The sequence below is a fragment of the Vibrio sp. sp1 genome (assembly GCF_016920955.1).
Classification (GTDB): domain Bacteria; phylum Pseudomonadota; class Gammaproteobacteria; order Enterobacterales; family Vibrionaceae; genus Vibrio; species Vibrio alginolyticus.
In genome coordinates this window covers 286873-402215 of record NZ_CP060590.1, presented here as the reverse complement: position 1 = coordinate 402215, position 115343 = coordinate 286873, and the positions used below count along the sequence as shown (strand labels likewise).

General features: G+C 45.1%; 108 protein-coding genes (1 of these 108 running past the window's edge). 55 read left to right on the top strand and 53 right to left on the bottom strand.

Going from position 1 to position 115343, the window contains the following annotated elements; translation table 11 throughout:
• Positions 1–428: 428 nt before the first annotated feature.
• Positions 429–1136 carry a hypothetical protein gene (locus tag H9L11_RS17360; RefSeq protein WP_005374596.1) on the top strand — a complete coding sequence of 236 codons (708 nt, stop codon included), beginning with the start codon at positions 429–431 and terminating at the stop codon, positions 1134–1136.
• Between the two features lie 103 nt (positions 1137–1239).
• On the opposite strand, the gene H9L11_RS17355 is transcribed toward H9L11_RS17360, so the two are convergent.
• Complete coding sequence (locus tag H9L11_RS17355; RefSeq protein WP_005374595.1) at positions 1240–1716, bottom strand: Lrp/AsnC ligand binding domain-containing protein; 477 nt, start codon at positions 1714–1716, stop codon at positions 1240–1242.
• Between the two features lie 292 nt (positions 1717–2008).
• Positions 2009–2257 (bottom strand): hypothetical protein, encoded by a 249-nt coding sequence (locus H9L11_RS23580; RefSeq protein WP_005374593.1) that lies wholly within the window; start codon positions 2255–2257, stop codon positions 2009–2011.
• Between the two features lie 358 nt (positions 2258–2615).
• On the opposite strand from H9L11_RS23580, the gene H9L11_RS17350 reads away from it, so the two are divergent.
• Entirely contained in the window at positions 2616–3149 is a 534-nt protein-coding gene (locus H9L11_RS17350; protein WP_064376339.1) for a GNAT family N-acetyltransferase, read from the top strand.
• Positions 3150–3167: 18 nt separating this feature from the next.
• The gene (locus tag H9L11_RS17345) at positions 3168–3602 is read left to right on the top strand and encodes a hypothetical protein (RefSeq protein WP_054575372.1); all 435 of its coding nucleotides are present in this window, start codon (positions 3168–3170) and stop codon (positions 3600–3602) included.
• 91 nt (positions 3603–3693) lie between these two features.
• On the opposite strand, the gene H9L11_RS17340 is transcribed toward H9L11_RS17345, so the two are convergent.
• Entirely contained in the window at positions 3694–3933 is a 240-nt protein-coding gene (locus H9L11_RS17340; RefSeq protein WP_005374587.1) for an RNA-binding protein, read from the bottom strand.
• Positions 3934–4081: 148 nt separating this feature from the next.
• On the opposite strand from H9L11_RS17340, the gene H9L11_RS17335 reads away from it, so the two are divergent.
• A complete protein-coding gene (locus H9L11_RS17335) occupies positions 4082–4615 on the top strand; it encodes a GNAT family N-acetyltransferase (RefSeq protein ID WP_042522265.1) in 534 nt (177 codons plus the stop codon).
• A 124-nt stretch (positions 4616–4739) separates the two neighbouring features.
• Here the strand turns inward: H9L11_RS17335 and putP are convergent, their stop codons facing one another.
• The 4 genes from putP to H9L11_RS17315 all read right to left on the bottom strand — a co-directional run bounded on the left by putP (position 4740) and on the right by H9L11_RS17315 (position 11439).
• A complete protein-coding gene (gene putP / locus H9L11_RS17330; protein ID WP_005374582.1) occupies positions 4740–6233 on the bottom strand; it encodes a sodium/proline symporter PutP in 1494 nt (497 codons plus the stop codon).
• A gap of 136 nt (positions 6234–6369) precedes the next feature.
• Positions 6370–7077, bottom strand: a complete 708-nt coding sequence (locus H9L11_RS17325; RefSeq protein WP_033906607.1) for a 1-pyrroline-5-carboxylate dehydrogenase — start codon at positions 7075–7077, stop codon at positions 6370–6372.
• Positions 7078–7088: 11 nt separating this feature from the next.
• Entirely contained in the window at positions 7089–10220 is a 3132-nt protein-coding gene (putA, locus tag H9L11_RS17320; RefSeq protein WP_005383560.1) for a bifunctional proline dehydrogenase/L-glutamate gamma-semialdehyde dehydrogenase PutA, read from the bottom strand.
• Positions 10221–10626: 406 nt separating this feature from the next.
• Positions 10627–11439, bottom strand: a complete 813-nt coding sequence (locus H9L11_RS17315) for an AraC family transcriptional regulator (protein ID WP_025768702.1) — start codon at positions 11437–11439, stop codon at positions 10627–10629.
• A 972-nt stretch (positions 11440–12411) separates the two neighbouring features.
• On the opposite strand from H9L11_RS17315, the gene H9L11_RS17310 reads away from it, so the two are divergent.
• Positions 12412–13131, top strand: coding sequence for a helix-turn-helix transcriptional regulator (locus H9L11_RS17310; protein ID WP_017820063.1), 720 nt, complete (start codon positions 12412–12414; stop codon positions 13129–13131).
• Between the two features lie 73 nt (positions 13132–13204).
• On the opposite strand, the gene pdxH is transcribed toward H9L11_RS17310, so the two are convergent.
• The gene (gene pdxH, locus H9L11_RS17305; protein WP_005374570.1) at positions 13205–13840 is read right to left on the bottom strand and encodes a pyridoxamine 5'-phosphate oxidase; all 636 of its coding nucleotides are present in this window, start codon (positions 13838–13840) and stop codon (positions 13205–13207) included.
• Positions 13841–13955: 115 nt separating this feature from the next.
• On the opposite strand from pdxH, the gene H9L11_RS17300 reads away from it, so the two are divergent.
• The 7 genes from H9L11_RS17300 (at position 13956) to H9L11_RS17270 (ending at position 24545) form a co-directional block, all read left to right on the top strand.
• Positions 13956–15830 (top strand): ATP-binding protein, encoded by a 1875-nt coding sequence (locus H9L11_RS17300; RefSeq protein WP_205391313.1) that lies wholly within the window; start codon positions 13956–13958, stop codon positions 15828–15830.
• The gene (locus H9L11_RS17295) at positions 15823–17046 is read left to right on the top strand and encodes a response regulator (protein ID WP_005383565.1); all 1224 of its coding nucleotides are present in this window, start codon (positions 15823–15825) and stop codon (positions 17044–17046) included. The genes H9L11_RS17300 and H9L11_RS17295 overlap by 8 nt, the downstream gene beginning before the upstream one ends.
• 173 nt (positions 17047–17219) lie before the next feature.
• Positions 17220–18611 carry an HlyD family type I secretion periplasmic adaptor subunit gene (locus H9L11_RS17290; RefSeq protein WP_005374562.1) on the top strand — a complete coding sequence of 464 codons (1392 nt, stop codon included), beginning with the start codon at positions 17220–17222 and terminating at the stop codon, positions 18609–18611.
• Positions 18612–18725: 114 nt separating this feature from the next.
• Complete coding sequence (locus H9L11_RS17285; protein WP_005374561.1) at positions 18726–19409, top strand: transglutaminase-like cysteine peptidase; 684 nt, start codon at positions 18726–18728, stop codon at positions 19407–19409.
• A gap of 5 nt (positions 19410–19414) precedes the next feature.
• Positions 19415–21328 carry an EAL domain-containing protein gene (locus tag H9L11_RS17280; RefSeq protein WP_005383568.1) on the top strand — a complete coding sequence of 638 codons (1914 nt, stop codon included), beginning with the start codon at positions 19415–19417 and terminating at the stop codon, positions 21326–21328.
• A gap of 15 nt (positions 21329–21343) precedes the next feature.
• Entirely contained in the window at positions 21344–23458 is a 2115-nt protein-coding gene (locus tag H9L11_RS17275) for a type I secretion system permease/ATPase (RefSeq protein WP_005374556.1), read from the top strand.
• 493 nt (positions 23459–23951) lie between these two features.
• Positions 23952–24545 (top strand): mechanosensitive ion channel family protein, encoded by a 594-nt coding sequence (locus tag H9L11_RS17270; protein WP_033906604.1) that lies wholly within the window; start codon positions 23952–23954, stop codon positions 24543–24545.
• A 33-nt stretch (positions 24546–24578) separates the two neighbouring features.
• Here the strand turns inward: H9L11_RS17270 and H9L11_RS17265 are convergent.
• Together H9L11_RS17265 and H9L11_RS17260 are read right to left on the bottom strand one after the other, a co-directional pair.
• Positions 24579–25783 (bottom strand): IS3 family transposase gene (locus H9L11_RS17265; protein ID WP_104975737.1). Its coding sequence is split into 2 segments (ribosomal slippage): positions 24579–25432 and positions 25432–25783, totalling 1206 coding nucleotides; the frame shifts between segments, so codons are not numbered across the junction.
• 357 nt (positions 25784–26140) lie between these two features.
• Positions 26141–26479: a hypothetical protein gene (locus tag H9L11_RS17260; protein WP_033907254.1), complete on the bottom strand. Its 339-nt coding sequence runs from the start codon at positions 26477–26479 to the stop codon at positions 26141–26143.
• A 231-nt stretch (positions 26480–26710) separates the two neighbouring features.
• Here H9L11_RS17260 and H9L11_RS17255 point away from each other — a divergent pair, with 231 nt between their 5' ends.
• Entirely contained in the window at positions 26711–27295 is a 585-nt protein-coding gene (locus tag H9L11_RS17255; RefSeq protein WP_205391312.1) for a flavodoxin family protein, read from the top strand.
• Positions 27296–27358: 63 nt separating this feature from the next.
• On the opposite strand, the gene H9L11_RS17250 is transcribed toward H9L11_RS17255, so the two are convergent.
• Positions 27359–28984 carry an ABC transporter substrate-binding protein gene (locus H9L11_RS17250; RefSeq protein ID WP_005383575.1) on the bottom strand — a complete coding sequence of 542 codons (1626 nt, stop codon included), beginning with the start codon at positions 28982–28984 and terminating at the stop codon, positions 27359–27361.
• A gap of 141 nt (positions 28985–29125) precedes the next feature.
• On the opposite strand from H9L11_RS17250, the gene mpaA reads away from it, so the two are divergent.
• Positions 29126–29836 (top strand): murein tripeptide amidase MpaA, encoded by a 711-nt coding sequence (gene mpaA, locus H9L11_RS17245; RefSeq protein WP_033907251.1) that lies wholly within the window; start codon positions 29126–29128, stop codon positions 29834–29836.
• Positions 29837–29855: 19 nt separating this feature from the next.
• Here the strand turns inward: mpaA and H9L11_RS17240 are convergent, their stop codons facing one another.
• Positions 29856–30707: an SIS domain-containing protein gene (locus H9L11_RS17240; RefSeq protein WP_205391311.1), complete on the bottom strand. Its 852-nt coding sequence runs from the start codon at positions 30705–30707 to the stop codon at positions 29856–29858.
• 242 nt (positions 30708–30949) lie between these two features.
• Here H9L11_RS17240 and murQ point away from each other — a divergent pair, with 242 nt between their 5' ends.
• The 3 genes from murQ to H9L11_RS17225 all read left to right on the top strand — a co-directional run bounded on the left by murQ (position 30950) and on the right by H9L11_RS17225 (position 34539).
• Positions 30950–31852 carry an N-acetylmuramic acid 6-phosphate etherase gene (gene murQ / locus H9L11_RS17235; RefSeq protein WP_005374524.1) on the top strand — a complete coding sequence of 301 codons (903 nt, stop codon included), beginning with the start codon at positions 30950–30952 and terminating at the stop codon, positions 31850–31852.
• A 28-nt stretch (positions 31853–31880) separates the two neighbouring features.
• On the top strand, positions 31881–33335 hold the full coding sequence (murP, locus tag H9L11_RS17230; protein WP_205391310.1) for a PTS N-acetylmuramic acid transporter subunit IIBC: 1455 nt from the start codon (positions 31881–31883) through the stop codon (positions 33333–33335).
• Positions 33336–33483: 148 nt separating this feature from the next.
• Positions 33484–34539 carry a porin gene (locus H9L11_RS17225; protein ID WP_025768709.1) on the top strand — a complete coding sequence of 352 codons (1056 nt, stop codon included), beginning with the start codon at positions 33484–33486 and terminating at the stop codon, positions 34537–34539.
• Positions 34540–34747: 208 nt separating this feature from the next.
• Here the strand turns inward: H9L11_RS17225 and H9L11_RS17220 are convergent, their stop codons facing one another.
• Positions 34748–35659 (bottom strand): LysR family transcriptional regulator, encoded by a 912-nt coding sequence (locus tag H9L11_RS17220; RefSeq protein WP_054700560.1) that lies wholly within the window; start codon positions 35657–35659, stop codon positions 34748–34750.
• An 88-nt stretch (positions 35660–35747) separates the two neighbouring features.
• Between H9L11_RS17220 and catC the strand changes: the two genes are divergently transcribed.
• Entirely contained in the window at positions 35748–36407 is a 660-nt protein-coding gene (gene catC / locus H9L11_RS17215) for a type C chloramphenicol O-acetyltransferase (RefSeq protein ID WP_025768711.1), read from the top strand.
• 55 nt (positions 36408–36462) lie between these two features.
• Here catC and H9L11_RS17210 read toward each other — a convergent pair whose 3' ends face one another.
• The 4 genes from H9L11_RS17210 to H9L11_RS17195 form a co-directional block, all read right to left on the bottom strand.
• Complete coding sequence (locus H9L11_RS17210; RefSeq protein WP_205391421.1) at positions 36463–38142, bottom strand: FapA family protein; 1680 nt, start codon at positions 38140–38142, stop codon at positions 36463–36465.
• A gap of 254 nt (positions 38143–38396) precedes the next feature.
• Entirely contained in the window at positions 38397–40421 is a 2025-nt protein-coding gene (locus H9L11_RS17205; RefSeq protein ID WP_205391309.1) for a GNAT family N-acetyltransferase, read from the bottom strand.
• 105 nt (positions 40422–40526) lie between these two features.
• Positions 40527–41501, bottom strand: coding sequence for a ParB/RepB/Spo0J family partition protein (locus H9L11_RS17200; RefSeq protein ID WP_005374504.1), 975 nt, complete (start codon positions 41499–41501; stop codon positions 40527–40529).
• A 7-nt stretch (positions 41502–41508) separates the two neighbouring features.
• Entirely contained in the window at positions 41509–42726 is a 1218-nt protein-coding gene (locus H9L11_RS17195; protein ID WP_005374503.1) for an AAA family ATPase, read from the bottom strand.
• Positions 42727–43964: 1238 nt separating this feature from the next.
• Here H9L11_RS17195 and H9L11_RS17190 point away from each other — a divergent pair.
• A complete protein-coding gene (locus H9L11_RS17190; protein ID WP_205391308.1) occupies positions 43965–45935 on the top strand; it encodes a replication initiator protein RctB domain-containing protein in 1971 nt (656 codons plus the stop codon).
• Positions 45936–46225: 290 nt separating this feature from the next.
• Here the strand turns inward: H9L11_RS17190 and H9L11_RS17185 are convergent, their stop codons facing one another.
• From H9L11_RS17185 to H9L11_RS17175, 3 genes are read right to left on the bottom strand one after another with little or no spacing between them, the layout of a single operon-like run.
• Positions 46226–46693: a hypothetical protein gene (locus H9L11_RS17185; protein ID WP_005374501.1), complete on the bottom strand. Its 468-nt coding sequence runs from the start codon at positions 46691–46693 to the stop codon at positions 46226–46228.
• Positions 46693–47625: an ATP-binding cassette domain-containing protein gene (locus H9L11_RS17180; RefSeq protein WP_017821873.1), complete on the bottom strand. Its 933-nt coding sequence runs from the start codon at positions 47623–47625 to the stop codon at positions 46693–46695. The genes H9L11_RS17185 and H9L11_RS17180 overlap by 1 nt, the downstream gene beginning before the upstream one ends.
• A gap of 2 nt (positions 47626–47627) precedes the next feature.
• Positions 47628–48476, bottom strand: coding sequence for an ABC transporter ATP-binding protein (locus tag H9L11_RS17175; protein ID WP_005374497.1), 849 nt, complete (start codon positions 48474–48476; stop codon positions 47628–47630).
• Between the two features lie 361 nt (positions 48477–48837).
• On the opposite strand from H9L11_RS17175, the gene H9L11_RS17170 reads away from it, so the two are divergent.
• Complete coding sequence (locus H9L11_RS17170; RefSeq protein ID WP_005374493.1) at positions 48838–49035, top strand: hypothetical protein; 198 nt, start codon at positions 48838–48840, stop codon at positions 49033–49035.
• A gap of 233 nt (positions 49036–49268) precedes the next feature.
• Entirely contained in the window at positions 49269–50330 is a 1062-nt protein-coding gene (gene ribA, locus H9L11_RS17165) for a GTP cyclohydrolase II (RefSeq protein ID WP_081107475.1), read from the top strand.
• A gap of 68 nt (positions 50331–50398) precedes the next feature.
• On the opposite strand, the gene H9L11_RS17160 is transcribed toward ribA, so the two are convergent.
• Positions 50399–51154 carry an ABC transporter substrate-binding protein gene (locus H9L11_RS17160; protein WP_033907241.1) on the bottom strand — a complete coding sequence of 252 codons (756 nt, stop codon included), beginning with the start codon at positions 51152–51154 and terminating at the stop codon, positions 50399–50401.
• 68 nt (positions 51155–51222) lie between these two features.
• Here H9L11_RS17160 and H9L11_RS17155 point away from each other — a divergent pair, with 68 nt between their 5' ends.
• From H9L11_RS17155 to H9L11_RS17145, 3 genes are all read left to right on the top strand, one after another.
• Positions 51223–53121 (top strand): ATP-binding protein, encoded by a 1899-nt coding sequence (locus H9L11_RS17155; protein WP_205391307.1) that lies wholly within the window; start codon positions 51223–51225, stop codon positions 53119–53121.
• A gap of 100 nt (positions 53122–53221) precedes the next feature.
• Complete coding sequence (locus H9L11_RS17150) at positions 53222–53431, top strand: DUF3283 family protein (RefSeq protein WP_005374484.1); 210 nt, start codon at positions 53222–53224, stop codon at positions 53429–53431.
• A 135-nt stretch (positions 53432–53566) separates the two neighbouring features.
• Positions 53567–54283 carry a YebC/PmpR family DNA-binding transcriptional regulator gene (locus tag H9L11_RS17145; protein WP_005374482.1) on the top strand — a complete coding sequence of 239 codons (717 nt, stop codon included), beginning with the start codon at positions 53567–53569 and terminating at the stop codon, positions 54281–54283.
• Positions 54284–54355: 72 nt separating this feature from the next.
• On the opposite strand, the gene rodA is transcribed toward H9L11_RS17145, so the two are convergent.
• Positions 54356–55438: a rod shape-determining protein RodA gene (gene rodA, locus H9L11_RS17140; RefSeq protein ID WP_064376345.1), complete on the bottom strand. Its 1083-nt coding sequence runs from the start codon at positions 55436–55438 to the stop codon at positions 54356–54358.
• Positions 55439–55830: 392 nt separating this feature from the next.
• On the opposite strand from rodA, the gene H9L11_RS17135 reads away from it, so the two are divergent.
• The 8 genes from H9L11_RS17135 (at position 55831) to H9L11_RS17100 (ending at position 63167) form a co-directional block, all read left to right on the top strand.
• A complete protein-coding gene (locus H9L11_RS17135; RefSeq protein WP_033907237.1) occupies positions 55831–56499 on the top strand; it encodes a hypothetical protein in 669 nt (222 codons plus the stop codon).
• A gap of 9 nt (positions 56500–56508) precedes the next feature.
• Complete coding sequence (locus H9L11_RS17130; protein ID WP_033907236.1) at positions 56509–57207, top strand: ABC transporter ATP-binding protein; 699 nt, start codon at positions 56509–56511, stop codon at positions 57205–57207.
• On the top strand, positions 57195–58463 hold the full coding sequence (locus H9L11_RS17125) for an ABC transporter permease (protein ID WP_033907234.1): 1269 nt from the start codon (positions 57195–57197) through the stop codon (positions 58461–58463). Before H9L11_RS17130 ends, H9L11_RS17125 begins: the two co-directional genes overlap by 13 nt.
• Positions 58456–59241 carry an outer membrane lipoprotein-sorting protein gene (locus H9L11_RS17120; protein ID WP_205391306.1) on the top strand — a complete coding sequence of 262 codons (786 nt, stop codon included), beginning with the start codon at positions 58456–58458 and terminating at the stop codon, positions 59239–59241. Before H9L11_RS17125 ends, H9L11_RS17120 begins: the two co-directional genes overlap by 8 nt.
• Positions 59242–59286: 45 nt before the next feature.
• Complete coding sequence (locus tag H9L11_RS17115) at positions 59287–60633, top strand: hypothetical protein (RefSeq protein WP_064376347.1); 1347 nt, start codon at positions 59287–59289, stop codon at positions 60631–60633.
• On the top strand, positions 60634–61656 hold the full coding sequence (locus H9L11_RS17110; protein WP_205391305.1) for a sensor histidine kinase: 1023 nt from the start codon (positions 60634–60636) through the stop codon (positions 61654–61656).
• 15 nt (positions 61657–61671) lie between these two features.
• Complete coding sequence (locus H9L11_RS17105; protein ID WP_064376348.1) at positions 61672–62463, top strand: LytTR family DNA-binding domain-containing protein; 792 nt, start codon at positions 61672–61674, stop codon at positions 62461–62463.
• A gap of 68 nt (positions 62464–62531) precedes the next feature.
• Positions 62532–63167 carry a DUF2268 domain-containing putative Zn-dependent protease gene (locus H9L11_RS17100; protein WP_064376349.1) on the top strand — a complete coding sequence of 212 codons (636 nt, stop codon included), beginning with the start codon at positions 62532–62534 and terminating at the stop codon, positions 63165–63167.
• A 117-nt stretch (positions 63168–63284) separates the two neighbouring features.
• On the opposite strand, the gene H9L11_RS17095 is transcribed toward H9L11_RS17100, so the two are convergent.
• The 4 genes from H9L11_RS17095 to H9L11_RS17080 all read right to left on the bottom strand — a co-directional run bounded on the left by H9L11_RS17095 (position 63285) and on the right by H9L11_RS17080 (position 66943).
• Positions 63285–63779: a peptidylprolyl isomerase gene (locus tag H9L11_RS17095; protein WP_020195057.1), complete on the bottom strand. Its 495-nt coding sequence runs from the start codon at positions 63777–63779 to the stop codon at positions 63285–63287.
• Positions 63780–63900: 121 nt separating this feature from the next.
• Positions 63901–65562 carry a methyl-accepting chemotaxis protein gene (locus tag H9L11_RS17090; protein ID WP_064376350.1) on the bottom strand — a complete coding sequence of 554 codons (1662 nt, stop codon included), beginning with the start codon at positions 65560–65562 and terminating at the stop codon, positions 63901–63903.
• A 175-nt stretch (positions 65563–65737) separates the two neighbouring features.
• Positions 65738–66124 (bottom strand): DUF393 domain-containing protein, encoded by a 387-nt coding sequence (locus H9L11_RS17085; RefSeq protein ID WP_064376351.1) that lies wholly within the window; start codon positions 66122–66124, stop codon positions 65738–65740.
• 24 nt (positions 66125–66148) lie between these two features.
• Complete coding sequence (locus H9L11_RS17080; RefSeq protein ID WP_053308028.1) at positions 66149–66943, bottom strand: DUF4344 domain-containing metallopeptidase; 795 nt, start codon at positions 66941–66943, stop codon at positions 66149–66151.
• Between the two features lie 862 nt (positions 66944–67805).
• Here H9L11_RS17080 and gltS (H9L11_RS17075) point away from each other — a divergent pair.
• Complete coding sequence (gene gltS, locus H9L11_RS17075) at positions 67806–69041, top strand: sodium/glutamate symporter (protein ID WP_005374448.1); 1236 nt, start codon at positions 67806–67808, stop codon at positions 69039–69041.
• A 100-nt stretch (positions 69042–69141) separates the two neighbouring features.
• On the opposite strand, the gene H9L11_RS17070 is transcribed toward gltS (H9L11_RS17075), so the two are convergent.
• From H9L11_RS17070 to H9L11_RS17060, 3 genes are read right to left on the bottom strand one after another with little or no spacing between them, the layout of a single operon-like run.
• Positions 69142–69972 carry a hypothetical protein gene (locus H9L11_RS17070; protein ID WP_064376352.1) on the bottom strand — a complete coding sequence of 277 codons (831 nt, stop codon included), beginning with the start codon at positions 69970–69972 and terminating at the stop codon, positions 69142–69144.
• Entirely contained in the window at positions 69972–70829 is an 858-nt protein-coding gene (locus H9L11_RS17065) for an ABC transporter ATP-binding protein (RefSeq protein WP_033907224.1), read from the bottom strand. The genes H9L11_RS17070 and H9L11_RS17065 overlap by 1 nt, the downstream gene beginning before the upstream one ends.
• Positions 70826–71197 carry a GntR family transcriptional regulator gene (locus H9L11_RS17060; RefSeq protein ID WP_005374444.1) on the bottom strand — a complete coding sequence of 124 codons (372 nt, stop codon included), beginning with the start codon at positions 71195–71197 and terminating at the stop codon, positions 70826–70828. The genes H9L11_RS17065 and H9L11_RS17060 overlap by 4 nt, the downstream gene beginning before the upstream one ends.
• A gap of 413 nt (positions 71198–71610) precedes the next feature.
• Between H9L11_RS17060 and gltS (H9L11_RS17055) the strand changes: the two genes are divergently transcribed.
• Together gltS (H9L11_RS17055) and H9L11_RS17050 are read left to right on the top strand one after the other, a co-directional pair.
• The gene (gltS, locus tag H9L11_RS17055) at positions 71611–72837 is read left to right on the top strand and encodes a sodium/glutamate symporter (RefSeq protein ID WP_025768732.1); all 1227 of its coding nucleotides are present in this window, start codon (positions 71611–71613) and stop codon (positions 72835–72837) included.
• A 154-nt stretch (positions 72838–72991) separates the two neighbouring features.
• Positions 72992–73858, top strand: a complete 867-nt coding sequence (locus H9L11_RS17050) for a hypothetical protein (RefSeq protein ID WP_005374442.1) — start codon at positions 72992–72994, stop codon at positions 73856–73858.
• Positions 73859–73948: 90 nt separating this feature from the next.
• Here the strand turns inward: H9L11_RS17050 and nagB are convergent, their stop codons facing one another.
• Positions 73949–74749, bottom strand: a complete 801-nt coding sequence (nagB, locus tag H9L11_RS17045) for a glucosamine-6-phosphate deaminase (protein WP_005374441.1) — start codon at positions 74747–74749, stop codon at positions 73949–73951.
• A gap of 374 nt (positions 74750–75123) precedes the next feature.
• Here nagB and H9L11_RS17040 point away from each other — a divergent pair, with 374 nt between their 5' ends.
• On the top strand, positions 75124–75375 hold the full coding sequence (locus H9L11_RS17040; protein WP_005374440.1) for a DUF3081 domain-containing protein: 252 nt from the start codon (positions 75124–75126) through the stop codon (positions 75373–75375).
• A gap of 151 nt (positions 75376–75526) precedes the next feature.
• Here H9L11_RS17040 and H9L11_RS17035 read toward each other — a convergent pair whose 3' ends face one another.
• A complete protein-coding gene (locus tag H9L11_RS17035) occupies positions 75527–75880 on the bottom strand; it encodes a DUF413 domain-containing protein (protein WP_005374439.1) in 354 nt (117 codons plus the stop codon).
• 149 nt (positions 75881–76029) lie between these two features.
• Here H9L11_RS17035 and H9L11_RS17030 point away from each other — a divergent pair, with 149 nt between their 5' ends.
• Positions 76030–76923 carry a LysR family transcriptional regulator gene (locus H9L11_RS17030; RefSeq protein ID WP_005374436.1) on the top strand — a complete coding sequence of 298 codons (894 nt, stop codon included), beginning with the start codon at positions 76030–76032 and terminating at the stop codon, positions 76921–76923.
• An 81-nt stretch (positions 76924–77004) separates the two neighbouring features.
• On the opposite strand, the gene H9L11_RS17025 is transcribed toward H9L11_RS17030, so the two are convergent.
• The 3 genes from H9L11_RS17025 to H9L11_RS17015 form a co-directional block, all read right to left on the bottom strand.
• Positions 77005–77700 carry a pirin family protein gene (locus H9L11_RS17025; protein ID WP_017821043.1) on the bottom strand — a complete coding sequence of 232 codons (696 nt, stop codon included), beginning with the start codon at positions 77698–77700 and terminating at the stop codon, positions 77005–77007.
• Positions 77701–77709: 9 nt separating this feature from the next.
• A complete protein-coding gene (locus tag H9L11_RS17020) occupies positions 77710–78153 on the bottom strand; it encodes a DoxX family protein (RefSeq protein WP_005374434.1) in 444 nt (147 codons plus the stop codon).
• Between the two features lie 326 nt (positions 78154–78479).
• On the bottom strand, positions 78480–78683 hold the full coding sequence (locus H9L11_RS17015) for a hypothetical protein (RefSeq protein WP_017633816.1): 204 nt from the start codon (positions 78681–78683) through the stop codon (positions 78480–78482).
• Positions 78684–78877: 194 nt separating this feature from the next.
• On the opposite strand from H9L11_RS17015, the gene H9L11_RS17010 reads away from it, so the two are divergent.
• From H9L11_RS17010 to H9L11_RS17000, 3 genes are all read left to right on the top strand, one after another.
• Positions 78878–80245, top strand: a complete 1368-nt coding sequence (locus tag H9L11_RS17010) for an AlkA N-terminal domain-containing protein (protein ID WP_064376353.1) — start codon at positions 78878–78880, stop codon at positions 80243–80245.
• A complete protein-coding gene (locus H9L11_RS17005; protein ID WP_005374431.1) occupies positions 80242–80724 on the top strand; it encodes a methylated-DNA--[protein]-cysteine S-methyltransferase in 483 nt (160 codons plus the stop codon). Before H9L11_RS17010 ends, H9L11_RS17005 begins: the two co-directional genes overlap by 4 nt.
• A gap of 100 nt (positions 80725–80824) precedes the next feature.
• Positions 80825–81643, top strand: coding sequence for a hypothetical protein (locus H9L11_RS17000; RefSeq protein ID WP_064376354.1), 819 nt, complete (start codon positions 80825–80827; stop codon positions 81641–81643).
• A gap of 72 nt (positions 81644–81715) precedes the next feature.
• Here H9L11_RS17000 and H9L11_RS16995 read toward each other — a convergent pair whose 3' ends face one another.
• The gene (locus tag H9L11_RS16995; protein ID WP_033907220.1) at positions 81716–82324 is read right to left on the bottom strand and encodes a YitT family protein; all 609 of its coding nucleotides are present in this window, start codon (positions 82322–82324) and stop codon (positions 81716–81718) included.
• A 201-nt stretch (positions 82325–82525) separates the two neighbouring features.
• On the opposite strand from H9L11_RS16995, the gene H9L11_RS16990 reads away from it, so the two are divergent.
• The gene (locus H9L11_RS16990; RefSeq protein ID WP_205391304.1) at positions 82526–82921 is read left to right on the top strand and encodes a GFA family protein; all 396 of its coding nucleotides are present in this window, start codon (positions 82526–82528) and stop codon (positions 82919–82921) included.
• A 37-nt stretch (positions 82922–82958) separates the two neighbouring features.
• On the opposite strand, the gene nhaD is transcribed toward H9L11_RS16990, so the two are convergent.
• Positions 82959–84389, bottom strand: a complete 1431-nt coding sequence (nhaD, locus tag H9L11_RS16985; RefSeq protein WP_017633821.1) for a sodium:proton antiporter NhaD — start codon at positions 84387–84389, stop codon at positions 82959–82961.
• Between the two features lie 420 nt (positions 84390–84809).
• Positions 84810–85835, bottom strand: a complete 1026-nt coding sequence (locus tag H9L11_RS16980; protein WP_033907218.1) for an acyltransferase family protein — start codon at positions 85833–85835, stop codon at positions 84810–84812.
• Positions 85836–86085: 250 nt separating this feature from the next.
• On the opposite strand from H9L11_RS16980, the gene H9L11_RS16975 reads away from it, so the two are divergent.
• Both H9L11_RS16975 and H9L11_RS16970 read left to right on the top strand, forming a co-directional pair.
• Positions 86086–86676 (top strand): TetR/AcrR family transcriptional regulator, encoded by a 591-nt coding sequence (locus H9L11_RS16975; RefSeq protein WP_005374416.1) that lies wholly within the window; start codon positions 86086–86088, stop codon positions 86674–86676.
• 128 nt (positions 86677–86804) lie between these two features.
• Positions 86805–87662 carry an alpha/beta fold hydrolase gene (locus H9L11_RS16970; protein WP_205391303.1) on the top strand — a complete coding sequence of 286 codons (858 nt, stop codon included), beginning with the start codon at positions 86805–86807 and terminating at the stop codon, positions 87660–87662.
• A 168-nt stretch (positions 87663–87830) separates the two neighbouring features.
• Here H9L11_RS16970 and H9L11_RS16965 read toward each other — a convergent pair whose 3' ends face one another.
• Together H9L11_RS16965 and H9L11_RS16960 are read right to left on the bottom strand one after the other, a co-directional pair.
• Complete coding sequence (locus H9L11_RS16965) at positions 87831–90377, bottom strand: glycosyl hydrolase family 18 protein (protein ID WP_203345512.1); 2547 nt, start codon at positions 90375–90377, stop codon at positions 87831–87833.
• A gap of 369 nt (positions 90378–90746) precedes the next feature.
• On the bottom strand, positions 90747–91250 hold the full coding sequence (locus tag H9L11_RS16960) for a DUF2850 domain-containing protein (RefSeq protein ID WP_053304032.1): 504 nt from the start codon (positions 91248–91250) through the stop codon (positions 90747–90749).
• A gap of 328 nt (positions 91251–91578) precedes the next feature.
• On the opposite strand from H9L11_RS16960, the gene H9L11_RS16955 reads away from it, so the two are divergent.
• Positions 91579–91863 (top strand): pyrimidine/purine nucleoside phosphorylase, encoded by a 285-nt coding sequence (locus tag H9L11_RS16955; RefSeq protein WP_005383244.1) that lies wholly within the window; start codon positions 91579–91581, stop codon positions 91861–91863.
• 132 nt (positions 91864–91995) lie between these two features.
• Positions 91996–92277, top strand: a complete 282-nt coding sequence (locus H9L11_RS16950) for a hypothetical protein (protein ID WP_005374405.1) — start codon at positions 91996–91998, stop codon at positions 92275–92277.
• A gap of 3 nt (positions 92278–92280) precedes the next feature.
• Here the strand turns inward: H9L11_RS16950 and H9L11_RS16945 are convergent, their stop codons facing one another.
• Positions 92281–93429 carry a GGDEF domain-containing protein gene (locus tag H9L11_RS16945; RefSeq protein WP_025768745.1) on the bottom strand — a complete coding sequence of 383 codons (1149 nt, stop codon included), beginning with the start codon at positions 93427–93429 and terminating at the stop codon, positions 92281–92283.
• A 507-nt stretch (positions 93430–93936) separates the two neighbouring features.
• Between H9L11_RS16945 and H9L11_RS16940 the strand changes: the two genes are divergently transcribed.
• A complete protein-coding gene (locus H9L11_RS16940) occupies positions 93937–95277 on the top strand; it encodes an MATE family efflux transporter (RefSeq protein ID WP_017633826.1) in 1341 nt (446 codons plus the stop codon).
• 97 nt (positions 95278–95374) lie between these two features.
• On the opposite strand, the gene H9L11_RS16935 is transcribed toward H9L11_RS16940, so the two are convergent.
• The 3 genes from H9L11_RS16935 to H9L11_RS16925 form a co-directional block, all read right to left on the bottom strand.
• Positions 95375–97054 (bottom strand): pseudouridine synthase, encoded by a 1680-nt coding sequence (locus tag H9L11_RS16935; protein WP_205391302.1) that lies wholly within the window; start codon positions 97052–97054, stop codon positions 95375–95377.
• 117 nt (positions 97055–97171) lie between these two features.
• The gene (locus H9L11_RS16930; RefSeq protein ID WP_021484323.1) at positions 97172–97792 is read right to left on the bottom strand and encodes a DsbA family protein; all 621 of its coding nucleotides are present in this window, start codon (positions 97790–97792) and stop codon (positions 97172–97174) included.
• Positions 97786–98652 (bottom strand): MBL fold metallo-hydrolase, encoded by an 867-nt coding sequence (locus tag H9L11_RS16925; protein WP_205391301.1) that lies wholly within the window; start codon positions 98650–98652, stop codon positions 97786–97788. The genes H9L11_RS16930 and H9L11_RS16925 overlap by 7 nt, the downstream gene beginning before the upstream one ends.
• Before the next feature lie 126 nt (positions 98653–98778).
• Here H9L11_RS16925 and H9L11_RS16920 point away from each other — a divergent pair, with 126 nt between their 5' ends.
• Positions 98779–99666, top strand: coding sequence for a LysR family transcriptional regulator (locus H9L11_RS16920; RefSeq protein WP_054729168.1), 888 nt, complete (start codon positions 98779–98781; stop codon positions 99664–99666).
• A 94-nt stretch (positions 99667–99760) separates the two neighbouring features.
• Entirely contained in the window at positions 99761–100564 is an 804-nt protein-coding gene (locus H9L11_RS16915) for an HAD family hydrolase (protein ID WP_205391300.1), read from the top strand.
• 109 nt (positions 100565–100673) lie between these two features.
• On the opposite strand, the gene H9L11_RS16910 is transcribed toward H9L11_RS16915, so the two are convergent.
• The 5 genes from H9L11_RS16910 to H9L11_RS16890 all read right to left on the bottom strand — a co-directional run bounded on the left by H9L11_RS16910 (position 100674) and on the right by H9L11_RS16890 (position 105141).
• Positions 100674–101063, bottom strand: coding sequence for a hypothetical protein (locus H9L11_RS16910; protein WP_017633832.1), 390 nt, complete (start codon positions 101061–101063; stop codon positions 100674–100676).
• 24 nt (positions 101064–101087) lie between these two features.
• Complete coding sequence (locus H9L11_RS16905; RefSeq protein WP_005383270.1) at positions 101088–102185, bottom strand: GGDEF domain-containing protein; 1098 nt, start codon at positions 102183–102185, stop codon at positions 101088–101090.
• A 5-nt stretch (positions 102186–102190) separates the two neighbouring features.
• Positions 102191–102646, bottom strand: coding sequence for a hypothetical protein (locus H9L11_RS16900; protein WP_005374384.1), 456 nt, complete (start codon positions 102644–102646; stop codon positions 102191–102193).
• A gap of 444 nt (positions 102647–103090) precedes the next feature.
• Positions 103091–103930, bottom strand: a complete 840-nt coding sequence (gene fghA, locus H9L11_RS16895; protein WP_005374382.1) for an S-formylglutathione hydrolase — start codon at positions 103928–103930, stop codon at positions 103091–103093.
• A gap of 62 nt (positions 103931–103992) precedes the next feature.
• Positions 103993–105141 (bottom strand): S-(hydroxymethyl)glutathione dehydrogenase/class III alcohol dehydrogenase, encoded by a 1149-nt coding sequence (locus H9L11_RS16890; RefSeq protein WP_017633834.1) that lies wholly within the window; start codon positions 105139–105141, stop codon positions 103993–103995.
• A gap of 293 nt (positions 105142–105434) precedes the next feature.
• Here H9L11_RS16890 and H9L11_RS16885 point away from each other — a divergent pair, with 293 nt between their 5' ends.
• Together H9L11_RS16885 and H9L11_RS16880 are read left to right on the top strand one after the other, a co-directional pair.
• Positions 105435–106241: an arylamine N-acetyltransferase gene (locus tag H9L11_RS16885; RefSeq protein WP_054576499.1), complete on the top strand. Its 807-nt coding sequence runs from the start codon at positions 105435–105437 to the stop codon at positions 106239–106241.
• Between the two features lie 80 nt (positions 106242–106321).
• Positions 106322–107194, top strand: coding sequence for a LysR family transcriptional regulator (locus tag H9L11_RS16880; RefSeq protein ID WP_017633836.1), 873 nt, complete (start codon positions 106322–106324; stop codon positions 107192–107194).
• 99 nt (positions 107195–107293) lie between these two features.
• Here H9L11_RS16880 and H9L11_RS16875 read toward each other — a convergent pair whose 3' ends face one another.
• The gene (locus H9L11_RS16875) at positions 107294–108067 is read right to left on the bottom strand and encodes a siderophore-interacting protein (RefSeq protein ID WP_017821025.1); all 774 of its coding nucleotides are present in this window, start codon (positions 108065–108067) and stop codon (positions 107294–107296) included.
• Positions 108068–108245: 178 nt separating this feature from the next.
• Positions 108246–108830, bottom strand: a complete 585-nt coding sequence (locus tag H9L11_RS16870; protein WP_054578560.1) for a LysE family translocator — start codon at positions 108828–108830, stop codon at positions 108246–108248.
• A 114-nt stretch (positions 108831–108944) separates the two neighbouring features.
• Here H9L11_RS16870 and H9L11_RS16865 point away from each other — a divergent pair, with 114 nt between their 5' ends.
• Entirely contained in the window at positions 108945–109385 is a 441-nt protein-coding gene (locus H9L11_RS16865; RefSeq protein ID WP_005374369.1) for an Lrp/AsnC family transcriptional regulator, read from the top strand.
• 214 nt (positions 109386–109599) lie between these two features.
• Entirely contained in the window at positions 109600–110778 is a 1179-nt protein-coding gene (locus H9L11_RS16860; protein ID WP_053308042.1) for a lytic polysaccharide monooxygenase, read from the top strand.
• A gap of 116 nt (positions 110779–110894) precedes the next feature.
• Here the strand turns inward: H9L11_RS16860 and H9L11_RS16855 are convergent, their stop codons facing one another.
• The 3 genes from H9L11_RS16855 to H9L11_RS16845 are packed head-to-tail and all read right to left on the bottom strand — an operon-like array spanning position 110895 to position 112525.
• The gene (locus tag H9L11_RS16855) at positions 110895–111515 is read right to left on the bottom strand and encodes an HAD-IB family hydrolase (RefSeq protein ID WP_031778857.1); all 621 of its coding nucleotides are present in this window, start codon (positions 111513–111515) and stop codon (positions 110895–110897) included.
• Positions 111516–111553: 38 nt separating this feature from the next.
• A complete protein-coding gene (locus tag H9L11_RS16850; protein ID WP_005374359.1) occupies positions 111554–111865 on the bottom strand; it encodes a cupin domain-containing protein in 312 nt (103 codons plus the stop codon).
• A gap of 9 nt (positions 111866–111874) precedes the next feature.
• Positions 111875–112525: a Qnr family pentapeptide repeat protein gene (locus H9L11_RS16845; protein ID WP_005374358.1), complete on the bottom strand. Its 651-nt coding sequence runs from the start codon at positions 112523–112525 to the stop codon at positions 111875–111877.
• Positions 112526–113020: 495 nt separating this feature from the next.
• Here H9L11_RS16845 and ompW point away from each other — a divergent pair, with 495 nt between their 5' ends.
• The 3 genes from ompW to H9L11_RS16830 form a co-directional block, all read left to right on the top strand.
• The gene (gene ompW / locus H9L11_RS16840; RefSeq protein WP_064354457.1) at positions 113021–113665 is read left to right on the top strand and encodes an outer membrane protein OmpW; all 645 of its coding nucleotides are present in this window, start codon (positions 113021–113023) and stop codon (positions 113663–113665) included.
• Between the two features lie 214 nt (positions 113666–113879).
• Positions 113880–114905 carry an HlyD family secretion protein gene (locus tag H9L11_RS16835; protein ID WP_064376359.1) on the top strand — a complete coding sequence of 342 codons (1026 nt, stop codon included), beginning with the start codon at positions 113880–113882 and terminating at the stop codon, positions 114903–114905.
• Positions 114902–115343, top strand: the start of a protein-coding gene (locus H9L11_RS16830; protein WP_017634371.1) for an MDR family MFS transporter. The gene runs 1049 nt beyond the window's last position; the window shows 442 of its 1491 coding nt (coding positions 1–442); the start codon lies at positions 114902–114904; the stop codon falls past the right edge of the window. The genes H9L11_RS16835 and H9L11_RS16830 overlap by 4 nt, the downstream gene beginning before the upstream one ends.

The following is a 115343-nucleotide window of genomic DNA, read 5'->3' as shown; positions in this document are numbered from 1 at the left end:
AATGAACACAATACAGAGTATTGAGCCGTCTTCATTTGTCATTTCACTTTTTGAGAAACAGCTATACTCAATAGATGGCTTAGTTATTATATTAACAATAAGGTAATTAGCTTATGTGTAAATGTGGTTCAATGCAGATCGTACAACTCAAACCAAGTTGGGCTGACAAGCTATTCGGCTACTCAGAAAGATGGAAATGCCAACTTTGTTGTAAGATCTACCGCATCTAAAATTAAAAATAGAATCTTAGTTTTTCTAAGAAAAAGCAGTGGCCCGACAATGATTGTCGGGTTTTGTTTTTCCGAGCATTCATTTTTTTCCCTTCGCTACAAGACTACTCATCACGGCAAAACCTAGCATCTTAATGTGACTTAGGTATAGAATCAGGCCCACTTATTCTTTCCGATATTCATATATAACTGGTCACTATGAACAAAAGTTTGCTAACGAATGTCCTCGCTATCGCTTTGATGGCTGGAGGTCATCAATTACAAAACGACTATCTTTGGTATGCAGGGCTGTTTGCGTTCTCAGGCGCCATCACCAACTGGCTTGCCATCCATATGCTGTTTGAGAAAGTGCCTGGATTATACGGTTCTGGCGTGATCCCCGCGCGATTTGAAGAGTTTAAACTGGCTATCAAAAACCTGATGATGGAACAGTTTTTTACTGAAGCGAACATTGACCGATTCTTGAATAAAGAAATGGCGGGCGGTGTGAACATCGATCTTCAACCAGTAATTGAGAAAGTAGATTTAAATCCAGCATTTGATTCCCTAGTGGAAGTAATTGAAGGCTCTCAGTTTGGTGGCATGCTAGCGATGTTTGGCGGCTCGGAAGCGCTACAACCCATGCGCCAACCTTTCGTCGAAAAGATGCAAGAATCCATCATTGAGTTGAGCAAGAGCGATAACATCAAAGAAGCACTGAAAGAGCAATTCGAATCTCCTGCAATGATGGATGAGATAAAGCAGAACATTGAAGGTATCATCGATCAACGTTTAAGCGAATTAACACCGGCATTAGTTAAAGAAATGGTGCAAAAGATGATCAAAGAACACCTTGGCTGGCTAGTCGTTTGGGGCGGTGTTTTTGGTGGTTTAATTGGCGTCATCAGTACCTTTATCGGGGCATAATCGCTCACCGATTTATTAAAAAAGGAGCTTCGGCTCCTTTTTTAATCGAGAAAAAGTAATATACCAAGCCACGCTAAATAAGGAGGCTCAACACATGCCTCGCCTAACCAAGGAGCTCGGGATTAACACCAAATCCCGTTTTATGTTCTTCTATGACCACTTCACTACGAGTTTGAATCACGCCCGGAAGCGTGCCTAACTTGCTCGACATAAACTCCTGATACGCTTTCATGCTCTTAACACGAACTTTTATCATGGTATCGAAATCTCCAGAGAGCGAGTAGCACTCTTCAATTTCAGGCATCAATTCCACCGCTTTCGCAAACTTTTCAAAAATAGAAAAACTGGTTTGGTCTAAACGAATATGGATGAATACTTGCACATCCAGCCCCAACTTTTCCGCATTCAACTCCGCATGATAACCATTGATATACCCTTCTTTTTCTAGCCGCTTTACACGATCAGAACATGGAGAAGTCGTTAAGTTAATCAGCTTTGCTAGTTCTACAACCGGAATTCTGCCTCTCGAATGAAGCACTCTCAAAATATGTAAATCAATCCGGTCCAATTGATAACTCATTAACCCACTTCCTTGTAACCACTTAGAAAGCATCACATTAATCGTTGCTCAAACAATTGCAAACCATCAAATGCACAGCATGTGAAATTCAGCAGAGAATAACCAGAAAACAACGAAGGAGGGAAAGAGCTATGATTATTGCCGCTCACTTAGTAACCGTGATATGAAGAGAAAAAGCAACCTAGCGGCTCCCGCGGAGTCGCAAATTTGAAAGCGCATGACACGCCTGTATAGATATGTCGTTCGGGCAACACTGCCCTATTTAGCCATTAATCATGGCTATCACTCAGAATTAGAGTGCGGCCGATGTATGCCGTGTAGGATGTGGAACAACCTCTCCAATTGCACGATGATTACAACAACGGCAGTAGTATTGAGGCTCCATCTCGTAATAATGTTCACCTGATACAAATTTCGCCATCAGCTGTGTAAAACTCACCATTTTGCCTGTTAACGAGTCAACAGACTGAGGCTCGCAACGCTTCATAATCACTTTATGTTGCGTTGATTTTCTACAAGCTGCGCAATATATATCCGGCATTTCTCTTCTCCCTACTTTTTCGTCCTACTGACAATTGACATATTTTGTTCAAAATAATTCCACAATTAAAAAGCTCCTTTAATTTTTTGTGCCCTATCTTCAAAAAATTGAACGAAAGTATCAAAAAACTGAGACATTGGTCAGACATCAACTTTTGTACCATCAATATGAGCAAACGTGCTTATGTGTGTAATAATACGACACATTACACATAAGCAATTGTTCGGGCTTATTATTTAGTAAGGCGCATGACAACTTTACAGCTGGCTAGATCGAGCTTTCGAGACGCCTTGTTATCTCGATTTACCCCGCAAACCAGTTGCTAGCAGCTATAGCCGTCTCATCAAGGAAGAAATGCATGACGATACAACCGATTCTCACTACCGAAAGACTCGTCCTCCGGCCATTCAATATCGATGACTGCCAACAAGTGGCTTTACTCGCTGGAGATAAGCGAATTGCCGACATGACAGCAAACATCCCTCATCCTTATGAGCGACCGATGGCGCAAGCATGGATAGATAGGCACGATCCGATGTATCAGCAGCATCAAGGCGTGGCGTACGCTATTACCTTGCGAAACACTGGGGAGTTACTTGGTGCAGTGAGTTTACCGCGTATCGAAGAGGGCTACGGTACATTAGGCTACTGGGTTGGCGTGCCACATTGGGGGAAAGGCTATGCATTCGAGGCCTCCAAAGCCTTACTCGAATTTGCTCGAATGCACTTTGAGTTAAACGGAATAACCGTGATGCATTTGATGGACAATCAGCGTTCTAAATCAGTGATCCAAAAACTAAATATCCCTTACATCGGTGACAAAACATTGCGCATGCAAGGCAAAGAACGAAAGGTTTGTGTCTACCAACTCACGTTCGTCGCTTCTGAATAAAGTCGAGGGATATGTCGGATGATCATCCATGAAACTTCACAAAATCTGCCCAAGAACAACCCTTTCTTGTTAGGAACTGTATTGTTGTCGCTGTTCTATTTTTCCTACCTAGCAGACAAGGTCGTCGAGTTTGGACTCGTAGCACTCACAATAATAGGATTGAAACTGCTCTCAACGTACTTCACGCGCCGCGCGTTCAATCCTAAAACGCTAGATATCGATGCAAGCACCAACACCTTGAAGTACCGCCAGGGCTCAACGGTTTACTTCCGTCTACCTCTTGATGACATTGTCAAAGTCCAAATACAGAAAGAGTTCTTCTCTAGCAAAAGTTTGATGCTCTACACAGTCAACGACGCTTACCAAGTGCCGAATTCAGACAATTTCGATTCTCTACAGTTAAAGGATTTAATGAAACAACTTGAAGAGAGAATTGATGATCAATCTCGCTAAAACGAAAAGAGAAGACATTCTAGAATGTTGCCAATTTGGTCTCTAAATAGAAAGACAAAAAAGCCAGCAATAACGCTGGCTTTTCTCTGTGTTAGTCTTGTGCGACTTTCACGCGAATTTTGCTTTTTTCTACGTTCGTCAAATTCAGTGCTTCAAGAGCAGAAATGGCTTCTGCTTCGTCCGGCATGATGACAAAACCGAAGCCTTTCGACAAACCCGTGTCTTGATCAAGCACTAGCGAACACAGTTCTACTTTGCCGTACGCTGAGAATAATTTGCGGATATCTTGCTCGGTCATGTGACGAGCCAAGTTTCTTACTAAAAGTTTCATAATGAACCTAGTTGGTTTGATAACGGTTCGATTCTCTCAGTTTCTCTCTGGCAAACCAAGTGAATAATATGACGGCGTTGACTAGATCATTCTAAGTACATCTGTTTAAATGATTTTCCGCTCATTTTTCACCCATAGGAGAGTCGGCATGGAAACGAAACGTCTCAAACTCATCCCTGCTTGTTTAGAACGAGCCGAAGAGGCGCATCAAGCTGTCGTTCGCAGCCAAAAGACTCTCGAAGTCTATCTGCCGTGGGTGCCTCATGTGCTTACATTAGAAGCGATGATAGAAGGGACAGAGAAAGCCATCGCAAACTTTGAAAACTTCGAAGAAGAGCTGCGTTACTACATGATTGAAAAGGAAAGCGATCGCTTACTGGGTGCGGTCGGCTTGATGATTCGAGATCCCGACGTACCATCCTTTGAGATAGGTTATTGGTTAGATAATGCTGCCGTTGGCAATGGTTATGTAGCCGAGGCTGTGCTCGAAGTTGAGCGCTATGCGTTTGATGACTTGGGCGCCAAGAGAATCGCAATTCATGCTGATAGCACCAACCAAAAGAGCCGGGCTGTAGCCGAGCGCTGTGGTTATGAGTTCGAAGGAGAGCTCAGAAACGAACGTCTAACTACATCGGGAGAGTTGAGTAACACCGTTATTTACGCCAAAATTCGTCGCGACTAACACTCCAATCTAACCGAGCAATGCTAAGCTTTGATCTCAAGCTACCACCATTAACGTTAATTAAGTTTCAGATAAAACAAAGCCCGCTAAAATAGCGGGCTTTGTGTTCATATACGGGAAGTTACTAGTCTAGTTCAACCAGTTTTTTCTCGAACGACTGGTGTTGGTCTAACACGTCTTGCGCAGCACCGCCCGTTGCTTTACTTACCACAATGATAGCAAGCGTAGAGAAGATGATGCCCGGTACGATTTCGTACACATCAAACCAACCGCCAGTTAGCTGCTTCCAAACCACGATAGTGATACCACCAACAAGAATACCTGCTAACGCGCCGTTACGGTTCATACCGCTCCAGTAAAGGCTAAGTACAACCGCAGGACCAAATGCCGCACCAAAACCAGCCCAAGCGTAAGATACAAGACCAAGTACTGAGCTATCAGGCGTCATCGCTAGGAATAGCGCAACAAGCGAAATAACGATAACACCGATACGACCAATCATTACGATTTCTTCAGAAGACGCTTCTGGCTTGAATACTTGCTTGTAGAAATCTTCTGCAAGCGCTGAAGATGAAACAAGGAGCTGTGAGTCAGCGGTACTCATTACCGCCGCTAGGATTGCTGCTAACAACATACCCGCAACGACAGGGTGGAATACTGCGTTAACCAATAGCATGAAGATCTTCTCGCCGTCTTCTAGTTGAGTACCCGGATGACCCGTAACCCAAACCAGACCAACAAGACCAACAAGCATTGCACCAACCATAGATAGTGCCGTCCAAATCACTGCGATACGACGTGCAGTCGTTAGATCTTTGTTTGAACGAGACGCTTTAAAACGCGCTAGGATGTGTGGCTGACCAAAGTAACCAAGGCCCCACGCCGCTAGAGAGATAATGGCAATCGCAGATAATGGTTCGCCTTTCGCGTCATTCCATAGCGTTGCAAGTTCTGGGTTGATGTCATGTAGATCAGAACTTAGCTGACCTAAACCACCGTCCATTACCGCTATAGGAACAATCATTAGCGCAGCCGCCATTAGCAGACCTTGCACTAAGTCAGTCCAAGATACCGCTAGGAAACCACCGAATAATGTGTAAGAAACGACACACACCGTACCGATGATAACAGCGTAGGTATAATCTAGACCGAATACCGTCTCAAACAGTTTGCCCCCTGCGACCAAACCTGAGCTGGTGTAGAAAAGGAAAAATAGAAGAATGAAAAACGCAGAGATTGTCTGAATCAGTTTCGACTTATCGTTGAAGCGACGTGACAGGAACTCTGGCAACGTTAGCGCGTCAGTTTGGATACTGTAGGTACGTAGGCGTTTTGCACTGATGAGCCAGTTTGCCCATGTACCAAGAAGTAGACCGCCGGCTAACCAGAAGGCCTCGATACCCGCAGCGTACGCATAGCCAGGCAAACCTAGCAGCAACCAACCACTCATGTCTGAAGCACCTGCAGATAATGCAGCAGGCCACGGACCTAGGCTACGGCCACCTAGGAAGTAGTCAGATGAATTGGAAGTCCTCTTATACGCGTAAACGCCAATAGCAACCATAATCAGTAAATACGCCACAAAAGTGGACGTGATAGCAAAGCTATTTTCTATCATTAGATAGTCCTCGTTATAATTATTTCCTTCCTTGCCTGCCCTGATATTTTACCGTCTCAGCAATACATCAGAGTATAAAAAACCAATCTGGACCGGCTCTCAGTCCAGTTACTCCAGATTGGCATTACAAGTCAGGTTAGTGAGTTTCGTTCCCCAACTCGAGTAGAGTTGCGTTACCACCCACCGCGGTAATATTTATCGTTCGAGTGCGCTCAGTAATGAAGCGCAACGAGAGATGAGGATCATGAGCCAATTTCGGTGACTCTAAATCCGTTTCAGAAACTAAGCCGACGATTGCACCGTCACGCTTAGCTAGTTGAAGATTGAGCGCATGCTCAATCTGTAAACGCCCAACATAACCCACACTACGTACATCGCTCTCAAGCAACGGGGCAGACGCATCGTACGCAACAACCTGGACTAAGTTAGATGGGAAGTTTGCCAACGCTACAGCTTGCTTAACCAATTGGTTTAGCTCTGCATTGTCACTGCAAACGACCACACTGTTTCCTGCAATTAAGGCACAGGTGATCATCGCAAAAGCACTGTATAACGCATTATCAGCAGGCTCGATGTTGTTTTCACAAATCACCAAAGCCACACCGCGTCCTGCGGCATACAGTTCGTTAGTTTCCCCTGTAGGGCCAACTAACTGGTGAGTTTCTGCAAGAAGAGCTGATGCTTGTTGCAAGTGGTAAGAAACCACTTTGGCAACGGTAGACTGCTGCCCTTCTAGTGCAGATTTAAATGCCAGAACATGCTCGCATTTGTAATCAAAATCAGTCAGATTCCACTGCTCCCACGCAGAGAATGCATCTTTAAAATAGGTGATCTGATGAACCATAATGCGACTCCTTATGCGTTTTCTGCTTGAGCAAGAAGATGTTGAGTAAATCGGAATAGGTAGTGTGGACCACCAGCTTTCGGGCCAGTACCCGACAAGCCTTGACCACCAAACGGCTGTACACCAACCACAGCGCCAACTTGGTCTCGGTTGATGTAGCAGTTACCTACTCGTGCATGTTTCTCAATCCAACGGTACGTGGTTTCGTTACGGCTATGGATACCCATCGTCAAGCCAAAACCCGTTCTGTTGATCTGCGCAACCACGTTCGGTAATTCAGACGCTTTAAAGCGAACAATGTGCAAGATTGGACCAAATTGTTCTTCTTTCAGCACATCGATGCCCGAGATTTCAAACGCACTTGGTGAGACAAAGTCACCATGCTGGCACGATTCATCCAGCTGTAGCTGAGCGACTTTAGTCTGTGTTTTGCTCATTTGCTCAAGGTGAGCAAGGAGTTTTTGTTTTGCATTGCTGTCGATAACCGGACCAACATCCGTTTTGTGTAGGTAAGGTAAACCAACATGCAGCTCATTCATCGCACCTTGAATCAGGTTGATCATACGGTCTGCTACATCTTCTTGTACAAATAGAACACGAAGGGCAGAACAACGCTGACCTGCAGATGCAAACGCCGAACGAATCACATCACGCACCACCTGCTCTGGCAATGCAGTACTGTCCACAATCATTGCGTTTTGGCCACCTGTTTCCGCAATAAACGGAACTGGTTTCGCGCTGCGCTCCGCGAGCGTAACGTTAATGCGTTGCGCCGTTGCCGTTGAGCCAGTGAATGCCACACCAGCAATAGCATCATGAGAAGTCAGTGCATGACCGATCTCAGCGCCGCGACCAGTAAGTAACTGAATCACACCTGCAGGGAAGCCAGCATCAAGCATTAGTTCAATAGCGCGAGCGGCAATTAAGCTTGTTTGCTCAGCAGGTTTTGCAACCACTGTGTTACCCGCAATCAGTGCTGCCGTCACCTGACCAAGGAAGATAGCCAACGGGAAGTTCCAAGGGCTAATACACACAAACACACCAAGACCTTCACGGCTAGAAATGCGTTTCACACCATCAAAGCCTTCTAGCTCAAATGGCTGTAGGTTTTGCGCTTGTTTCGCGTAATAACGACAGAAATCCACTGCTTCACGAACTTCATCAATGCTATCGTGAATCGTTTTACCCGCTTCTTTGTGACAAATCGCCACCAGCTCAGCCAGATTTTCTTCCATTAAGTCAGCAAGCTTTTCTAAACAAGCCGCTTTTTGCTCAACAGGAACACCTTTCCAATCAGAGAAAGCACTTTGCGCCGCATCAATTGCAGCGGAAACGTGATCAAGAGTTGCAAATGCCACTTTGCCGACTTCAATTCGGCGATCGTATGGTGCGGTGATGATCTCAGCCGCATTTTCCTTGATCATGCTTTCGGCAAAGCGTTCACCATTGATCATCGGGCCTGCAACCCACTGGTTGTCCATGAAGCTTTCGACCTGAGCTTCAAATGGCTTCGCTTCACTGTCGATGTCAATGTTGACGCCGTATGAGTTCTTACGCTCAGGGAAAATATCGGCAGGCAATGGAATTTTGTCGTTGTGTAGCGTGTCAAAACCCGTCAACACATCCACAGGGTGATGGGTCAACTCATAAATCGGACAACGCGCATCAACTAGACGGTGTACAAACGAGCTGTTCGCACCATTTTCAAGCAGACGACGAACCAAGTACGGAAGAAGATCAGCATGGCTACCGACAGGAGCATAAATACGTACTGGCTGACCGTACATTTTCATAACATGGTTATACAGTGAATCACCCATACCATGCAGGCGCTGGAACTCGTATTCTTTGTGCTCCGCCATGACAGCAATTGCCGTCACCGTGTGAGCATTGTGGCTTGCAAATTGTGGGTAGATATTACCGCGAACCCCTTCGCTAAGTAGGAAACGAGCACAAGCTAGGTATGCAACGTCCGTCGCTTCTTTGCGAGTGTATACTGGGTAATTTGCATAACCCGCTTGTTGAGACCACTTGATTTCGCTGTCCCAGTACGCGCCTTTAACCAAACGCAGAGGAATAACGTCACCTTGCTCTTTTGCGAGTGCATTTAGCCACACCAAGACTGGTAGCGCACGTTTTGAGTAGGCTTGAATAACCAAACCAAACTTGCCCCAACCTTTCACAAGATCGCTACGGTACACTTTCTCAAATAGCTTCAGAGAAAGCTCAAGGCGATCCGCCTCTTCTGCATCGATTGTGATTGCAACGTCGACTTCAATAGCACGTTTTAGTAGTTGCATTAGTGAGTCATACAACTCTGTCATTACACGTTCTTCATTTGCGACTTCGTAGCGCGGATGTAATGCAGAAAGCTTGATGGAAATCGAAGGCGCTGGACTGGTGTCATTGCCGTAAGTTTCTCGACCTACCGCTTCGATCGCCATTAGGTAATCTTTGAAGTACTTGTTCGCGTCCGCTGTAGTTAACGCCGCCTCACCTAACATATCAAATGAGTAGGTGAAACCTTTGTCGCGCATTGGACGACCGTTCTTTTGCGCTTCTTCGATCGTACGACCACGAACAAACTGGTGACCCATGATCTTCATTGCCTGATACATGGCTTTACGAATCACAGGCTCAGAGAATTTATTTACCAGACGGTTTACAGCCTGACCTGGGCTCTGGGTGCCTTGCTCACCAAGACCAACCACTTTACCTGTTAGCATGAGGCCCCATGTTGATGCGTTAACAAACACAGAGTCAGAGTTTTTCAGGTGAGATTTCCAGTCTGCGACACTCAACTTATCTTTAATCAAAGAATCTGCTGTCGCGGCATCTGGGATGCGCATTAATGCTTCTGCAAGACACATCAGCAAGATACCTTCTTGAGTATCTAAGCTGTATTCCAGCAATAAAGCATCAATCATCTGGATTGACTTCTTATCGGCACGAATGGCTTCGATAAGGTGGGTCGTTTGGGTAGTGATCGCCGATTTTTCATCCTCTGTCGGCGTCGCTAGTGGCAATAGTTGCTCTAGCCATTGAGACTCGTCCACCATATATAATGGCGAGATCAGTGACCACAACTTATCAAGCGGCTGCCCGATAAATTCCGGTGTCAACACGTTCGTAGCTGTAAACATGTGTGTTCCTCAATCTCACTCCTCGAAAACCGCTTCGAGGATTATCAATGGCTGGCAGTGTATTTTGAGGCCGATAAGAATACTTGTCAAAAACTACGACATTTTTGCCAAAAACTCGCTTTTATAACAAAACATCCACATAGTCACATTCAAATAGGTAATATTTTGTGTTGTAAATTTTAATTTTTTCATTGCATTCACAACAAAATATCAAGAATATCAATAAGATTTTTGTGAAGAGCTCGTTCTAAGAGAAAATGTAGGATCAAGTGGCATATCAACCACTGCAAAGAACAGAGAATTTAAAAAAACGAGAGATAGGTCACGTGAATAAAACATAAAAAAACCATGCATAGTGCATGGCTTCATTCTGATTGATGATTATTTGACCTAAAAAAACGCGTTGTTATCCAACTTGTTTTTTATAACGGGAAGGTGATATTCCCTGTAAGCGAGTAAAAGTATGAGTAAAAGTACTCTGGCTTGAGAAGCCAGTAAACTCGGCAATTTGCCCTAAAGAAAGGTGCCCTTGCTCGATTAATTCACGAGCCATGTCGATTCGCTTTCCGAGAACATATTGATGAGGTGTAATCCCCATCTGCTCTTTAAACAAGCAATGGAACTGACTTTCCCCAAGAAACACTCGCCCGGCCAATTGAGCCACACTAATCTTATGACTCAGGTGCTGCTCAATGTAACGATCAATCGCCTCCAAATCAAAGCGCGACTCTTTTCGACTGGTCTCAAATGCCGAGATATGGCGCTGCATTAACGCAATCACAGTGTCGTTACACGCACGACTTAACAGCAGGTCATCCGGATGGTTTCGCATTTCCTGAACCAACATCTGTATCAGCTTCTGAATTTGACTATCTAACTGGAAGTAGACATGGTCTCTCTCCAGGTTATTGATTTTTTGAAGCATTTCGGGATCATCATTTGTCGGTTTGGGCATATTCAGCACCAAAATATCCGATTGATTGATGACGCCACCGAAAGCATGATCAGAGCATGCGGTAACCACACAACCTTGACCAGGGCCGACAAGATTACCTCGCCCGCGCACTTCAAATTCGGCTTGCCCTTTTAAACCAATCACGATCTGCGTATAAGAATGATCGTGGCAATCCATATAAGACGGAAGTGTGATCAGCTCCGCCGGCTTTGGCAACATAATCTCTTGATATGAAAGGATTTTTTGGTTATCTGAATCACTCATTTTAAACAGTCGTCTTTACACGGTCAGCTTACGTCTTCGCATCATATACCTTCTTTGTTGGGTTGCAACTTTTACCCAACTCAATCGACAAGATCAAATCAGCATGATCAAGTTCATTTACATGATCATAGTTCCGGAACGATGATCATGCGAGGTTAATTTACGGTCAGTGAGCAACCAATTTTATTAACAAAAACGGATAGATATGCAACACCTTACGTATACATAATCAATCAATGTAAAGATCCTTATTACCGAACAATCCGTTATTTTGTAAAACATCGTGCTCCATATTAGATAGGTCGTCCCTGAAACGGATCGAAACCCACGCTTAAACTCAACATAGAGGGATTTCCCCCCTTACTAATATGCTTCTGATTCAATACATTAGTTATCGAGCTTTAAGATGCATACGATCTAAAGCTCTCGGTATCTCATTGATACCTCTAACTTACTTAGCAGACCCTCGCTAGGTAATTTAGAACCTCTTCTACACGTCGACAAGATTATATCTTGTGTTGCCAGCCCGTCTTCAGGCTGGCTTTTTTTTCGCTTCTCAACAATGAAAACAATGGCATAAGCTGATATCATAGCTTTTGTCTCACTGTCCCTCTCCTATGCTTAGGTGCTGCTCTTTCACTCACAAGTGATATGAACGTCAACCACATTACAACTGAGTTGTAGGAAGCATGATCAAGGACGATACGAGTTGTAAGCCGAACATTAGGCGGACATCCGTGAGCGCACATATCTGTAATGAAACAGACCATTTTCCCAATTAAACTCTTCGTTCCATTTCGTCGTTGTCTATGACTACCTGACGAAAACATCGAACACCATGAATTTAATTGGATTGAGCGCCAATCAACGAACGTGTTCTAGCAACGTAACTGCCTACTTGGCAACATCAATACGAGCCATGTAACACGGACGTCTCTGTATTGGTAAAAGCAGTATGTAGTGAGTCCTTTTGTGAATATTTCAGTCGATACCATAGAACAATCCCTCCTTAAACAGCTACCAGGTTGTTGGGGATGCAAAGATAAAGATTCGGTATTCCTATACGTAAACCAGGAATACGCAGAACTGTTAGGGCACACGTCGCCCGAGGAGTGCTTGGGTAAAACTGATTTTGATATGGCCAGCCCAACCACTGAATGCGCGCAAGAATTTCAACGCCAAGATAAACACGTTCTCGAAACTGGCGAGTCACTAAAAATTCTGGATATCCACCCTTATCCAGATGGCCGCTGGCGAGCACATATATTTACTAAAACACCGTGGCGAGATGACAAAGGCGACATCGTAGGCACCATTTTCTACGGAAGAGAACTCACCGACACCGCCGTGATTGAAGTCGGGTATTGGGTTTGTCGTGCAATCAGTACCAACCCAAATCAACAATCCATCTTTCGTTTTTCTGACTTACAACCAAAACCAGAGAAGCTCACATGCCGCGAGCAAGAAACACTTTTCCTCTTGCTCTATGGCAAAAAGCCTCAATTTATCTCTCAGGTCATGGGCATATCAACAAAAACCGTTGAAGGTCACGTCGCACGCTTACGTAATAAGTTTGCAGCGAACAGCAAGAACGAGCTAATAGATAAAGCAATGGAAGCAGGCTACGGCTCTGTTGTACCCAAAACGCTGCTTAAGCATCAATTATCGGTTGTGTTGAATGGAGAGCGATAATTCGCATCGCTTCTACCTACAAAAACACCGCCCCAATTCGGCGGTGTTTGTTTATTCATGAGGGACCATAAGCCTATGGCGCTAAACGATCAATGTCCCAACTTCCATCATGCTGGGAGAAAAGAAAACGATCGTGAAGGCGATGTTCGCCACCTTGCCAAAATTCGATGCTCTTTGGTTTTACGCGAAAGCCACCCCAAAAGGTTGGTACTGGTATTTCACCCTTAGCAAACTTCTGTTTTAGCTCTAAAAACTTACCTTCCAACACACCTCTGGCAGAAATACGGCTACTTTGTTTGCTCGCGATTGCGGCCAACTGGCTCTCTTTGGGACGAGAAGTAAAGTATTTCATATTCTCTACGGCGGTAAGCTTTTCAGCCACACCAGTAATATGAACTTGGCGCTCTAACGGATGCCAAGGGAAGTGCAAACTAATATTGCTGTTATGCTCTAGCTGCTGGGCCTTGCGACTGCCTAGGTTGGTGTAAAACACAAAACCATCTTTGTCGACGTTTTTCAATAGAACAATGCGTTGAAACGGCATGCCATTTTCATCAACCGTTGCAACTGTCATCGCAGTCGGGTCCGTTAAACCCGCTTCAACTGCTTGCTCTAGCCACAGATTAAATTGATCAATAGGATCAGCTTTCAAATCTTTACGACGCAGCCCACCTTTGGTGTACTCACGACGAATATCAGCAAGTTCCATCTTTACTCCTTCACTCGTTTTTGTCGATTGTGCTCCCGATACTGAGGAAATACAAGGACATCATTGTGCTTGTTATCGTTGCCGCTCACAGCATCACAGTGCGTCATTTGATACCATGACACAAAAAACCAGTGAGCTGATCGTGAACTTACTCAACCCCAAAGCCCTACGTCATTTTTTACTGCTACTGTGTGCCGTTGGCATTTCAGGGCTTGCGCTTACTCATCATTACGCAACTCAATACCAACATGATCAATGGCAACAAAAGCTAGAGAGACAAGCCGCGCAAGTGTCACAAGAAGTGGACTACGAACTGGCAAAGTTTGAACAGATACCAAACCTATTAAGTCACGACCCAAGACTACTCAAAGCAGTAGAGCGCGGAACGCCCTCTCAAGAGCTCAACCTACTGTTATCAGATTGGTTGAAGCAAAGTTTGGCCGATACGATTTACGTTCATGACCGCACCGGGTTAGTCATTGCCTCAAGTAACTTTCAGCAAGAAGATACGTTTGTCGGCTCTAGCTTTAGCTATCGCCCCTATTTTAAAAATGCGCGACGCGGTGAGCCCGCTCAATACGTTGGATTAGGCGTACGCTCGAATAAACGTGGGTACTTCTTCTCATCTCCGCTGTGGGTAAATGAGGAAGTCGTTGGCGTGATCACAGTAAAAGTGAATTTGGAGCAATTAGAACAGCGCCTTTCGCAAACCACGACAGACGTACTCATTACAGATAAACACAATGTCGTGTTTATGAGCAATTTACCAGACTGGCGCTATCGTGCACTTTTCCCACTGTCATCGAGTGCAATAATTGAACTTACCGAAACGCGTCAATATGGCGATACCTTGCCCGAATATTTTGGTGAGTTGACGGCGCACAGTGGTGTCACGGAGTTTGATGACAATCAATTGCTTCTATCACCGAATTACCTCGCATACGCAACACACTTATTGGATAAAGGGTTTCGCGTCGTTGCCTTAATTAACCACAACAGCGTTCTTGCCGCCGTTTTACAGGCCGATATCGTCTTCCTGATCTTATATGCGCTCATTGCTCTAATTGCGTTAGCGTGGTTCCAAACCCTAGTTAACAAAGCACGCCTTGCTCATCTCAATGTGAGCCTAGAAGAAAAAGTAGTGCAACGGACACTAGTTCTGAGTGAAGCCAACCAAAAACTACAACAGACCATCCGCCAATATGAGCAAAGCCAACAAGAGCTTAAACAAACACAACAAGAACTGACGCAAGCCGCGAAATTGGCACTGTTGGGCGAGCTATCAGCCAGTATTAATCATGAGATAAATCAGCCACTTTCCGCACTAAGAACCTATACCGAAAACTCGCAGCGTTTGTTGGCAATGGAAAAATACCCAATGGTCGCCGACAATTTGGGCAAAATGCTGACACTTAATGACACCATTTCGGAAGTCATTGCCCGCTTAAAAGTCTTTACTCGGAAAACCACGCACGATTCACACAATGAAATCTCAGTACTGCACGACGCGGTACATACTGCCACCAGCATTTTGAGCAACAAGCTTATTAAGCAAGGAGTAACACTAAAAGTTCCGGCCATCGACTATGATGTGAAGCTGGCCATTCACAGCGTTGAATTAGAACAAGTGCTGATAAACCTCTTCCACAACGCCGCACAAGCGATGGAAAACCACTGTATCGATCCGCAAATATCCATTGCTGTTCAGTGTCATGATGACAGTTGCGACATTCTTGTTTCCGATAACGGACCAGGGATGTCAGACGAAGCCCTAGCAAAAATCTTTGATCCATTTTTTACGACTAAGCCAGAGGGCTTAGGATTAGGTTTAACAATCTCCAAGCGGATTATAGAGAGCTATCACGGCTCCCTCTGTGCCTATAAACATCAGAACACAGAACAACAAGCAGGAGGGATGACCTTTATCGTGACGCTACCAATAGTCAATCAGAATAAACGTACCCCAGAAGTGGAAAACGACCATGAATAACCCAGTTTTCTTTGTTGATGACGAACCACACATTCGTGATGCCGTGTCTCAAGCCCTGCTGATTGAAGGGATAGACGTCACCTGCTTACCAAACGCAGTAGAAGCCTTACGCGTAATCGACTCAAATACACCTGCGATTATCATTACCGATATCCATATGCCCGTGATGGATGGCTTGGAGTTTATGCGAACTTTGCGAAGCAAAAACGATCACTTTCAATTCATCGTACTTACTGGACATGGAGATGTGAAAACCGCGGTAGATGCGATGAAAAGCGGCGCGTACGACTTTCTAGAAAAACCGTTTTCAACGGAACAGCTCATGAAATCGCTCAACAATGCCAGCGATAAACTGAACTTGTTGCAAGAAAACATCTGGCTTAAGAAAGAGCTCGACATGCAAACTCATGTTGGTCCGAAAATGATTGGTCACAGTAAGGCCATGGTGAGCATTCGTCGCGCCTTGATCAGTGCGCCTACAAGCCAGCCGCTCATTTTTGTAGGTCAAGATGGTACGGGTCGGCGACTCGCTGCACAATTTGCCCACGACATACATGCAACACCAGATAGTGAGCTAATCGCCGCTTCTGGTGAAGACCTCTATGAGCTTTCATTAGAAGCGCTCGACAAAGCCATACACCGCTTAAGTGAAGGAAAACGCCACTGCAGTTTGTACTTACATAGCGCAGAGCATGTATCATTTGAGCAATGGGAATACTTGTTCAAGCACCCAAAACTTGAACGTGTTTTTGGCGCGACCACCCAAGCCGAGCCACCTCTAAAATCCCTGGCGACTCTAATTCACTTACCGACGCTCGATGAAAGAAAGGAAGATATAGGGCCTTTATACAAGCATTTTGTGCGCCACACAGCGAGTCGATATCAGTTACAGCCGCCACATATCAGCCTAGAAGAGGTCAAACACCTCACCAGTCTCGAATGGCCAGAAAACGTTAAGCAGCTACGCCAATTTGCTGAACTTCGTGCCCTCAAGCCAGATACTTTTAGAATGGAAGATTGGAACAGTGAGAAAAGTCTTGAAATTCAGAGTATGACTCAGCGCACAGAATACTTTGAATATTGCTTGTTATTCGATGCATTGCAAAGACATCGCGGCAGACTCAAAGAGGTTCAACTAGAATTACAGGTATCACGCAAAACCTTGTACGACAAACTAAAAAAACATCAGTTGGATAAAGCCAAGTTCAAGGCGTAATAGCTATACTCCGGCGCTAATTATGCTTTTGTTTGATTTAGAAAGTGTAAGAAAGCTCATTTGAAGAGAGAATAACCCTCTTCTCATATTTTATTAGCCGAGCATGCTGACATGATCGGTTAATAATAATAAGATCAAAAAGATAATCCGTAATTATATAAGCAGGGACTGTGATGAGCCGAGATAACTACAACAAACTCAACGATGAAGAGTTGGATTTTGTTGATGACAAAACTGCAGCATTGCTCCTCAATACCCCCAACAGCGCGCGTTTTATGCTCTGGGTTATGGTGCTATTTTTCATTGCAGCAATAGGTTGGGCATCTTGGGCTGAAATCGACAAAGTCACGGTTGGTCAAGGCAAAGTGATTCCCTCCTCACAGATACAAGTAGTCCAAAACTTAGAAGGTGGCTTAGTCAAAGAAATCTTGGTCAAAGAAGGTCAGTTGGTTGAAAAAGGCCAACAGTTACTGCTTATTGATGACACCCGCTTTCGCTCAGATTTTCGTGAACGTGAGCAACAAGTTGCCAACCTTACCGCATCTGTGCTGCAACTATCCGCTTCTATTAACAGTGTTGCCGTTAATCGTGATTTTGAAACGGAAAACTGGCGTCAAAGTGTACTACTTGATTACGGTAAACTGACCTTCCCACCAACCTTGGAAGAGACTCGACCTCAACTCACACAGCGTCAAAAAGCAGAATATCGCGAAGATCTAGATAATTTGCGCAACCAACTTTCTGTTATTGACCAACAAGTGCAGCAAAAGCAGCAGGACTTGGTAGAGATCCAAGCGCGAGTAAGGAACTTGCGTCAAAGCTACCAATACGCGAAAAAAGAACTCGATATCACCAAACCTTTGGCAGACGAAGGCGTTGTTCCTCGTATTGAACTGCTCAAATTACAGCGCCAAGTCAACGATACCCGTCGTGAAATGACGTCCAGTGAGCTCAAAATTCCCGTATTGCAATCAGCAATTCGAGAATCCATGCTCAACCGTATTGATGTTGCACTCAAATTCCGCTCTGAACAGCAAGAGAAACTCAACAGCGCCCAAGACCAGTTATCTGCCTTGGTTGAATCAGCGGTGGGCTTGGAAGATAGAGTAAACCGAACGGTTGTGAATTCGCCAGTAACAGGCAAAATCAAAACACTGAACATCAATACTGTCGGTGGTGTTATCCAACCTGGTATGGATATCGTCGAGATCGTACCAACAGAAGACACACTATTGGTAGAGGCGAAAATTGCGCCAAAAGACATCGCATTTTTACGCCCAGATCTTCATGCTATCGTGAAATTTACAGCTTACGACTTCACAAAGTACGGCGGTTTAGAGGGAGAGTTGGAACATATCAGCGCGGATACCACTCAAGATGAAGAAGGCAACAGCTTCTACATTGTTCGTGTACGCACCGAAAAAACAAACTTTGGTCAAGATGCAGATTTACCAATCATTCCAGGAATGACAGCATCGGTCGATATCATCACAGGGAAGCGAACCGTTTTGGAATATCTACTTAAACCGATTTTAAGTGCCAAAACGAACGCCTTGAAGGAGTAAACCACATTAAGATACTCGCGATAGGGAGTATTGAGCGATAAGTGATTAAATAAAAAGCACTTATTTCTCACTGACGAACTCTCTAGAAGAGTATACTTGTGATACGAGTCGAATATGCGATCCAATTTGCAGCGTAAAGTTACATTATTAATCAGCTTAAGTTGTTTGTCGTTCCAACTTGGTGCGCTGAACAGTAAAGAACAACGATGGGTCAATACGGTCACAGCGGTGTACGGCGAACGTGCGGGATTGCGCGTAAATACATGGCGAAAGAACCTCGACTTATTTAAACAATTAGAGACTCATGAACAGCTCGCTGGCGTTAACGACTTTTTTAATCAGCTGTATTTCGTTGACGACATAAAACTGTGGGGAAAGACAGATTATTGGGCTACGCCACTCGAATTTTTAGGGAGTAACGCAGGAGACTGTGAAGATTTCACTATTGCTAAGTACTTCTCTTTACTCGAGCTAGGAATACCAGATTCAAAGATGCGGTTAATATACGTAAAAGCCATCGAACTGAATCAGTTTCACATGGTATTAGCTTACTACCCTACCCCAAGTTCTGAGCCGCTCATTCTCGATAATATCAATCCTGACATTGTCCGAGCCTCTAAGCGTAGCGACTTGCTACCGATATACAGTTTTAATGGTACAAACCTGTGGTTGATGAAGTCATCTGCTAGCACTGGAGAGCTGGCAGGGAAAGCATCACGGTTGAGCCTTTGGAATGACTTACGCTCGCGCGAACGTAAGTTGCAGTTAAATAAACCTAAAATTAACTATGACGAGTGAGAAACATGACCCTATATAAGAAGCTTGTGGTGGGGATGGTTACGGTCTTTATACTCTTGTTGGCATCAGTATTCGTAATCCAATTCAACACGACTCGAGACAGCTTGGAGCAACAGCAACGTTCAGAGGTCAACAACACTATTAACACCGTAGGTTTGGCACTGGCTCCTTACCTAAAGGACAAAGATAAAGTCGCGGTTGAGTCCGTGATTAATGCTCTGTTTGACGGCAGCACCTACTCCGTTGTTCGTCTTACAGCATTAGATTCTGACTACCAGATCGTGCGTACTTACCCAGTTAAACCAAGTACGGTGCCACAATGGTTTATCGACATGAATCTATTTAAAGCGATTCACGATAAGCGTGTTGTGACCAGTGGTTGGATGCAGCTCGCCGAAGTAGAAATCATTAGCCACCCAGGCGCAGCTTACGAGCAGCTCTGGCAAGGTTTTATTGGCTTGCTGTCTGTATTCAGTGTTATTTTTCTAGCTGGTTTAGTGGCAATTTCATACATCCTACGTCGCTCGCTAAAACCATTAACGGCCATCGTAAATAAAATGCATGAAATCGCGAATAACCAATTTGGTGAACCGCTTGCTCGTCCAAGAACCAAAGATCTTATCGCGGTGGTAGATGGCATTAACATGATGTCTGCTCAAATCGAGCTATCATTCAAAGAGCAAGCCAAAGAGGCGCAACGTCTGCGTGCTCAGGCTTACCTCGATCCTATATCTAAATTGGGTAACCGCTCATTCTACATCAACCAAATCGACCAATGGCTTGCAGAGCAAACGCAAGGGGGTATCGCGCTACTCCATGCTGAATACATTGGGGACATTTACGAGACCAAAGATTACCAACGCGCAGATGCCCACGTTAAAGAACTGTCTCAACGTTTGAAAAACACCATTGATGTACCGGGTGCCACTATTGCTCGCTTGTCTAGTGATGAGTTCGGCTTGCTTTTCCCTCATATGGATGAGAGCGAGTTACGCATTTTATCGGACAGCATCGTCAATTGTGTGAACGGCCTAAATACTGACCCAACAGGCTTAGCAAAACCTAAAGCGTCACTAGGGGTTGCACACAGCAAAGATCAGAAAACGCGCTCTGAAATCCTCTCGATGGTGGACAACGCACTATCGAAAGCCAAAGCGCAACCAGACAAGCCATACGGCTTCATTGGCAGTGATACACCTTCTAGTTTGATGGGTAAACAGCAATGGAAAGCGTTGGTTGAAGAAGCCATTCATAGTGATTGGGTTAAATTCCGTTTCCAAGCTGCGAAAAACACATGGGGTAAAGTATTCCACAACGAAGTATTTTCAAGCATCGAAAAAGATGGTGAAACGTATCGTGCGAATCAATACCTATTCGCACTAGAACAGTTAGACGCCACCAACATCTTTGACCAGTATGTCATTGAATCAATGATTAAGATGCTAGAAAGTGGTGAACTTAATGACCCAGTCGCGATTAACATCGCGCAAAGCAGCTTGTCTCAACCATCGTTTATTCGCTGGACAACTAGCATGCTGGAAAAACACGCCAAAGTGGCCTCTAAGCTACACTTTGAAATTCCAGAGGAATGCTTTATCGATCAGCCTCACCACACAGCACTGTTATGTAATGCCATTCGCCAATCAGGTGCTGAGTTCGGCGTAGATAACTACGGACGTAACTTCCAATCTTTGGAATACATCCAAGAGTTCCGCCCGAACTATGTGAAGCTCGATTACCTATTCACACACAACTTGCACGACGAAAAACAGAAATTCACGCTAACGTCGATCTCTCGTACTGCCCACAACCTTGGTATTACGACTATCGCATCGCGTATCGAAACTCAAATCCAGTTGGACTTCCTCACTGAACATTTTGTTGAGGTATTCCAAGGATTCATCGTCGACAAGGAATAAAAAGGTTTATCAACGATGAAAGACCCTTTACTGAATTCGCTCATCTACGTTAGCCGTTACTATGGGTTAGCTAACTCGCCAGAAGCGCTAGTCAACGGACTACCGCTATCTGACGGTAAACTGACCCCATTTTTGCTACCAAGAGCAGCGGAAAGGGCCGGATTGGTTGCCAAGGAAAACCGCGCAGAGCTGGAGAGCATCTCTAGCCTAATTCTGCCGGCAATCTTAGTTCTTAAAGGCGGTGACTCTTGCGTTCTCAACAGCATCAATATGGAGAAACGCGAGGCCGAAGTCACCACCCTAGAAAGTGGAATGGTGCCGATCTCTATTCCATTAGAAGACCTACTTGAGCAATACACTGGTCGGTACTTTTTAGTTAAAAAGCAATTCCGTTTCGATGAGCGTTCTCCCGAAGTGCTCAAAACCAACGAAGGCCACTGGTTCTGGTCAACCTTGTGGCAGTCAAAACGCATCTACCGTGATGTTTTAATCGCATCACTTCTCATCAACCTCTTTGCGGTTGCCGCTCCGCTATTCACTCGCTTGGTGTACGACAAAGTGGTTCCGAATCTTGCGTTTGAAACCCTATGGGTACTAGCAAGCGGCATCTTTGTCGTGTTCCTGTTCGACTTCATTCTCAAGTCGCTGAGAAATTACTTCATTGATGTGGCGGGCAAGAAGTCTGACATTCTGATTTCATCCAAACTGTTCAGCAAAGTGATGGGGATTAGAATGGAATCGAAGCCGCCTTCGGTCGGTGCCTTCGCTCGCCATTTACAAGAATTCGAATCTATTCGAGAGTTTTTTACTTCAGCGACCGTCAGTGCTCTCATTGATTTGCCTTTTGCCATTTTGTTCTTAGTGATTATATGGCTAATGGCTGGCGATCTTGTGTATGTACCGATGGTGGGCGTGGTCATTTTGATTATTCACTCGCTACTGATACAAGGGCCGCTGCGCCGCTCCATTGAGGAGGGTTCACGCCTAGCATCGCAAAAATATGCCAATTTGATAGAGAGCTTGGCTGGGTTAGAAACCGTAAAAATGCTCAGTGCGCAAAGCCAATTCCAATACCGCTGGGAAGAGGCAGTTGCGCACATGGCGAACTGGAATATAAAAAGCCGCCGAATTACGGATAGCATTCAAAACGCAGCAGGTTTTGTGCAGCAAAGTAGTAACGTAGGGATGATCATCCTAGGCGTTTACTTGATTGCAGAGGGCGACTTAACCATGGGTGGTTTGATTGCCGCAACCATGCTTAGCGGCCGCGCGATTGGTCCTTTGGTTCAGTTATCCTTACTCTCTACGCGCTACAACCAAGCGAAGTCTTCTATGACAATTATCAATCAAGTCATGGAAATGCCGGATGAACAAGAAGAAGGTAAACGTTACATTCACCGTCCAATAGTACAAGGCAAAATTGAACTTGAACGCGTGACCTTCCACTACCCAGATTCACCGGTGGCGTCGATTCGAGATTTGAGCTTGACCATTAACCCAGGCGAAAAAGTAGCGATCATAGGCCGTATCGGTTCGGGTAAAACCACGTTAGAGCGTCTCATCATGGGCTTGTATCAGCCGACGGAAGGTCATGTTCGCATTGATGATACCGACATCGCACAACTGCATCATGTCGACATTCGCCGTAATATTGGTTGTGTGCCGCAAGATTCGAATCTGTTCTTTGGTTCTATCCGCGACAACATTACGCTAGGTCGCCCATTAACCGATGACCGTGACGTACTAGACGCAGCGAATCGTGCCGGTGTTACTGCGTTTACGCAATCTGACCCAGCGGGCTTAGAACGCCAAGTTGGTGAAGGCGGTGCAATGCTTTCGGGTGGTCAACGTCAAGCAGTCACGATCGCTCGTGCATTTTTGGGTCGTCCTCCTGTTCTACTCATGGATGAACCAACCAGTGCGATGGATAATCGCTCAGAGATGCACATTAAACATCAATTAGCACAGTTGAAACCTAGTGAAACGCTGATTCTGATTACGCATAAAACGTCTATGCTCGACATCGTTGATCGCGTAATTGTGATGGAGAAAGGCAGCATCATCGCAGATGGCCCTAAAGCGCAAGTGCTGAACGATTTGAAACAAGGCAAAGTGCGTGCGGTTAGCTAGCCTGAATTCACATTGATAAAAAACAAGGGCCCCGTTTAACTTGTGTTTAACGGGGCTTATTTTATTGGGAGCCCGAGATAATTAAGTTCTTCAAGCGCGACCCAAACGAGTACAAGGCCAACAATCACGAATAAAATCATAATCGCCTTTTCATCTTCTTCCATTTTTCAACGCCCTAAAAGCTATTTCAATTAATACACCTTAGGTTATCAGGACAAAAGTCATATTCAGCTCGTTTATAAGGAACTAGCGTCATAGAATGTCGGATATGGGATACAGCTCAAAGATTGCTCTTTTCAAAATCACGTCAGCTTTGGTTGAATATAAGTAATAAAGCCAAAGAGTTTGTAATACTCACTAAGTCTTTGATTAACTTATATAGCACTCTGTGGAACCTCAACACAGAGACAAATGGTGTAAAGAAAAATTGTGATTACTTACAGCAAAAAATCAGCTATAAAAGCCGCTTTCTAGATATCGTCGAGATGAAGAAATGAATGATTGGATCCAATTAGAGCAAGTGAGCCAGTATTTCACTACGGGCTCCCTCGGTTACAAACTATTGATGGGCATTTTTGTCCTGATCGCGTATCGCATCCTGAAGAGGATTGTAAATAGAGCCATCCTAAATTTGGCAACAGCGAAAGGTGTAAAAAAGGCTCGTTTGAGTTTTATTCAGCGCTGTTTCAATGTCGCGCTGCTATTTTTGACCGCCTCTATTTTTGCCATTATCACAGGTATTGGCTATGGCGATGTGTCTTTGTTCCTATCGTCCATTTTTGCCGTATTAGGTGTGGCGTTTATTGCGCAGTGGTCAATTCTGAGCAACATCACTGCCAGCTTTTTGATCTTTTTTGTCTTCCCGTACCGAGTGGGTGACCGAATTAAAGTCGTAGACAAAGATGAAGACATCTGCGGTGAGATTCAAGAAATCAGTATGTTTCACGTGTTAATTAAGCACGACAACGGAAACTTGATCACTTACCCAAACAACCAGATTTTGCAAAAAGCGGTACTAAAGCTGGCGAAAAACAAGCCAGAGCCAAGTAAAGCCAAATCTCGAATTTATACTCGCAGAAAGAAATAATGACCCGTCCTGATATGGGTTGACACTTTTTAACTAAAACGCTCGATGTACTTCATCGGGCGTTTTGTATTTTAAAGCCGTATGAGGCCTCATTTGATTATAGATATCTACGGACTCTGCTACCATCGTCCTTGCTTCTTTCAGATCTTTCGGTTTCTTCAGCAAGAGCTCCATTTTGAGTATCCCATTTACACGCTCAGCTAAAGCATTCTGATAACAGTCATACCCGTCTGTCATTGAGCAAGTCACTCTATGTTTCTTATGGATATCTTGATATTCCTTCGAACAGTATTGTGAGCCTCTATCTGAGTGGTGTATTAGCTTTTCTTCACTCTGCCGTTGCCTGAGAGCTGAGATAAATGCCCGCTTAACTGATTGAGTTTTCATGTTGTCATCCACATAAAAACCAACAATCTTCCTTGAATAAGCGTCTGTAACCAAGCTGAGATAACTCTCTCCATTTTGAGTTGGCAAGTAAGTAATATCAGCAACCCACAGTTGTTCTGGCTTCGTTGGTGTCAGCCCATCTTTCACTTTGTTTGGGTGACAGAAAAATCGATGACGGCTGTCAGTCGTTCGGTGATAGGCTCGTCTTGCTCTCACTAACAGCCGATGCTTTCTGAGAAGTTCAAAGAGCTTATCGCGACCTATTTGAATGCCCTTTGTTGCTGCTAAGAACTTCAGTTTACGCGTGCCAATGCGTGGCTGCTTCAGCCTGACTTCACGGACAAAGCCAATGACAGCATGCTCATGATGTTCACAACGAGATTGAGTTTGGCATTGCTTATAATAAGCTTGGCGAGAGATTTGTACTAACTGACAAAACTTCGTAACGCTCAAACCTACTATGGTTTTCTCTTGGACAACGCTTCTTTGTGCTTTTTTGTCACTCTAACACCATAGTCACGTTCCATAACGTTCACGACAGCTTCAAAGAAGTCGGCTTTGAGTTGAGCATCTTCGAGCTGCTTCTCAAGCTCTTTAATACGTTGCTCTGGTGTAGGAGGTAAATTGAACTCGGCCATAGAGTCTCCTTTGGACATAAAGTTAGGTGTCCCTTTAGACCAATCTAGTCGACCATGCTTACGAAGCCAAACCAAAACCGTAGAGCAACCTTGGATGCCATACTTCTCTTGGGCTTGTTTGTAAGTGAGGCTTCCTTTTTCAACCTCATCAACTACAGTGAGTTTAAAAGCGAGGGAGTAATCGCGCTGAGTTCTTTTAGTTGTTGATTTCATAACACTCTCCAATTTTGGGGGTAGAAAGTGTCAACCTTATTTAGGACGGCACATAACCCACTAAAAAGCCGATGTATCTACATCGGCTTTTTAATATCACTTGGTAGTCACAAATAACCCAAAGTTAATGGAGAACAACAGTGAAGAGACAAAACGCATAAACTGAAAGGTCACCGCTGTATTCTTTCATGATAAACACATGACACACCGCCGAAACCAAAAGCGCCACTTTAACCAAAGTAAGCTTCTTCTTTACGAACCTTAAATAAATACAAAAAATAGAGATGGTGCAAGCAAAGAAAAAATCGTCACTAGTTCCATCTTCCTTAAAATACAAGGACATGGTTTTAGTTAGGCTTATATTTTTAGCTTCATTATGAGCCACCCACTAATATTTAGCGAGATAAGGGCATAAAAGAGGTAAAAAACAAGACTGAACGAAACAAAAAGTAGTGCATGCACTTTTTCTTCTAAGCTCTCTGGATGAACATTCATATCCACATCAAACACCCCCGCTATAAAGTGTGCAAATACCGTGGAAGAGGCTGTAGAAAGGCCTCCTACCATAATGATAATAATCCCTCGCCTTAAGAAACGATGAAATGTACTTTTCCCGCCTTGGATCAGGTCTGAGTTTACATATTTTAATCTATTTTTCCGCCTATTAATCATCACTAGCATCAGTACCTTTATCATTGTTTCCAAGAGAGTTTTCTACATCTTTAAGATCTTCCTTTAACGCTTTTATAAACGACATTCATCGTCATTGCATTCACTGTAGTTATGCCGTCGACTTACCCTATAAGAAAGCTCTTTAGATACCAATTCGTACTTTATCTATCTCAAATCTCTTCTTGACCTCAACTTAGCTTGAGGTTTTAGCCTTAGTCGCACGATTAAAAATCAACAATGAAAAAAGGAACCATTGTGTCCAAAATTGCGATTATTTATTTCTCTAAAACCGACGTTACTGGTCAGCTTGCTCGCGCGATTGCCACAGGCGTTGAACAACAAGGCATTAAGCAGCAAGATGAATGTGAAATCCTCTCTCACCGAATTGAAGGCAGTGAGATTATTGAGGGACGTTTTGTGAACCCTAAACTAATGGATGAACTTGCTGAGTGTGATGCGATTATCTTTGGCTCACCGACCTATATGGGCGGTGTAGCAGCGCAGTTTAAAGCATTTGCCGATGCAAGCAGTGAATCTTGGTATTACCAAAAATGGGCGGGCAAAATCGCGGCTGGCTTTACCAGTGGTGGAGCAATGAATGGCGACCAATCTTGCACATTACAATATCTACAAACGCTCGCTAACCAACACGGCATGATGTGGATCGGGTTGGATAAGATCAGCAATTCTGGGGAGCAAAACCTGAATCGTTATGGTGTACAAGGTGATATTGTTGCACAAGGTGGTGAAGGTGGTCAGTTGCATGCCTCTGATGTTGCAACGGCGGAGTATCTTGGCAAACGAATCGCAATGCTAGTGGACAAGCTCTCCGCTCGCTAACAATAAAAAGAAGCCCCGTAAGACACATCTTCGGGGCTTCGTATTTATCGCTTGTTTTGAGCGCTACTTCTTGATGTAGAGATCTTTCGAGTAAATGCGCCCTTCTACGTTGTTTTTTGCAAAGCCACCCACGGTTGGACGAACCAAACGCGCTTGCATGTAATAATAGATTGGCGCAATGGGCATATCTGCCGCCAGCAACCGTTCAGCTTGGTCGTAAAATCCTTGGCGCGCTTTCTCATCGGTTGCAGCCAATGCACTGTTCATCGCATTGTCGTACGCTGCATTGCTGTAACGTGCAAAGTTACCCGAAGAACCTGAGCGAAGTAAGCTCAGGAAAGTAGACGCTTCATTGTAATCACCGCACCAGGAAGCACGCATCACATCGAAATTGCCTTGTTTACGCGCCACTAAGTACGACTTCCACTCTTGGTTTTCTAACTCCACGTTTGCACCGAGATTTTTTTGTAGCATCGACGCTATCGCAACCGCGATCGATTTGTTTGCCTCACTGGTGTTGTACAGCAATTTAAAATCGAGCGGCTTGTCTTTGCTGTAACCCGCTTCTTTTAACAACTGACGCGCTTTCTCGTCACGTTGTTGCTGACTCCACTTACTATACTCAGGGGGCGTCGCATCAAAACCGGCAGTGTACTGATGCGCAAAGGTATACGCAGGAAGGTTGCCCACTTGCGTGACACCATTCGTAATCACATCACGCATGATGGAGTACGACACCGCTTGACGCACTCGCGCATCATCAAATGGCGGACGAGTGGTATTGAACGCGTAGTAATACGTGCACAGTAATGGCACCACCGTGTAAGCCTGCTTGTAATCTTGTTTAAGCTTCTGCGCCATATGAGTCGGCACATCGGACGTGATATCCAACTCTCCTGCCGCATAACGATTGATCGACGCGTTTTGGTTTTCAAACGGAATGTAAGTCACTCTGTTTAGATGCGTATCTGCGCTGTCCCAGTAACTTGGACTCTTAACCAGTTCAATACGCTCATTCACGACCCACTTATCCAATGTGAATGCACCGTTGCTAACAAATTGGTCTGGATCGCTCCACGGCTTGTCGCGGTTTTCCACTGTCGCTTGATGCACTGGCATCATGGACGTGTGCCCAGTCATAGCAACAAAGTACGGCACTTGACTGTCCAACTCAAAACGTAGGGTGTATTTATCCACTGCCTTGATACCGAGATCGTCCAAAGGCTTTTTGCCCTCTGCTACATCGGCGATGTTTTTGATCTTGGTGAGTTTGAGATACCAAACATTTGGAGAAGCGGTCTTCGGGTCCACCGCTCGGCGCAGTGAATAGACAAAATCATCCGCTGTCACAGGCTCGCCATTCGACCATTTCGCGTCTTTGCGCAAGTGAAAAGTAAAGGTTTGGTTGTCGTTGGTTTCCCATGATTCTGCCACACCGGGAATAATGTTTCCGTCACGATCTTGAATCACAAGCCCTTCAAATAAGTCACGAATCACATGCATTTCTGGCAGACCTTCGGCTTTCGCTGGGTCAAGCGTCGCCGCCTCTGCGTCATTCGCACGTACTAAATGCTGTTCTGCGGCAAGTTGAATGTCTTTAGGTAAGGTCTCCGCAGCAACTGATGTAGCAAGAAAAGGGGTGAATAAAGAGGAAATCAGCAACGCCGTTGAATGTTTTTTAAAATCCATATCGTTTTTCGTTCTCCTAACGCGTCTTGTGAAGCAAGTGCCACAATTAACATTTCAACCGTTGACGAGTTTAAACGGTTCAGTTTAGCTAGGTGTAATTAGCTTAGATATTGATACTACTTCATCAATCAGGAGATTACGGTGAGTCTAATTCCAAGAACGGAAAGAGCGGCATTTTTAATTCGGCCAACATCATACGGTCAATCCGTGCTTGGTGCGCCATTACTGTATTTTCCGGCTCAAGTCGAAAGTGCTTCGCGAGGTTTGATTTTGGCAGGCACTCACGGGGACGAGACGGCCTCGATTGCAGGTTTGTCCTGCGCGCTAAGAAGCTTGCCTGCTGAAAACTTACGACATGATGTGATTCTGTCAATGAATCCTGACGGCAACCAACTAGGCACACGCGCAAATGCAAACCAAGTGGATCTCAATCGCGCGTTTCCAACCCAAAATTGGACTGAGCATGGCACAGTGTATCGATGGAGCTCTCACACACCCGTTCGAGACGTACAGGTGAAAACTGGCACTAAAAACCAACTAGAGCCTGAAGTTAGCGCATTAATTAACTTGATTGAACTGCGCAAGCCAAAGTTTGTGGTGTCGTTTCATGAACCGCTTGCTTTTGTGGATGATCCCAAACATTCCGACCTTGCCAAATGGCTCGGCGAACAGTTCCAACTGCCAATCGTTGACGATATCGACTACGAAACACCCGGCTCATTCGGCACTTGGTGTAGTGAACGTGATTTACCTTGCATCACGTTGGAGTTACCAGCGATTTCTGCCGATCTCACCATTGAAAAACATCTCTCTGCTTTTATTGCTTTGCTGAGGCACGATCCGGATCTCTAGTCCGCTGTTAAACAAGCGATCATGTGAGGATCTGTTTGATGTCGGTACTGATATCGCTGATCAACTGACGGGCACTGTCGTCTCTTTGCTGAACCAAGATGATAAACAGCAAATCGGTGATCACGTTTTGCGCGGTACGCGAAGCAATGGATGAGCTGCGATGTTCCGTTTCATTGGCAATCGTATCAAACGTAATATCGGCAATACCGCGCAAGCGACTTCTTCCAGGCGCAGATAACGCAATCACCTTCGCGCCCTGCTCTTTTGCCGCTTCTGCCGCGACGAGAATTTCTTTGCGCTCACCCGAAAACGAGATTGCGATCTGAACATCTTCTGGAGAGAGCGTGCGGGCAACAGCAATCTGCACGTGGCTGTCTTGTTCAGAAAGCGCCGTAATACCAAGTTTAAGCAGTTTAAAGCTTAAATCCTTCGCGGTCAGTGCAGAGCCCCCAATCCCGACCACTTGCACTCGACGCGCTTCACTCAACCATTTCACCGCTTGGTGACACGCTTCGTAAGACAGCGTATTGGTGGTTTGAAACATAGCATCTGTTTTTGCTTTCACCAGTTTCTGTGAAATAACCGCGATGGGATCATCTGCCAAAATATCACTGTGCAACGGTGTCGACCCCATCGCATGCTTACGGCCAATCTCTTCATTCAGAGCTAACGTAAACTCGCTGTAACCTTTAAAGCCGATACGCTGAGTAAATTTCACAATGCTCGATTGACTCACTTTTACTTGCGCCGCAAGTTCTTGGCTGGTGAGCAGCGCCGCCTTTTCTGCGTTTTCAACAATCCAATCGCCAACCAAACGACCGCTTTGCGAAAGCTGAGTACGCCTCGCGACTATCCTATTGATAACTGACACAACAAAAACCTCAAAAATTTTAAATAAATTATTCCAAAACAGAAATAATAGGCGTTTGATTTAACCCCCTGATTATTCTAACCAAGACAGTTAATCCCGGATGTAATAGACGTATATTTTCTCTCATTATTCCAAATTTCTCCTGCATAAAGAATAACCTCAAGTGTGATTTTTATCACCAAACCTGAATATTTTATTCCATAAAATCGCCCTCAGATTGAACATTACGAAGAGTGCAAAACATGAAAATTGATTTAAGCAGATTGGTGACAGAAAGCCGTAACCCAGCCAGTGCCGAGATCGATACGCTTTCGACCATCGAGATGCTGCAAGTCATTAATGAAGAGGATCAAAAAGTCCCGCTCGCGGTAAAAGCGGTGCTACCACAAATTGCAGAGACAGTTGACGCAATTACCCAAGCTTTTGCAAATGGTGGCCGTTTAATTTACATGGGAGCTGGTACGTCAGGTCGCTTAGGCATTCTTGATGCGAGCGAGTGTCCTCCTACCTACGGCACGCACCCAGATATGGTGATTGGCTTAATTGCTGGTGGACATCAAGCGATTTTAAAAGCGGTAGAAAACGCAGAAGACAACGCGAAAATGGGCCAAGACGACTTAAAAGCACTTCACCTCTCCAAGAATGACGTGGTTGTAGGCATCGCTGCAAGTGGCCGTACACCTTATGTGCTAGGTGGTTTGGAGTACGCTAAATCCATCGGAGCCACGACCGCATCTATCGCTTGTAATCCAGAATGTACCATGGCAGAAGCGGCCGACATCGCGATTCTGCCGATAGTTGGCGCAGAGGTTGTCACTGGATCTTCTCGCATGAAAGCCGGCACCGCACAAAAACTGGTGCTAAACATGCTCACGACAGGCGCAATGATTCGTAGCGGTAAGGTATTTGGCAACTTAATGGTGGATGTAGAAGCCACTAACGCCAAGCTCATCCTACGCCAAACCAACATTGTTGTGGAAGCAACCGACGCATCAAAAGAAGAAGCAGAGCGAGCATTAAATGCCTGTGGTCGCCACTGCAAAACCGCCATCTTAATGATTTTGGCCGATTTGGATGCCGAACAAGCCAAATCACGCCTCGCCGCGCACAACGGCTTTATTCGCGCAGCACTAAATAATAATTAAATAATCCGAGTTCTGAAGGATAGACCCTATGGCAAAAATAACTTCAAACACAGTATCGCAGTTGCTGTCCGCAGTGGGTGGCAGTAGCAACGTAAGCAAATGTGGTAACTGTATGACGCGTTTGCGTTTATCGCTCGCCAACAATGGCTTGGCTGATCAATCAGTTATCAAGCAAATTCCCGGCGTAATGGGTGTGGTGGAAAGCGATGAGCAGTTTCAGATCATTCTCGGTCCTGGAAAAGCTCAACAAGCGGCTGAGATGATGAATCAACTGATCGACAGCTTAACCTCTGGTGACAGTGAAGAACCAGATATGCCGCAACAAGATCTTTCTGCCGTCGCGGCCGAGCAGAAAAAACAGATGAAGAGCAAACAAACCAGTGCAGTTCAGCGTTTTTTAAGCAAGTTTGCCACCATCTTTACGCCGTTGATCCCTGGCTTTATTGCCGCTGGTTTGTTGCTAGGTTTTGCGACGTTATTGGAACAGATGTTTGTTCTCGACCAGACACCAAGCCAGTTTATGTTGGATTTGATTGCCTACATGAAAGTCTTTGGTAAGGGTCTGTTTGCTTTCTTAAGTATTCTGATTGGTTACAACGCGCAGCAAGCGTTTGGCGGCTCTGGTGTTAATGGTGCCATTCTCGCCTCTTTGTTTGTGCTGGGTTACAACCCAGAGGCTACATCCGGCATTTACTCTGGCATGAACGAGTTTTTCGGCTTTGCGATTGATCCGCGCGGCAACATTATCGGCGTACTTTTGGCGGCGATCATCGGTGCGCAAGTCGAGCGTAAGGTTCGTCAATACATGCCAGATGATCTGGACATGATCTTAACGTCCGTTATCACTCTGTTGATCATGGGCGCGGTAACCTTCTTGATCATCATGCCAATCGGCGGCGAGCTGTTTAAAGGGATGTCTTGGTTGTTCCTCAACTTGAACGATAACCCATTAGGCGCTGCAATCTTGGCAGGTTTGTTCTTAATTTCTGTGGTATTTGGCATCCACCAGGGTTTTGTTCCCGTGTACTTCGCATTGATGGAAACACAGGGCTTTAACTTGCTATTCCCTATCCTGGCGATGGCTGGTGGCGGTCAGGTTGGCGCGTCAATGGCGCTGTATTTCAAAGCCAAAAAAGACGCTCTACTGCGCACTCAAGTTAAAGGCGCTATTATTCCGGGTCTTCTAGGCATTGGCGAACCATTGATTTACGGCGTGACATTACCACGCGTAAAACCATTCGTTACAGCTTGTATTGGTGGTGCTGCGGGCGGCTTCTTTATCGGTTTAGTTTCTTACCTTGGCTTACCAGTTGGTCTTAATACGGTGTTTGGCCCGTCCGGTATCGTGGCAATTCCTCTCATGACATCAGAAAATGGCATCTTCCCGGGCATGATGGTGTTTGTTGCTGGCCTGCTTATCTCTTACATCGTCGGCTTCCTCGCGACTTACTTCTTTGGCTGCAAAGACGTCGATTTAAGCTAAATCATTCTTCCCCTATAGGAATGGACTAGCTCGCGCCCTTGGCAAACAAGGGCGCACCCTCTCTCTACTTCACGACAATTTTTCTTATTCCGTTACTCGGAAGGGGCTTTGTCGTACCTAAAACAATAGAAATGAAAGGTCGTTAATCATGAAAAAGCACATTTTGACTCTACTTCTCCCAACATTGATGGCATCAAACGCAATGGCAGCGCAGCTGTATCAAGCGGAAGATGGGTCAGTTTTAAATATTTACTCTCGTCTTGGTTTCAATGTCACCAGTAAAAATGATGAGCACGGCGATGCAAATGGCGAGTTTGATGGCCGTATTGGTTTAAACGGTTCACAAACCATCAACGAGTACGCGTCGATCATCGGCCAAGCGCAATACCAAGTGGGTGCCGCTGAATACGCAAACCAAGTAAACGACAAACCGTCTCTGACCGCACGTTATGTATGGGCGGGTATTGATGCGAAAGATTATGGTCGCATTACTGGTGGTCGCGTGGCATCTGGGTTGATTATGTTTACCGACATTGGTGATGTGTTCGCCTCTTCCGATGTTTCTATGGCGCGCCAAGCGAATAAAGTCGACAAAACCGCAACGCAAGTTTTCCGTCAAGATGGCACGCTGCAATACCAAAACAGCCTAGGTAATGTCGATTTTTCTGTCGCGTACATTTTAGGAAACAACACTTCTGAGCTCGACTACGGTTACAACGCTGCACTGCGTTATACGCTAGACATGGGGAATTTGGGTACCTTGGCACCAGTGATAGCGATGCAGAAGAATAAAGGTGATGCACGTGAAAGCAACGACACCGATTACACATTCTGGGGCGCAGGTACGCGTTACTACCTAGGTGATTTGATGTTGGGTGCGTTGTACTCGGAAGATGAACTAGAGGGCTATTACTCACAAACCAGTACCGACAAAGTGATGGAACTAACGGCGGTTTACAGTGTAAATGACAAATGGGTACTGCGTGCTGGTTATCGTTCTTTAGAAAACAGTGATGGTGACGAGCTAGAGCTGAAAGATACAACGCTAGAAGTGCAATACAAACTGACGCCTCGTTCTTCTATCTACACAAACTACGTTGATCGTAACGGCTCGCGTGGCTACAGCAATGGACAAGAAGTCTCGTTTGGCGGTGCACACGCAGACGAAAGCTACTACCACTTAGGTCTGCGTTACGAGCTGTAAGCACGATACTTAATGTAAGTTAGCTGAATCCATGAGCTTCTTCTGTGTCCGGTCAGTAGTTATTGCCTTTAATGCTGATTTCAAGAAGCTCACCCTCGCCATATGTTTTCTTCGTTACCTGTTTTAACAAACACGCCTGCATCAGGGAAGCTGGTGACAGTGTTTTCGCATTCCTTTGCTTCCACAATTGTTGCTGAGTTTGTTGTCGCTATTCGCCGACAGAATATATGTTCCTAAAGTGATCAATGAACGCTCGCGTTCTTCTTGGTAAGTGCTCACGTTTTGGGTAAAGCAGATAAAGCGGCAAAATCGCATCCGTTTGCCATTCTGGAAGCAAACTCACGAGTTGTTCTTTTTGTGCAGGTTCGAGTTTAGCCAATGCAAATTCATCTAACATGGCTACACCACAGCCAGCCAAAGTAGCATCCAACATGGACTGGACAAGATTAAAACTCAGCGTACTTTCTAACTCAATGCTGCACTGCTGTTGAGTTTGCTTATGCGTAAACGTCCACTTGTCTAACACCAAGTCACGACTTTTATAAAGGATGTGCTCTAAGTCACCAAGCTCCTCTGGCGTACTTACATTTGGTTTATCAGCTAAATACGAGCGATGAGCGATCGGTTTACAGTGTAAAGTGCGTAGCTGATGGCCGACGTATCCCTCTGGGGGAGTATCGGTAAAGTAGAATGCGATATCAAACCCAGCCTCAATCAAGTCGAGAGGTGTCTCTGTGAAGATCACTTCAACACTCACTTGTGGATGTTGCAATCGAAACTCGATCAATGTTTGGCTGAGTAACGCAGCTCCGAAAGAAGCGGACGCCGCTATTCTCAATTTTCCCGATACGATCTCGTTTGCCATGACTTGCTCATTGATCTGCTCAGCGCCTTCGAGCAGTTGCTTTACCTGCTGATAAAACCGCAAACCATCGTAGGTCAAATTAAACTGGCGCGTAGTTCGCTGAATAAGCTGCACCGACAATATGTCTTCAAGCTGTTTAAGTTGCCGACTTACATGCGCATTCGAACAATTCAGGCGCTTTGCTGCGCCAGCAATACTTCGCTCCTCGCACAAAGCGACGTAAAGTGGTACGTAGCTGAGCCATTTTATTTCCATACAGTAATTCTGAATCTCTAAAATCAAACTACTGGAAATAATAGAAAGCCTCTAAACTCTGTACAACCTAAATTTGAAAGGATGAGTTATGAGTGTTTTCGACACGTGGTTAAAAGGTCAAGTCATTAAAGATCACATCACTAATACCAATATCATCGTTGGCGATTACAGCTATTACTCGGGCTTCTATCATCAAAAAAGCTTCGAAGAGCAAGCGGTACGCTACTTGTTGGGTGACCCCGTCACACTTCAAGAATGGCAAAGTAGAGAACCCGATAGCATCGACAAATTAATCATTGGCAAGTTTTGTTCCATCGCTTCTGGAGCCACCTTCATGATGGCAGGAAACCAAGGTCATCGCATTGACTGGATTTCGACCTTCCCCTTCTCTCCTGAAGAATTTGGAGAAGGCGTACAAGACGGTTTCGAGCGTGCCGGAGACACAGTGGTGGGAAATGATGTTTGGATTGGCAGTGAGGCGATGATCATGCCCGGAGTAAACATCGGCGATGGAGCCGTCGTCGGAGCACGCGCCGTAGTGACGAAAGACGTGCAACCTTATTCTGTGGTGGTTGGAAACAACCAAGTCGTACGTCAACGATTCAGCGATAAAGAGATTGAAACTCTACTCAATATCCAATGGTGGAACTGGCCAATAGAACACATTAAACAAGCAATGAAAGTAATGTGTAGCAGCCAAGTGGGTGCGCTTGCGGACTACTATCAAGAGCACATTGTCGATTTGTAGATAAAAAAAGCCCACACATCTTGTTGCGACGTGTGGGCTCAGTGAGTAAGAAAGCTTAAACCGCAGCGACGTCCTCTTCTTCCAAGTTCGCCGAGACTTTAATTTCGTATTGATTGAAACGGAACGAACAACCGCCATGAGTGCGCTTTGTCGTTACTTGTTCGTCGCCAAACTGCACCGTCACGCGAGTGAATACACGCTCTTTGGCTTCGACAATATTTTCTTCTAACGCGACTTCAAAGTCATGTTCCGTTTGTTCTAGCTTTTGCTTTATCGCTTCAAGCTGCTCGTTGTTTTGTGTTTTCATCACATCAATCTGAGCTTGTTCTTCGTCGGTACGTTCGGCTTTAGGACGTTTCTTAAATTCGAGCTCTTTACGAATCACATCCATCGTGCCTTCTTGAGCGCGTTTGTATTGATCTTTGAGCTCTGCTAATCGCTCCTTAAATGCAGAATAGCGCGCGAACGCTTCTACCTTAGTGGCGGTGTCGCCTTCTACGCCCAATTGTAAGCACACCACTTTGTCACCGACTTTTGCATCTCCGCCGCTGAGCGTACCGTTCCTACCGTTCGCATCCAGCACCGTCAGATTGCGCCCACAAACAATATCGTTATTCATGCTGTGCACCGCCAATTCAATATCTTCGCCGGCTTGCAAATCACAATATTGGGCGTAGCTGGCACGAATCGAACCTTTGGCTTTGACGTGACAACTCTTTGGCTGGCCATCACTCACGGTGTGGCCAATGATCCCTTTACCAACTTGAATGTCGTCTTGCGCTTGTACGTCAGCCGATTCAATGAAGCCGCCTACAGTAATAGAACCCGTCGCTTTAACAATCATGCCGGATTCAATGTTGCCACCGATAATCACATTCCCTTTGAATTTCACGTGACCTGTATTCACACCAACGCTATTGAGACAGAGTGCGTTATCAACTTCGATGGTTTTGTCTTTAATCAGAGGCGTACCGGATACCGATGCGATCAATAGGTTTGGGTCGTGCTTGCATATCTCGGTGCCCTTTCCAGGCTTCATTGGGCTGTCTTTTCCAGCTTGTGGAGGAATAACTCGCCCTTGAACAGTAAAACCTGGCGTACCTTTGGTCGCAGGCGTGCGGCGCATCACCTCATCGCCTACGTCAACCGCGATAGTTTCACCGAGGTTACGTAAATCAATTTTGTCGCTAGCAGATTGGCCGTCTTTGGGTTTGAGGATGCGTTTGGTGATGTCTTTAACAAGAGGAGTAAAAAGAGCGTCTTTGCCTTTGCTAGGTTGCTTTCCAACCGCTACAGGTTGAGAAAAAGTTTCGCCAGGTTTGAGCTGAGTGCTGACAACCAACACTTTCTTCAAAGCCAGTTTGTTGATGCCTTTCGAAACTCGCGCTTTAGCAAGAGCTTGAACAATCTCGGGGCCGCGTAAACCTCGGCCTCCGTAAGCACCGACAACGTTCATACTGGCGAGCATGTCATTATTCGACAATTCGACCTCAACTTGTGCGTTGCGTTTTTCTGCAATGACGATGCCTTCGTAAGCTTCAGCTTTACGTTCTTTGGCGCAGTTAATGAACCTAACGACTTCCCCCTCTACAACAAACATCTTTTCGGCGTTCATTACGACGAGCTGCTCGTTTAATTCATTTTGATTTAGCTCACCACCGAGATCCACTTCACCCGGAAGACGGGCTATCACCTTGGTTTTATCTTCAGATAACTCAAGACACAGCTTCCACATACCCTTACCACTTTGCATCCCATCAACACTTTCAGTCTAACCAAATCCGTTTTCTGAACAAACCTCGCATTTCTTATTATAGGGCTCACGTCACTAAAGAAAGTAATCCATCAATAACGGTTAAACAGGATATTAAGAGAAAACTCGATTTAGCCTAAAGCTCAATCAAAATACACGCTGAAACAAAAAGGAGCTGGATTTACAGTGTAAAATCAGCTCCCAGTAATTTCATTTACAGTGTAAATTTCTCTTTATTATTTACAGTGTAAATCGCTCCAAATGTGTCTTACTTCGTCCCTTAACTGCTGCTCAACTTGCCTTCTTCCAGGTAAACCAAATTGCTGAGCACATTCAGTCCAACTACGGTTAAGAAAAAGCTTACTGATCATCAAGTCGGAAGCGGAGTTCAAACCTAAGTTAAGTAACCACTGCTGAAGCCACACAGACACAGACTCATAACTGTTACCACCATCAGCATAACATTCAATTAGTAATAACTTAGCGGGATGAAGTGGACTCATTCCCAAAGGTTGCGGCAATAGAGCTCGAAAAATAGGGGCTTCTAATTTTGGATAGACGTCAGCCACATTGTTAGACAACATTTCTTCAAATAGCGCCTGAGATTGGTCGACCCAAGCCGTCTGTTGGGAATCACAAGGTTTGACCATCAAGACTGAATAACAACCGCTAGCAGCATCGCGCATTGACCCTAAGCGAATTGTACGGAAGTTCGATTGTCGCCAGAAATAGAGCAACTCTTCCGTCGCACCAAAACTCGTGGATAAGTAGGCAATGTGTTTAGCAGCCATTTGCTCAAGTTGCTGCAGAATTTTTTGACCAATGCCTTTGCCTTGCAATGCTGGATGAACCGCAATTCTCATGACTCGCAGCGTCGATAGATTCGCGACATTCGGGAATCCTAGGTGGTTTGCAATCGTAATTGGAGCTAAGTGTCCTTTAGGACGACGCTTACCAAGCTGGATTTCTTCAATCAATTCATCGTCAAGGCCCCCCTCTTCGACCGCTAATATCACCCCCACAACCGCATTATCTTGCTTAGCAAAATAGAGCTGACTGTTGTCGTCTTGCAAAAGGTGAATCAAATCATTCGGCGAGGTCTGATAATGAGCATTCACCAAAAGAGCGAAGCACTCACGCAGCAAACTAGGCTGCGATATCAAATTGTTCTTATCGGCTTTAGAAAGGGAAATTGAGTCGACCTGTTTAAGTTGATGGTGCGTTAACTCCGCATCCAACAAAAACGCGTCATAGAGCCATGATTCAAGCGCATCATTCATGCTCCAGCGGATGGGCTGTGTCATGTGCCATGTTTTCATTCCCGAACGCTGTTTCTGAAGCCAATCAACAAATTTAATCGTAAAGCCCCGGCCACAACCTTCATAACCATGAACAGTCGTAGAAAAAACGAGTCGATGATAATGTTCGGTAATGCTTTTGAGCATAGGAACTGGAATTGCAGCCGCTTCATCGACAAGTAACAAATCACATTCAGGTCTGCTCGATAGAAGTTCGTCAGGAGCAATGAATTGAATGGCTCCCTGCCCTGATTCTAATCTGTCCTTCCTAATACGCTGCGCATTAGGAAGTAGCCGCAAAGCATGTTGGTAAACAGGCTCAACGGCTTTTATAGATGGTGCCGTAATTAAGATTCTAAGTGGCTTCTGCTGTAATAAGCTCGCACACGCAATGCCAAGGGCACTTGTTTTTCCGCGCCCACGATCAGCGGTCAAAACTAACGGTCGCTTTCGATGTCCAGTTACCACCTTTTCAATTAGAGAAATGGCATGTTCTTGTTCCGTGTAGTGGCTTTCTTTTTCTGCCTGCTTGATGTCTGGAGCCGTTGGCAATGGTTTGTCTTGCTCAATAACAACGAGCTTCTCCCATTGTTTATGCATCCATTGCTGAGCAAAATTCGCATTTTGTCGCAGCTCAGTAATGACAATAAGAAAACCGCCGCCAACCAATGAGCCAAGCGTGGCGGTAAAACTATTTGCGTCAAAGCCATTTCGAGCATCAAACAATAGAACGTCACACTCTCTGCCTAGCAACATGTGCCCTTGTTTAGACGAAACACTGGATACGTTTTTCAAACCAAAATCACCAACAGAAAACCAACGTTGATGGCGCTGCGTTTTATGGAACTCTGACATCAACGCATTTTGCCAAGAAGCCTCGCCTTGAATGACTACACCAATCCTTTGGAAAGATTGGTGAGCTTGATGTTGAAGTGATGAAAGGAAATCAGATTGTGTCTGCATTTTGTCTATCCAACGTTGAACTGACGCAATGGTATCACATCTTTAATTTGACGCTTCTCAGATATAAAAAAACCGCCCGGAGGCGGTTGATTCAATCATCATTTGTTATTGCAGTTTGGTTTGTACAAACGCAAGAATCTCTTCCATTAAGCTGTCGTCAACTTTCTTCAAGTTCAACGCCAGGCTGCTACCTTTTCGGCTATAGCTTGCTCGACCTTTTACTAAGTCGACTTTTTCCGTCTTCTTGCCAGGTTTTGCTGGTGCAAGTTCAGTAATCCAATTTTCGATGCTTTCCGTGACTTCTTTTGTCAGACGAGCAACGCCTTGAGCTGTGCTTCGCTGCCATAAAAACCCTTCGCTAGAGCGACATTTATCTAACAGCTCTTGCTGCTGCTCTGGCGTCAGCGTTGAAAACTGTTTGTGCAGTTTCACGATAGTTGGACGACCGAGATCGCCAACATTCGGATACGCTTGAAGCAGTTCTAACGGTAATGCTGCGGCTTTTAAAGCGCCACTTACCAACGCTTCACTGCACTGGAACATTTTTGCCAATGCTTTCTGATCTTCAGCTTCACCACTATCAAGCTTAGCCTGCATCTCTTTCCCTTTTTCATATAAAGAGAGCGGCTTGTGAGCATTTGCCACATCAGACAAAAACTTAGCATGGTCAGTATTAATGTTGTCAGCAACATAAACCAAAAAGTCTTGTTCAGCGAGGATACAAGACATGCGACGACGGCTACCATCTAAAACTTCAATCTTGCCATCTTCAGTTCTACGACCCACTGCTGGATATTGTTGGCCACGCTCTTTGAGTGTGACTAAAACATCAGATAAAGCATGTTCGTTTAAGAACGATTGCTCACGAGCGTTATCAACAAATACTGTTGTTTCTGTCGCAACTTTATTTGCAGGAATACGCACAAGTTCAAACTGAACAATATTTTCACCTGCAACTGCTAGTTCAATCGTTTGAGCTTTCTCTTTTGCCGCAGTTTGCGCCTCTTGCGGAGTCACAACACGACGCTTATTCGTTTTGCCAAATAATTTCGCGTTTAATTCAGACGTTTTCAAAGCCATTTACTTATTACCCCTGATTCAATGACGGCCAATTAGAGTGCAGCACACGCTCTAATTCCAGTGCGCTCTTATGAACAGCGTCTTGCGCGGTAGCTAGTGTCTTCTTACCGCCTTCAAAATCGCTTACTGTCAGATCAAATACTGTGCTGTAGGTATCGGCACAGGTTTCAAACGCACGGCTACGAGGAATAGTAGCCATCATAACTTGGTCACCTAGAAGATAGTTCATTTCAGTTAAAACAGAAACTTGCTTCTTATTGTCGTCCTCAAACATGGTTGGCATCAAGCGAACAAACTCAAGACCATTCCAGTCCTCCGGGAACATTTCATATACCGTGGGCAAATGCTGGAAGAAGTTTACTGTTGAAGCCCAGTCCAGACGCTTAGCCGCACAAGGAATTAGCAAGGCATTTGATGCATACATTGCATTCCATACTAATGGGTCAACGTGTGGACCGGTATCAATCATAATGATATCGAAGTCATCAGCAATTTTATCAATCAGTTGCTCTTTCAGCAGACGGACGATATCGAGTGATGGGTCTTCAGATAGCGTTTGCCATGCTTCCGCATTAAACATCGCGTCTTCTGGAAACGCTGAAATCGACTTTAAGTTTGGATATTGCGTTGGCAGCAATACGTTTTTACGTAAAAATTCACTGTCAATTTCCACACCATCAGGCACGTTACCCAACATAATGTCTACCGCAGAATAGATATTATCATGCTCTGCCATGCTGATTTGCGGGTTGAGGAATAAACGTAGCGAGCCTTGTGGGTCTAAGTCGATTAAACAAATACGGTATCGTTTATCCAAATTTAGCGCTAAACATGCCGCTAAATGAACCGCGGTCATTGATTTACCTGTACCGCCCTTTTGGTTCTGCACATTAATAATCCAAGGTTTGTTACCTGAATTCTTTTTACGCTCATGAAATTTAGGCACTTCAGCCGCATCCATGAGCATGTGTGCTTCTTCTAACGTAATTGAATAATGATTCGCGTTGTTTTTAGTAAATTGATGCCCAGCGGCTTCCATTTTACCAATCGCGTCGTCGAGCTTACGGCGAGTTAGACCAGAACGGGTTTCCATCATCGCTTTCGACATTGGTGGGAAGTAGTTATCGCTTCGCTCTTCTAAAACAATTTCAATACGGTCAGCTTGAACCTGCTGAGTCAGCTCCGCTAACTCAAGAAGGTTTTCAATCGTTTTTTCTCTTTTCATGCCAAATTCCGTTGGAAGGATTTATAATTGCAATTGTACAGCAGTAAAGACTAAAAACAACAAAAAGGTGCACGAACATTTTGAATTACCATCACATAAAAAAACACCCAAATCGACGCTTTTATGATTTATGGTCAAAAAGATAACTATGTTTAATCAAATAATCTTCTCATAAGTGGACACCTAAACTTAAAAATAAAAAGTGTTACAGCGTCACTCATTTACAATGTAAATCAATTTTCTACCGGAACGATTATAATCTTAAGCTAAATTACGGATTATGTTAGACCAACCTAATTTAAACGAAAAATAGTAAGTAATATCGGAACAATAAAGACCTGAACACCTTGATCATGTCTCCGAACAAAATAGGGCAGTTCTAGCGAAACATCTATGGAAGTATGATCAAGGTATACTTATGATCATGCTTCCGTGTTAATAAACAAATCCGAAAGCATGATCATGGCAAAATTGAGCAGAGTACGGTGTAAACACGCAAATAAAATAAGATCCATTAATCGGAAATATGATCAAGCCTTAGAATCTCTCGGAAGCATGAGTTTTCTTCTCTGATTTACGGTTGAGTGCAGACAGAATGGGGGATTGAGCAGAAATTGACGGTATAGAAGCCGGAACAATGAAATTGCGCAAGTTGCTATGATAAATCACACTCTCATGATCATGCTTCCTGTAAATAAGCAGAGACTAGGATTTACTTCTAAATATGAGCGACTTGAATGTATTTTAATCAGATGAGTGATATCTCATCAATACGGGTGCCAGAACGATAGATATATTGGCTCTTGATCATCGATCCGAGTATAAATAACATTACCAATGCACAATATAATCATCGTGAAGATCATTATTAAATACTGCATCTGTGGATAACCTGTAAAAACATCATGATCATCGTTTCAAGACTCTTTTGATCATCTTTTCATAACCTTAATGATCATGCTTACGAATAAATATGATCATGCTTTCAGGTTATTGTTGATCATACTTTCAGACTTCTTATGATCATAGTTCCGAAATACATGAAAATAATAGCCTTATAGAACAAAAGCTTAGCGAGAAACTCCAAGCCAGATCATTAGATCATATAATCAATTAAGATCAGATTAATCAAAAAGATCAGTTATTTAAAAAACAATCTTTTTTCTTTATTTATGATCTGTTTTTCTTTATTCTTCGGAACCATAGCACAACTACGGCTAGTGTGATCTGGATCTAAAATGACGGCTGATGAAAAAATTCTGATTAAAGCACCGAGAAGCCACAAAGATGGCCATCTTTTTGAGGTACATGAATCCTCTGCGGATTGGGTAGAGCAGTACCAACATTTCAAAGGGGTGACTAAAAGCATCTTAGAGTTGCTTAATCTGATCTCATTACGAGGCTTCAGCAGCAAGGATGGTTTGGTTTCAACCACAGAGATTGTGGAAGCAACAGATGGGCAACTCACACGTGCAGCCCTGCAACAACGTTTGCGCGCGGCAGTAAATATTGGTTTATTTACTCAAACTCGAGTGCGTTTTGAAGAGGGACTTGCTGGTAAAACGATGCTACATAAATTTGTGAATCCCAATCAGCTTATATCTGTGTTGGGAGCAACAAGTCTTGTTACCGACAAAGTTCGCCAGAACGAAAAACAAAAACGTTCGAAAGCATTGGCTCAGACTCAAGTAAACAAACGTTTGTTGAATGAGCACGGGTTAAACACACCTCCCACGATGAAAGATGAAGCCGATCAATTTGTTGTATCTCCAACAAATTGGGCTGGGATCATTGACCAAGCACTTGCGCCACCAAGAACTCGAAAAAGTTATCAGAAATCCATGGTGTCGATCTCTGGCACAAAAGCCGTTATCGAGACGCGATCATCCAAAAATATCATGACTGTGGATGATCTCATGACCCTGTTCGCTCTCTTCACGTTAACGGTTCAGTATCATGATCATCACAAAGATCAGTATCAGCTTGATGCGGCTCACGTACCAAACAAAACGCCGCTATACATCACTGATATTTTGTCGCTCAGAGGCAAAAAAGACAGTGGCCCAGCTCGTGATTCCATTCGCGATAGCATTGATCGCATTGAATTCACTGATTTTCAGCTCCATGAACTTACTGGACGTTGGCTAAGTGAAAACATGCCAGAGGGCTTCAAAAGTGATCGTTTTCGTTTTCTTGCTCGAACCATCACGGCCTCTGAAGAGGCACCTGTGGAGGGAAGCGATGGTGAAATTCGTATCAAGCCAAACTTATATATTTTAGTTTGGGAACCTTCGTTTTATGAAGAGCTGTTAACGCGCGATTATTTCTTCTTGTTTCCGCCAGAGATCTTGAAACAACATACTTTAGTGTTTCAACTGTACTCTTTCTTCCGTAGTCGCATGGTTCGTCGTCACACGGATTGCATGCTACTGAGTGAGTTAAACCAGAAACTTGCACGTAACATTGAATGGCGACGTTTCTCCATGGATCTGATCCGAGAACTAAAGCGTTTGTCTGATGGAAAAGGGAATGATGATCTATTCGTCGTTAATTTGTGGGGTTATCACCTGACGATCGAAACCATGATCGAAAATGACAAAGTGATGGACTACCAGATCGACATCAAATGTGATGTCGAAGAGGTCTTACGTTATTCACGAGCGCGAACGACCAACGCAGGAAAGCGTAACATGGCGCCTACGCTGCCAAATCCACTTCGTAATGAGATGGTAACCCGACAACAGCTTGAGGAGCTCTCAGGCATCATAGACGGCGAATTTGAGCCCATTCAACGCAAAGCACCGTCTCCAAGAGGAAATTTAGGGAGACGCGTGAAGCAAAGAAAACATTTGGTAGAGATCAATGCTGATGAGATCACCATTACTCTATCTAAATATACCTCACCAGAGGCTCTAGAACGCAGTATAACGGCTTTGTCTGCGATGACAGGGCACTCGTATGCCTCAATCAAAGAAGAGTGCTCAGATTACATAGAGAAGCTCGATTGGCTAAGGGTAGGGGATGAGCCGATTCCTTATGAGACATTAAGTAAAACCGTCGAGCTGTTTAACACCCAGAACGATGTTAAGCATCTTACCATCGAGCGCTTGATTGCGGGGTTAGCGGTGCGTCGGAAAGTTTGTCGTCAAATCTTCGATGGTCACATGGATGAAATGGTATTTCGTGCCTTGGATGAAATGGCGATTTAAAAGTGTCGCTTGATGTGTATCAAGCTATAGGTGTGATGTATCGGTTTGAAATGTAACAATGTCTTTCGATGATAAAAAACAGACTTAACTCTTACAAACTACTGACATTAGAAGCCAAGCCTAATACTACTATTTATCCCGAATAGACAACCTTTTGTCCTTTCTGATGATTAATAGATTGGCTCATATTGTTACATTCATTCTGAATAGACTTCGCGAGTTTCTCCTCAGGAAACTCGCTTTTTTTTTGCCTAAAATTCCGCTAATTAAGCCTTGATCATTTTTCCGGACTAATGAGGTAAACCTTGATCATGCTTCTTGGGTTCATTCCAATGTAATGAACGCATCAACGCAACATGTGATTCGATTAAGCTATGGGCTTGTTCCTGCCACTTGTTTTGATCACACTGCTGATTACAAAACTCTAACGCCACAACGGTGAGGTGCTGAAGTCGTCTCAAACACCAATCTTTGATCAGAATATCAGTCGAGACTTGGCATGCTGCTTGTTCAAGCTTTGCACTCGTATAAAGCAAAGTTTGATATGCTTTCTGAGGGTCTTGGTACCTTGCATGTTGAAACACGCGTAAACATCCATCCAACCAGCAAGCAATCGCTTTACTTTGAAGATCACTCAATTCGGGTCCAAACACGTCATCAGGCACCTGATATAAGATCGTTTCCAATTTTTCTACTTGATCATGTTTCCGCTGTTCGTACCACATGGCGATTTGATCTTGCCAAGTACTCAAATCCATTACGCTGCCTCAGTCCATTGTTTTACATAGTGATTTGGCCCTATTTGATCAAATTCGTCGACAATTATGCTGCTACGTTGACGAATTTCATCGGCATCTATCGAATAGTTTGGCTCATTTTTCACTAAGTTACCAAAAGGTAAGTCAGGATCAGGAACGGCAGAAATCAACAGCTTAGTATAAGGATGCTGCGGATTCTTAAGTATTGAATGCGTGTCGCCCCATTCAACGATTTGCCCTTTGTACATTACTGCGGTTTCTTCCGCGATGTAGTGCGCAGTTGCCAGATCATGAGTGATGTATAAAAAACCAATTCCCAGCTCTTGCTTCATTCGTTGCATTAAATTCAACACTCCCAAGCGAATAGAAACGTCCAGCATAGACGTAGGCTCATCCGCAAGAATGATTTGCGAACCTACCGCTAAAGCCCTTGCTAAGTTTACTCGCTGACGTTGCCCACCACTGAGTTCGTGAGGGAACTTATTCAATGTCTCTTCAGGTAGTTCCACCAGCTTTAGGAGCTCTTCCAAGCGGGCTGGGATGTCGCGCTCGTTTTTGACTTGTTTATGAATTTTTAAAGGACGTGTTAGGTGATGGCGAATGGTATGAGTTGGATTGAGAGAGCCAAACGGATCTTGAAACACCATTTGTACTTTACTGCGATATTCTTGTAGAGCCGATCGTGACGTGATCTCATTTATGTCAGTGCCATTGAAAAGGATCTCGCCTTCCGTTGCAGGATAGACTTTGGTTATTAAGCGAGCGCAAGTACTCTTACCGCAGCCTGACTCTCCAACCAGAGCCAAGGTTTTTCCTGCGTACAGATCAAAAGTCACTCCTTGAAGCGCACGAAAGGTTTCCTCTTTCGCTAAACCACCGCCTACTTTGAATTCTTTAATCACATTTTTCATTTGGATGATAGGCTGGCTCATGGTTACGCTCCTTGTAACTCTGGTTGTTTGTGGACGTCATGGATGTTTGGGAAAGAAGCCCAAAGCTTTTGCGTGTAGGGGTGTTGAGGATGATTGCGTATATCGTATGCTCGATTGACTTCGACGATTTCTCCGTGACGCATGATTGCAATTCGATCACATAGTTGGCTCATGAGTGCCAGGTCATGAGTGATAAAGAGGACTGAAAAACCGAACTCATCTCTAAGCTGATAAATTTGCTGTAAAATTTCTCTCTGTACCACTACATCTAATGCTGTTGTGGGTTCATCCATAATGATCAGTTTTGGATTTAGAGACAAAGCAATGGCTATCACCAACCGCTGACGCATTCCTCCTGAAAATTGATGAGGATATTCTGCTAAGCGTTCTCGAGGAATATTGACCAAGTCCAACAACTTTTCTGCTCTATCTTTTGCTTGAGCGTTAGTGAGGCCTTGATGGTGTCGTAACACATCTGCAAATTGCTCTTGTATCGTTAAGACAGGGTTGAGTGAGTTCATCGCGCTCTGGAACACCATGGCGATTTCACTCCACCTTAGAGCGGTCAGCTCAGAGTCTGAGATACTAAGGATATCCTTGCCATCAAACCAGATTTTACCGCCAGAAATGAACGCTGGCGGTTTATGAAGACGATTTATTGAGAATGCGATTGTGCTTTTACCACATCCAGATTCACCGGCAAGACCAAATACTTCGCCTTTGCCGATATCAAAGCTGACGGACTTTACCGCATTAAAATCACCATTATCAGTGATGTAATCGACGCACAAATCTCGGATCTGGATGACCGGGTCATTGTGGTATGCATGACTTAAGTTAATACCATCCATATAAACACCTTGCCAATCTAAAAGATAATTATTATCATTATCAGGTGTGGCGGTTTTTAGAAAGTATCAAGCTATGAATCAGTGAAGTGACTCGAAAGTTAGGTTAAACAGGAAGTGGTGTAATGCGTCGTTGATAAAACTAAAGAAGAGCAGAATTGAGAGCTAGATCAGCACACTTTTCGTAGGGGGAATTACTCAAATTTAATCGTAAATTTGTCCCTTAGCAAAACTTAAATGATGAATCTATTAAGGAGTTAACGAAAGGGCGGGAGGGGTCACATTTCCCTACAGTTTTTCTTACCACCTTGTTCCGGTTTTGCTATAGATTACGCATCGAAAACATGGTGTGTTCGGAGGAAATATGTCCATTAATTCTATCGACCATGACGAGATGACCAACATCGCTCACAAATGGGAATTACCTGATGAGGAAACCGTTGTGAAGCCAGAGAAAACAGTGAAATCAGCAGAAGCCAGAAGACGCATTGAAGCGTTACGTGAGATCCGTGAAAGTGGGTTGACCATTGAAGAAGCAAGGGAGCTTGGCTTGATACACTGATCGCCTCAGGTTGGTTTAGCAACCCATAGGGTAGTCGACGGACTGCCCTTTTTATTTTTTCACTCTATTACTCTCTTATTCAAACCCTCCATTTATCTGTCTTGCGCCTCAAAAGCACGAGTTTCACACTCCCGTCCCGAAGAAGTTTGACAATCTGACCTTGTGTTACTAGATATATCAGTAGCGATATGCTTTTTGTTGATTATCGCAACCACAAAGCAAGGAGCGCAAGTATGGTTGATCAAATCCTTTTTTATGAGCCCGATGAGCCCCACGGTTTTCTCTCAAATTTTTGCCATGCCCCAGTCAATATCTCCTCCCAAACTTGGCCCACCAGCGAACATTATTACCAAGCCCAAAAGTTTCTCGATGCTCAGTTGCAAAGTAAAATTCAGCACGCAAGCACCCCTGATGAAGCGTTTGCTTTAAGCCGTAAATACGAACACTTTGTCAGAAGCGATTGGGACGATATAAAGTTGGCTGTTATGGCTTTCATCGTTAGGGAAAAGTTTCTACAAAATCCACCATTAGCGCAGCAATTAATGAGAACGGGTAACGCTTGCCTAACAGAGCATTCTCATAAAGATGCCTTTTGGGGAGACGGGGGAGATGGTAAAGGAGAAAATCATCTAGGAGAGATTCTGATGAATGTGCGGGCAGAGCTGAGACATGTTGAGCCTTACAATCTCGTGAAGTTTATCGATAAAGCCAAACTGCCCACCCAGTGGGGCACATTTATGATGTACGGCTTTATTGAAGCCGCGACAAATAAAGAGCATCTTGCTCTGGTCTATGGCGAGCCAACAAAAAGTGCAGCACCACTTATTCGGTTGCATTCGGAGTGTCTTACCGGAGATGCTCTATTTAGCACGCGTTGTGACTGTGGTTTTCAGCTTAATAGAGCGCTACAAAACATCGTCAAAGAGGGATGTGGTGTGCTGCTTTATTTACGTCAAGAAGGGCGTGGAATCGGCTTGATTAATAAAATTCGTGCCTATCACTTACAAGATGATGGCGCAGATACCGTGGAAGCAAATGAGCGTTTAGGTTTTGCCGCTGATATGCGTGATTACGCGTTCTGTAAAGGAATGCTAGAGCATTTGGGGATTGACGCTGTGCGTCTAATGACGAATAACCCACGCAAGCTCGCCGCCTTAAAAGCGGTTGATATTAACGTCATTGAACGAGTGCCATTACAAGAAGGGAATAACCCAAGTAATCAACATTACCTGAAAACCAAGGCGAGTAAATTGGGGCACATGTTTGATCCTAAGTTTGTTAACCACATTAAGTAAGTGCTACAGATTTCCCAGAAACAAAAACGCCAACGTATCATCGTTGGCGTTTTTGTTAATGAGTTGATTCATTGATACTTTTGAATGATTTCATCAATTTCCCCTGAGGCTTTTAATTCAACGAGTCGTGTATTGATGTAATTTTGAGTTTCTGGTTGCATTTGAGGTGAAAAAGCTAGGTAGATTGAGTAGTCAGGAATAACCGAGCTGAAAGGCTGTATCTGAAAATTCTCTAACTGCAAATTGAGTCGCTTTAAGTTGTAAAGGACTCGGGATTCCATCTCGACAAAAGCTGTATCTCCAGGGGTTCGGCTTATCACTCGGTATGCGGCGTTGTAGTCTTTCACGCGCATTTCATTGACACTGCCATTTTCAAAGAACGGTGTTAAATTTGGATAATCAAACCCCAGCAGTAATACAATAGAACGACCATGCATGGTATCCATATTTTTGAATTCTAAAGGCTTCTCGCTACTCGACACCAGTACATGTTTTACAGTGTAAATGGGCTCCTCAGATAAATTTTCCGATTGCACCTTGCCCCAGTTCGGGCTGCCATAAGTTAACCAGTTTGGCTCAGCGCCTTCTTCCAATATGGAAATCATACGTTTAAATGGATAAGTATGATAATTCACTTGGTAATCCGACTCCGCGAAGATAGCGCTGACGATATCGGTCACAATTCCGGAGTGCATTTGTCCCTGTTGTTCAATTTGAAATGGTCGAGCTTGTTCAGCAATGACGTAATAGTTCACTTGATTTGCGGTCACATGAGAACTTACAACAATTAAGCTAAAAGCCAATCTAAGTAGAAGTCTTTTCATCGTATCCTCGATTATTATTTGTGCGTAGCTATATTTAGAGTAGCGCAAGTTTATCGGAGCGGTTTCATATGGATGAAAAAGAGCGATCTCAACGTCGTTTTAGTATCGGCAACCAACTTATGTTGGCGGTATTAACGTTGAGTTTAATCTTTACGGTCATCATTTCTACAGTGAGCTTATATCGAGTTTTTCACGAAGATTTAGCCCATTTAGATGTTGAATTAAAGCAGGTTGAGTCTAGCTATTTATCGAGCTTTTCTGCGAGTTTGTGGGTAGAGGATAGGGAGCTGTTGCTGACACAAGCTCAAGGTGCAATGCGTATGCCCTCGGTGGACTACTTGCGTATTGCTAGTGAAGACGAAGTTATCATTGAATTAGGTTCGGCGCTTTCTGAGGATGTTGTCGAGAGAAGCTGGCCGATGCAGTATCGGGTCGGCGATAAAACGTATGATCTCGCGATATTAACGGTTCAATCGGATCTTAGCGCGATATATGAAGATCTTTGGCAGCAGTTCTTTTTTCTACTTACGACAGAAGCGATCAAAATTCTTGTCCTCATCATTGGTGTTCTTTGGGTGGCGTTTCGCTTGTTGGTCAATCCGTTACAATTGCTGTCTGGTGCGGTGAGCGATTTTCGTGGCGGTACAGTGCCGAGTAAAGTGACTCTCCCTAAACGATGGTGCTTTGATGAAGTGAGTGTTTTGGCAGAGAAATACAACCGAAGTGTTGAGAAAGTGAAAGAGCACCAGACTGAGTTAGAGGCTGAACGCGATAGGGCAGAAGTCGCTAATCGTAAAAAAAGTGAGTTTCTCGCCACTATGAGTCATGAGATCCGCACACCGATGAATGGCATTATTGGTGTGTCGTCGTTGCTCAATGACACCGACCTCGATCCCCAGCAAAAAGAGTTTGTAGAGATCATTGACAGTTCTTCTCACTCACTAATGACGATCATCGACGACATTTTGGACTTCTCTAAAGTTGAAGCTGGCAAAGTAGAGCTGGAATACACGAGCTATGATCTTCGCGAGCTACTTGACGATGTCATCAGTTTACATAGTGTCAAAGCCAAGCAGAAAAACTTACAGCTGCTCAGCGATATTGATCCTCACTTGCCAATGGAAGTGCAAGGTGATGCCACACGATTGAAACAAGTTCTGAACAATTTGTTGAGCAACGCGATTAAATTTACCGAGCGCGGCCATGTGAAGCTTCTTGTAGCGTTATCTCGACTTGATGGAGAGACCGCTCATATCCGGTTTCGAGTTGTGGATTCTGGTATTGGTATTGCGAAAGAGCACCAACAAGCAATCTTCGAACGCTTCCAACAAGCTGATGGTAGTACCACCAGAAAGTATGGTGGGACAGGGCTTGGTTTGGCGATAGCTGCACAGTTGGTTAACTTGATGGGAGGGGAAATACAACTAACAAGTGAGCTTGGGCTGGGAAGCTGTTTTGAATTTTCGATTCCTGTTGCTGTAATAAATGCGCAACCGACCTATACCGACCAACTTAATGTATTAGATTTCCGGAAAGCGGAAGACAACGAAATCAGCCCTCAAGATAATGATAAACCTTGGGTATTGGTTGTTGAAGATACCATCGTCAATCAGAAGGTAGTTCGCATCATGTTAGAAAAACTGGGTGTGCGAGTGAGTGTCGCCAACCATGGCGAAGAAGCATTGCAGCTGTGTGATCAGCAGCCTTTCGATTTGATTTTTATGGACTGCCAAATGCCTGTGATGGATGGGTTTCTTGCTACGGAGCGAATTCGAAAAATGGGAGAGTGGGGGAAACACGTTCCAATTATTGCGCTAAGTGCCAATGTCATTAAAGAGGATCAGCAACATTGCTTCGATGTCGGGATGAACGAGTTCGTGGCTAAACCCGTTACCAAGACTCGATTACAACAAATATTCGAACAGCATTTACCAAAAGCACTGAAAATCAGCGCTGTGCCTAAATAGTTAACTTGAAATCGATCAAGTTAAGTGCGTTTCTATTCTGTAATTGTAACTCTGTGTGATATAGTGCCCGGCTAGTATTTAAAGTACCTTGAGGCTGTGAATGTCGTTTAATCTATCCCTATTGCCGCCTGACGAAAAAAACAAAATCGAACTGGATAAGCAGGCGTCGTTTTTGGTTTGGAAGCTCAGAGAGGCCAAATCTGGTCCTGAAGCAATAGAAGAACAGTTGTCCAAGATTAACGATGCTGATGAAAAGGCGTTTTTCCAGCAATCGGTCGAAAAGTACAAACGAGTAATGGGTGTCGCTTAACGCGAACCGTGGCAATGGTTCAATCCAATGCGACGAATGAGGTAACCTCCCTATTCCTTTGCTAAGCGAAATTGAAAAGGTTTCGCTTTTTGCTAAAATCCTTCGCATTAAATTTGAATTTAGAGAGACATCCCGATGGGAAGAAGTTTTGAAGTGCGCAAAGCCTCTATGGCGAAAACTGCAGGCGCGAAAATTAAAGTTTATTCCAAATACGGTAAAGAAATTTACATGTGCGCGAAAAACGGTGGTGGTGATCCAGACATGAACTTGTCTTTGAAACACCTGATCGCAAAAGCGAAAAAAGACCAAGTTCCTGCGCACGTTATCGATAAAGCGATCGACAAAGCGAACGGTGGCGGTGGTGAAGACTACACTCCAGCACGTTACGAAGGCTTCGGCCCTGGCGGTACTAGCGTTATCGTTGACTGTCTAACAGACAACGGCAACCGTACTTTCCAAGATGTACGCCAATGCTTTGTGAAAGTCGGTGCGAAAATTGGTGTTGAGGGCTCGGTTTCTCACATGTTCGATCACCAAGCGGTATTCCAGTTCAAAGGCGACGATGATGAAATCATCCTAGAAACGCTAATGATGGAAGACGTAGACGTTACTGACGTTGAGCTAGAAGACGGTGTTATCACTGTATTCGCACCTCACACAGAATTCTTCAAAACAAAAACTGCGCTTAACGGTGCATTCCCAGATCTAACGATCGATGTTGAAGAAATCACATTCGTTCCGCAAACTCATACGCCTGTATCGGGTGAAGATGCTGAGAAGTTCCAGAAATTCCTAGATCTTCTAGATGACTGTGATGATGTTCAGCAGGTTTACCACAACGCAGAGCTGTAATTAATTCGCTCATATCGTTGTAAAAAGGCTTCTTTAGGGAAGCCTTTTTTGATCGCTTTTTCTCAAGCAACGCTATGCGTTACGATATTTGGAATAACACAGCGACATGATTACACCAAAACAGATACCTTGAGTTAGCATCGCCGTGCCGCCATAGCTAAAGAAGGGAAGTGGGCTACCCATTACTGGCAACAAGCCACTCACCATGCCCGTATTGATAAAAGCATACAGAAAAAAGCTCATCGCTAATGCGCCACTTACCAGCCGACTAAAAAAGTGGTCAGACTGACATGCAAGCAACATAACGCGTGCAGTAATAAACAAGTACAATGCGAGTAAGACTAAACTGCCAACAAAGCCCCACTCTTCTGCATAGGTCGAAAAAATAAAGTCCGTATGACTTTCTGGAATAAAGCCAAGTGTTCCCTGCGTTGCATTCATCCAACCTTTGCCTTTCATACCGCCTGAGCCAATCGCAATCAAAGATTGGATGATTTGGTAACCCGAACCCAGTGGATCGGACTCAGGGTGCAAGAACTGTGTTACACGGCTCTTTTGATAGGTTTCCATAACGAAGAACCATAAAATAGGTGCTAACGTTAAAATGCTCGCAATAAACCCGCAGATTATTTTCCAGCTCATGCCAGCCAAAAACAAAACGAACAATGCATAAATGATGGTAAAAACTGCACCGTCTAAATCCGGTTGTAGCGCGATTAACCCGGCAGGAATCATTGTAATAAGTAAGCAAAACGCAATTTTCCGAATGTTTGGTCGACCTCCTTCAATATGAAGCATCCAGGCGATCATGATTGGAATGGAAAGTTTGATTAGTTCGGACGGTTGAAAGCGGAAGAAGCCGATATCGAGCCAACGTTTAGAGCCATTGGTGCTATCACCAAATAAAGCGACAGCAAGTAGCAGAGCAACCGCAATAATGTAGAGATATGGAGCTGAGCGCTGATAGCTGGACGCTGGAATCGAGGACATGACCAAGATGCAAACTAATGTCAGTCCGCAGCGCGCCAAATGTTTGAAGAGCATCGCCTCATTAAAGCTACTGGCACTCCAGAGAGTGAGCGAACTTAACAGCATGATCGGAATGATCGCCATGAGCAGTGGTAAATCAACTCTTGGGAAATAACGCTTATTCATTTTCAACGACCTAATAACGCACCTATTTTGAGTGCGAAAACAACTAAAACTCGAAGAGTTCAAACTATTCCGATGCTAAGAATCTCGATTTCGAAACAACAGACACCATGCAAAGGTGTGTAAGAAAGGAGAGTGCGCACTGTCTGTTATGGGTAGTTGTGGGATGGATAAATACACTAGCCTCAGATTTTAAGCCAGTGTTTTTATTGTGACTGCCGTAAAAATGTAGCGTTACGAATGAACGGAATTGTATTTTCTGTTTAAGTGAATGTCATTCATCCTCTCTCAATACCATTCACTCCGCATAATTGCCATTGGTCGCATGCAAAAGCAGCGTGCGATCTTCTCCCTTAATCTGAAACCATCAAATCACGTTCAACTAAGGACAGTACATGATGGTTTCTCAATCTCGCTTAATCAAAGCTCTTAAACTGGCAAGTACCTTTATCGCCACATTTGCACTTAGCAGCAATCTGGCTCTGGCTAACCCAAGCGAGCGCACACTCAGTCAATTCAACCAAGCGGCGCAGGGTGACTCTGGCTTAGTTGATACTGTTTATGGCGAACTATCCAAACAACTCGAAGAGCAGGGCGCAACGCCGGTGACCTTGGTTTACTTGGGCAGTGCTGAGACGTTGCAAGGTCGTGAGGCGTTTATGCCTTGGAACAAGATGAAGTTCACCGAGCGCGGTCTTGCTACTATCCAAAAAGGTTTGGATCTAATGGCGAATCAGCCAGTACCACTGCAAGAGCAACAACGCTTACAAGGTTTGCCGGAATACCAACTAGCCACCGCTATGGCAGCTACCACATTTACTTCTCTACCTGACATGTTCAATCACTTTGAGCGTGGCTACGAGCTGTACCTTTCTCTGCTCGATGAACCGAGTTTTAGCCAGCAACCTTTCGCCGCAACGTCTTGGATTTATCGCTACGCCATTGAAGCGGCACTGCGCGCTGAAGATGTTCAACAAGCCAAAACATGGTTAGCACAAATGGAGCAGTTGGGTGACAGCAATTTAGAAACGCAAACCGCGAAAGCGCTGCTAGCGAAATATTAGAGAGGCGTCATGATCGTTTTTAATCAACTTAGCCGCGATTACGCCCTTGGCAGCCAAACGGTGCGTGCATTGCGAGATGTGTCTGGTGAAGTGTTTGCCGGCGAAATGGTGGCATTGTGTGGACCGTCGGGCTCAGGCAAAAGCACCTTACTTAACGTGCTTGGCATGCTGGATACTCAATACCAAGGTCAGGTGACATTTGCAGGCAGCCCATACCCAACCGGACAAATGCATGCGGCGAAAATGCGCCGAGAAAAGCTTGGTTTTGTGTTCCAAAAATTCAATCTTGTCCCCGTGATGACGGCGCTAGAGAACGTGGCTTATCCGCTGCATCTCAACGGCTTTTCAAAAGCAGAACAAACCGAGCTCGCCACACAAATGCTAGAACACGTTGGGTTGGGTGAGTTTATTCATCACATGCCCGATAACTTGTCGGGCGGTCAGCAGCAGCGTGTGGCAATTGCTCGTGCGTTAGTGCACAAACCAGCGTTGGTGATTGCTGATGAGCCAACCGCAAGTCTTGATAGCCAAACTGCCAACAAGGTCATCGACATTATGAAAGGGCTCGGACACGAGCTAGGCACCACTTTTGTCGTCGCTACACACGACCCTCGTATGGCATCCCGCTGCGATCGCACCATTGAATTGGTGGACGGCAAAATTACCCAAACGCACGCAAGTGTGGAGGAGGTTTCATGGGCAAGCTAATTCCAGTTTCAGTTCGCCTTGCTTGGTTGAACCTGCAACGCAATCGCCGTCGCAGTTTATTGTCGATGTTGATCATTGCCATTGCCGTGTTTGCCTTAACCAGTGCGGGCGGTTTTGGTCTATACACCTACGACAGTTTGAAAGAATCGACAGCGCGTGACACGGGGCATCTGACGTTAACCACACCGGGTTACTTCGCCAAAGAAGAAGAGATGCCACTGAGTAACGGTTTAACTCATGCAGACGACATTACCAAGCAATTGATTGGGTTGAATGAAGTGCGAGGTGTGCAACCACGAGTTGAGTTCAGTGGTTTGATTTCCAACGGTAACAAATCATCGATCTTTATCGGCATTGGCGTGAACGAACGTGAATTCGATATGAAAGGACCGTTTTTGGATGTGCGCGAAGGGCAAACGCTGTCCGACATTCATGCATCGCGTTATGACCCTACAGAGCCAGAAGTGATGCTTGGCGTTGATTTGGCGAACAACCTAAGTGTGCACGTTGGCGATTGGATTACCTTGCTGGCGACCACTACCGACGGCGCATTGAACGCGTATGACTTCAAAGTTCGTGGTATCTATTCAACTGGCGTGCCTGAGCTTGATAAACGCCAACTGTACGTGCATATCAACAGCGCGCAATCGCTGCTCGGTTCAGACAAAGTCAGTGCGTTATCTGTCTTCCTGTTCGACACCAGTTTAACTAACCAAGTCGAGCAACAAGTGGCTTCGGTTCTGAGTAAGCAAAAACAGAACTTTGGTGATCAAGATATTGAGATTACGCCTTGGCAAGAGCGCGCGTTCTTCTATCTCAAAGTGAAAGATTTGTACGATCGTATCTTCGGCATCATGGGTGCAGTAATGGCGCTGGTGGTCTTTGTTGCGCTGTTCAACACCATGACTATGTCGGTGACTGAGCGCACCCGTGAAATCGGCACCTTATCGGCTCTTGGTAGCTACCCTCGCGAAATTATTGCTGGGTTCTTGCGCGAAGCAGGGTTACTTGCGGTGATTGGTAGCTTAATCGGCGCTTTGTTTACGGCGCTAGTCACCGTCTTACTGATGGTCGTGGATGTGCAAATGCCGCCACCGCCAGGACGCACAGAAGGTTACCCATTAACGATTTACTTCTCTTGGGAGCTGGTAGCTATAGCAGGATTTGCAGTATTGATGATTTGTTTGGTTGCGGCGTTTTTCTCGGCACGCAAAGGGGTGAACAAGCCAATTACGGAGGCACTGATTTATGTTTAATTTCAAATCACTATTACCAATTGCATTGCTGATGGTAACTGGCGTTGCAAGCATCAATACCAGTGCGAATGAAACAGCGTTAGATGCACAGCAAGTCGCGCAATTGATTGAAAAAGCCGACAGCTACCGCTTGCAAGATGATTCCTCCAAAGTGGTGTCATTGGTGCGCTTATATCAAGACCAAGAACTAGATAAAACCCGCCTTTACCACGTGTACACGCGCCCAAATCGTGAATCGCTGGTGGTGTTCAAATCGGCAGTCGAAGCCGGGCAAAAGATGTTGATGATGGGCGACAACTATTGGCTACAAATGCCAAAGAGCCGCCGTCCGATTCGCATTACGCCAATGCAGAAGCTGCTTGGTGAAGCGTCTATCGGCGACATCTCAACTTTGACGTGGAGCCAAGATTATCAAGGTGAATGGAAAGCGACAGAAACTGTCTCGGTAAACGCGGAAAGTGTCGCGGCTTATCACCTTGCGTTAACCGCGAAAACCAAAGGGGCGAGCTATCAGAAGATCGACTTGTGGTTGTCTGAGCAAGATGCGTTTCCAATCAAAGCTGATCTTTACTTGCGCTCTGGCAAACTCGCCAAGCAAGCGCAATATGGGCGTGCAACTGACAAAGGTGAAGACTACGTCAGTGAGATGACCTTGCTTGATAGCATTCAGCCGAGCAAAAAGACCGTTATCGAGTATCAAGAGATCGTGCCTTGGCAGCTGGACAACAAGTTCTACAACCCAAGCTATTTGCCGAAAGCCAATACGACTCAGCTTTAGCCTGAACTCCTTAAATAGAACCATGAAAACGAGCAAGGAAGTCACATGAAATCGCACCAGCCTAACCTTAACAAAAGCACCAGTTTGTTGATTGCTGCGTCGTTGTGTGTGGGCGCAGCAGCCCCAGTTTTTGCCAATGATGAGCTGAGTTTTGAGTGGGATTGGGCTGTCAGTTACGAAACTGCCAAGCAGCGTGATAGCGCATTTATGCAGGCGCAGGGCAGTTCTCGTGATTCACTTAATGCACTGTTGGATGTGCAAGTGAACTATCAAAACTTCAGTGGCTTGTTCGCTCTGTACAGCCAAGGTTTGTACCTCAACCAACAAGGAGAGAGTGACTGGTGGAGTGAAGCTGATAACCAACTACTGATTCGAGAACTTGCTTGGCTAGGGGAGTGGCAAGTCGGTGACACCACACTTGATGTGAGCTTAGGTAAGTTGCGCATTGATTGGGGCGTGGGTTATGGCTACCGACCTTTGGATCTGTTTAAGCCTTATCGACAAAATCCTGTTGGCTTAGTAGCAGAAGAAGGTGCGGGTGTGTTTTCACTTTCACACTACGATATGGCAGGCGAGTGGACGGTGATTGCAACGGATTCAAGCTGGGGGCAACAAGACCAAAGTGCACTTGATCAAGACGCAGAGCAACAAGGTGTTGGTATTCGTCGTTATGCGCTGGTGGGTGACACCGAGTATCAACTTATTGGTTATTACGATGATGTGCGCCGAGGTTTACTCGGAGCCAGTGCCATTGCCGTGTGGGATGAATCCATCGCCATGCACGGTTCCATGCTGTGGCAAAAGCAAAGTGTCGGCTATCAGTTTCAGCAAGATGACCTTTACCAACCCGTTTCAGTTGAGGAGCAGGGCAGCGCATTCCAAGCCTTAGTTGGATTGAACTGGGCAAACCAAGCCGGACACAACGTGATTGCTGAATATTGGTACGACAGCCGAGCATGGTCGAAAAACGAATGGCAACAAGCAATAGAGCGTGGAGAGTTTCTCTCTCAGATCCCTGAACCTAACAACTCTCTGTTGGCTAGCAGCGCTCTACTTGCGACAAGCTACGCCCAAGGGTTTCAGCATGCCAATATCGTTCAGCATAACGTAATGCTGCACTGGAGTTGGGATGTAGAAGCATGGGCTGCATGGAACGGCGAAGCGGATATGGGCTGGCTAAGTGATGTAACCCCTACGTTGGATGTGATGCTGTCGCCACAAGATGGTGGTGTGATTGTCACGCAGTGGCTTAACTACCAATGGATTGATACCGGCGATCAAAGTGTAGAAGTGGAAGTTGCCGCACGCTTTTTAACCGGAGACGACCAATCTGCTTACGCACAAATCAATGATAAGCATATGATTGTATTTAACATCAAAGGGAAATTCTAAATGTGTTCAGCAAAATCAGTGGTGAAAAGTGGATGGCCGCGTAGCTTATTAGTGACCACGGCATTTTGTCTCTTTATCGCAGCAATGACGCTCTCGGTTTGGGGCGGTCCATTCTATATTCATGTGGCGGTTAGCTTTGGATTTGGCTATTCGGCTATTTTCTTCTCATGGCTTGTCGACCGCCTATTTCCTACCATTCCTCGTTTGGCGGAAGTGGCTATCTCGCTGACGGCATGCCTATTGTTTGGTGTGGTGAACGCCCAGCTTTGGCTTGGGGAATACTTTGGTATCTCAAGTATGCTGTCGGTTGGTCTCATGGGGTTGTTATTCAGTGCCATGTGCTTTTTCTATTTCTACTCACGCGAGCAACATGCAATCGCTCAACGAGAGTTGGAAGCCATCAAACGCGAGAAAGCAGAGCAAGATCGTGCGCTGTTGCTGAGTCAGCTTAAGCAGATGCAAAGCCAGATTGAACCACATTTCCTATTTAATACCTTGGCGAATATCAGCGCGCTCATGTCGCAAGATGTCGATAAAGCTAAGCTGATACTAGAACAGTTAACCGCACTGCTGCGAGCAACGCTAAAAAGCTCACGCGAAGAACACACCACCATAGACAATGAAACGGCGTTACTTGAGGCTTACTTAGGCATCCAGCAAACCCGTTTAGGTGACCGACTCAGTTACAAGATTGAGGTGGAAGAGGGATTAGGCAGAACCGAGCTACCGCCGATGATGCTTCAACCCTTAATCGAAAACGCCATCATCCATGGTATTGAGCCAAAGCGAGAAGGTGGTGAAGTCAGCTTGCTCATTAAGCGCGAACAGCAGAACTTGAAGATTGAAGTCAGAGACACAGGTGTTGGCTTGAATCACGTTAGTGGGCACATGGGCTCTGGCGTGGGTCTAAGTAATCTCAAGCAGCGAGTTGAAGCTTTGTTCGCAGGGCAAGGAGAGGTCTCTATCAGTGAGTCTGCTCAGGGTGGCGTTTGTGTTCGCTTGCGCTGGCCAATGGAATCGTAATCAAGGAAGAAAGGAATGAATACAGGGTTTACTGCCATTATTGCTGATGATGAACCGCTATTGAGGCGTCATCTTGATAAAAGCCTAGCTGAAGTGTGGCCAGAGCTAGAGGTGATAGCCAAAGTCGCCGATGGTGAACAAGCGTTGCAAGCCATTGAGCAAAGCCAACCTGACATCGCGTTTCTTGATATTCGTATGCCAGTTTTGGATGGCATGACATTAGCGCAAAAACTCAATCAATTCGCTAATCCACCTTTGATTGTGTTTGTCACCGCGTACGATGATTACGCCATCAAAGCTTTTGAGCAAAATGCCGCCGATTATTTGCTCAAGCCTATCTCGGATGAGCGCCTCCTGACGACGTGTGAAAGAGTGAAAGCACGCCTTGCTAAGCGAGAGAAAGAAAGCAGTAATGTGCAGATGAGCAGCCTGTTAGAACAGTTACAACAATTATCTGCGCCACAAACGCCGCAATATCTTCAGTGGATCAAAGCGACGCAAGGGAAAGATATTCATCTGATTGCCACGTCTGATGTGTTGTATTTCAAAGCGGAAGAAAAATACGTTTCTGTGTATGCCCAACAAGGACAGGGCAAAGTGCAGGAGTATTTGATTCGCACATCGTTGAAAGAGTTGATAGGGCAGCTTAACCCAGAACAGTTCTGGCAAGTACACCGTTCAAGCGTTGTGCAAGTGTGCAAAATTAGCAAAGTAAACAAAGACTTTGCTGGAAGAATGTTTGTTCACGTTGGAGAAACTAAGCTCGCTGTGAGCCGTGCATCTCAAAGTTTGTTCAAAGGGATGTAATCGCTAGAACTGCTCACTCTTTACACTGTAAACTCGCTACTCTTAACCCAAGTTATCAAGGAAGATAAATGAATTATAGCGTAACCCTGTTAAATGCGACGGGAGAGTTGTCTCCAATCTCTGAGTATTTACATCAAAAACTTGATGATCTGAGCTCACAACTTTCTAGTTACTTTGATTTGAGTTACATTGACCTCACCATTAGCCCGTTTGATCGCAATGACGTACCGCAGACGGGGATCGGTGGCTATTGCTTAAGTGCCTATCGTGTAGAGATTCTGCTTGATACTCAACGTACTGATATTAAAAACGTTATTGAGAAAGAACTAGCTGCGGTGTTAGCGCATGAGTTGCATCACCTGTTCCGTATGCGAGCGGGAGAAAGTGGCGTTGCACTTGGTGATGTACTGATTATGGAAGGGTTAGCTTGTCACTTCGAACGTAAGGTGAATGGCGGCGTCACTCCGAGCTTGTTTGAGAACATCAAGGATCAAGATTGGCGCCCTTTCTATGCTGAGGTGAAAGATAAGTTGACCAGCCTAGATTACAACTTCGACGCTTACTTTCTTGGCAGCGATGAAAGCCGCTGGCCGAAATACATGGGGTATTGGGTTGGGTACAACCTTGTTGCTGAATATCTGGCTGATTTTCAAGGCTCTGAGCTTGATTTAGTCGGAGCCAAAGCTGAGCTTTTCTATCAATAACTTCGTTATAAGCCCAACTAATCGGCTGAGTCATAAAAACAAAAAGCGCCTAAGTCATCAGACGTTAGGCGCTTTCTTCGTTTTATAGCGACGATTTCTCTGCAGAGGCGAATGGGTTTATTCGCTGATCGTCACTTTCTCGATAATGATTGGATCGCATGGCACATCATCGTGACCAAGCTTAGAGGTCGTTTTTACTTTCGCGATGCGGTTTACGACATCCATACCCGCAGTCACTTTACCAAACACGGCGTAGCCCCAGCCTAGGTTGGTAGTTGCGGTGTGGTCTAGGAAATCATTGTCTTCCAAGTTAATGAAGAACTGTGCCGTTGCAGAGTGCGGAGCATCGGTACGCGCCATTGCGATAGTGCCAACAAGATTCTTTAGACCACGGTTTGCTTCGTTCGCGATAGGGGCGCGTGTTGGCTTTTCTGCCATGTCTTCTGTATGACCGCCACCTTGGATCATAAAGCCGTCGATAACGCGGTGGAAAATGGTGCCGTTGTAGAAGCCATCTTCACAGTATTTTTTGAAGTTCTTTGAGCTAACTGGCGCTCGTTCTAGGTTCAGTTCAATCTCGATATCACCGAAATTGGTGGTCATAATAATCATCTGGTTTGCCCTTATGGGTGCTAAGTTGGCGGCATTATAGCTAAGTCGTATGAGGATAGCAGAAATAAAAACAGCGACGTTTTGGCGTCGCTGTATGCATGATGTAAGAGTGAGGAAAGCGTTAAACCGTAAAGCGACCGACCAAGTCGTACAGCTCGTTAGCTTTGTGGTTAAGGTTGCCACTGCCTGCACGGTTTTGGTTGGCAAGGTGTGCCGATTGGCTGCTTTGTTGAGAGATCACTTCAATACGTTGTGAAATCTCTTGGCCAACTTGGCTTTGCTCTTCGGTTGCCGTTGCGATCAGCGTGTTCATGTCCATGATGTTAGCAATTGCGGCTTGGATTTCTTGCAGTGCGGCAGAGGCTGCTCGTGCTTCTTCAACCGTTGCTTCACCGCGCGCTTGGCTTGAACCCATGGCTTTCACTGCTGCATCCGAGCCAGACTTCAACTGCTCAATCATTTGGTGAATTTCACCTGTGCTGTCTTGAGTGCGACTCGCCAGTTTACGAACCTCATCGGCAACGACTGCGAAGCCGCGGCCTTGTTCGCCTGCACGGGCTGCTTCAATGGCTGCGTTCAGTGCCAATAGGTTGGTTTGCTCAGCGATGTCTTGAATCACTTCTAGCGAAGAAGAAATGTTTTGTACATCGCTCTCTAGACGAGAAATCACCGTGCTGGCTTCTGACACTTCTAAAGCGAGCGCTTCGACAGAGCTCGCTGCGGAATCAACAATGTGTTTTGCTTGCTGTGAGTTATCATCAGCGTCTTTGGCGGATTGCGCCGCTTGGTTAGCGTTGTTGGAAATCTCGTGCGCCGTTGCTGTCATCTCGGTCATTGCCGCAGCGACTTGTTCGGTTTCTTCACGTTGACCTGAAGCCAATTCGTCCACTTGCGATGCTCGCTGTGACATGTCGTTGGTCTCTGAAACCACTTCTTGCCCTACGTGGCTAACGCTCTTGATTATGCCTTGCAGGCTTTCAACGAAGATATTGAAGTTTCGGCTCAGCTGGGTGAACTCCGGCACGCTCGATTCTTCCATGCGTGCGGTTAAGTCTGCATCGCCTTGCGCGAAAGAGTGAATTGAAGCATCAAACTGCTCAATAGGCTTCATGATGCTGCGGTTAACAAACACCGCGAAGACCGCGACGATGGCTGCAATCGAGACACAGAACAGAGCAATTGCCGTCAGTGTGGTGTTGAGGGCCTGATGCGCGGCTTCTTCCATGTTTGCCACAATGGCGTCGATATCGTCAGTGTAGAAGCCCGTACCCAACATCAAATCCCATTCAGGAATAAAGACCGAGTAGCTCAATTTCGGTAGTGCTTCGTTCTGACCGAGTTTCGGGAAGTAATAAGTCGTGAACTCACCTGTTTTGGAATTTTTGATCAAATCCTGAATCAGGTAATTGCCTTTCTTGTCCTGCAAGTTATAGAAGTTCTCTCCGATGCCTTTGGTGTTTTTACCTACCACGACACGCACGCCTTTTGAATCGTAACCGAAGATGTAGCCGGATTGACCAAACTCCAACTGTTTCAAGATCGGCAGTGCTTCTTCAAGTGGGGCATTTTGAACGAGCAGTGGCTCGACAGCGGAGCGCGCCATTTGGACGTAGTTTTTGAGCTCGGCTTTTTTCATCTCCATCATTTGACTTCGAGTCTGCTCAATCTCGTGTTCGTTGTAGGCTGTGGTTTGTAGATAGGTGAACCACATCATGCCTATTGCCATGGTTAGAATTGGAATTATTGAAAGGATATATAGTCGTTTTCTGATCGTCAGATTCATAGAGACGTCCTTCTCTCGGCGCAGCGTTACAAGTGACAAGCTGAATAAGCTTGCCTGATAAAATTATTAATACTTATTGTTGTAATGCTTAGAGATTAACCGAGTTAATCAATCAGAAGTACTGGAAGTTTATAAATTTAGACTAAGGTCGTAGCATTTTTAAGCAGGATCACAATTAACGTGAACACGAACCGTTATTGCAGCGAGAAGTGCCCGTTAACCAGTAGGAGACGCGGTAGCGGTTTTTGGCAAATTTGAGGTAAAGCCAATCCGCAACAGGTTTGACAGCGCGCCAACGCAGCGGTGCATACAACCAACCGCGACCGACCAGTTGCCACGCACGATGGGTCACATCCAACCCAAGCAGAAGTTCCCCCTTTTCGTTGAGGGCGTGCAAAATGGTGTTGGCTTGTTCAGGATCGATCTGCGGATAATCTGAGAATGCATCACTATAGATATCGACGGTTTTGATGTGCTGCTTGGCATCGCGTTGTTTTAGCGCCTTCATCTCTTTGGCACAAAGCGGGCAGGTTCCGTCATAAAATATGATGAGTTTTGTCATTGCGGTTTTCTTGTTTGAGATTTTCTAATCGCTTTTACGTGGCGAATTTTCTTTTGGTTCATTGTTTTGCAAGTAATGCAGCCAATTGTCGCGAATGTTGCCGTAATTGAATTGGCAGAACTCTTTGCGATCACGCAGGTAGTCTTTTTCTACTTCATCGAGTAAGGCTTTGTATTGCTCAGGATCACTACCGTACACCAAACATAACGTTGAAAAGTAACGCTGCAAATCAAAGCTGTGTTCGTCAATGTACTCGCCAAAATCGTAGTAGTCCGGTCTGTCGTCGGATTCGAATGCGAACATGTCGGCGGCGCTAATGGCCATATCTGCGCCATCTTCTAGGAAGTCAATCATTAAAATAGTGGCAAAATTATCGACCGCATCTTCTTCTTTTCCGAGAACAGGGATGCTTTGATCTTCGATGTAAGCATGTCCAGCTTCATGAAGTAAAGTGTGCAATAACGTATCTAGCGCCCCTGTTTTTGGGGATTTTCCGAAGCGTTCTTCATACTGATTATTGGAGAAGTAATTGAGCGACTCCAAATAAAAAGTGTAAGGAACGTATATTGTGTGTGTATCAGGATCATACATTGGACCATCTTCTCCGCCGTAAACCAGCGTGAGAGCTTTATCAAATGGAAAGTAGGCCTGAGACAGCTCAACAAAGATGGTGTTTACATCGCTGCTTTGAATCGATTGTTGGGCGATTTTTTCATGAGTTGTCTCTATGGGAGAATATTGAATACGAATGTTTTCAGCTGCTGTAGCTGATGAGACGATGCTGAGTAATAGCGCAGCGCAAAGCGAATGAATGTTCATGTGGGACTCTTGTTATTGAATAACTTGTATAAAAAATTATACATGTTTTTGTCTGATGCATAGTTGGGGGTGTACTCATTAGCCAAAGTCGGGACGTCGGTCTCGAAAAGCAATCATGATAACATCGCATATTTCGGCTGCTTGGTTCTCTAGGGCGTTTATCAAGACCTCTTGGATAAGAACGGCGGTGAAGTTATTAGCTATGCATCGTATTCTAAGAAGCTTACTGAGTAACTGCGCTTCGATTTTTATCTGTGAAAATGATAATAGGCAGTTAATCATTGCAAGGTTTAACTATGGGGTTGGTGAATGTCACTGAATTGAAGAAAATTATCAGCGATATGTTATAATCCTGCTCCGTTGTGACGAAAACGTTTGTAGCAGCCTGAGAGTTTCCTTGGATTCGGCTCGTTTATACACCATGAGCCAGAGTTGAAAAGCTACGACAGGAACAGGCAAACCCAATTGTTTTGAACGCGCTCTCGGCGTTTAGCGGTTACAACGGGAAGGAACTTTGTTTGATAGTAATTGACACATTCTGTTTAAGTAAGGGAGCCCGAAGTGGTTCAGAAAGTGTCACCCAGAATTTACTCACAACACGACAGCCCAAGCGATAACGCACAGGTATTGCGAGGGGCCATTTGAAGGAGCTGTATCAGCTCCTTTCACATTTAAGGGCTTGCTAACAGCGTAAAAACTGACACATCGCTTAAGGAGCGCCCCTTAAACTAGCCTAAGGCGCATCTACACCAACTTTTTGAGTATTTTCGAAACAATAAAGCGAGAAAATTTGCTATTGAACGAAGGTTAAACTAACACTCATTCATTACGGAGAATGAAGAGAACAATAATAAGAGGCGATATGAATCATTTAATATCTGTAGGTGCACTGGAGTCCTTCTTGGTCGCAATCAGTGTGCTTTTCCTGGGGCATTTTATTAATGCTAAGCTACCGATTTTAAAGAAATTCAACATACCTGAGCCGATTGTAGGTGGTCTTATTGTAGCCTGCATGATTACTGCTCTTCATTTCAACGGCATCGATTTAGAGTTCGACTTGCCATTACAAAATACGTTTATGTTAATGTTTTTTGCGACAGTTGGTTTGGCCGCAAATTACACTCAGTTGATGAAAGGAGGTGCGAAGGTTTTTATCTTCTTAGCTGTCGCATCGTTTTACATCATCATACAAAACGGCGTTGGCGTTTCACTTGCGGCGGCGCTCGGTTTAGATCCTTTGATGGGGTTAATTGCTGGCTCGATTACTCTGTCAGGTGGTCATGGTACAGGTGCTGCGTGGTCACAAACCTTTCAAGACGTGTATGGATTGGATAACGTCTTAGAAATTGCAATGGCATCAGCGACTTTTGGTTTGATCATCGGCGGTATCATTGGTAGCCCTGTAGCGCAGCGTCTGGTGGAAAAGAACAGCATAGAGTCTGAGTATGGTCGTGGTGGTCGAGATGCCAAAACTCACGAGAAATTCCCGGAGTTGGTGACTTACAATGAATACGAAGAAGATAAAGTAACGGCGAAAAAAGTGGTGGAGAAACTCTTCTTCCTACTGATCTGTGTTACTGGGGCCAAGTATGTCGAGCAATGGGTAAGCACGTATGAAATCTCATGGCTGATGATTCCAGACTTCGTATATGCGCTATTCATTGGTGTGATCATTACGAATTTCTTGGAAGTGACCAAGATTCGTAAGTTAGATGCCGAAACGGTCGATATGTTAGGTACGGTATCGCTATCTCTGTTCCTAGCGATGGCTCTGATGAGCTTGAAGTTATGGAATATCTTTGATCTAGCGATTCCATTCTTGGTTATTTTAGCTGTGCAGTCTGTCGTCTTAGCTATCTTTACGTACTATGTTACGTTCAAAGTGATGGGAAGCAACTACGATGCTGCGGTTATTGCAGGGGGGCACTGCGGTTTTGGCTTGGGTGCAACCCCAACAGCCGTAATGAACATGGGTTCAATCGTTAACCGATTTGGCCCGTCGCCACAAGCATTTATGGTGGTGCCAATTGTGGGCGCTTTCTTTATCGACATCGTCAACTTAATTATCTTGCAAGGCTACATTTCATTCCTTGGTTAAAGTTAAGTGGATGAGCTCCTAGAGGCGAAATAAAAACGGTCACAACACTGGTTGTGACCGTTTTTTTATGACTTGGTTTGGTCGTTTATTGAACGAAGCATTATTGGATAGTTCGGCTGAACTTGAGGCTAGCTGTCCAACCAAGAATACCAATGAAGGCGTAAATGCCAACGTTTAACCAACCCGCTTGAGGAATGGCATTGAATGGGTTTGGTGTAATAATGGCGTGCAGCGGAAGGTAAAGCACTTCGGAGAAAAACTGATCTAGCCCGTAGAAACCAAAAAGTGCGATAGGCATCCAACGCAGCGCATAAATGGCGATAAACAAAATGACCAGTGGTGAGTTCACTTTTTGTGAAATAGCCATCGCAGTTAATGCCAGCGGTAACAGCAGAATACCGGCGAAAAACATTCTGATTAAAAACTCTCCCCAATGCAGCAGCACGTAACCTAACGAGGCTTGGCGGTACAATAAAGCCAATTGGTGATCAGTAGAGATGTTCAGCAACCACAACATTAAATTTGCAGCGAGTACGAGCACCGAGCAGACGAGCGGAATCACCAATAAGCCAAATCCTAGCTTCACTAAATGGGTTTTTATGTCACTGACAGGCATACTGCGCCAAAACATAATGCAGCCTTCCGCCCGTTCTTTGCGTAGCGTTCTTGGGAAGTACTGAACGGCTAACAAGATAGACAGCAGCCCTGCTCCTCCGGTTATCAACGTATTGACATCATCACCAAGCTCTTTGTGAATGTCACTGACATCGCCACCAAAGCTCATTTGGAAAAACATATTGTGTTGTAGAGTGTCGTTACTCATTAAACTCACAAAGAGAATAACTCCACACGCCAACACAAACAGTGGAATACGTAAAACAAGAGGGTTTTCTAACCACTCTTTTTGCAACATCGCGACAACTGAGCGCATTACGCTGCCTCCTTCTGCAATGCTAAAAATAAATCCGCTAACTTCACCCCATGGATGGAGCCCATTGTTTCTGCTTGTTGGGCATACTGGGCTTTGAGTAACCATTTCGTTGAACCGAGGCCTTTTTGTGACGAGAGTGGGTTCATCGCTTCAATTTGTGTGCGGTGCTCGTTGTTGGCTTCAAGAATGAAATAGTCTTCACTGATACTGTCCATCGAGGTTTGCAGAACGGGGCGACCATGCTTAAGAATCAGAACATCTGTCAGCAAGTGCTCAATCTCTGATACTTCATGACTGGCGATGATCAACACGCGCTCGCCGTCGTGAAACCATTCCAATAAGTGACGATAAAACGTCTCGCGATACACGAGATCTAACCCGAGTGTCGGTTCATCCAATATGAGGATTTGGGTGTTGGTCGCGATCACAATCGCGAGGTGTAATTGCACCTTCATCCCTTTGGATAAAGATTTGATACGCGCACGAGGTTTGATGTCCGTTTGACGAAGTAGCGTATCTGCTTGGGCGCGATTGAACCCTGAGTGCACGCCCTCGGTATAGTTAAGCAGTTGAGCAACGGTCATCCAATCTGGCAGAACGTTGACATCCGAGATGTAGGATAAGCTCTGCATTATCTTGTCGCGTTGCATAATGGGTTCAAATCCGTTGATACGAATAGTGCCCTGATATTCATGTGCACCGAGTAGGGCATTAATAAGCGTTGATTTACCTGCGCCATTATGGCCGAGTAAGCCAAGTACTTGTCCTGCATGTAGGTCGAAACTCACTTCATGCAGTGCTTCTCCTTGTTGCTGATATTGCTTGGAGACGTTGTTTACACTGACTAATGCGCTCATTGGTCACCTTTCAAGTGTGGTTTTAGTTGTTGAATGAATTCGTCGAGTGACATATCCAGACGCTGTATTGTGTCGGCTATCTGTGGAATTTGTTGCTGAAGAAAACGTGCCTTCTCGTCTGCGAGTAATTTGAGCTTTGCTCCTGAAGCGACAAACATACCTTGACCGCGTTTTTTCTCCACTAGCCCGTCATCAACAAGCAATTGATAGCCTTTCATAACTGTGAGGTGGTTAATTTTCATATCTGCAGAGATGCTACGGACGGAGGGCAGAGCATCGCCTTCTTGCCAGACACCTTGCAGTATTTGCTGCGTGATCTGGTCTGCCAACTGTCGAAATATCGGTTGGCGATCATGCCAATTAGTCATGAGTGAATCTCTTGGTTGAGATGGTGTTATATATATGTATAACACCTAGTGCGTTAGAGAGAAAGTAATAATTTAAAACCTAGTGTATCCGCCTGTCTCATTCGCTCTAAATATCCACCTATGTGGTCGTTGTTTTGAGGTTTTGTTTTATATGGAAATTAATTACTTCTCATAAGTTGAGAAGTGTTGTTTTTCTCTTCCCATCAATACACTTATCGCCTGTTCTAAATGAATATTCTCACTGAATGATAATTAGCATAATTTTAGGTTTGCCTATTTCTTACTTGATGAGAATCAATGGTCAAAGAGGCCTAGAAAACAAAAGTTTCGAGAGGCAATCTGACTGGCTTAGGCACCTATCTCACGTTGAGCGCGTGCTCAATGAATGAGAAAGAGTAGAGTAAAGAGGTCTCATGAATCAGGTAATATCTATCGGCCCACAGGAGTCGTTCCTCGTCGCAATTTGCGTGTTGTTTTTAGGGCAGTTCATCAATACCAAGTTACCAACCTTAAAAAAATTTAATATTCCAGAGCCAATTGTTGGTGGTCTAGTGGTCGCTTGCGTAATCACGACGATGCACTTAAACGGTGTGGATGTTTCCTTTGATTTACCACTGCAAAACGTCTTTATGCTGATGTTTTTTGCAACCGTTGGCTTAGCGGCAAATTACACCCAACTGATTAAAGGCGGTGCGAAGGTTTTCATCTTCCTAGTTGTGGCATCGGTCTACATTCTTATCCAAAATGCGGTCGGCGTGTCCTTAGCAACAGCGTTGGGGTTAGATCCACTCATGGGGTTGATCGCCGGATCCATTACGCTTTCTGGCGGACATGGAACTGGAGCTGCGTGGTCGCAAACTTTTCAAGAAATGTATGGTTTGCATAATGTTCTAGAGGTGGCAATGGCTTCTGCTACATTTGGCTTGGTGATGGGCGGGATTATTGGCAGCCCTGTTGCACAAAAGCTACTAAACAAACACAACTTGGAATCGGAATACGGACGCACCAATCAAAGTCATCAGAGTTTCCCTGAACTGGTGACGTACAACGAACATGAGGAAGATCGTGTCACAGCGAAAAGAGTCGTTGAAAGCTTGTCCATCATTTTACTTTGCGTGACAGGCGCGAAGTATCTGGAGAGTTGGGTAAGCAGTTTTGACATCAAGTGGCTAATGATTCCCGATTTTGTGTATGCGCTGTTTATTGGTGTTGTTATCACTAACATCATGGAAGTGACGAAGGCGCGCAAGGTTGATTTAGAAACCGTTGATATTCTTGGCACAGTTGCACTATCTCTATTTCTTGCCATGGCCTTGATGAGTTTGAAATTGTGGAATATTTTCGATCTTGCGATCCCATTCCTTATTATTCTTGCTATTCAGTCGGCAGTGTTGGCGATGTTCACTTACTACGTAACATTCCGCATGATGGGAGGCAACTACGATGCGGCGGTGATCGCTAGCGGACACTGCGGTTTTGGGTTAGGTGCTACACCGACTGCGGTCATGAATATGGGCTCCATCGTGAGTCGATATGGTCCATCACCACAAGCATTTATGGTGGTTCCAATTGTCGGTGCATTCTTCATCGACATTGTGAATTTAGTGATTTTGCAAGGATGCATCGCTTTTATTAAATAACATTCGCTTTTTTACCGAAATAACAAAGCCAGCACCTATACGCTGGCTTTGCTATTTGTAACACGAAATCTTGTTTGCCTGACTTCAAGCCGTGAAATCAATACGTTACTATGACGACATAGTGTTCAATTTTGCAGCAGCATGAGGTACCCACATGTCTGAAAAAATATCGACGTCGGCATTAGCGAAAATGCGCAAGGTAGAAGCTAAGCTGCTGTTTGCCGATCTCAAACGTGCAGGCTACATCGTTCGCCAAGATGAAAAGTGGATTTTGACCGAAGAAGGGGCAAAGTTTGGCGGTGAGTATGTGGATCACCCTAAATTTGGCCAGTTCATCGTCTGGCCGACCAACTTACATATTGAGCTGACTCCCAGCTCAGGGAAAACATTGAGCGCGACACAACTGGGTGAAAAGCTGAAATTGAATGCGAAGCGCATGAACCAGCTTTTGAGTGAACTGGGTTGGTTGACCAAATCCGAAGAGGGGTGGAGTGTCACAGAAGCTGGTGTGCGCGCTGGTGGGCAGCAAAGAACCGATAAAGAAACACAAAATACCTTTGTCGTATGGCACGATGTGGTGCTGCGTAACAAGCGTCTTAAGCAGTCTGTCATTGAGTTTTTAGGGCAAGACGCGGAGTCACATTCTACGGATAAATCGTACTCAAGCTTTCGCCAAAAATTTGAAGCCAAGCACCGAACATTAGATGGGCATTACGTGCGCTCTAAGGGGGAGTTGCTCATCGACAACTGGCTGTACTTGGCTGGTGTTGTGCACGCTTATGAGCGTCAGTTGCCGATTGACCAAGATGTCACTAGCGATTTTTACTTGCCAGGTGGCAAAGTCTATTTGCAATTTTGGGGAAGTGACGATGGGGAGATGGCTCAGGCCGACCGTGAGACCATTCGTACTGTTTATGAGCAGCATCATTTCAATCTTATCGAAGTCGAACCGAGTGAACTAGACAAGTTGGATGAAGTGCTTCCTAAGCGTCTTCGTCAGTTTGGTATTAAAGCTTATTGACGACTTAAGCCCGCTGTTCAGATAAGAAAAAACCCGTGTTCAACACGGGTTTTGTATTTTTAGTGTGTTTCTAGGCTGCCATCCTATGGGTTAAAAGCCTTTGATGTTTTCTGCTTCTAGCTCAGAGAAGTACTTCACTGTCTTCACTTTCAGTTCTTGTTGAGCTGGTTCGTCGCATACGATCACCGCTTTAGGGTGAAGTTGAAGAGCAGAAACTGTCCATAGGTGGTTTACACAACCTTCCACGGCTGCTTCAAGTGCCTGAGCTTTGTTATGGCCAGTGACCAAGATCATCACTTCTTCTGAGTCTAGAAGCGTACCAACACCGATAGTCAGCGCGTATTTAGGCACTTGGTTGATATCGCCGTCAAAGAAGCGAGAGTTCGCAATGCGAGTGTCTTCAGTGAGGGTCTTGATGCGAGTACGAGAAGAAAGAGATGACGCTGGCTCGTTGAACGCGATGTGACCGTCGTTACCCACGCCGCCCATGAACAGGTTGATCTTGCCGTAAGACTTAATTTTGTCTTCGTAACGCTTACATTCTGCGTCGTGATCGTCTGTGTTACCGTTCAGTAGGTTGATATTTTCTTCTTGAATATCAATGTGATTAAAGAAGTTGTTGTACATGAACGAGCGGTAAGATTCTGGGTGATCCGCAGGGATGCCAATGTACTCATCCATGTTAAAAGTCACGACGTTTTTGAAGCTGACTTCGCCGGCTTGGTAAAGCTCGATTAGGGCTTTGTAGGTTGCTAGAGGAGTGCCACCAGTTGGTAGACCCAGAACGAATGGACGCTCAGCGGTAGGTTTAAAGTCGTTGATACGCTTAGCGATATGCGCAGCTGCCCACTTACCTACTTGTGCTGCTCGAGTTAACGGGATAAGTCTCATTTTGTGCCCCTAGTTATTGGAATTGACGATGTACTGAAATATTAATTCGCATTATAAAATAAGTGGTGGCGAACTGCTATTGTTTTAGGTCAAAATTTTGCTTTTTCTTTAACCAATGTTGGTTTTGTCGACGATTTTTATATCTAAATGCTTTTATAAGACGATTTTTTACAAAGAAATTGCATTATGAAACTGACGAATCAATAGATAAAATTTATGATCTAAATTAAGTTCTGCCTTCGCACTTAACCTTGTTTTTTAACAACCTACAGAGTGCGAAATCGCACACGAACTTCAAATATTATGGGTTAGATATGGCATGGCGCTCATTCTTTAACCATAATTGAAATGTGTAAACCAGTGAGGAATTCGGTATGAAAAATGAGTTAGATCCGAGCAAAGTACTACAGGCTTACGAATGTGTGATGAACAACGGTACACCAACCGAATTTGGTAAAATGTATGAAGGTGTAGAAGCGTTTTCTGACTACGATGGGTACAACGTTTTCTTGAGAGGAAATGGTGTTGAGCTAAAAATTGGCTTCCACAACACCTATCACTTGGAATATGACCAAGAGCATTTGAAAGAGAGCTTTCTGAAAAAGATTGCGACGCTCGCCAAGTAAACGGTCATCACCCAAATATTAAAAAAGCCCTTGGGAGAATGCCCCCTTGGGCTTTAGGAGAAGAAATGAGCTTGTCTTGCTCGCTCAGTAAAGTCAAACGAGCTTTCGCCTACTGCTAGAAAAAGGCGAGAACTAGGTAGGTTATTGGTTATTAATCGTCTTCAACCAAACTCTCTTCAATGTATTCTTCTGTGGCGTCAGGCTTGTTACGACCATTTAGCGTATGGAAGCGCTTGCGACCACGAGCAAGTTGGGTGTACTTTAGCCATGTACGCTCAAGTTTTGTTTTTGCTTTGCCCGGGTTTTCTAACACCTTGATGAAGTGTTTCTCTTCGCTGTTTTCAGGTGTTAATTCGCCTGACTCTAAGCCAAGCATTGTATCCCCATAAATTGTTAGGATTTCCTCTTCTGAAAGAGTAAAATCGCCAGACTTTGCAAAGCCGCGTGGGAATTTTACGTTATCGTAAAAACGTTTTTTGCCATGACGGAATTCAGTGTCAGACATGTCAACAGCCTCTGTAACCGTTATTGATGAATGTAGTGAACTTACGGCGAAAATTAGGCTTAAATCTAACAAAAGAAAAACAAAACTTTTTTGTCGTCATGATTTTAATTAGTTGTTAATCTGGTTTTATATTAACCAGGAGATGGTTTATGGATGTAAAAGTCTTTCGAACATTTTTAGAGCTGGCAAGAGTTCGTCACTTCGGACGTGCTGCTGAGAACCTTTATATTACCCAAGCCGCTGTGAGCGCACGTATCAAACAATTGGAAAGTTACTTCGATACGCAATTGTTTATTCGTGATCGAAATAACATAAAGTTGACCTCTGCAGGTGAGCGCTTAATCAGCTATGCCGAGGTAATGGTCACTACATTGCAACAAGCGAAGCTAGAATTATCGCTTGAAGATGGCAAAGCGCTGCAACTAACGTTAGGTGGCACGCCAAACATTTGGGACGCTTATTTACAGAATTGTTTAAGTGTCGTCACAGATTCGTTTGGTGGTTATGGCTTCATGGCAGAAGTGATGGGACGTGAGATGCTCAGTCGTAGCTTGCTAGAGCGCACGTTAGATATGGCATTTGCGTTCGATCAGATCAAAGCTGATGAGCTTAACTGTAAAAAAGTGGCAGATGTTGTTCTCGTTCTGGTATCAACTGAGAAAGATTCTTTAGACACCGTTTTCGAAAACAAATATGTGTACGTTGACTGGGGGACGCGTTTCTCCTCAGAGCATTCTGAGCGTCACCCTAAGATTCCGGCTCCATATTTACGCACTTCAACAGCGCGTATCGCATTGGACTTTATTTTAGAGAAGGGTGGAGCCGCGTACTTACCAATCTCTCTCGTGGAGCCATTTATCGCTAATGGGCAGCTTCACAAGGTGTCTGGAGTAGAAGATTGGTGTCGCCCTATCTATTTGAGCTATCGTAAAGCTAGCTCGTCTGTAGACGCGATTAAGCAAGTGGAAGAAATTGTCAAAGAGATCGATCCACTGACCGCTTACAGTTTTCAGCAAATTGGTTCTGGCACTTCCGACGAATAGCGTTGAATGAAAAGTCAGAAAAACGAAAAAGCCGCCTTGAGAAATCAAGGCGGCTTTGTTTTTATCTCGATGAATCGATAGTTATGGTAAGTCAAACAACAGGGCTGTTGTGCTTTCGTTTGATGTATTGCGCAAAACAACCTTACTCTGGTGTTCAACCTTCGCGCCGTCGCCAGCCGTCAAAGTGGTATTGTCGACACTAAGGCTCCCAGTCACTTGATGGATGAATAGATTTCGGCCCGACTCAATCTCAAAGTTTAGTTCGCTACTTGGTTCAAGAATTAACTGATGCAAAGTCGCATCTTGCTTAATAAGTAGCGTGCCGTTTTCTCCAGTTGGAGTTGCGATAGTCGTTAACCCAGGATTGCGACCAAAATCTTTTTGCTGATAACCTGGTTTGGTTCCAAATGTGTTCGGTTGAATCCAAATCTGTAGAAACCGCAGCGTATCTTGGTTCGATGCATTGTACTCACTGTGGTAAATCCCTTTCCCTGCCGACATGAGTTGGAATTCACCTGCAGGTAGTGTTTTGACGTTACCTTCACTGTCTTTGTGTGCGATAACACCTTCCAACACATAGCTGATGATCTCCATATCACGGTGGCCATGTGTATCAAAACCCGCGCCAGGCTTGACTACATCGTCATTAATGACTCTCAGCTCAGAAAAGCCCATATGTTGAGGATCGTAGTAGCTACCAAAAGAAAACGTATGTTTGCTATCAAGCCAGCCAAAGTTTGCTCGACCTCGGTCTGCTGCATGTCTTACCGTAATCATAAGGCCTCCTTAAGAGAGCTTTTTGTTTAAAAAGTTATCTAACGCTGCTTTACCTGCGCCAGAGAACGCCAGAGAAACGCTCGCTGCCAGTAATGCCAAGCCAAACTCGTAACCGTTGTTTGCCATGAACAGGCCATTCTCAAAGTGGACAGAGAATATCGCTACCACCATCGTGAACGCCAAAGCAACCGCTGCTGGTCGAGTTAGCAGACCAAGTAAAATGAACAAGCCGCCAAAGAACTCTGCGCTGCCCGCAAGTAACGCCATGAGTACGCCAGGACCTAAACCGATAGATGCCATCCACTGACCTGTGCCTTCTAGGCCGTAGCCACCAAACCAGCCAAATAGTTTTTGTGCGCCGTGCGCCATAAAGATAATGCCGATTGGAACGCGAAGTGATAGTGCGCTGTAACCTGCGTTTGATGTGGTAATTTTCTGTAATAGTGCTTTCATGATTCTGTCCTCTGACTCTTTTCAATGAGTGGGAAGCGTGTGCTCCCGTGCTGTTGAGAACAGTTTAGGTAGAGGCGAGCATAAAAATAACGGGAGGATTTTGATAAACTCGTTCTAAAAAATTGAATGATTGGTTTTTATTTATTTAAATCAATGTCTTGATTTTTATATTCGGGTGTTTATTTGCCGATTATTGTCTGTTTTAAATCAAGGTCTGTCATTATTTTCGATAAACATTTTTGCTGTTAAACAAAAAAAAGAGCACATGTACTGTGCTCTATTGCTTTCGCTTTTAACAAGGGAGAAAGGTGTGTTAAAGAAAACCGTCAGAGGTTCATTAAGCTCTCTAATGACTCCTCTACATTGTTGTAGTGATAAGTTCGAATATTACGTCCATCCGTCGCATTAATCTGAATTTCTGAGATCTCGTTATCTGAGTCTCTTTCGATAATTCCAATAGAATGATCTACGGATTTACTGGTAATAACCTTTTGGTTTCTTAATACAATTACGCAAGTATGTAAGTCCATGCCAATTCCCTTTAGCCGACGTTGTTGTGATGTTCTGGATCTAACTTTAGTGTACAAAAGCGCTAATGCCAATAAATCTCAATATTGAGTTCCGAAAGTGGCTAATTGTGGGCGCTTAAGCAAGCTACAATAACACTATATTGAACGATGCCTATGAACAATAAATGACAAAAGGCATGAGCAAGGAAAGCACTATGTTTATTCACCCCTATACCTCACTGACCTTCGAGCAGTGTCACAAGGCGCGAGTCGCGCGAGACAGTCGTTTTGATGGGCGATTTTATGTGGCGGTAAAAACAACGGGAATCTTTTGTCGTCCGATTTGCCCGGCAAATTTGCCTAAAGAAGAAAATGTTGAGTATTTCGCTGATAAGACGCAAGCCCTTCAAGCAGGGTACCGTCCGTGTTTACGCTGTCGACCTGACAGCGCGCCTGGATCTTGGGCATGGAAAGGTGTCGAGACGACCTTTCAACGAGCGATTTCGTTAATTGATAGAGGGGAGTTGCATCACCATTCGGTGTCTGAGTTGGCTGAGCGTGTTGGGATTTCTGACCGTTACTTACGTATGTTGTTTGAGCAGTATCTAGGTATGTCACCCAAGCAGTATGCGCAATATCAGCAACTAATGTTCGCCAAACAGTTGCTTCACTCCAGCTCTATGTCGGTCACCGACGTGGGGTTTGCGTCAGGTTTTAACAGTACGCGCCGCTTTAACGATGCTTTTCAAAAGTTTCTCAAACTAACGCCTTCTCAAGTACGCCGTAAAGAGTTTGATGGTGCGGGTTGCAATCGAATTGCCTTACCTTATCGAGGTGAGTTGAATTGGTCGCACATGTTGGACTTCTATCGTTTGCGAGCGGTTGAGGGGGTTGAGCTAGTGAGTGATGAGAGTTATCAGCGCAACGTTTTTTTGGATAACAGCAAAGCCTGGTTTAAAGCGACAAAAGGTGAAGGATACTTAGAACTGGCGTTTGAAATTGAAGACGTAACGAAGCTGCAAAACTTGGTGTCTGACATTCGTCGTATGTTCGATCTTGACGCTGATATTTGTACTGTTGAGCAGCATTTGGAGTATGTTGCGCCTGGGCTCGTGTCGAGTAAAGGTATTCGTATTCCTGGTGTATGGAGTGCATGGGAAGCAGGGGTTAGAGCGATTTTAGGCCAGCAAGTGTCGGTTAAAGCTGCGATTGGTCAACTTAACTTATTGGTGGCCACACTTAGTGGAGAGTCAGAAAAACGTTTTTTCCCGACTCCCAGTGATATTGCGAACGCCGACGTGAGCTTTTTGCGCATGCCGCAAAGCCGTAAAGAGACGCTAGTGCGCTTCGCCCAGTTTATGCAGGACAACTCAGAAGCTGACCCCCAACAGTGGCTAGCTTTGAAAGGCATTGGACCTTGGACCGTCAGTTATGCTCAACTGCGAGGGCAATCTCAACCCGATTGCTTTCTAGATAAAGACTTAGTGGTGAAAAAGGCGATGCAGCGTTACCCATCACTGAATACGCACACTGCGGCCCCTTGGGGAAGCTACGCGACGTTTCACTTATGGAATCAATCATGAAAACATTTTATACCGAAATGCCGAGTCCACTAGGAACGGTGACTATCCAATCGAACGCTGAGGGCTTACTTGGCATTTGGTTTGAAACATGCACCACTAAGCCGAGTGAGCTGGGGGTGCGAGACGAGCAGCATCCGGTCTTGCGCCAAGCTGTCACCCAACTGGATGAATACTTTGCTGGTCTGCGCAACGAATTCGACTTGCCCCTTGCAGCGACAGGCACTGATTTTCAAAATCAAGTTTGGCAGGCACTAACGACCATTCCATATGGGGAAACGTGGAGCTATCAAGATCTCGCGAATGCGATAGGTAACCCTAAAGCTGTGCGTGCTGTTGGGTTAGCAAACGGGAAGAATCCGATTTCTATCGTGGTACCTTGTCATCGCGTTATTGGCAAAAGCGGAAAACTGACTGGGTATGCAGGTGGAGTGGAGCGCAAGCAACGTTTGCTCGCGCTGGAGCAAGGTACACCGCTTTAAGTGAGGCGATTCTCATATTGGGATTAAGCGTGCTACACAGGGGTAACGATAGTATAGAGTTTCATATTCGTTATACGAATAGAAAAAGGACAATAAGGACATGCCTTTCAAAACGGATTTTGATGCCTTCATGAGTGAGTGTTGGCAGCATCACGAGGAAAATCCCGAACAAGTTTATGCTCAGCTAGAAACGGCTCTGAGCGAGGTGGAAGACGTTACCCAAATCGAGCGAATATTCGCATTGATGCTGCATACCGCTATTGGGCATCTCCAGTGCCCAGAACAGTTTCTTACTTGTTTAGAGCACTTTGATGAACGCAAGGTTGCTGAGAGTTTGGCATTTCAACGCAGTATTGCCGTTGCGCGCTATTTCGTAGATGGCACTGACAATATGGAATTATTGGAAGAGCAAGAACAACGCCGAGTTTACGCTTTGATTTCGAATGAACTTTCTGCACTTGCTCAGCTTGAACTGGCGAGTCAATGGTTGGTGAAAGCAGCGTTAGGAATGACGCCGAACGATGCAGAAGGGCCATTAGCGCGCGCTATAGCGATCACTGCAAACAACTTAGCATGTCAGTACGAAGCGCTGGCTGAGCGCACGTCCATGGAAAAATCGAAGATGTTAGAAGCAGCAACACTCGCGCTAGACTATTGGAAAGTGGCTGGGGGTTGGATGCAAGAAGAGCGCGCAGAGTATCGCTTAGCGATGAGCTTGCTTAAAGCGGATAAACCGCAAGAAGCCAAAGTGCATGCTGAGCGCTGTGAAGATATTTGTCAGCAACATGGTAGCGACGCGCTTGAGCTGTTCCACGCACATGACTTGCTGATGCAAGTACACTTCCATCTTAGCCAGAAATATAAAGCTAAATTGGATGAAGAGATGCAGCAGCACTGCAAAACGAGCTCGTTGACGTGATCTTAGCGTTGAATGAAAAAAGCCCCGAGCGACTGGCTGGGGGCTTTAGGGTTGTTGACTATGCAGCGATGATTATGCTGCTTGCGCTTTTGCTTGGTATCGTCCTGGTTTATGGTTCATCGCCAAAATCAAGTTCGTAGCGATGGCACCTAGAACAGATAGAGCGATAAGGTGCACATCTACAATCAACAGTGACATCACCACGATGGCACAATCTAACGCCATTTGAACTTTACCCGCTCGAACTCCAAAACGTTCCTGAAGGTACAACGCTAGAATGTTAAAGCCACCCAAACTCATTTTGTGACGGAAAATTACCAACATACCAATTCCAATCAGCCCACCACCCAAAAGTGCCGCATAGAAAGGTTCGATTCGTGAAATCTCAATCACATGATGCAGATGATCGACCGCAAAAGAGACAATCGAAACCGCAATAAAGGTATTGATAGTGAAGCGCCAACCCATGCGCATCACAGATAAAATATAAAAAGGGAGGTTAAGAGCGAAAAATATCTGACCAAAACTGAAGTCACTCACTTTGGTTAGGAAGATCGCCAAACCAGCCGTACCGCCAGTGAGCAATCCTACTTTGCTAAAAAATATCACCCCAAGTGACACCAACGCACTGCCGAGCGTCAGAGCCAAGAGGTTCTCTCTTAGGCTATGATCTTTGTCCATAAATTAATTTCCTTGGTTTAAAAACCGCGCCGGAGATAACACGTCTCACGGACGCGATAGACAATCGCCAAAATAGCAACTAACAAATCGGCCAATAAAATGTCGCGAAAAGTGATGGATGTCGAGTTTTTGGACGAGATTATGATGATATTAACCTGTTTAACATAATGTACACAGATAGAAAAACAACAAGGAAAAGTTATGATTAAGAAAGTTGGCAACACCCAAATCAGCACATTACATCGACTGAGTTGTCACTGTGGAAAAGTTGAGCTGGAACTGGCGTTACCCAATGGTATTGAGAAGCCGAGACGGTGTGACTGTTCTATGTGTCGACGTCGTGGCGCGATTGTCGCGTCTGTACCTTTGAACGGTATTCGTATTGTGCAAGGCGAAGAACTCTTGAAGCAGTATCAATTTAATACACACACTGCGAAGCACTTTTTCTGTGGCGAGTGCGGTATTTATACGCACCATCAGCGTCGTTCTGACCCGAGTGAGTATGGCTATAATGTCGGCTGCTTAGAGGGCGTCAACCCATATGAGTTGGGAGCGATTGAAGTGATGGATGGCGTTAACCATCCATCCGACCGTTAGGTTACATTGCAAGTTAAGTGACTAATTCTAGGTGTTTTTAAGTAAATAAACCGCTATTCATCCACAAGTGTACCGCAATACTGGCGGCATAACCCAAGGCGATGACGGGAGCCCACTTTAGGTGGCCAAAGAAGGTGTATTGTCCACGCGCGGCTCCCATTAAAGCGACGCCTGCCGCGGAGCCAATGGAAAGCAAACTGCCCCCGACACCTGCGGTTAATGTGACGAGTAGCCAGTTGCCCATCGACATGCTTGGTTCCATGGTCAGTACAGCAAACATAACCGGAATGTTATCGACAATTGCAGATAGGACACCAACCATTACGTTTGCCCAGACTGGGTTCCATTGCGTGTACATGACGTTTGAAACCAGTTCGAGGTAGCCAAGTAAACTTAAACCGCCAACACACATCACAACACCGTAGAAGAACAACAAGGTGTCCCATTCGGCTCGAGACACACGATGAAACACATCAAACGGAACCACTGAGCCTAAGCGCTTCAATGCCTGATCATCGCCATTGGCAATTGCCATAGCTGCTTTTTTTGCGAGTGAGTGTTTAAGAGTTTGACGCAAAAAATATCCGAAAAACTGTAAGTAGGCCAAGCCCATCATCATGCCCATAACGGGTGGGAAGTGCAGCAAGGCGTGGAAAGAGACTGCGGTGGCAATCGTCAGAATGAACAACGCGACAATACGCCTTGCCCCGCGTTTTAGCTCAACGTGTTGGTGAATCGTATTCGGTTTTGTGTTTGGAACAAAAAGTGACATCAAAAATGCGGGAACCAAGTAGTTCACCAATGACGGTACAAACAACGGAATGAACTCAGCAAAGCTGACATGACCGGCCTGCCACACCATCAGGGTTGTAATATCACCAAATGGGCTGAATGCACCGCCAGCGTTGGCTGCGATAACAATGTTGATACAAGCAAGATTGACGAACTTAGGATTATCACCAGAGACTTTCATCACTACAGCGCACATCAAAAGGGCCGTAGTTAAGTTATCGGCAATCGGTGAAATGACAAAAGCGAGAAACCCCGTCAGCCAGAACAACTTTTTGAATCCAAAACCTTTACCAACCATCCACGCCTGTAAGGCATCGAAGAGTTTGCGTTCTTCCATTGCGTTGATGTAAGTCATCGCCACGAGCAAAAACAGCAGCAACTCGGCATATTCCAACAAGTTGTGTTCTAGTGCGGATTTGGCGATTTCAGGCTGGTTGTGTTGAGCAAAGGTGTAGCCAATCAGAATCCAAATTAATCCTGCAGCGAGCAGCACTGGCTTGGATTTTCTCATTTTCAGATACTCTTCCAACATAACCAGTATGTAAGCGATCGAAAAGATAATCAGAGCCGCGTAACCGACACCAGAATTAACAAGATTCAGTTCATTGGTTGATGCAGCAAAGGTGGCGCTAGAGAACAACAAACAGCAGAAAGCCACAATTGGATAGATTGGCATAGACATTTCTCCTTTGTCTGGTTGGAGAAATATTAGCCACAAATGAATGAGTTAGTTGTGAGAGAGCTCGAATTAACAGTAGGAGTTAGGAAATGATAGTGTGCGCCACTATTTTCTGAGTGACGCAATGCTTGCTGCGCCGAATAAAACCGCAGCGGCATATAAACCGTAAGTTAACCAGTGACTAATCTCTAAAAAAGGAACGAGTCCTTGACCTGCCCACATACAGCCTCCGTTTAATGAGCAATGTTGTAATAGTCGAGCCAATTTAAAGGAAATGAACAATGTTTTTTGTGAGTGAAAGCAAATTCTGAAGGATTAGAAAGTCAAAAATTGGTCAGTGAGAGAGAAATCTCATTTTTAACTGGCTAGCTCTAACCCTTTTGAGTTAAAGCTAGCTATATCTAGAGCTGAATGCATTTAGCGTAGGAGCCATTTTTTCAACGGTGAAGTGTCAATTGCTTTCACAAGCAGTATGGTTGCAACAATCGTTGCAGGATAAATAAACACATCTTTCGCGAGGTGTTGCAGCCCGATAAATCCAGCGACATTCATCATGACAATTATGATAAGCAGATGGCTAACATATATCCCTAACACGCTAGGAGATAGTTTGAAGACCCAAGGCATGTCGCCAAAATGAGGGTGAGCCAAAAGCCACATAAAGACACCTACAGCCCAGATAACGGTACCGAATAGGAAGTCGTGCGAGTTGAAAGCGATGTCATGTTGCATCAGCCAGTAAGCTTCACCAAAATGCAGTGCCATGCCAAGAATAATGCATCGAACCGTATTGTTTCGCGACCACCGCCACTGCGCTTCTCGTGCGGAATAACCTAGAGCAACTAGCAACGTGCTGAAAAAAGGCCCGTTACGAGTAAAGAAAGGCGCTGGCAGGTCGGTAATGGTCGCGTAACTGCCAGCAAAGACCCCGTATATGTATAGCAATACTGCGGTTGGCAGTATCAGTTGCACCATATTGATATGCACGAGAAAGGCAATTAACGCTACGGCAATGACCAGAGCCGGAATAAACCACAGATGAACGAGTCCGCCTTCGATGAGTGAATTGATCGGGGTTGACATTAAGTACCCCCAATAACCTTGCCTTTCGGCGAGATACCCAGCCTCAGCGACCGTCTGCCATTGGAATGGCATCAGTAAACTGATCATGCTCCAAATGAGCCAAACCTTCATTAACGGTTTGGCGTAGTTCTTAAGAGTATCGATAGGTGAATGACTCAACTTCGGCTGGATTAGATAACCCGAGATGAGAAAGAATAGCGGAACAGCAAAACGAGCCAGTTGGTTGAGCATATAGCCAACCCATGGTATCCCATCCCACTGCCAGTACGTCAGTGCCATCTGGCAATGCAAACCCACAATCGCAAGCATTGCAATGATACGTGCAAACTCTAAGCTGGCTATTTTTTGTTTCTTTGCCATTACATTGTTTACCTAAATAAAAAACTTAGGTGAAAATAGCAGGTTGTTACTGAAGTAATACGTGAAAAAGTCAACAGACTTGCGCTTACATTGAAGCTGTTTTGAAAATTAAGACTTACTTCAAACTTCTTAATTATTAACCTATTAACGCAATCAATACCTGATTCGTGAGTCGAAAATAGCACTGAATAATGGTTAGACCAGTTAACTCGAGATTGCAAAAAAGAACGATCGTGCTAAAAATAAGACTATGCAAAAAGGAAAAGTGACAAAAGAGTTTATTCTGCAGCGGGCTTTCGAGATCGCCAGCGAAGACGGATTAGAAAGTCTTACGATTGGAGAGTTAGCCAAGCAATGCGGTATGTCGAAAAGTGGTCTGTTTGCCCACTTTAATTCGAAGTTGAATTTACAGCTATCGGTGCTTGATCACGCCAATAAAGTGTTCGCTGATCGGGTTATTGAGCCTGCTCGAGAACTCGGGGATGGCAATATCGAGCGTAAAATTCGAGGGTTGCTCGACTCTTGGATGACTTGGAATCACGCATTCCAAGGAAGTTGTATGTTTCTTGACGCTTGGAATGATACGGCAGATAAAGATTGCCCGCTTCAGGCCGGACTGCGTAAATCCATAGACACTTGGCTGAGTTATTTGGAGATCCAAATAGCGAAAGGCAAAGAGAAGCAAGAATTTGCAGCAGACTTAGATACACGCCAAGCAACGTTTGATTTGTACGGTCTCTATTTGAGTGCGCATGTTTTTTACTCAATTAAAGGTGAGCAAGAAAGCTTGCGTCTGTTTTGGCAAGGGATCGACAACTTATTTTCTCGCTGGAAAGGCTAATATCGGTTATTCGCTTCCCAGATTCGTAGACATAAAATCACAAAGAGCGGCTGACTTCGCTCTTTCTTATCAGTATAAAAAGCACGACCGTTCTATTTTGTGCAAAGCTGATAGTTAAGGACATGATTATGAGTGAAAAAATTTACTTTAATACATCGCAACGTTTCAGTATTAAGCGCAGTTTGGTGAACATTAGTACTCGGTTACACCATACACTGGCCCCGTCACATGCAAAGAAGACCGCGCGCAAGCTTCTTCTGACACCGGCTCGTACGCAACCTAAAAATATTGAACCTCAAGGGCTTATCAAAGGTGAAATTAAAGGGCATACAGGCATCATCAAAACCTATACTTTGGGATCTGGACCTATTTGGGTGCTAACTCATGGTTGGTCTGGAACGGCAAGTCAGTTTTATCCACTGATGGAACATATTGCGTCGAAAGGGTTTACTGCTTTGGCGTACGATCATCCGGCACATGGTGAGAGTGAGGGGCAGTATGGGCACATTCCGGGGTTTGTCAGAGGATTAGAAGATGTGTTGGATACGGTCGAGGATATTGTTGGCCTAGTTGGGCACAGCATGGGCACCGCTTCTGCTCTTGAGTGTAGGCACAGTAAGTTAGAAAACAAGCCTTTGCTGCTTATTGCTCCGGTATTAAATTACGTAGAGAACTTATTCGGTAGCATTGCACGTTCCGGTTACTCGATGAAGCTTTTTAATGCTGTGGTTTCAGAAGTTGAAGACCAATTTGGTTATCCGTTACAGTCCATTGATCCGATGAAGCGTTTGTCTGAGCGTCCGTCTCACACCATTATTATTCATGATGAGCAAGACAAGTTCACCAAATACAGTGTCTCGGCAAAAGCGGCTGAAGAGATTAAAAACGTTGAGTTAGTGACAACACAAGGTCAGGGGCATGGTCGAGTGATGAAGTGTGAGCAAGTCTTCAGTAGTTTTGACCGTTTGCTCGATAGTGCTTGGTAACCCTTACTTTTACTGATTGATTCGCTCCGTTTTGCGCTAATTCGATTTGAAAGTAACACCTCAGATTTTTTCGTCTCTGGTGTTGCTCTCCTCGTTAAGAGGTTAAATCCAAAAAGGACAGCCGAAGCTGTCCTTTGTTTATTTAGCAGAAAGTCTGCAAGGCTGAAGTTAGTTACAGTTAGCTACGCCAACTTCTTTCCAAACGCCCCATTCGCCAGATTGGCTAGGATCGTCACCCTGAGTCCACCATTTCGCTTCCCACGTTTTACCTGCGTGAGTCACTTGGTTACCACCTGTGTACACAGCGCTCGCATCCCATGCGTTGTCACAATTACCAGGGTTCGGATCGGTTGTGTGCTGTGCAACAACCACTGTCGCGCTTGCCGATGAAGACGCTTTACCGTCGCTCACACTTACAGTGAAGCTTAAGCTTGTGTCTTGCGGGTATTCCGCAGCAGTGAACGTGACTTTAGAGCCTTCAACCGTTGCATTCAGACCTTGAGGTAGAGTCCAGTTGAATGTCAGGGTATCGTTGTCTGCATCGCTAGACGCAGATGCATCTACAACCACAACGTCACCAGCGTTTGCTGTTGCTGGAGCAACAACTTGCGCTACTGGTGCGTTGTTCACTGGGTCAACAACACCTGCTGGTTTCACTGTTACTACAACGAGGTCAGATGCCGTTGCACCTTCGTTATCAGACACCGTCAGCTTGAAAGTTAATTGCTCTTCAACAGTAACTTCTGCTGCATCAAAGCTTGCTTTCGCTGAGTTTGCACCTGTTAGTACCACTGCTGTGCCAGATACTTGTTCCCAAGCGTAGCTTGCGATGGTGCCGTCAGAGTCGTTTGACAGGCTGCCATCTAGAACCACATTTGCAGGACCTGTTACCGATTGATCTGCGCCAGCGGCTGCGGTTGGCTTACGGTTTGGTTGAGGAACCACACCACCAGCCATACCTTCGTGCATCGCGTTTAGAATGTCACCGTTATCCGCGTCAATTTCCCAAGAGAATAGACCAGCAAGACCAAGAGACTTCGCGTAGCTACCTTTTGCTAGCACTGAACGGTGGTCATCAAATGTGATCAACTCGCCCGTAGTACGGTTCCATACCCATGGTGCTTCTGCTTGTGCATCGTAGCCGTACTCGAAGCCGTTAATACCAGTGTTGTTTGCACCTAGCATGAATGACTTAATGCCTTTGTAGTCAATTACGCCATCTTCCCAAACACCTTGCGCTGTGCTGCCCTTCAGTTTACCTGTAGCAGTACCTGTCATTGGGTCGTTTGGATCGGTTAGCGTATCTGGAGTTACGCCTTCCCAGCCACGACCGTACATTGCTGTACCAAGTACTAGCTTGTTCGCAGGAACGCCTTGAGCAAGAAGAAGTTGGATGCCGTTATCTGTTGTGTAAGCAGGACCTTTGTATGGTTCGCCGTTCTCATCAACGCCACTACCGTCACACTGACCAGGACGCATGAATGAACCACAGTAAAGCGCAGTCTGGTGACCAGGAACGTTGTTCCAACCGCCGTAGAAGTCGTAAGTCATTGCGAAGATGTAATCCATGTACTGCACCGCATCTGCGTAGTCTACGTCTTCAATCTTGTCGTAACCGACACCGATAGCGGACGTTAGCTCGTAAGTACGGCCTGTCTCAGCTTCTAATTCATCAAGCATTACGCGCAGTTCACGCATCAGTGCGATGTATGCTGGGCCATCGTTTACAGGGTCGCCCTTATCGGCAGCTGCACCGCCGCCGCCAGGGAATTCCCAGTCGATGTCAACACCGTCGTAGAATTTCCAAGTTTTCAGGAACTTCTTAACTGATGCGACGAATGTGTCACGGTTTTTCTTGTCCACGAAATCGAAGAATGGGTCAGACAGTGTCCAACCACCGATCGATGGGATGATTTTTAGATCTGGGTTACGTTGTTTCAATGCCATTAGCATTGCGTAGTTACCCTTGATAGGCGTGCTGTATTCATGACCAGCTTGTGGGAAGCTCTTCTGATAAGCAGCCCAAGGGTCATGGATAACGACTTCATAATCAGGCACACCTGTACAAGCAGTTTGTAGCGCGTTGAAACTGTTGCCGCCAACAGACTTCACAGACTCATTTGGGCCACAAATTGGGATAAAACCGTAAAGGATGTGAGTCAAGTTGTCGACCGGCATATTATCGACTGTGTAGTCACGGCCATAGATGCCCCATTCAACAAAATACGTACCCATCACGACGCTTGGATCGGTATTGTAGGTTTTGTTGTTTGGATCAACATTCATCGTTAGTGGCTTCAGGTGAGAACCATCGGTATCTGCAATTGTGATTTCAGCTGGTGCGCTTTTCGCACAACCTGTCGCATCACATGCTTCGATTTCCATTTGGTATAAGCCACCTTGGCCGTATTCAAACGAAGCTGTCGTTTGGCTACCAGTGATAGGGCCGCTTGCTACTTTTACACCATCAAAATAGACGTTGTAAGTGTCACCAGGTGTGCCACTCCACTGGTTAAATTTAACAGTAATCTTCGCTTGCTCATGGTATTTCACCATGTCGTAGTAGCCTGACGTGGTTTCCATCGCGAGTTCAATTTTAGAAAACTGAAGGTTGTTGGAACCGTACATATCGATACTTGGTGCGGTTGGAGCCGCAACTGCAGCGCCTGATAGCGCTAAAGCAACTCCAGCTGCACATAGGTTAAATCGAATCATAACTTCTCTCTCAATCCTTGGATTCATGTTCTACCTAGAACATAGGCTGCTCTTGCACCAGATAAGATGATTGGATTTACTCCACGTGCAAAAGCATCACACTCAGCATTTCAGAGAGTTTTTTTTCGTCAAAAAAAATTAAGACGGTTTTCGAGGCACTTGAGAGAACTTAACTAAAACTCGCACTCTGTTACACAGAAAGTGTCAGACTGAGTCAATAATTTATAAAATCTCAGCAGAAACTAAAATTATTGTTTACTCAGTAACGAGTTAGTTAAATGCGATGAAGGCCTTATTTTGTTGTTTATTAAGGTTTTGTTTCATTGATATAGAAAGAGAATTGAAAGGAAAAATAGCCGTGAAGACGTATTAGTCACGGCTGAAGTGTTCACTCAACGCGGCGCGACGTTTAGAGGCTGCACCGGTTTCAGAGCCCTGAACGGTATGCTCAAATCCTTTACGAATGAATCGCTGATCTGGAATAAGAGGCTCAATACGGCGTATTTGAGGTGAAAGATGAGAGCCCGAGATCTGATACGATGTCTTTCCTAATCCGGTATTCAACGTGATGACCTTGCCATCGAATTCAAATTCCGTCGTAATAAGTCGATGGTTTCGGTATACCCCATCTTCAGTGAAAACGAGACGTTCTGTTTGGTAGGGTGGCGCGCCAATCTCAATCCATTCGCCGTACACCTTTTCCGGATCAATGTGGTCTTGATAGGAGAGGTGGATTTGATAGCCAAAAAACGTCAACAGACCCATCCCGAAGCAGACAAATGTACTCTTGAGGATTTTGGATTGGTGGCGAGCCAAAAATGAAAGTTTTGGTTCTTGTCGTGCTTTTCGCCTTCGGCGAGTCGAGTCCGTCATAGATCTAATTTTCTCCACTTTTTTAACATGGTGGAAACCTTCCTTTTTAAAAACAAACAATCCCGCCATTGAGACGACGAAACTATGATCTAATGTCCACTTTTACATTCAGATACACATCTTATTGATAGTTTTATTGTTTGCTCACATTCATTACTTCGCAGGTTTTCTTGCTCGGTTTAGGTCGCCTGATTAATCCTTGCGAAAAAAGGTTCTCGCTCAGTAGTAAAGGATGTGCGTTATTACGTTGAGTTTAATGGCTTTCAAAGCTTGAGTAACGGAAAGAAACAAGGTAAAAAAGAGCGGACTTTTGATAAGGAAACCAATAATGAATATTAAGGAAAATAGCTATTTTGCTGGTAGTGTAAAATCACTAGGCTTTAACCAGAAAGATCAGGATGTTAGCGTTGGTGTGATGCTTCCTGGTGAGTACACGTTTGGTACTCAAGCACCAGAGCGTATGACGGTTGTAAAAGGTGCGCTTGTGGTCAAGCGTGTTGGCGAGAGCGATTGGACGACTTATCAAAGTGGTGAGTTTTTTGAAGTGGAAGGTAATTCTTCATTTGAGCTTCAAGTGAAAGAAGCGACTGCGTATTTATGTGAGTACTTCTAGCGTTCATTTGTTGCTCGTCATAAAACCACCTTCGGGTGGTTTTTTCGTCTATGTGCTTCACTTATAACGCATCTTTTTGGTTATTTGGGTATATACTTAATAAAAATGTACCCATCGACCAGGGAGGAAGTGATGGCAGTACAACGCAAGCATTCTGATCTCCCTCCTCGTTACGAGGACAAAGATCTCACCAATGAGCAAAGACAGCGCTTTACCGAAGTTGCCAATGCCGCTCATAAGAGACGTGAATTTTATCGACGTGCTCTAGGAAAGAGCTTAATGGGCAAAATGAAGGGCCGTGCGTTTAAAGATCACCCCACTCGTCAGCAAGACAAGCCGAACAGAACGTTGCAAGTAGTGTGGTTAATCGTATTCCTCGTTGTGGGGCTTTGGGTGATGCATGTGTTCGCTTAGTCATTAGCAAGCTTCTGGTACCGCTGGCGCATCAGATGTTGACTGTTCTTCCGTATTGCAGTGCTCATAAAAGGCGTACTGGTTTTTACCAGTATGTTTAGCTGCGTACATTGCTTTATCTGCACATCGAGTCAATTCAGACAAATCCTTTGCATCTTGCTTATAGATAGCAGCACCTACACTCATTGTTAACTCGTTAATCATATCGTAGCTTCGGTAACCTGTCGGAAACAGATTCACGATCCGTTTTAGGATGCTGTCGAGGTCATCTTTACTTTTTACATCGTAAAGCATGATTACAAACTCGTCGCCCGCAAATCGAGCGATGGAGTAGTCGTGTTTATCTGTTTTTCTGTCTTTGTTGCGAATGTTATTTTTTAATCGAGTGGCGAAGGCTTGAAGTACTTGGTCACCAATATCGTGCCCGTAGGTGTCGTTGATGTGCTTGAAGTTATCGATATCGAGAAAGACCAATGCGGTGATGCTGTCATCAGATGAGTGCTTGATTTCATCGAGCTTTGCGCGCGCCCAAGTCTCAAAGCTCCAGCGATTGGCAAGCCCAGTGAGCTGGTCAAAATATGCTAACTCCTCAATCCCCTCACGATACAGTGTTTGAATGTAATTGAGGACTTTCGTGTAGTAATACGAGAACGTGTGACACACAAACGCGGTCGCTATCAGGGTCAGCATCAATCTCCGCTCTATGATTTCTGTGGCTGTTGGCAGTCGATCTAAAAAAGCGACCCCAAAAAAGATCAGTAAAATGTAGGTGCCACTGAACAGCAGACCGACCTTAAACTCATTAATTAATACCAGAGTGGCGACAATAGGATATAGCCATAACATTTTGCCTGACGGAGCGTCGTTATACAGAAGTAACAATAACCCTTCGAACATTAAGACAGCACTTAGCCATAAGTCGGCGTATTGATGGTGCCGCTGGACTTTTATTACATAACTGATTGCTAAGCATGCCAGGGCACATAAAGCATGGAAAAAGCTTAAACCCCAGTTATTCTCAAGTGATTGAGCAATGGAACCATAAGTTAAACAGGCAGCGGCGATACTGGAGCATAAAAAGACAATTTTCTTTTTTCTTGTTGAGCGGATGTCCGCCATTTCTTCTAAGCGCGCCCCAGCCAATGTCGACATTACGTATCCTTGCTTAATTAACGTGTACGCTTATTCTAGGCGGTATTTTCGCGATAAATAGAACAACAAAGTTTCCAAATGTGATATCAGTCATTTTTAGTGCAAAGCCATCAGTGTGATTTGGTGCGAGTGTTCAAAGAGGAATGGTGGCGCATGCAGGTTTTCATGACGGTTCTTCATGGCTCTATATGGTTGGACTGATAATTCAAAGTAATGTATCTAGTTAGACGCATTTCTATTGATTATCCTGATTCTGTTCGGTGCTCGTTGATTGAGAGTATTGTTCACCAATCTCTGCTCTACGTATCGTCAAGGCATATGTCGTTTCGAAAATGCATTAGAAATATTTTTCCGAAACAGGGCGAAATATTGTTGTCGTTATGACCAATATGCGACTAGAATCCGCGCTAAATCACAACCTCATATCGAGCTTCGTTCGAGTCACTATTTTTAAACTGCTTCACAAATATTGTGAGGCAGTTTTTAGTTGTAGGAAAGGTTACAAGCATGCCTAAAAGCCAAAACATCAACCAACGAATGTCCATCGTGGCATTAGCTTGGCCAATTCTTGTCGAAATTTTGCTACGGACGGCTTTAGGAACCAGTGACGTGTTCATGCTGAGTGGCTACTCAGACAAAGCCGTATCCGCTGTTGGTGTGATCACGCAGATTACCTTCTTTTTAATCATCGTTTCGACGTTTGTCAGTAGCGGTACGGGGATTTTGATTGCCCAATACAATGGCGCTGGACGCGAGCAAGAGTCAGTGAGCGTTGGTGTTGCGAGTATTGCGCTGTCTGTGCTCGTCGGTGTGCTATTGAGTGTGATTGCCGTACTTGGTGCGATATACCTACTCCCGTATTACGGCTTGGAAGCGCAAGTTGAGCAGTACGCTCATGAATATCTGCTGATAAGCGGTGCGATGACGTTTAACGTTACGATTGGCGTTGTTTTTACAACTATTCTGCGTAGTCATGGTTATTCACGTTCCCCAATGGTGGTGAATTTGATCTCGGGTGTGTTCAACATCATTGGTAACTATATTGCGCTTTACCAGCCATTCGGTTTACCTGTGTATGGTGTGCAAGGTGTAGCAATAGCAACCGTCGTCAGCCAAGTCATCGGTACGTTAATGTTATGGTTTATTCTCGCTCGCAGCAGCATTGAACTACCGATGTCGACCATGAAACAAGTGCCCGCAGAGATTTACAAAAAGATCTTAAAAATCGGCGGCATGAACGCGGGTGAAGTGCTGTCTTACAACGTGGCGCAAATCTGCATTGTGTATTTTGTGGTGCAAATGGGGACGGCATCGTTGGCGGCTTTCACTTATGCACAAAACATTGCCCGTTTCTCGTTTGCTTTCGCGTTGGCAATTGGTCAGGCAGCGCAAATTCAGACTGGTTACTACATCGGTAAAGGTTGGGTGAGTAGCATTTTAAAACGCGTACAAATCTACTTCTTAGTGGGGTTTGTGGCATCAACGGCGGCAACCACACTGATTTACCTGTTTAGAGAAGAGATTCTACGCGTGTTTACCGATCAACCGGAAATACTCGCATTGGCAAGCTCGTTAGTCATGGGCTCAATTTTGCTCGAAGCCGGACGTGTGTTTAACCTGATTTTTATCGCGGGGCTCAAAGGCGCGGGTGACATCAAGTTCCCAGTGCAAATGGGGATTTTGAGTATGTGGGGATTAGGCGTGCTTTTCTCTTACATCTTTGGCATCCACTTGGGTTATGGCGTTTTAGGGGCTTGGATGGCAATCGCACTCGATGAATGGGTACGTGGTATCATCATGGCAAGACGTTGGCGCTCTCAGGTGTGGACCAAGTTTAAGGTGAGCTAACGGTTTTCGGTATTGCGCATCACGCTTATTCTGTTGTTAGAAAACAAAAAAGGCACTGTTAGTCAGTGCCTTTTTGTTATTTAAAATCGGGAAGACGTTAGAATTCGCACTCAGCTTTGAACATCATGCGCTCTTTGCTGTATGGATGATCCAGCTCTAGCATCTCAGCATGCAGGTGCAAGCGATTCGCTTTTTCGCCGTATAAACCATCACCAACCATCGGCATGTTTAACCCCATGTGATGAGCACTGTGTACACGTAGTTGGTGAGTTCTCCCTGTTTTCGGATACATGTATACCTTGCTGCGTCCATCTTTGACTTCAATCAGTTGCCAGTAGGTTTCTGCATGTTTCCCGTGTTCAAAACACACCAGTTGACGTGGGCGGTCGTCGGGGTCACCACGCATTGGCAGTGAAATTTCCCCTTCAGGCTCGTTTAATACGCCTTCGAGCAGTGCCATATAACGTTTTTTTACGCCGCGAGCCATAAACTGTTTTTGCAGACTTTTGTTCGCGCGCTTGGTTAAGGCAAACACCAAAATGCCAGAGGTCGCCATGTCGAGGCGATGAATCACAAACGGCCCTTCCACATCAGGGTACATCGCTTGTAGGCGCGTATAAGCAGAGTCCTTGATAGTTTTACCAGGCACTGAAAGTAAGCCCGAGGGCTTGTTGACGACGACCATAGCGTCGTCTTGGTAGATTATCTCTAGCTCTTTGTCTTCTGCCCAATTCTCCGCCAATGGGTTAGGTTCGACATCCAGCCCTTGCATCATATGACCTAAAATCGGCTGACATTTGCTGTTGCACGATGGGTAGAATTTTTTGTGTTGGCGAACTTCAGACTTTGGCGAAACACCCCACCAAAATTCTGCCAACGCCAGCGGTTTGAATTCGTGTTTAAACGCGTATTGGAGCAGTTTTGGCGCAGCACATTCCCCTGCACCTGCTGGTGGTATTGGGTTTGTGGTGTCCGCAAAAATGTCCACCAAGTCGCGTGCTTCGCCATGGCTGTTTAGGAAGCGGTATTGTTTATGCAGTTTGTGCTGTAAAGCGTTGGAGAGTGTCTTGCGCTGCTCTTTCAGATGAGCAAGTTGCTGCTCTAACTCGGCCAAGCGCGCTTCTTTGATTGCAAGCTTTTCATCCCACGCTTGCTTTAAGTATTTGAGAACGTTTTTCTCGGCGACACTTTGCTTACCCAACTCATCCAACAAGATTTTGAGATCATCGGCATTGAGCGTTTGCTCGCCCTGTTGGCGCTGTCGCTTGCGTGCTGCTCGGCCATCAATCATCGCTTGGCGCTGTGTTTGCTCCTCTTGCTGATAAGCGGCTCGGTCGGCTTGGATTTGCGCTTTAAGATCCGCCACTTCCGGATTCGCGGCACAGGTTTTGTACTCCGTATTGGCGGCGTTGATGGCATCCGTTTCTGCGCGGAAGAAGCCTTCATCGGTCAGCATGTCGTACACAGGAGGGACAAATCCTGGAATCAAGTTTTGGTCAGCAATTTTGCCAGAAAATGCACTTAAAAAGCCGAGCTCGCCTTGAGGGCTTTCTACCAGCAATACGCCAAACATTTTGCCTCGCCCCGTTTCTTCATTAACCAAACCAAAATCGTGTTCGAAGTCGGTTTGCGCTAATAAGTGCTGTTGCAATTGCTTTGCGGCCATAACGCAAAGCGGATGCGGCGTGTAGTAGAACGGAAACGTAAACTGCGTTGGTAATTCATAGTCAGAAGTATCAGCAGTAAAACGAGTAAAACAATGTTCAGGCGAGTGCATGGTGGGTATCCGCGCGAGTAAAAATTCGAGCGAGGATTGTACCTGTTTGAGTCAGGATTGCCATGTCGGTGTTGGCACTCGCTCTTGGATTAAGAACAAGAGCGAGTGGGGAAGAGCTTATTGCAGTTTTTGTAATGCAAGCTTCCACTGTGCCGGTTTGTCGTAGTAGGCCGAGTGCGGCAAGGTCAGGTACTCGCCATTTACTTCTGCAATCAGGGTTGGATAACCACCAACGTGCAACTGGCGCATCAATTGTCGGCTAGAGCGAATTCTCTCGTTTAGCTCGGCTTCGCTTAACGTCATGTTTTGCTCCCACGCATCACTTGCTAAACCTAGCGATTCTGCAATGGCTTTGAGCGTCGATGCTTCATTCACTTTTAACCCGAGCTGATAATGCGCGGATTGGATGGCCTTTAGCATGTGCCATGGATTGAGCCCCATTTTCTCCGCACTCAAGATCGCTTGTGTTGGTAGATAAGAATCAAGAACAAACGCATCTTCGCTTTTCACGCGTTGCAGATATGCTTCACCAAACGTTGCTCCGGTTTCGGTTGCGATACGAGCGTCACTGTTGATGATGTGCTGACGAAATTCAGATTCAATCGCGCGTTTCTCAATCATACCGCCGGGATGAAGCTCTACCTTAAATTGAGAGGTGTCCATCAAGGCTTCGATGAGTGGTGATGCCCCGTAGCACCAACCACACATGGGATCGAAGAAGTAATGCACGGTTACCATGACATTTCACCAGTATGCACTTTTGCACCGATTTCTAGCGCGATTGGCAATTGAGCTTCTGGGTATTTCGCTGACATGGTGTCAATGAGTTGAGCGCTGTTATTGCTGTGTTTTTTCGCTTGCTGAAAATCCTGCAAGTATTGTTGCGAGTAGCGAATGGTGTCTGCGTTCAGCTTTGTGCCTGCTTTCATGTGACCAGGAATGACCACTTGAGGTTTAAGCGCAAGCATCTCGCTAAGTTGCTGCTCCCAAGCATTGATGGCGGTTTGGTCTGCGGCATCTGCCATCCACAAATGTACGTTTGAGTACACGGCTACGTTACCCAGAATCGCTTTGTTATCTGGAATCCATAGGTAAGGGCGGTGTGCTGATGTGCCATGGTTACCACGGATTTCAATCTTATGACCTTCTAGCTCTAATGATGCTTTGTCGTACGCGACAGGGATCACTGGTTTTACCGGTGCGTTTGCGCCAAGCTTTGGTCCCCAGTACGCCAGCTTTCCAGCCAATTTCTCTTTAATCATTTTTTGAACCGCAGGCGTTGCGATGATCTGCGCATCAGGGAACTGTTGGTGTAGGGCCTCTGCGCCAAAGTAGTAGTCTGGGTCCGCTTGGCTGATAAAAATGGTTTTAAGCGTTTTGCCTGAGTCCAACACTTTAGCGGCAATGCGCATTGCGTCAGCTTTGGTGAATCCAGTGTCGATGACCATGGCGTCAGTCTCACCGTATACCAAGGTTGAGTTAGCGTGGAAGCTGTTACCGTCGGCGTTGTAAACCTCAAGAGTAAGGGGAGAGTGGTTTGCCGCTAGGACAGGGCTTGCCATTAAAACGGATGCAGTAATCAAAGTGAATTTTTTCATAATAAGCTCCTAAAGAATTTGGGGCCAAGCGACGATGGCTTGGGAACGGGAGCTATATTAGGAAATTGATACGCTCGGAAAAATACACAATAATGTGCATCACTATTTCTTATTTCGAGCAAATGTATGGATAGAGTAACGGCAGCAAAAGTATTTGTAGATGTGGTGTATTCTGGCAGTTTTACCGCGACCGCAGAACGGTTAGACATGTCTCGACCAATGGTAACTCGTTATGTAGAGGCGATGGAGAACTGGCTGCAAACTCGTTTATTACACCGCACCACGCGCAAGGTGTCCCTCACCACCGCAGGGGAGCGCAGCTTGCCTCAGATTGAGCGCTGGTTAAAACAGGCCGATACATTAACGTCGAACATTGCCGCTGATGGTGAGCTGTCCGGAAAAATCCGTCTTGCGTCTAGTACTTCATTTGGATTCTCACAGTTGATCCCCGTAGTAAACCGTTTTATGCAAAAGCACCCCAAAGTGCATATCGACATAGATCTGCAAGATTCAGTGAGTGATCTAACCGAACAACGTATCGATCTGGCGATCCGAATTGCGTCAGATCCCGATCCTTCTTTGATTGGTAAGCCGATTGCGGTGTGCGAATCGGTGTTGGTAGCATCACCGCAATATTTACAAACTCACCACGCGATCGCGCATCCGCGAGATTTATCTTCACACGACTGTTTGGGATACAAAAACTTTGAGCGTCACGTGTGGCATTTGTCTCAGGGCGACCAGTTCGAATCGGTGGGAATTGAGTGTCGCCTAACCAGCAATGAGGCCACGGCGTTATTGCATGGCGCTTTACAAGGCATGGGTATTTCGATGTTGCCAACTTACTTGAGCAATATCTATCTCAAATCGGGTCAGCTTGAGTCGGTGTTGCCGGATTGGAAGCCAAATGATCTCAACATTTACGCGCTGTATTCATCACGTAAACACTTGTCTCCTGCGGTGAGAGCTTTCATCGATCACAGTGAAGATTACTTTAAACAGCACCCTTGGTGAATGCGAAAAGCGTCGTCATCCCGACTTGAGATTCATACAAGATCCTGTACCTTACATGGATATATTTTCGCAGCATCATTTAGAGTTTTCGTTAATGTCACAAGTTTGCATCAAATTTATTGCTTCCGATATGGATGGCACATTGCTTGACCAGTACGGTCGTTTGGATCCAGAGTTTTTCGATCTGTTTTTGCAACTGGAAGAGCAAGGCATTTTGTTCTCCGCTGCGTCTGGTCGTCAGTATTACAGCCTGCGAGACACGTTCGCGCCAATCAAAAACAGACTGTTGTATGTGGCTGAAAACGGCACCTTGGTGATGTACCAAGACAAAGAGCTCTACAGTTGCGCCATTCCTAAAGCGGAAGTGGCGGAGATTGTGAAAGCGGCTCGTGAAATTGATGGAGCGAACATCGTATTGTGTGGCAAGCGCTCGGCGTACATCGAAACGCATGATCAGCAATCGCTGGAAGAATTTCAAAAGTACTACCACCGCTGTGAATATGTGCCGGATTTGCTTGAGGTCGAAGACGAGTTTATTAAGGTAGCAATTTGTCACTTTGACGGTTCGGAAGAGCTCCTGTTTCCGACCATGAACGCTAAGTTTGGCGCAACGCATAAAGTCGTGGTGAGTGCAAAAATCTGGCTGGATGTGATGAATGCCGAGGCCTCTAAAGGTGCGGCCATTCAGCATCTTCAAGAGACGATGAATTTTACTCCGGCAGAAACCATGACGTTTGGTGATTACCTCAATGACCTCGAAATGCTGCAAGTCAGTGAGCATTCGTACGCGGTTGCCAACGCGCACGAAGAGATTAAGAAAATTGCTCGTTATTCTGCGCCAAGCAACCAAGAGGCTGGGGTACTCAAAGTGATTAAAGAGAAAGTGTTAGCGAAGTAACGCTCATTTATTCGATGTTATTTTCTTCTTCACGTAAAAAGCCCCGCAGTGTATGCGGGGCTTTGTTTTTTTTGTGTGTGTGGTGGGAGGGGGTAGTAATGTTCCCGTTTTAGCGTACGTACTTGGCGGTTGCGCTGACTAAAAAGTGTTGCAATTTCCCGTCTGATTTTGGCACCCACAAGTCGTTATGATAATGGTAAATACGGCCATTGATGGTCACAGACAAGGTATTATCACCCGTTTGCTCCATGCGAATAAACTGATCCGAAGTGACCAAAAACGGCTCTTGCTCTTCAATGCTCTGGCCCGTTGCCAATACGAAGTAGCCGAATCGGTTGCCAGCATCCGGATCGGTTGAGTAGATTCGATGTCCAACGAGGCTGTAGTCGTCGTTGAGTGCCTGCTCAAGCGTTTTTTGCCCGATGGTTTCGTGCGATGGAATAAATACCCAAGCCAACACACCTGCCGCAATGACTGCCAGTAGAAGCAGTACTTGCATGAACTTTCTCATCATATATACCGTTTAACGTTGAAATTTCATTTTGTACATGCGCTTATCCGCTATGCTGATAAGAAAGTCAACATTGTCACTGTCTTTAGGGTATTGCGCTAAGCCCATGCTTGTTGAAAGTGTTGAGACTTTATCGGAGTTTAATATTTGTGCATCAAAGACGGTATTTATCTGCTCACGTACGTTCTCTTCATTGAGATGTTCACCTTCAAGGATAACCGCGAACTCATCTCCTCCCATGCGATAAACAGTAAAATCATTGAGTGCCATAGAATTAAGCCGCCTAGCGATTTCCCGCAGTACAGTGTCGCCAACTTGGTGTCCGTGTGTGTCGTTGACTTCTTTAAAACCATTTAAATCTAGAATCCAGAGAGAAAAGGGCCTTTTTTCTTGAGTAAATTTGTTTAGGGTAATGAATAGTGCATTGCGGTTCCCTAGGTTCGTCAAAGGGTCGCTGAGCGCCAATTTTCTATGAAAATGGGATTCACGATAAAAGAAATAAGTTAGAGAGATAATCGACAAAACGAACGTCGCAAACAACATATATTGTGCTTGCATTAAGCGCTGGGTTTGACCTTTTTGTGCTTCATAAGCTTTACTGCTTAGGCGGAAGTTTTGATTAACGAAGTCTATTAAGCCTAAATATAGTGTTTGAGTTGAACGATAAAATGCAGCAGCAGCTTGGCTGTCACCTGTTCTAGCTTCTACTAGTTGTTTTTCTAGCTCTTTGAACTCTTCAAAAAGATTAATGAAGTAAAGGTGCATGTTGTTCCGAGAAAAGAACTTATTGGCTTTCGTGCTACTGGTCAATAAGTCAAAGCGGCTCCACGCTAACTCGTATTGAAGCTCTGCACCATCAATATTCAATACGTTTTCATCTAACCGTCTGGCCTCGCCGACAAGTTCTGATAGTTCTTTGGAGAGTTGGAATAAAAACCAAGTCGCTTGTTTTTGTTCGTTATTAAAATTTTGTGAGAGTGAACGTGTTTGCTGTAAAAGCACGACATTCGCGAGAAGCAAAGAAACGGCAAACACCACCAGCAGCATTTTGCTGGTGGTAGAATATTGCAATATTCTTTGTTTCTTAGAATAGGGTTCTGATAACTTCATTCTTATTATTTTTCTTTTATTTCATTTACTTGCCATACCATTTGCGCATGATATTTATTGTAGTTTAGCTCTGGATAGAGATTGAGTGGATATATCACCCAGAAAGGGCCTTTATTCCTGACTTTTATGTAATTCTGATCTTGTTGATAAGCCAGTATTGGTTGATATCGAAGAATATCTTGTCGGGACAATGTCGAGTGATAGTCGTTTAAGCTGCTGATATCAACCTGCTCTGGTACCTTTCCGTAGACGTGTGTAAGAAGCGTGCTGAGTTTAACGCCTAAAAACTCTGACGAAGCAGGAAGCCAAGGCAATGTCATCGTGTAGCTAGTGGTAGGTAAAGCTTGGATCTCTTCCAGTTCCAGTATGACACTAGGCTGCTGGCTACTACTAAATACGATCGTATTTGCAGACAAGAATGGCGCAACAAAAAACAGACCTAGCGCGACTATCTTTTTCATCATATGCCCTTTTGAGTTTTATTCTTTTTTCTTAGCTAGGACAAAGGTGCTAGCGGTAATTTATTTATAATTATAGAGCCAACCGGATGAGATTTTATAATACGTTATGTTTCAAAAATAACTGTCGGTTTACGTCACGTCAAGGTTATTAAGTTGCTTCTTAATTAAAAGCTCAGAGTATTGGGATGATGGTAGAGTTTCGTAATGATTTCGCGGTATTTAATTGGTTTTTAGTGCAACTTTGTTTCATTTTTAATAAAGATACTGTGTCGGAAATGAGAATTTAATAAGGCGAGAAATGGACGTCGAATTTGTTCTTAAGTTACATTATTTTACATATTTAAATCATCGATATTCAGATATGTATTTGTTAGTACGTAAAGAAAATAAAGTCACCTAGTTTTGGTGACTTTATTTTTTATTTCATGAGCTTACTTAAATTAACTATGCAAACAAATATTTTGCATGGAAGTTGAGGTGCTCTTCAATAAAGCTTGAGATGAAGTAATAGCTATGGTCATAGCCTGGTTGCATTCTCAAGGTTAGGTTTGAATCGTGTATTTTTGCCGCAGCAATCAGCGCTTCCGGTCTAAGCTGCTCATTTAAGAAGCCATCAGCATCACCTTGATCAACCAAAATTGGTAATGGTGATTGTTGTTGTTTTAGAAGTTCACTTGCATCGTATTGCTTCCAGCTTTCAAGCTCCTTGCCTAAGTAAGCAGTAAAGGCTTTTTGTCCCCAAGGGCATTGCATTGGGTTACTGATTGGACTGAACGCTGAAATAGAACGGTACTGTTCTGAATTTTTCAGACCAATGGTGAGCGCTCCGTGGCCGCCCATACTGTGACCGGAAATTGACTTCACGTCAGAGACTGGGAAGTTACTTTCGATGATCGCAGGCAACTCCTCAGTCACATAGTCGTACATACAGTAATGCAGTGACCAAGGTGCTTGCGTCGCATTAAGGTAAAAGCCAGCTCCTTTTCCTAGGTCATAGCTTTCGTCGTCAGCGATACCTTCGCCTCTCGGACTTGTGTCTGGTGCAATGATCGCAATGCCAAGCTCGGCCGCCATACGAAATGCGCCCGCTTTCTGCATAAAGTTCTCATCGGTACACGTTAAACCAGAGAGCCAGTATAGCGCGGGTACGGGATTTGATTTCGTTGCGTTAGGTGGCAAGAATATCGCGAAGCGCATGGTGCAGTTTAGGGCATTGGATTCGTGTGTATATTGCTTGTGCCAACCGCCAAACACTTTGGCTTGGCTTACATTTTCAATGGTCATGAATAAACTCTCTAATTAGCAGAAGGAATTCAGGCTCCCCAAAAGGAGAGCCTGAGGCAGCATTATTGATCCATATGGATAACTGTTCGGATGCTCTTACCTTCATGCATCAGATCAAACGCTTTGTTGACGTCTGCTAATCCCATTGTGTGGGTAATGAACTCCTGTAAGCCGAATTCACCAGCCATGTAACGGTTTACGATTTCTGGAAGCTCAGAGCGACCTTTAACGCCACCGAAAGCGCTGCCACGCCATACACGACCAGTTACCAGTTGGAATGGACGAGTTGAGATCTCTTGACCTGCACCAGCAACACCAATGATGACTGACTCACCCCAACCTTTGTGACAGCACTCAAGTGCTTGGCGCATCACGTTTACGTTACCGATACATTCGAATGAGTAGTCAACACCACCGTCTGTCATTTCAACAATCACTTCTTGAATTGGCTTGTCGAATTTTTGTGGGTTGATTACGTCAGTTGCACCAAGTTGTTTCGCTAGGTCGAATTTGCTTTCGTTGATGTCTACACCGATGATGCGGCTGGCACCAGCCATGCGAGCACCGATGATTGCAGAAAGACCGATACCGCCGAGACCAAAGATTGCCACTGTGTCGCCTTTTTCAACTTTAGCTGTGTTTAATACCGCACCCATACCAGTGGTTACGCCACAACCTAGAAGACAAACTTCTTCAAGTGGTGCTTCTTTGTTTACTTTCGCTAGTGAGATTTCTGGAAGAACCGTGTACTCAGAGAAAGTAGAACAACCCATGTAGTGGAAGATAGTTTCGCCGTTGATAGAGAATCGGCTTGTGCCATCTGGCATTAGGCCTTTACCTTGCGTTTCACGAACGGCCTGACATAGGTTCGTTTTGCCAGATTTACAGAACTTACACTCACCACATTCAGCAGTGTAAAGTGGGATAACGTGGTCGCCAACTTCAACGCTTGTTACGCCTTCGCCAACCATTTCAACGATACCGCCACCTTCGTGACCAAGGATTGAAGGGAAGATACCTTCTGGATCGTCACCTGATAGTGTGAATGCGTCAGTGTGACAAACACCAGTTGCTACGATGCGTACTAGCACTTCGCCGGCTTTTGGAAGTTGTACATCAACTTCTTCCATTTTAAGCGGCTCACCTGCAGCCCAAGCGACCATTGCTTTTGATTTTATGTGAGTTTGACCAGGTTTGATTTCAAGCGACATTGGATGTTTCCTTTATATTTTCAGTATATGGAGTGACGTAATAAGCGTAGTTAAGGTTTGCTTACCGCGCTTCGTCGTTTTGTTGGTGCTCATTTTAGGTGTTTCAGTAAAAATGATAATCCGTCCATTTTGAAAATGATTTTTACATATGCGTAATAATGATAAGGTGAGCGTGTAAAAAGAGTGCGATGCCTCCTTAAAGCGGAAGGGAAATGGAAAAGGTGATTGACCTGAAGTTAGATAGAGGGGCTAAAGTAGAAAACTGTCAAACCATCAGCTAAGTAAGAGTGATTATGAATAAGACGGATCTGAGTGCCTATTTAACCAAGCTAGGCTTGCCTAGTGAATTGCCCGCCGATTTGGAGTCATTGCACAGAATTCACGTGGCGCAGCATCGTTGCCTGCCGTTTGAGAATTTTGACATCGCATTGCAGCGAGGCGTCTCTGTTGAGATTGAAGATATTATTCAAAAAACCGTGTACCACTCTCGCGGTGGTTACTGCTTTGAATTAAATGGTTTAATGCTTGATGTGCTCAACACTCTTGGGTTTGAAGCGCGAAGTTTGCTAGGGCGTGTACATGTGTCTGGTACACCAACAGGTCGTAGTCATCAAATCACGTTAGTGACGTTAGAGGAACAAACATGGATTGTCGATGTGGGTTTTGGCTCCAATACCCCTCGAGCGCCATTGCCATTTATCCTTGACCAAGTGATTCAGACGGATTTACAAACCTTCCGTTTTGTCAAAGATGCTCAGTTTGGTTATTTCCTCCAAGTGCTTTCAACCGATGGAACGGACACGTGGAACAATCTATACAGCTTTGACCTAGAGTTTGTGTTTGCTGGTGACATTGCATGTAGCAACTTCTTTACCTCGACTTCGCCTAATTCACGTTTTACTAGCGCAAGAGTCGCTGCTAGAGCGACAGAAAGTGGGTTGGTGACGCTGCTTAACTACACACTCAGATGCACCAATCATGAAGCGCTAACAGAAATAGAGCTAGAGCCAGGTCAAACCTACCTGGATGCGTTGAAAGAATATTTTGGCATTGAGCTTGATGCGCAATACGACGATCTTCGTCCGTTACCTGACGCGTAAAGTTTTCCAGTTTTCAAAGCGTAGCGCGACGAGAACAATGTAATCACTATTTGTCTAGAAGAGGTCGACAGGAATACAGCATGGCGAATTGGGAAGGAGTCAGCGAGTTTGTTGCCGTAGCGGAAACTAACAGCTTTACAGCTGCCGCGGCTAAACTGAAAACGTCAGTGGCACAAATCAGTCGCCGCGTATCGGCACTTGAAGAGCGTCTTGCGGTTAAGTTACTGCATCGCACGACGCGAAAAGTTTCTCTGTCTGAAGCTGGACAGCTTTATTATCAGCAGTGCAAACACTTGGTCGAAGGGCTAGAACTAGCTGAGCTTGCTGTAACGCAAATGCAAACCGAACCGCGAGGTTTGCTGCGTGTGACAGCGCCTGTGACCTATGGGGAAATGAACCTCGCACCGCTCTTGCATCAGTTTTTGGAGAAGTACCCGCGTGTGGATCTCGATTTAGTTCTGACCAATCAAAAACTGGATTTGATAGAGCAAGGGGTAGACGTGGCGATTCGTCTTGGCCGCCTGCAAGACTCCAGCATGATCGCAAAGCGTCTTTCGTCGCGTCAAAATTACGTGTGTGCTAGCCCTATGTATTTGGAGCGATTTGGCGAGCCTCACACATTATCCGAACTGGCTCGACATCAGTGCCTAGTTGGTTCGGTCGATTATTGGCATTTTAAGGAAAATAAACGCGATAAGTCTTTGCGTGTGTCGGGGAGGATTAAATGCAATAGTGGTTTTGCGCTAATGGGCGCCGCCAAACGTGGTTTGGGTTTAGTGCAGTTGCCAGACTATTACGTTCAAGAAGCTCTAGATAACGGTGAGCTAGTCGAGGTGCTGACCGATTACCGAGACGACCGTGAAGGCATTTGGGCACTGTATCCACAAAGCCGAAATTTATCGCCCAAAGTGAGGTTGTTGATCGACTTTTTAGCGCAGGAACTAGCGGATTAGAGTTTTCATGAACTTTAATACAACTGAAGTCGCTAAAACGCCCGGTGATGCCGGGCGTTTTTATTGGGATAAGCGCTTGAACTGGAAATAAATGAACCACTATTGGTTGGATTCCGCGTCTTCACGTTTAATCACTTTGTGCCCATCTTCAGACACGCCTTGCTTCCAATAGCTGCTGATGTAGATATTCTCGCGATCGACTTCTTTCTCATTGCGGAAATATTGGCGCAGCGCGCGCATTGAATCGAACTCACACGCACACCATACCGAAGCGTTACCGTCTAACCACTCGAGTTCGCGAACGCTATCAGCCAAGGTTTGCTGTTCAGTTAGCCAAATCAACTCCATACCGGCTGGCGTGTTTAGGGGTTGAATGTCGGCTGGAGACATCACGCTGATCACAGCGTAGCCTTTGGCCTCTTCTGGCAGCGTACGAATTTTCGCAGAAAGTGCTGGAAGTGCTGTCATATCGGCAGCCATGAAGAACCAATCCGCCTCAGTATTTAAGTTGGAGATGCTACCTGGCCCAACAATGCTGATCGTGTCGCCTTTTTGCGCGGCCATTGCCCAACGCGCTGCAAATCCGCATTGCAGATCTTGCGTTACGTGTCGGACGAAATCCACTTCGATTGAACTGGTTTCTGGATGAAAGCGTCGGATAGTGTAGGTGCGCATGATTGGTCGGTCGTCTTCTGGCAGGATGCTCAGATCCGCGCCGCCCATATCGTTAAACAGTAATTTGATGTAACTGCCTTCGCAGTCACGAGGAAAGTGGCTCAGCGCCTCACCTTGCAAGGTAATGCGCTGCATGTTTGGAGTGATGGTTTCTGTGTCTGTGACAACAAGCGTTTTAGGTTGAGGCTTCTTTTTCATTGTTACTTTACTCGATAATTATTCTCTTTCTCATTTAAAGATTATCAAGTTCCCTAACAAGAGGGTAGCGTCTTTAAACAAATTTACACTGTGAATTAACGCCAAAGCCTCAAGCAAAATGCAGTATCTGTCCTTTCCCAATTACGTAAAGTGAGTCGTTTTTTAACCCAAAATAGACTTATATCATTGGAATCGTAGACAACAGCAACAGCGCAGCCATGCTGTAGTTGAACCCCTTAACGCGTTTATCGGTGGTCAACCAACGCTGCAATTGCATACCTGCCGCCGTCCAAAATGTTACCGATGGCAAGTTAGCTAAGCAGAAGATACCGGCGATAAAAGTCAGTTCGAGCCATGCACCGCCACTGCTGTATACCGTAATGGCCGTCAACGCCATCGACCAACCTTTTGGGTTCACCCATTGGAATGCGACAGCCCCTAAAAAAGACATCGGGCGAAAATCGTGTTTTGCTTCTGTTTTGTCGCTGGTGGCGATTTTGTACGTCAAGTACAGCAAATAACTCAAGCTCAATACTTTCAAAATGGAGTGGGTGAGCGGGTAGGCATGGAACAGGCTCATCAAGCCAATGCCCACCAAAATTAACATGGCACCAAAGCCGAAGGTAATGCCCAACATGTGTGGGATAGTGCGTTTAAAGCCGACATTTGCCCCTGAGGTCATCAACATAATGTTATTGGGACCCGGCGTAAAAGTGGAGACAAAAGCGAACAACGCCAAAGCGCCCAGTTGATGATATTCCATAGATTGTTCCTTGAATCAGTTCTCGATAAGTTGAGAACAACTATAAGTAGAACTGAGGTCAATATTGTGCTTTTATTTGATGATTAGAAACTAAATAAGCAATGAAACATCATCATGGATAGATTTGACGAAAGAATATTGCAAGTGCTCAAACGAGACGGAAGAATCTCCAATGTGGAGCTGTCGGAACGCGTTGGTTTATCTCCATCTGCAACCTTACGCCGAGTGCAAGATTTAGAGCGTAAAGGCGTGATCAAAGGCTACCGAGCAGTACTGGATAATCAGCAACTTGGCGTGGGTTTTGTTGCTTATGTGTCGATTGGTTTGGCCTCGCACTCTAAGCAGGCACAGCTGGGTTTCGAAGAGCATGTACGTTTTGTAAACGAGGTGGTGGAATGTCACAACATTACGGGATCTAACGAATATCTCATACGCGTAGAGACGCAAGATCTCGCCGCTTATAAAGCGTTCCATGCTGATGTGTTGGGTGAGTGCGAACACGTCAAGTCGATCACAACGATGGTGGTGATGGACACACCAAAAGACGAGCGATAGCCAAACGAGAGTGACAGTTTTTGTGGCACATGAATTTGAAGTGACTCGAAAGAGTCAGTCGAGTATGAGAATGGTTCACAACAAATGCTGGAAAGCAGATGGCACTCTTACAATTTCCATATTTATTCTCACCTTCTAAATAATCCCATCCTGCTAGTTTTGCTTAAACCGCTTGTGTTTCAGAGCGGCGAGTCAGCAAAATTAAGGATGAACGATGAAATCACATGTAACACTTCCTCTTTTGAGCTTAAGCGCTGTTGCCGCATTGAGCTCATTTAACGTCAACGCCCACGGCTGGGTAGAGTTTCCAAGTGCTCGTCAAAATACGTGTTATTTAGACGGTGGCTTTTGGACCAACGAGATCCCTAACCAAGCGTGTAAAGCGGCTTTTGAAGAATCTGGTGCGTACCCGTTTGTGCAACGCAGCGAAATTGCAGCAAACGTACCAAATTACCGAGATATGGAGCATGTGAAAGCCGTGGTTCGCGACGGTGAGCTATGTTCTGCTGGCGATACAGCTAAGAAAGGCTTGAACATTCCTTCTCCAAACTGGCAGCGCACCAATGTTACGCCAGATGCAAATAACCAGATTGAATTGGTGTTTTACGGCAAAGCGCCGCACAACCCATCATACTGGGAATTCTATCTCACCAAGCCAACTTATGATGATTCAAAACCTCTTACTTGGAGTGATTTAGAGCTGATCGACACCGCAGGTGATGTGTATGTTGATGCGGAAAAACGCTACCGTATTCAGGTGACTTTCCCTGCTGATCGTTCGGGCGATGCGGTACTTTACACTCGTTGGCAGCGTATTGATGTCGCTGGGGAAGGTTTCTACAACTGTAGTGACATTACGTTAAACGGAACAGGCACGACGCCACCGACTGACCCTGTTGATCCAACCGAACCGGGCAATAATCTGACATCTCTAGGCTACTTTGTTCAGCAAGGTTTCGGACCAGTAGAAGCGGGTGACACCATCCGTTTCCGTACGTTTAATGCGACAGGCAATGAAATTGTCGATATTTCACTGCCAATCAGCGCAAACAATACGACGACTTGGGCGGCAGAAATTGCGGATCAATTTAACGCGCAGCAAACGGGCGATTGGTACGTGGGCATTTGGCATCAAGAGATGAACCACTACATGTTCGATAGTAACAACGTGAATGCGAACCAAGTATTAGCGCCAAGCGCAGACTTCAGTTATGCGTTGTCACTGATCAAAGCGGATGTACCGCCACCAGTTGAACCAACCAACTTGTGGGACAAGACGGCTGTTTACGACCAAGGTGATGTGGTGACGCACAACGGCAAAGAATGGACCGCCCAGTGGTGGACGTCTGGTGAGGAACCTGGCACAACGGGTCAATGGGGTGTATGGCGTTAAGCCATTTATTCTGGCTCTGAACAATAAAACCCTTCTCATGTGAGAAGGGTTTGTTTTTTCAGTCTAAAACGACCACTTTGGTCGAGTGGTTGTCTTGAAAATCAGAGCACATATCGTTATTCGCTTGCTCTCCACTCGTTCCAGTTGAGCATCGCGTAGTCTGCCAGTTTGAGCATCGGAATGTCTTCGTGCGTATCACCGTAGGCATAAACAGACGCAAATTCGTCGAGCGAAAACGTGGCCCTAACGCGCGAGACTTTTTTTTCTAAACTGCAATCACCTTGCTGGTAAAAGCCACTCAGTTTTGGCTGTTCTGAGATCAGTTCACTGCACAGCAAGTGGTAACCGTTCGCTTCACACCAAGGCTTGAGATACGCATTGAGTGATGCCGACACCACCACAATGGTATCGCCTCTGTGCTGATGCCACGCCAACCTTTCCATCGCTTCTGGCCGTAAGTACAGCGGGATCACTTCGTGGGCAAACTGAGCGCCAATCGCTTCAATTTTCTGCGTTTCTTTCCCTGAAAATGCAATAAAACTGCTGAGAGGACGCATAACACGAGCGGGTAACACTCCGAGTTTGTACAGCGCATAAAATGGCATGATAGCGACCTTTCCCACTCGTTTGCGCAGGCCATAAGCAGAATAGTGGAGGAAAAGGCTAAACATATCCTCTCGGGTGATGGTGCCATCAAAATCAAACAGTGCCAGTGACGGCTTAGTAGTATCGAGCAAACTCAGCGCCTATTTTTTGGTTTAAGATCGTTTTGTGTTTATTGATAAAACACCGCCAACCAGATGGTTTCTTGCGTTGGGTCAGTCCAGCTCACTTTGTGTTTGGTATGAGCTGGAATCGTAACGTGATCGCCTGCCTCAAGTCGTTGCACGACACCTGATTCAAAAGTCAGCTCACCTGCTCCTTTAAGAACCAAGACCCATTCATGTTCTTCTTGATCGTACCAGCCACTTTCGGGAGAGGTTTGCCCCGTTGAGAGAATGCGTTCTATACGCAGGTTTTTGTGGGTCAGCAGGTCTTCGAACACTTCCTCGTCGAGGTTATTCGGTAAGTCTTTAAACAGGTTCATGGCCTTTCCTTAGAGAATGATCAGTCCAAAAGGCGCAAGCAATTGCTCTTGTTGCCAATCACAAATTTTAACACCAAACAGAGAAACGCGGCGAACATCCAGCCCGTCTAGTTCGACATGAGTCAGATCACACTGCTCAACGTTAAAGGTTCCCCATTGTTCTGGCGAGAATTCGCAGCGAGATAAATCCGAGCCTTTGAGAGTTGCCCCTGCGAGGTTCGCACCGTTCCAACGGTTTTCAAAGAGGTCACATTTTTCTAGTAACACTCGCTCGAAGTTACAGTAGGTGAGGTTGCAGCCAGTAATAAAAGCAGAACAGAAAAACATGGTGTTACTGACGCGATTAGCAAAGTTCGCACCTTGGAAGTTTGCCCCTTTGAGATCGCACTTACGTAGCTCCAAGCCCATACAATTTGCGCCGTTAAACAGGCTCATCGCCAACATGCAGTTCGTAAAGCTAGCGTCTTTTAAGTTCGCGAAGCGAAAACTACACCCTTCTAGCGCTTTGGATTCGATAAAGCGACAGTCGATGAACTTAGCATCGCGCAGATCGGCATGGTCGAAACAGCACATATAAAAGTGGCAGTTTTTAAAGGTAGCATTCTGAAAATCGTGATGAGAAAAGTTTTCTCGTTCAAAAATGAGATCGGTTTTTAACATGTCTTCTCCTTAGTTGCGAGCAGACTAGCACTCCAAGTGACTGATTTTCCAGAAAAATAACTTCTTGTATTTCAGTGTTTTACAAACCCCTCAAATCGCGATTTTAAGGGGTCAAACGAGCTTTTTAAGTGGGTTGTTTTTTGAAAATAGAAGACGTAGAGGACGAAAAAAGTTTTTGCTGGCTACGAGCCTTAACGAGAGGATTCGCATTTATGGGTATGCATGGCAACTCACACGCACAGTTTGCATTACAGAATTGTATCCTATTTGCATAATTTGTTGATCAATATGGCGTTTCTCCATACAAAAAACCTATATTTTTCACAAATTGATTTCCATCAAAATAGTAGGGTTTCTATGTGCTAGATTGCGTACAGCTCAAAAAGATATAGATACCCGTGTGCTTCAAGGCGCTGAGTTTACTTGAAATCTCAGATCAGTTAGCAGGCACCCCTTTGGGTACGACATAACGAAGCCCTACGAAAGGAAATAAAAATGAAAAAAACAATCTGCAGTCTAGCAGTGGTTGCTGCACTCGTGTCACCAAGTGTTTTCGCTCATAAACAAGGTGACTTCGTTCTTCGTGTTGGTGCGGCGTCTGTCGTTCCAAACGACAGCAGCGATAAGATTCTTGGTTCTCAAGAAGAATTGAAAGTGGATTCAAATACGCAGCTTGGTTTGACGTTTGGCTACATGTTTACAGACAACATCAGTTTAGAGCTTCTAGCAGCAACACCATTCAGCCACGATATTTCAACAGACTTGTTAGGTCTTGGTGATATCGCGGACACCAAACACCTTCCACCAACGCTTATGGTGCAGTACTACTTTGGCGAGCCACAAAGTAAGTTCCGTCCATACGTGGGTGCAGGTCTCAACTACACCATGTTCTTTGATGAGGGCTTCAATAGCACGGGTAAAGGCGCTGGTCTTTCAGATCTTAAGTTGGATGACTCATTCGGTCTAGCAGCGAATATTGGTGTGGACTACATGATCAACGATCAATGGTTCCTCAACGCTGCTGCGTGGTACGCAAACATTGAAACAGAAGCAACTTACAAAGCAGGTGGAGAGAAGCAAAAAACCGACGTCAAAATTAACCCTTGGGTATTTATGATCAGCGGCGGTTACAAGTTCTAAGAAAAACCAGTAGTTACACGCACATTACTATTATTGGCATGACTTTGGGGGCGGTTACGGGGACTGCCCCTCTTTTTTATCCTCGTTTTGATTGCACATCATTTACTCCACTTAGCAACATGCAAAATTGGATCTTTACCTTGCAGATCATTTTATTGTCGGAAGATCGAAAAGTCCTACACTGATCACATAATTGAACAAGTGGACAATATAAATGAGCGACGACATCGCAAAGCATTCCTCCTCCAGATCTAAGCTGGTAAAAACTCTTTTCTTTACTCTCTGTGTTATCGCATTTGGTGCGATGTATTGGTCTTGGCAGTATTCAGACAGTCACCCAAGCACAGAAGATGCCTATGTTAGGGCAAAAATTTTGTCGGTAGCGCCTCAGGTAAAAGGCCAAGTGGTTTCTGTGGATGTCAAAGACTTCCAATCTGTTAACAAAGGTGACCTACTGCTGAAGATAGATTCACGCCCATATTTGTTGGCAGTGAAGCAAGCAAAAGGGGCATACCAATTGGCGGTCCAGCAACATGACGTTGCTGATAAGCAGGTAACTGAAGCCGTTGCGGGCTTAGATGCGGCGCGATCTAACCTGACAGAAGCGCAAGTGGAGTACAAACGTACGGATTCTCTAGTGAAACGTAAACTGGCGTCAGACCAAGATTTAGATACGGCGAAAAACAAACTAGCCAATGCCCAAGCGAGCCTAGAGCAAGCGCGCGCGACGGTAGAAAAAGCCATTGCGAACCGTGGTGAAGAAGGCGCAGAGGCTGCGGTCGTTCAACAAGCTGCAGCACAGTTAGCGCAAGCGGAGCTGAACTTGAGCTACACCGACATTACGTCACCAGTGGATGGCATTGCCGGTGAAATCAATACGCACGTAGGCTCGGTCGTTAGCGTGGGTCAAACGCTGTTCCCTGTGATTTTAAAAGACAGCTATTGGGTACGCGCGAACTTTAAAGAAACCGATCTTACTCATATTAAACCTGGTATGCATGCGGATGTGGTGATTGATATGTACCCAGACGTGGTGTGGAAAGCAACGGTAGAGCAGCTGTCGCCTGCGAGTGGTACATCGTTCTCCTTGATGCCACCAGAAAACGCAACGGGTAACTGGGTTAAAATCAAACAGCGTTTCCCTGTACGTTTGGCATTAGAAGTACCGGCCGATGCGCCGCAACTTCGCGTGGGTGCGAGCTCAGAAGTCACCATTGATTTGCAAAGTAGCGTGCAATGAGCCATCAAATTACGGCAGACAAACGGGGGATTGCCACCGTCGCCGTGATGCTTTCTGCCATCATGGTGTTAATCGATATGACCGTTGCGAACGTGTCGCTATCGCACATGATGGGCGCGTTGGGCGCAACGGCAGACCAAATTACGTGGGTGCTGACGGGTTACAGCATGGCGGAAGCGATCTTCATTCCGATGACCAGTTTCTGGGTGTCGCGCTTTGGTGAACGCAAAGTCATGCTGGTTGCCGTGGTCGGTTTTGTGATTGCCAGTGCGCTTTGTGGGCAAGCACAGTCTCTTGAAGAGATGGTGCTATTTCGCATTATCCAAGGCGCTTTCGGCGCGTCGGTGATTCCATTGGCGCAGTCGACGTTAGTGCAGATTTATCCGTATGAGCAAAAAGGCAAAGCGATGGCGATTTTCTCCATCGGCATTTTGCTTG

What these genes read in the sequence shown, in the direction of transcription:
- H9L11_RS16965 (WP_203345512.1), bottom strand. Translation starts at nt 90,377, where the DNA reads ATGATTCGATTTAACCTATGTGCAGCTGGAGTTGCTTTAGCGCTATCA.
- H9L11_RS17065 (WP_033907224.1), bottom strand. Translation starts at nt 70,829, where the DNA reads ATGAGCGCATTAGTCAGTGTAAACAACGTCTCCAAGCAATATCAGCAA.
- H9L11_RS16940 (WP_017633826.1), top strand. Translation starts at nt 93,937, where the DNA reads ATGCCTAAAAGCCAAAACATCAACCAACGAATGTCCATCGTGGCATTA.
- ompW (WP_064354457.1), top strand. Translation starts at nt 113,021, where the DNA reads ATGAAAAAAACAATCTGCAGTCTAGCAGTGGTTGCTGCACTCGTGTCA.
- H9L11_RS16890 (WP_017633834.1), bottom strand. Translation starts at nt 105,141, where the DNA reads ATGTCGCTTGAAATCAAACCTGGTCAAACTCACATAAAATCAAAAGCA.
- H9L11_RS17275 (WP_005374556.1), top strand. Translation starts at nt 21,344, where the DNA reads ATGAAAGACCCTTTACTGAATTCGCTCATCTACGTTAGCCGTTACTAT.
- ribA (WP_081107475.1), top strand. Translation starts at nt 49,269, where the DNA reads ATGGTTGATCAAATCCTTTTTTATGAGCCCGATGAGCCCCACGGTTTT.
- nagB (WP_005374441.1), bottom strand. Translation starts at nt 74,749, where the DNA reads ATGAGACTTATCCCGTTAACTCGAGCAGCACAAGTAGGTAAGTGGGCA.
- H9L11_RS16920 (WP_054729168.1), top strand. Translation starts at nt 98,779, where the DNA reads ATGGATAGAGTAACGGCAGCAAAAGTATTTGTAGATGTGGTGTATTCT.
- H9L11_RS16975 (WP_005374416.1), top strand. Translation starts at nt 86,086, where the DNA reads ATGCAAAAAGGAAAAGTGACAAAAGAGTTTATTCTGCAGCGGGCTTTC.
- H9L11_RS16990 (WP_205391304.1), top strand. Translation starts at nt 82,526, where the DNA reads ATGATTAAGAAAGTTGGCAACACCCAAATCAGCACATTACATCGACTG.
- H9L11_RS17115 (WP_064376347.1), top strand. Translation starts at nt 59,287, where the DNA reads ATGAAATCGCACCAGCCTAACCTTAACAAAAGCACCAGTTTGTTGATT.
- H9L11_RS16930 (WP_021484323.1), bottom strand. Translation starts at nt 97,792, where the DNA reads ATGGTAACCGTGCATTACTTCTTCGATCCCATGTGTGGTTGGTGCTAC.
- H9L11_RS17130 (WP_033907236.1), top strand. Translation starts at nt 56,509, where the DNA reads ATGATCGTTTTTAATCAACTTAGCCGCGATTACGCCCTTGGCAGCCAA.
- H9L11_RS16950 (WP_005374405.1), top strand. Translation starts at nt 91,996, where the DNA reads ATGGCAGTACAACGCAAGCATTCTGATCTCCCTCCTCGTTACGAGGAC.
- H9L11_RS16870 (WP_054578560.1), bottom strand. Translation starts at nt 108,830, where the DNA reads ATGGAATATCATCAACTGGGCGCTTTGGCGTTGTTCGCTTTTGTCTCC.
- H9L11_RS16845 (WP_005374358.1), bottom strand. Translation starts at nt 112,525, where the DNA reads ATGTTAAAAACCGATCTCATTTTTGAACGAGAAAACTTTTCTCATCAC.
- H9L11_RS16910 (WP_017633832.1), bottom strand. Translation starts at nt 101,063, where the DNA reads ATGCAAGTACTGCTTCTACTGGCAGTCATTGCGGCAGGTGTGTTGGCT.
- H9L11_RS17155 (WP_205391307.1), top strand. Translation starts at nt 51,223, where the DNA reads ATGGATGAAAAAGAGCGATCTCAACGTCGTTTTAGTATCGGCAACCAA.
- H9L11_RS17100 (WP_064376349.1), top strand. Translation starts at nt 62,532, where the DNA reads ATGAATTATAGCGTAACCCTGTTAAATGCGACGGGAGAGTTGTCTCCA.
- gltS (WP_005374448.1), top strand. Translation starts at nt 67,806, where the DNA reads ATGAATCATTTAATATCTGTAGGTGCACTGGAGTCCTTCTTGGTCGCA.
- H9L11_RS17260 (WP_033907254.1), bottom strand. Translation starts at nt 26,479, where the DNA reads ATGATAAAGGTACTGATGCTAGTGATGATTAATAGGCGGAAAAATAGA.
- H9L11_RS17185 (WP_005374501.1), bottom strand. Translation starts at nt 46,693, where the DNA reads ATGGATTTGAGTACTTGGCAAGATCAAATCGCCATGTGGTACGAACAG.
- H9L11_RS17010 (WP_064376353.1), top strand. Translation starts at nt 78,878, where the DNA reads ATGTTTATTCACCCCTATACCTCACTGACCTTCGAGCAGTGTCACAAG.
- H9L11_RS17035 (WP_005374439.1), bottom strand. Translation starts at nt 75,880, where the DNA reads ATGTCTGACACTGAATTCCGTCATGGCAAAAAACGTTTTTACGATAAC.
- H9L11_RS16875 (WP_017821025.1), bottom strand. Translation starts at nt 108,067, where the DNA reads ATGAAAAAGAAGCCTCAACCTAAAACGCTTGTTGTCACAGACACAGAA.
- pdxH (WP_005374570.1), bottom strand. Translation starts at nt 13,840, where the DNA reads ATGGAACTTGCTGATATTCGTCGTGAGTACACCAAAGGTGGGCTGCGT.
- H9L11_RS17345 (WP_054575372.1), top strand. Translation starts at nt 3,168, where the DNA reads ATGATCATCCATGAAACTTCACAAAATCTGCCCAAGAACAACCCTTTC.
- H9L11_RS16915 (WP_205391300.1), top strand. Translation starts at nt 99,761, where the DNA reads ATGTCACAAGTTTGCATCAAATTTATTGCTTCCGATATGGATGGCACA.
- H9L11_RS16905 (WP_005383270.1), bottom strand. Translation starts at nt 102,185, where the DNA reads ATGAAGTTATCAGAACCCTATTCTAAGAAACAAAGAATATTGCAATAT.
- H9L11_RS17200 (WP_005374504.1), bottom strand. Translation starts at nt 41,501, where the DNA reads ATGGCTTTGAAAACGTCTGAATTAAACGCGAAATTATTTGGCAAAACG.
- H9L11_RS17175 (WP_005374497.1), bottom strand. Translation starts at nt 48,476, where the DNA reads ATGGATGGTATTAACTTAAGTCATGCATACCACAATGACCCGGTCATC.
- H9L11_RS17150 (WP_005374484.1), top strand. Translation starts at nt 53,222, where the DNA reads ATGTCGTTTAATCTATCCCTATTGCCGCCTGACGAAAAAAACAAAATC.
- H9L11_RS17250 (WP_005383575.1), bottom strand. Translation starts at nt 28,984, where the DNA reads ATGGATTTTAAAAAACATTCAACGGCGTTGCTGATTTCCTCTTTATTC.
- H9L11_RS16955 (WP_005383244.1), top strand. Translation starts at nt 91,579, where the DNA reads ATGAATATTAAGGAAAATAGCTATTTTGCTGGTAGTGTAAAATCACTA.
- H9L11_RS17160 (WP_033907241.1), bottom strand. Translation starts at nt 51,154, where the DNA reads ATGAAAAGACTTCTACTTAGATTGGCTTTTAGCTTAATTGTTGTAAGT.
- H9L11_RS17350 (WP_064376339.1), top strand. Translation starts at nt 2,616, where the DNA reads ATGACGATACAACCGATTCTCACTACCGAAAGACTCGTCCTCCGGCCA.
- H9L11_RS17015 (WP_017633816.1), bottom strand. Translation starts at nt 78,683, where the DNA reads ATGGACTTACATACTTGCGTAATTGTATTAAGAAACCAAAAGGTTATT.
- H9L11_RS17125 (WP_033907234.1), top strand. Translation starts at nt 57,195, where the DNA reads ATGGGCAAGCTAATTCCAGTTTCAGTTCGCCTTGCTTGGTTGAACCTG.
- H9L11_RS17085 (WP_064376351.1), bottom strand. Translation starts at nt 66,124, where the DNA reads ATGACAAAACTCATCATATTTTATGACGGAACCTGCCCGCTTTGTGCC.
- H9L11_RS16935 (WP_205391302.1), bottom strand. Translation starts at nt 97,054, where the DNA reads ATGCACTCGCCTGAACATTGTTTTACTCGTTTTACTGCTGATACTTCT.
- H9L11_RS16970 (WP_205391303.1), top strand. Translation starts at nt 86,805, where the DNA reads ATGAGTGAAAAAATTTACTTTAATACATCGCAACGTTTCAGTATTAAG.
- H9L11_RS17145 (WP_005374482.1), top strand. Translation starts at nt 53,567, where the DNA reads ATGGGAAGAAGTTTTGAAGTGCGCAAAGCCTCTATGGCGAAAACTGCA.
- H9L11_RS16900 (WP_005374384.1), bottom strand. Translation starts at nt 102,646, where the DNA reads ATGAAAAAGATAGTCGCGCTAGGTCTGTTTTTTGTTGCGCCATTCTTG.
- H9L11_RS17225 (WP_025768709.1), top strand. Translation starts at nt 33,484, where the DNA reads ATGAAAAAGCACATTTTGACTCTACTTCTCCCAACATTGATGGCATCA.
- H9L11_RS17120 (WP_205391306.1), top strand. Translation starts at nt 58,456, where the DNA reads ATGTTTAATTTCAAATCACTATTACCAATTGCATTGCTGATGGTAACT.
- H9L11_RS16885 (WP_054576499.1), top strand. Translation starts at nt 105,435, where the DNA reads ATGAATAAGACGGATCTGAGTGCCTATTTAACCAAGCTAGGCTTGCCT.
- gltS (WP_025768732.1), top strand. Translation starts at nt 71,611, where the DNA reads ATGAATCAGGTAATATCTATCGGCCCACAGGAGTCGTTCCTCGTCGCA.
- H9L11_RS16880 (WP_017633836.1), top strand. Translation starts at nt 106,322, where the DNA reads ATGGCGAATTGGGAAGGAGTCAGCGAGTTTGTTGCCGTAGCGGAAACT.
- H9L11_RS17220 (WP_054700560.1), bottom strand. Translation starts at nt 35,659, where the DNA reads ATGGAAATAAAATGGCTCAGCTACGTACCACTTTACGTCGCTTTGTGC.
- H9L11_RS23580 (WP_005374593.1), bottom strand. Translation starts at nt 2,257, where the DNA reads ATGCCGGATATATATTGCGCAGCTTGTAGAAAATCAACGCAACATAAA.
- H9L11_RS17110 (WP_205391305.1), top strand. Translation starts at nt 60,634, where the DNA reads ATGTGTTCAGCAAAATCAGTGGTGAAAAGTGGATGGCCGCGTAGCTTA.
- H9L11_RS16865 (WP_005374369.1), top strand. Translation starts at nt 108,945, where the DNA reads ATGGATAGATTTGACGAAAGAATATTGCAAGTGCTCAAACGAGACGGA.
- H9L11_RS17020 (WP_005374434.1), bottom strand. Translation starts at nt 78,153, where the DNA reads ATGAAAGCACTATTACAGAAAATTACCACATCAAACGCAGGTTACAGC.
- H9L11_RS16860 (WP_053308042.1), top strand. Translation starts at nt 109,600, where the DNA reads ATGAAATCACATGTAACACTTCCTCTTTTGAGCTTAAGCGCTGTTGCC.
- H9L11_RS17000 (WP_064376354.1), top strand. Translation starts at nt 80,825, where the DNA reads ATGCCTTTCAAAACGGATTTTGATGCCTTCATGAGTGAGTGTTGGCAG.
- murP (WP_205391310.1), top strand. Translation starts at nt 31,881, where the DNA reads ATGGCAAAAATAACTTCAAACACAGTATCGCAGTTGCTGTCCGCAGTG.
- H9L11_RS17295 (WP_005383565.1), top strand. Translation starts at nt 15,823, where the DNA reads ATGAATAACCCAGTTTTCTTTGTTGATGACGAACCACACATTCGTGAT.
- H9L11_RS17050 (WP_005374442.1), top strand. Translation starts at nt 72,992, where the DNA reads ATGTCTGAAAAAATATCGACGTCGGCATTAGCGAAAATGCGCAAGGTA.
- murQ (WP_005374524.1), top strand. Translation starts at nt 30,950, where the DNA reads ATGAAAATTGATTTAAGCAGATTGGTGACAGAAAGCCGTAACCCAGCC.
- H9L11_RS17005 (WP_005374431.1), top strand. Translation starts at nt 80,242, where the DNA reads ATGAAAACATTTTATACCGAAATGCCGAGTCCACTAGGAACGGTGACT.
- H9L11_RS17270 (WP_033906604.1), top strand. Translation starts at nt 23,952, where the DNA reads ATGAATGATTGGATCCAATTAGAGCAAGTGAGCCAGTATTTCACTACG.
- H9L11_RS17355 (WP_005374595.1), bottom strand. Translation starts at nt 1,716, where the DNA reads ATGAGTTATCAATTGGACCGGATTGATTTACATATTTTGAGAGTGCTT.
- H9L11_RS17210 (WP_205391421.1), bottom strand. Translation starts at nt 38,142, where the DNA reads ATGTGGAAGCTGTGTCTTGAGTTATCTGAAGATAAAACCAAGGTGATA.
- H9L11_RS17325 (WP_033906607.1), bottom strand. Translation starts at nt 7,077, where the DNA reads ATGGTTCATCAGATCACCTATTTTAAAGATGCATTCTCTGCGTGGGAG.
- H9L11_RS17205 (WP_205391309.1), bottom strand. Translation starts at nt 40,421, where the DNA reads ATGCAGACACAATCTGATTTCCTTTCATCACTTCAACATCAAGCTCAC.
- fghA (WP_005374382.1), bottom strand. Translation starts at nt 103,930, where the DNA reads ATGACCATTGAAAATGTAAGCCAAGCCAAAGTGTTTGGCGGTTGGCAC.
- putP (WP_005374582.1), bottom strand. Translation starts at nt 6,233, where the DNA reads ATGATAGAAAATAGCTTTGCTATCACGTCCACTTTTGTGGCGTATTTA.
- H9L11_RS17280 (WP_005383568.1), top strand. Translation starts at nt 19,415, where the DNA reads ATGACCCTATATAAGAAGCTTGTGGTGGGGATGGTTACGGTCTTTATA.
- H9L11_RS17360 (WP_005374596.1), top strand. Translation starts at nt 429, where the DNA reads ATGAACAAAAGTTTGCTAACGAATGTCCTCGCTATCGCTTTGATGGCT.
- H9L11_RS17300 (WP_205391313.1), top strand. Translation starts at nt 13,956, where the DNA reads ATGACACAAAAAACCAGTGAGCTGATCGTGAACTTACTCAACCCCAAA.
- H9L11_RS17340 (WP_005374587.1), bottom strand. Translation starts at nt 3,933, where the DNA reads ATGAAACTTTTAGTAAGAAACTTGGCTCGTCACATGACCGAGCAAGAT.
- H9L11_RS17095 (WP_020195057.1), bottom strand. Translation starts at nt 63,779, where the DNA reads ATGATTATTATGACCACCAATTTCGGTGATATCGAGATTGAACTGAAC.
- H9L11_RS17315 (WP_025768702.1), bottom strand. Translation starts at nt 11,439, where the DNA reads ATGAGTGATTCAGATAACCAAAAAATCCTTTCATATCAAGAGATTATG.
- H9L11_RS16960 (WP_053304032.1), bottom strand. Translation starts at nt 91,250, where the DNA reads ATGACGGACTCGACTCGCCGAAGGCGAAAAGCACGACAAGAACCAAAA.
- putA (WP_005383560.1), bottom strand. Translation starts at nt 10,220, where the DNA reads ATGTTTACAGCTACGAACGTGTTGACACCGGAATTTATCGGGCAGCCG.
- catC (WP_025768711.1), top strand. Translation starts at nt 35,748, where the DNA reads ATGAGTGTTTTCGACACGTGGTTAAAAGGTCAAGTCATTAAAGATCAC.
- H9L11_RS17170 (WP_005374493.1), top strand. Translation starts at nt 48,838, where the DNA reads ATGTCCATTAATTCTATCGACCATGACGAGATGACCAACATCGCTCAC.
- H9L11_RS17090 (WP_064376350.1), bottom strand. Translation starts at nt 65,562, where the DNA reads ATGAATCTGACGATCAGAAAACGACTATATATCCTTTCAATAATTCCA.
- H9L11_RS16980 (WP_033907218.1), bottom strand. Translation starts at nt 85,835, where the DNA reads ATGGCAAAGAAACAAAAAATAGCCAGCTTAGAGTTTGCACGTATCATT.
- H9L11_RS17040 (WP_005374440.1), top strand. Translation starts at nt 75,124, where the DNA reads ATGAAAAATGAGTTAGATCCGAGCAAAGTACTACAGGCTTACGAATGT.
- H9L11_RS17285 (WP_005374561.1), top strand. Translation starts at nt 18,726, where the DNA reads ATGCGATCCAATTTGCAGCGTAAAGTTACATTATTAATCAGCTTAAGT.
- H9L11_RS17025 (WP_017821043.1), bottom strand. Translation starts at nt 77,700, where the DNA reads ATGATTACGGTAAGACATGCAGCAGACCGAGGTCGAGCAAACTTTGGC.
- H9L11_RS17195 (WP_005374503.1), bottom strand. Translation starts at nt 42,726, where the DNA reads ATGAAAAGAGAAAAAACGATTGAAAACCTTCTTGAGTTAGCGGAGCTG.
- H9L11_RS17190 (WP_205391308.1), top strand. Translation starts at nt 43,965, where the DNA reads ATGACGGCTGATGAAAAAATTCTGATTAAAGCACCGAGAAGCCACAAA.
- rodA (WP_064376345.1), bottom strand. Translation starts at nt 55,438, where the DNA reads ATGAATAAGCGTTATTTCCCAAGAGTTGATTTACCACTGCTCATGGCG.
- H9L11_RS17030 (WP_005374436.1), top strand. Translation starts at nt 76,030, where the DNA reads ATGGATGTAAAAGTCTTTCGAACATTTTTAGAGCTGGCAAGAGTTCGT.
- H9L11_RS17105 (WP_064376348.1), top strand. Translation starts at nt 61,672, where the DNA reads ATGAATACAGGGTTTACTGCCATTATTGCTGATGATGAACCGCTATTG.
- H9L11_RS17135 (WP_033907237.1), top strand. Translation starts at nt 55,831, where the DNA reads ATGATGGTTTCTCAATCTCGCTTAATCAAAGCTCTTAAACTGGCAAGT.
- H9L11_RS17080 (WP_053308028.1), bottom strand. Translation starts at nt 66,943, where the DNA reads ATGAACATTCATTCGCTTTGCGCTGCGCTATTACTCAGCATCGTCTCA.
- H9L11_RS16850 (WP_005374359.1), bottom strand. Translation starts at nt 111,865, where the DNA reads ATGAACCTGTTTAAAGACTTACCGAATAACCTCGACGAGGAAGTGTTC.
- H9L11_RS17060 (WP_005374444.1), bottom strand. Translation starts at nt 71,197, where the DNA reads ATGACTAATTGGCATGATCGCCAACCGATATTTCGACAGTTGGCAGAC.
- H9L11_RS16945 (WP_025768745.1), bottom strand. Translation starts at nt 93,429, where the DNA reads ATGTCGACATTGGCTGGGGCGCGCTTAGAAGAAATGGCGGACATCCGC.
- H9L11_RS17290 (WP_005374562.1), top strand. Translation starts at nt 17,220, where the DNA reads ATGAGCCGAGATAACTACAACAAACTCAACGATGAAGAGTTGGATTTT.
- H9L11_RS17070 (WP_064376352.1), bottom strand. Translation starts at nt 69,972, where the DNA reads ATGCGCTCAGTTGTCGCGATGTTGCAAAAAGAGTGGTTAGAAAACCCT.
- nhaD (WP_017633821.1), bottom strand. Translation starts at nt 84,389, where the DNA reads ATGCCAATCTATCCAATTGTGGCTTTCTGCTGTTTGTTGTTCTCTAGC.
- H9L11_RS16835 (WP_064376359.1), top strand. Translation starts at nt 113,880, where the DNA reads ATGAGCGACGACATCGCAAAGCATTCCTCCTCCAGATCTAAGCTGGTA.
- H9L11_RS17180 (WP_017821873.1), bottom strand. Translation starts at nt 47,625, where the DNA reads ATGAGCCAGCCTATCATCCAAATGAAAAATGTGATTAAAGAATTCAAA.
- H9L11_RS16925 (WP_205391301.1), bottom strand. Translation starts at nt 98,652, where the DNA reads ATGAAAAAATTCACTTTGATTACTGCATCCGTTTTAATGGCAAGCCCT.
- H9L11_RS16995 (WP_033907220.1), bottom strand. Translation starts at nt 82,324, where the DNA reads ATGGACAAAGATCATAGCCTAAGAGAGAACCTCTTGGCTCTGACGCTC.
- H9L11_RS17335 (WP_042522265.1), top strand. Translation starts at nt 4,082, where the DNA reads ATGGAAACGAAACGTCTCAAACTCATCCCTGCTTGTTTAGAACGAGCC.